The organism is Micromonospora sonneratiae, assembly GCF_042679305.1.
Lineage (GTDB): Bacteria > Actinomycetota > Actinomycetes > Mycobacteriales > Micromonosporaceae > Micromonospora_H > Micromonospora_H sonneratiae.
On sequence record NZ_JBHTMP010000020.1, the window covers coordinates 1 to 112,978 of the forward strand.

Here is a 112,978-nt window from a genome sequence, read left to right on the forward strand (position 1 = left end):
CCCGCCGGCCACCGGCGCCCGACCGCGAGGCCCAGCCAGGCCGCCGCGACCACGGCGAGAACCCCGACGGCCACCACGGCGAACGCCGCCGCCGGGAGATAGCGGGCGGTACCGGCGATCCAGGGCGCGGTCACCGCCAGGACCGCCAGGTAACCGCCGGCCACCGTGATGCCGAGCGCGCCGAGGAGCGGCAGGACCCGCTGGGGGCGTGGCCGGGGCGTACTTTCGATGAGTTCGGCCAGCCCGGCCCGGCTTTCCCGGCGGCCCTGCCAGGCCCCGGCCGCCAGCGCCAGGGGGAACAACAGCACCAGGTATTCCCGCTCGATCATGACCAGTGCCATCCAGCTGGACGACCAGCGTCCCGGGGTGGCGTAGCACACGATCGCACCGGTGAGCAGCAGGATCAGGGCAGCTCCGAGGGCGGCGGAGCGGCGTAGTTCGATGCGCAGCATGCGGTTCATCGGCCCGCCTCCGCCCGGTGGCGGCGCAGCAGGGCGGAATAGCCCCGCTCGGCCGGGCTGTCCCCGACGTCGCCGGAACCGCCTGCGGCGATCAGCGAGTCGGTGGTGCCCCGGTGCACCAGCCGCCCCTCATTGACCAGGACGACATCGGTGCACGCGGCCACCACGTCCTCGACCAGGTGGGTGGAGACCAGGACACAGCTGTCGACGCCGAGGTCGCGCAGCAGTTCGCGGAAGTCGAGGCGCTGCTCGGGGTCGAGGCCGACGGTGGGCTCGTCGAGCAGCAGCAGTTCCGGATCGTTAACGATCGCCTGGGCGATGCCGGCCCGGCGCAGCATGCCACCGGAGAGTGTCTTCATCCGCGCGTCGGCCTTGGCGGAGAGCCCGACCCGGTCGATCGCCCGCTGCACGGCGGCCGGCACTGCGGACTTCGGCATCTCCTTGAGCCAGGCCATGTATTCCACGAACTCGCGCACGGTGAACCGTGGGTAGAAGCCGAACTGCTGCGGCAGGTAGCCCAGGCCGCGGCGCACCCGCCGCAGGTCGGTGCGGTCGTTGACGGCCGCGCCGAGCAGGGTCAACGTGCCACCGGTCGGCTTGACCACGGTGGCCAGGGCGCGCATCAGGGTGGTCTTGCCGGCACCGTTGGGTCCGAGTAGCGCGTGCACGCCGGTGCCGAGGGACAGGTCGAGGCCGTCGATGGCCAGGTGGGTTCCGGCCTTCACCCGCAGGCTGTCGGCGTGTACGGCCCAGGGATGGGTGATGGCGGCCGTCTCGGCCGCGCTCACTGTACGCATGGGGATACCTTTCGTAGCGGGGGAGGGAAGCTCATCGGTGGCTGGCCAGCCGACGGAAGTCGCCGGCGCGACTCGCCGCGACGCCGAACAGCACCGCAGCGGCCAGCGCCCAGAAGAGGGTGCTGTGGGGCCGCAGCACGAGCGGCAGGTCCTCGGTGACCACGGTGGGCACGACCACGGCCAGCGCCCAGAGTGTGCCGAGGACGACTGCGGCGCGCGATACGCCGATCAGTGCGCCGAGCGCGATGGTGCCGGCGGTGAACGCCAGGCACGGCAGCAACATCAGGGCCAGCGACGTCCCGGTGCCGGCTCCGAACAGGGCGAGCACCGGAACGATCACGGCGAGCACCACCAGGGTGCGCCGCAACAACATGGTCAGGCCAGCCGCAGGAGTGCTGGAGATCAGCTCGCCGGCCGGGTCGAGGCGGCGGCTCCAGGCAGCCGCCACCCCGGGCAGCGGCGCTACCGGGGCGAGCAACAGCACCAGTGACGGCAGGTCTGGCAGCAGTTGGTTCAGCGCGAGCGCGCAGAGCAGCACCGGGACCGTCATGGCAACCCAAGGCAAGAGAGCGGCGACCAGCCAGCGACGCCTCGGCGCCAACCAGCGGCGGGCGTGGCGGGCCGGGGCGGGCCCGGCGGCGATCTCCCGGTCGAGCCCGGCGGCGACCCGGTCGAGCAGGTCGAGAGTGCTGCCGGCCGCGCTGCCGGCCAGCCGGGCCCGACACTCCGCGCAGTCCTCCAGGTGGACCTCGATCGACCAGACGGTGGCCTCGTCGAGACCGTGGCCGCCACCGGCATACTCGGCGATCGCGGCGAGACTCGGGTGTGTGGTCATGACAGCGCCTCCCGCAGGGCGATCCGGGCCCGCCGGGCGCGGGACCTCACCGTGTTCTCCGGCACGTTGAGCAGCACCGCTGTCTCGCGTGAGGTGAGCCCGTCGAGCACCATGGCGCGCAGCACCTGGCGCATCTCGGGCGGCAGTGTCAGCAGCGCCCGCTCAAGGTTCTGGTCGACCCGCCCGGCCATCACCTCGTCCTCGGCGGCCGGAGCAACCGTCTCGGCGAGCGGCACGGCCGGCACCTGCGCCTGCCGGGCCCGCCGCCGGAACGCGTCGACCAGCCGGTTGGCGGCGATCGTCCAGAGCCAGCCGACCGCGCTGCCCGAGGTGGTGGCGCCGGCGAAGCTCCCGGCCGACCGCCAGACGGCCAGGTAGGTTTCCTGCATCACGTCGGCGACCACGTCCTCGTCGGAGCACCGGCGACGTAGCCGCACGGCAAGCCACGGCGACGTACGTCGGTACAACTCGTCGAAGGCCCGCCGGTCACCCGTGGCCGTACGACGCACGAGTTCCGCCTCGTCGACCGCGTCCACGCTTCGTCTCACATCAGGCAAGACGACCTCTCCCGCCCGGCCAGGTGCACGACAGGGAGTGGCCTGCGTCACGGTACGCAGCCGTAGGTCCCCGAGCTGACCCAGCCGCCTCCGAACCTGTCGACACCGTCACCGCCCCGGTCAGCCTGCATGTCAAAGCGCGGGTGTGGGCTGCCTGGGCCAGCGGACGGACCACCAACCGGTCCACGTTGACGTGGTGTGGCAGGGTCGCACACCAGGCCACACAGTCGGCGATGTCCTCGACCAGGAGCGGTTCGGCCACACCTTTGTACCCGGCCGCCGCCCTCGTTATGCGTACGTCTGAAGATTCGTTGCGATCGCGTCTCGCGGGAAAGCGTGTCGCCCAGGTGGCCGTGCTGGGGCTGTTTGCCGCTGGCGCAGTTGGGGTCACGGCCGCTGCGTAGACGGGTCGCGTGCAGCCTTCGGCGTAGCTTTGGTAAAGATTCAACGCCCAGCGTTCATATTTGAACAGAACTCACTACATTTTTGGGTTGTTGTGACGTTGATCTATCGATAACATCGATTGCAAGCAAGACGAGGGATAGCGCCTGAAGCTCCATTCATGGCGTGACTCAGTGTCGATCTGAGGAGAGTTTGCTCCTGCGGCCGCTGGCGGCACGTCCGACGTCGTCTACAACTGCTACACGCAATGGTGGAACACTGCTTGGACGCAGAGGTGTCCTACGCCGGGCGCAAAAGTTCCTGGTAAATACACGTCGGGCGTATCGTGTTCGGCCCAGGGGGGCAAGAGCGTTTTCGCCGTTCGGCTCGCAGGCAGCACGACCGATGCGCCCGGCAACGACTGCGCATTCTCCGCCAGCAACGGTTGGATTGTCTACGACTACAGCTGACAGACACCAGCAATGTGGTGGAAGGAGTGTGGTCTTCGGCTACACTCCTTCCACCGTGTTCCCATGAAATGAGAGCCCTCTATATGAGTGTCGTAGTTGACGCGCTGGCCCAGGGGTATGGAACTTCGACTGTCATCGACAATCTCAGCATAACGCTGCGACCAGGGCTAACGGCGCTGTTGGGTCCCAACGGGGCGGGTAAGACGACGCTGCTCCGTACCCTGGCAACCGTCATGCCGCCACGGAACGGCGTGGTCCGCATCGACGACATCGAGATAGACAGTGAGCGGTCGGCTCGCCGGGTCCGGGACCATATCGGCTATCTGCCGCAGGACTTCGGCTTCGACCCGCAGATGACGGTTGCCGACTTCGTGACCTACGCGGCCTGGATGCGCGGAGTGCCATCCGGCCAGTGGCGGCGATCTGTCGATGAGGCGTTGGAGATGGTCGACCTGACCGATCAGCGGCGGGCGAAGATGCGCAGTCTCTCCGGGGGTATGCGGAGGCGTGCCGGGATCGCCTGGGCGGTCGTGGGTCGTCCTCGGTTGGTGCTGCTGGACGAGCCGACAGTCGGTCTGGATCCACGTCAGCGTCTACAGTTCCGCAAAATTATTTCTGGGCTCGGCGACACGGTCGTGGTGCTCAGTACCCACCTCATTGACGATGTTGGGGCGGTCTGTGACCGGGTGATCGTGCTGCACAGCGGGGAGGCCCGATTCGACGGTACGGTCGCCGAGTTGGAGGCCCTGGGCCATGATGGCCTCCCCGGGCACTCCAGGCTGGAACGGGCATACATGCACCTACTGCCCGAGGGGGAGCAGCAACTGTGAGCGGGCTGTGGCTGCACGTACGCAACTCCCCGATCCGCTGGGCACTTCCGGTGCTCGTCGTCATCGACGTGGCTGTGCTGTTTCTGCGGACCCGGTACTGGATCGGCGTCTGGCCGGAGACCGGTGCTGCTGCGCAGGTGCCCGCCTATCTGCTTGGTGTGGTCGGAGCGGGGGCGGCGGCCTGGGCAGCGGGCGCGCCAGCACGGCATCGGCTTGGGGAACAGTTGAGGGCTGCGCGGGTGCACTCCCTGGTCTCGGAGGCCCATCGGCTCGGCGCCACCCTCGTCGTCTTGTTGATTCCGTATCTGATCGGTCAGGCAGTAGCCTTTGCAGTCACCGCTCGGACGTTCCCTCCGGGCGTGCACCTGTGGTTGGGCTACTTCTTGCTCGGCATTTTTGTGATTCTCTTGGCGGTTGCCCTGGGCTGGGCCTGCGGCCAGTTACTCGGACCCGTGTTTTCGGCTCTCGTGGCGGCGCTTGGGTACCTGTTTCTTGTCGCCTTGCTGGACCGTGTGGGATTCGTGGTGGTCACTGGTCGACCGGATGTGGCAGTCGCTCCGTTGCCGTTGGCGCTGCGGCTTGCGGCGGTCGTGGCATTGTTACTGGTCATAGTTTGGCTGCCCGCTTCCGGTGCCCTACGGCAACCCAAGCAGAGAGGGCTGGTGCTGCTTCCTGCGGTCCTGCCGCTCGTCATGGTCATGGTCACGACCAGCGCGGTGGCCGAACGGAAACCGCCGGGAGACAAAGTGATCTGCATCGAGGGCGCGACTGCTCTGTGTATCTGGCCCGAACATGAGAAATACCTGCCGCAGCTTCGGGATCTCAATGCGCGCATCGACCTGCTGCCTGACATCTTCGTCCGTCCGCCACGCATCAACGAGGTCGGACTCCAGAAGAGCCGGTACATCGGGCCCGACGGGAAGGAGTACGTCGGCTATGAAGTCGGGCCGCCCGTCTTCTACATCCTCGAGGGGAGTCCGTGGTCTTATGCCGGGGCCATAGGCAACGCGATCACCGGCTCGACCTTCGGATTCAAGGACGTGCAGACCTGCAACTGGCAAAGGCTCACACCGCCGGACCAGGGCCGGCTCTGGGCGATTGGTGCCTGGGTGGAGGCATACCTGGTTGGTCAGGGCAGCCCGGATTACCACACCAATGCTCCGGCCGAGATGCAGGAGGCATGGGCGAAGGGACGCGCGGTTGCTGGTGACTCTTCTCGCGTAGAGCAGTTCCGCTGGGTTGAGGGAGAGGTGAGCGACCTACGTGGGCGTTACTGTCAGCCGGGACGCTGAAACTTCTACAGGGGCAATTCCGGTTCGGTTGTTCCGCGCCGTCCGGCCAGCCCGGACTGTCCTGGCCGTCGCGGTCCTCCTGGGTGCACTGGCCGCCTGGTTCGGTCTGGTCGAGGCACCGCTACCCACGGCGGTCGAGCAGGGCAGGGCGACGATCCCCCTGTGGCGCATGCTCGGCATGGGTGCTGGGGTGCTGCCGGTCCTCGCGTTGCATAGTCAGCTTGCCGATTTGGAGTTGGTGGCGACCCGACGGCTACGGTCCATGCAGCGGCGCTATCTCGTCATCCTGAGTGCCGGCTCTGCGGCGATCTATCTGGGCAGCTGTGCGTTCGTGATGCACCCGTCGGTGGTCGGGATCATCGCCCGTTCGTGGCTTGCCTGGTTCGGACTGGCCTTGATTGCAGGGGCGATATTGGGGTGGCGGTTGGCGTGGACCCTGCCGTCGGTGGTGGCCATCGTGCTGTGGTACTGGGGATACAGCGGGGACCAGCGATACCAGTGGTGGGAGTTCAGCGCGCGGCCGCACGACGATCTACCCAGCCTCCTTCTCAGCATCGCACTGCTTGGTGCGGGGCTGATTGCCTACACAGCAACCCCGTGGCGTCGTCGCCGCTGGATGTTCTGGCGACGCTGAAGGTCAACGCCGACCACACCGGTCGGCGTTGACGGTCCATGCCATGTCTTGCTCTGAGCGCGGTGGGTCACCTCCGGTCAGCGGACCCGGTGCACCTTGTGCTGGGCCGCCTGGGCCAGCGGGCGGACCACCAACCGGTCCACGTTGACGTGGTGTGGCCGGGTCGCACACCAGGCCACACAGTCGGCGATGTCCTCGGCCAGGAGCGGCTCGGCGACACCTTCGTACACGGCTGCCGCCCGCTCGGCGTCCCCGCCGAACCGGACCAGTGAGAACTCGTCCGTCTGCACCATCCCCGGATCGATCTCGATGACCCGGACCGGCCGCCCGCACAGCTCCAGCCGCAGCGTGCCGGCCATCGCCGTCTGCGCGTGCTTGGCCGCCGTGTAACCGCCGCCGCCCTCGTAGACGGTGAACCCGGCGGTCGAGCTGATCACCACGATCGTGCCGGCACCGGACTCCTCCAGGGCGGGTAGCAGCGCCTGGGTGACCCGCAGCGTGCCGAGCACGTTCACGTCGTACATCCACTGCCAGTCGTCCACCGACCCGGACTCGACCGGGTCCAGCCCGCGTGCCCCACCGGCGTTGTTGACCAGCAGGGTGACCGGTCCGGGCAGGCTCACCGCCTCGGCTGCCAACGCGGCCACCGACTCGTCCGAGGTGACGTCACAGACGACCGCCGTGGCCGAGCCGCCGGCAGCCCTGATCCCGTCGACCAGTTCGGTCAACCGGTCCGGGCGGCGGGCGGCGGCGAGGACGTGGAACCCCTCGGCGGCCAACCGTCGAGCGGTGGCGGCACCGATTCCACTGGAAGCGCCGGTGACGACTGCGATCTGGATCATCCGACCATTCTTTACCACCCGTACGCGGATACGTACACACGGCGTCGGGATGAGGTCGGTCACCCTCCGAGGGCGGCCGAAAGCATGGTCGTCACTCGATCGGGAAGATGACGTACGGCGCTGAGGTTGATTCAGAACGCCGGTCGTGCGAACGGCATATCACCGTGACAGAAGGAGCGGATGTGTTGGATGGGCACACCGGCGTGGCTCGGCAGCGGGGCACGCAACCCAGGCGCGGGCCTCGACGCATCGCGACCGTCTCGGTACACACCTCGCCGTTGCACCAGCCCGGGACCGGCGATGCCGGTGGCATGAACGTCTATATCGTCGAGGTGGCCCGCCGTCTGGCGGAGGCGAACGTCGAGGTGGAAATCTTCACCCGGGCCACGGCCAGCGATCTGCCGCCGGTGGTGGAGATGGCACCCGGCGTGCACGTACGGCACGTCACCGCAGGTCCGTTCGAAGGGCTGGCGAAGGAGGAACTGCCGGGCCAGCTCTGTGCCTTCACCGCCGGCGTGCTGCGGGCCGAGGCGGCCCGACCGCCCGGCTTCTACGACCTGATCCACTCCCACTACTGGCTCTCCGGTCAGGTCGGCTGGTTGGCGAAGGAACGCTGGGGGGTGCCGCTGGTGCACACCGCACACACCCTCGCCAAGGTCAAGAACGCCCAGCTCGCCGCCGGTGACCGGCCCGAGCCCAAGGCCCGGGTGATCGGCGAGGAGCAGGTGGTGGCCGAGGCCGACCGGCTGGTCGCCAACACCAGGGCCGAGGCCGAGGACCTGATCGCCAGTTACGGGGCTGATCCGGCCGGGGTGACCGTGGTCGAACCGGGTGTCGACCTGGAACGCTTCCAGCCCCCGCCGGTCGGTGGGGAGGTCGCGGCCAAGCTCGCCGCCCGCCGTCGGCTGGGTCTGGCACCACACGGGTACGTCGTCGCCTTCGTCGGCCGGATCCAGCCGCTCAAGGCACCCGACGTGCTGCTGCGGGCGGTTGCCGCGTTGCGTCGCCGCAACCCGCGCCTGGTCGACGAGTTGACCGTGGCGATCGTGGGTGGCCCCAGCGGAACGGGCCTGGACCGGCCCACCTCGCTGATCGAGTTGGCCGCGTCGCTGGGGATCACCGACACCGTACGGTTCCTGCCGCCGCAGACCGGTGACGACCTGGCGGCGGTCTACCGGGCGGCCGACCTGGTGGCGGTGCCGTCGTACAACGAGACCTTCGGGCTGGTCGCGCTGGAGGCGCAGGCCTGCGGTACGCCGGTGGTGGCAGCCTCGGTGGGCGGTCTGGTCACCGCGGTCCGGGACGGGGTCAGCGGGGTGCTCGTCGACGGCCATGCCGCCGACGACTGGGCCGCGGCGCTCGGCACCCTGCTCACCGAGCCGCGCCGCCGGGCCGAGCTGTCCCGGGGAGCGGTCCGGCATGCCAGTGCCTTCTCCTGGTCCCGTACGGCGACCGGTCTGTTGACGGTCTACCGTGAGGCGGTGTCGAAGCACTGGAACAACCTGGTTTCGGGGCTGGCTGCCGATGATCCGACCGCCCAGCCGGCAGGTGCCTGTTGAGCGGCGGAGGCGGTCCGGCCGACCGGCAGAGCGAGGTTGCCCGGCTCATCGAGGCGGCGTGCGCCGACCGGGAACTGGCCTGTGAACCGACCGGCGAGTTCTCGTACGCCGTCACGCTGCCCGGCACACACAAACTCAAGACCATCTGCAACCTGATCGTCGGCCAGCACGCGTTGCGGATCGAGGCGTTCGTGATGCGTCAGCCGGACGAACGACGTGAGAACCTGTGGGCCTGGCTGTTACGTCGCAATTCCCGCATGTACGGCGTGGCGTTCTCGATCGACGCCGCCGGTGACGTCTATCTGACCGGCCGGGTCAGCCTGGCGGGGCTGGACGAGGAGGAACTGGATCGGCTGCTCGGCTCGGTGCTCACCTATGCCGACGAGTCCTTCGACACGATGCTGGAGATCGGTTTCGGTTCGGCCATCCGTCGGGAGTGGCAGTGGCGGGTCTCGCGTGGTGAATCGACCGCCAATCTGGCCGCCTTCGCGCACCTTTTCCAGCCGCAGGATCCGGGTTTGGGCGAGGCCTGACGGGTAACCGACGGTAGCGGCGCGGGAGTGGGCCGGGCGCAGTTTGTGACCTGCCGCGACCCGCCGCCTTGCCGAGGACAGACTGTCAAGGGAGCGTGAGCATCTCATGGCCGCTCAGCGCAACAGTTCGGGTCGCGGCGGGACTGCGACCGCGACGAAGAACCGGTCGGGGACGACGACGAAGTCCCAGCGGACCGCGACGAGGAGCCGGCTGGGCAACCGTACGCCGAACACGCCGGAGATCTCGGAGAGCAGCATCGGACAACTCAAGGTCGACGAGATCCGTGGTCAGCTCAAGAAACACGGCGTCACCGGCATTTCCGCTCTTCGCAAGGGCGACCTGGTCAAGACGCTCGTCAAGACCTTGCGGGCAGAGCGGAGACGATCGGCGACCGGCAAGACGACGACCGGCCCGGCCCGGAAGAGCACTGCGCCCGCTGGCAAGAAGACGGCGGCGGCGGGCAAGAAGACCGTTTCTGCGGGTCGGAAGACGGCGGCGGCGGGCCGGAAGAGTGTCGCAGCGGCCGGCAGGCCGAAGAGCACCGTTTCGGCGGCGAAGCCGAAGAGTTCCGTTTCGGCCGGTAGGTCCGCTGCGACGAGCAAGCAGACCATGTCCAAGCCGGCCGCGTCGGCCCGCGCAGGTGGTATCCGTCAGGGCACGACGATGTCCCGGTCGCTGAAGTACGCCCAGGAGATTACTTCGCCGGCCGACCAGCCGGAACGTCCGGGGCGGAGCCTGGTCACCACGAACCACGAAGTCATCCAGCGGTGGGCGCGGGCGCGTAACGCCAAACCGGCGACGATCCAGGGCACCGAGCATGACGGTCGGCCGGGCGTTCTGACGTTCAATTTCCCCGGGTGGCGGGAAGGCGGCAGGATCCAGCAGATCAGCTGGGATGACTGGTTCAAGACGTTCGATACCCGCCGAGTCAATTTCATCTATCAGGAACAGAAGTCCGACGGTCGGCAGAGCAACTTCTTCCGTACCGAGTCCCCAGATCGTCAGGATGCCTGACCATCCGTCGGGAATGCCCGAAAGCTCGTCACGGTTGTACCAGACGTCGTGAACGTGCTGGTCACAGCTGGTGTGATCGGCGGAACAGGCTCATAAGTTGTGCCAGGAATACGCCTGGATCTAACGTTATTGCACGCGCCGCGCTCGAAAATGTTCGGGGGAACAGCAGGTTAATTGGATCTGCACATCGAGAGTGGTGCGCAGGGGGACGGGTGGTAGCTGTCGGGGGACGGTAGCCACCTGTGGACCGGCGGTGCGGCGGGTGACGCTTACGGGGGTGAGCGTCACCCGCCGCCGTCGGTTTCACCCCCATTCAGCGAACAAACCCATTCCGTTCACCGGACGGCGGCAACCTCACCGGTTCGACGCATTGGACACCGTTCCCGTGGTATCGGCCACAGTTTCGAGAACGGCTGCCTTTCCGGAGAGGTCGGTCGTCACGGGCGACGGATCGCCTTCGGTGACGCGGCGGATCGCCGCGACCTTCCGTTCCCGGGCCGGGCCGGCCAACAGGTGGCCGCCGGTGGCCAGCAGGCCGACTCCACCCGTGATGACCCAGTGCCAGTCACCCAGGTACTGGAGGCTCACCCCGCCGAGTGCCGGCGCGACGAACGCCGCCATCGGGAAGACCAGGTAGAACACCGACTGGTAGCGGGCCCGTAGGGCAGGTGGTGCCAGTTCGGCATTGATCTCCGCGTTCGGTGGGGCGGCCAGCATCGAGCCGATCGTCCAGATGACCGCAGCCGTGAGGTAGAAGGGCAACACGTCGGCGAACGCCAACGCGCCGAAGCCGACCGCCATCACGCCCGTCGACACCGCCAGTACCCGGTGTTTCAGGTAACCGTCGATCAGCCGGGGTACGAAGAGTTGGCCGACCACGATCAGTGCGCCACCGAGGGCCACCACCACCCCGTACGCCGACGGGCTGAGACCGTCCTCCCGCATCGCCAGCGGCATGATGGTCGACGTCTGGGCACTCAGCAGCGCCAGTACGAAGGTGAGCCCGACGAAGACCAGGAACGTCCCGTCGGTCAGTGCGGTGTGCAGGCCCGGTCGACGTTTCGTCGACGGTGTCGCCGTACGCGGGATGTCGTTGCGGACCAGGGTCTCCCGTACCTTCCACGCGATGATCAGCGCGGTGGTCAGCGTGGCCGCGGCGTCCACCAGGAACAGTGCGGTGAAACTCGCCTGGGAGACCAGCCCGGCCAGCAGCGACGCCGCCGCCATCCCCAGGTTGTGTGCCCAGAATTGCAGGTTGAACGCCCGGGACCGCCGCTCGACCGGGACCACGTCGACGATCGCGGCCACGAAGGCCGGTCCGGGCATGGAGTGGGCGACGCCGACCAGCGTGGCGAAGACCGCGATGGCGACGAGACTGCCGGTGAAGGCGAGCGCGACCATGAGCGCCGCAGCGGCCAGGTGCGACCAGAACAGGGTGGCCCGTCGCCCCCACCGGTCGGCCAGCACCCCACCGAGCAGGACACCGGCCACCCCGCCCACGCCGTACGTACCAACCACCACGCCGGCCAGTGCCTTGTCCGCGCCGCGTACCTCGGTGAGGTAGAGCGACAGGTAGAGCATTGCGAATGCGCCGGCCCGGTTGATCAACAACCCGGACCAGAGATACCAGAAGGTAGCGGGAAGGCCACCTGCGGTGTCGTGCAGCCAGGCTCGCATGCCGCGCACGCAACCTCCAGAAAAGTTTGTATCCAGTTGAATGGCGGTGTCGACCGTAGGAACGAGTCGACCGATGCGCCAGCGTGTTACTGGTCACTGGATGGTGGCGAGCCCCTTCGGCGGCTTCTGCTCCTCGTTCTCGGCCGCCGGTCGTGCCGGGGTGGCCGGCTCGGGTCGCGCCGGGTCCGCCGCCGACAGAACTGGGGCCGCCGCCGACAGGACCGGGTCCGGCTCCGACCGGACCGGGTCCGGCTCCGACCGGACCGGGTCCGGCTCCGACCGGACCGGGTCCGGGGCGGTCACCGGGCGGAGGGCGGTGGCGCGGCGTTCCCACACCGGACCGAAGACCAGGTAGCAGAGGGCCGCGAAACCGGCGACCCCGGCGCAACCGAGCCAGAGGGCGGAGTTGCCGAGGTGCTGGCGTACCAGACCGCCGAGCACCGGGGCGAGGGCGCTCGCGCCCTGCCAGGAGAGCGAGAAGACGCCCTGGTAGCGCCCCCGCATGTCGGCCGGGGACAGTTCGGCGACCAGGCTGGAGTTGGACGGGGAACTGAGCATCTCGCCGAGCGTCCAGATCAGCACCGTGCCGGCGTAGAGCCAGGCGGTGTCGGCGAAGGCGGTCGACCCGTAACCGATGCCGGTGACGACGGCCGCTGCGGCCAGTACGTGCGCACGTCGCCGGTTCTTGATCAACCGGGGGATGAAGAGCTGGCCGGAGACGATCAGTACGCCGTTGAGTGCGATCACCGAGCCGAAGGTGGACGGGCTCAGGCCGTCGTCGCTCATCGCGATCGGCAGCATCGAGATGTGCTGGAGGAACACCATCGCGATGAGGAAGTTGAGCAGGACGAAGCTGAGGAAGGCCCGGTCCTTCAGGGCGGTCAGGACGCTGCCGGTGGACTTCTTCGTCGTACCGGATCGGGTCGTGGCAGTCGTCGCGGCGGCCCGGCGCGGCTCGCGGACCTTGACGAAGATGATGAGCGCGGTGAGCAGGATGCTGGCCGCGTCGACGCTGAAGACCAGCAGGTAGTCGAACTTGGCGGCGAGCCCGGCCAGCAGTGCGGCACAGGCGAAGCCGAGGTTGATCGCCCAGTAGTTGAGGGAGAAGGCGCGCAGCCGATCCTTCTCCGGCACCACGTCGATCATCATGGCGCCGAAGGCCGGTCGGGTGCCCTCGGCGAAGAAGCCGAGCAGCAACGCGGTGGCGATGATCAGCGGCAGTTCCCGGGCGAAGCCGAGGGCCAGCATGAAGACGGCCGCCCCGAGATGGGCGGTGAGCAGGGTCGGACGTCGACCCCACCGGTCGGCCAGCGTCCCGCCGAGCATGGTGCCGGCGGCACCGCCGACACCCCAGGCCCCCAGCGCCAGCCCGGCCTGGGACTCCGAGAAGCCGCGCTCCTTGGTCAGGTACATGGCCAGGAGGATCAGGACGAACGAGCCGAGCCGGTTGATCAGCGTGCCGGTCCAGAGGTACCAGAACGTCTTCGGTAACCCGCCGACGGTTTCCTCGAACCAGCCCCGTACCGTGCGCATTACCGTCCCCCGCTTTGTAATGACTCATCAATCCGCAATGCCTTACACAACCTAGTGGGGCGGGTTGCGGCTGGTCGCGGCCTTTTCCACGTGGCGGTCGTCACGACCGGTCTGCGCGTGTCCGACGGACGCGTCGGGCAGGATGATCCCCATGACTGCGAGCACGAAGAGTGAGTCTGTAGCGGGCGAAGGGGCCACGGTAGGGACCCTGGTCCTGTTGCGGCACGGCGAGAGCGACTGGAACGCCAAGAACCTCTTCACGGGCTGGGTCGACGTGGACCTGACCGCCAAGGGGGAGGCCGAGGCGCGGCGCGGCGGGGAACTGCTGCGCGAGCACGGCCTGCTGCCGGACGTCGTACACACCAGTGTGCTGCGTCGGGCCATCCGTACCTCTGAGTTGGCGCTGAACGCCGCCGACCGGCACTGGATCGCCGTACGCCGGTCGTGGCGACTCAACGAGCGGCACTACGGTGCCCTTCAGGGCAAGAACAAGAAGCAGACCCTCGACGAGTACGGCGAGGAGCAGTTCACCCTCTGGCGTCGGTCGTACGACACCCCGCCACCGCCGATCGCCGACGGGGACGAGTGGTCCCAGGTGGGCGACCCCCGGTATGCGCTGCTGCCGCCGGAGCTGATGCCCCGTACCGAGTGCCTCAAGGACGTCGTCGAGCGGATGCTGCCGTACTGGTACGACTCGATCGTGCCGGACATCCGCGCTGGTCGTACCGTGCTGGTGGCGGCGCACGGCAACTCGCTGCGGGCGCTGGTCAAGCACCTGGACCAGATCTCCGACGAGGCGATCGCCAAGCTGAACATCCCCACCGGCATCCCGCTGCGCTACGACCTGGACCCGTCGCTGCGTCCGCTGGTCACCGGTGGCAGCTACCTCGACCCGGAGGCCGCCAAGGAAGCCGCCGCAGCGGTCGCCAACCAGGGCCGCTGAGGTTCAGGTCAGGGCCCCTTCTCATCGCTTCCTGCACGAGAAGGGGCCCTGACCTGTATTTATCGCCGGGGTGGGTCAGATCGTGTCGCCGGTGACCCGGTAGACCACCCGCCGACCGGCGTTGACCGCGTGGTCGGCGTAGCGCTCGTAGAAGCGGCCGAGCAGCGCGCCGTCGATGGCGGTCTCCGCGCCGTACGGCCAGTCGTCGCTGAGCAGTATCGCGAACAGGTCCCGGTGCAGGGCGTCCATCGCGTCGTCGTCCTGGTCGAGTTCCGCAGCGAGGTCGGCGTCGGGCTTGGAGAGCACTTTCGCGATCTTCTCGGCGATCCGGTCGGCGACCTCGGCCATGTCCTTGAACACTCTCCGCAGTTCGGCCGGTACGGCCGGGGAGGGGTGCCGGCGCAGCGCGGTCTTCGCCACGTGGTCGGCGAGATCGCCCATCCGCTCCAGATCGGCGGCGAGTTGCAGGGCGGTCACCACCGTACGTAGATCGGAGGCGACCGGTGCCTGCCGGGCCAGTAGGTCGTAGACCCGCTCGTCGACCTGCCGGTACAGGTCGTCAACCTCGTCGTCGCGGGCGATCACCGCTTCAGCAGCGTCCCGGTCGGCCGTCAGCAGCGCCTTCGTGGCCTTGCGCATGGCTGCCCGGACGGCCTCCGCCATGTCCACCAGCAGCTGGCTGACGATATGTAGTTCGGCCCGGAACTCGTCGCGCATCACTCACGTCCTGTGGTCGGTGTGGCCAGGTGGCCGGCCAACCGTAGGGCGACGGAACGGCCGAAGGGTGAACAGCGGTGAACGACATCGGACCGGCTGGTGAACATTCATCGACGTACGCCGGCTTTGTCCCGTTCTGCCTGGTCGTCAGGTCAACCCTGGCCATACGATCGCCGTGTGCAATGGGAGATCGTGGCGGGTGTACTGGGTGGCCTGGCGGTGGGACTGGCCGCCGGACCGCTGCTGGTACGCCGTCGGCGTCGATTGTTGCCCCCTCCGGTCGAGGTGGGAAGCCCTTCGACCGCGCCGGTCGGCCCGGCCGCCGGTCACGCCACGTCACCGGCCCCGGAACCCCCCGCGCCGGCCATCCCCGGTCGGGGCCACGTCGACCGAGGCCGGGGTCATGCCGGGTCAGGTCGGGACCATCCCGAACGGGTGGAAACCGGGCGGGAACGGCTGGACGATCAGCCGGGCGGACCCGCCGGACTGGGCCGTAAGACCATCGACTCGCTACAGGTCGGCGTCGTGGTGCTCGACACGAAGGACAGCCCGATCCTGATCAACCCCGCTGCGCGGGCGATGGGGCTGCTGCGCGCCGGGTCCGGGCCGGGAACCATCGCCGCACACCCGATCGTCCGTACCCTGGCCGGGCAGGTACGCCGCACCGGTGTGCGGCGCGAGATCGAGCTCGACCTGCCGCGTGGCCGCGATGGTGCCACCCACGACCCGCTCGGCGTGCACCTGCGGGCCATGGGACTCGGCGGGGGGTACGTCGCCGTCGAAGCGTCGGACGCGACCGAGGCACACCGCGTCGCGCGGGTACGGCGGGACTTCGTGGCCAACGTCAGCCACGAGTTGAAGACCCCGATTGGTGCACTTGCGCTACTGGCCGAGGCGCTGGTGGACGCCACCGACCCGGGCGACGACGGTGCCGGACCGGCGACCACCCCGTCCGAGGACGTCATGGCGGCCCGGCGCTTCGCCGAGCGCATCCAGCACGAGTCGACCCGTCTCGGCCGACTGGTCAACGAACTGCTCGAACTCACCCGGTTGCAGGGGGCCGAACCGCTGCCCGCGCCGGACCCGGTCTCGGTGGACTGGGTGCTGGCCGAGGTCGTCGACCGGACCCGTACCGCCGCAGCCGCCCGACGGATCGAGATCACCGTCGTTGGCCAACCGGGCCTCATCACGTACGGTAGTGACAGCCAACTGGCCACGGCCGTCTCCAACCTGGTGGAGAACGCCATCGCCTACTCCGGCGAGGAAACCGAAGTGACCGTGGCTACCCGGGGTGACGACGAGCACATCGAGATCGCGGTGACCGACCAGGGACCCGGAATCGCCCCGAACGACGTCGACCGGATCTTCGAGCGGTTCTACCGGGCGGACCAGGCCCGCTCGCGGGCGACCGGTGGCACCGGACTGGGGCTGGCGATCGTCAAGCACATCGCGACCAATCACGGCGGACGAGTGGAAGTCTCCAGCACGCTTGGGGGAGGATCGACGTTTACCCTGCGGCTTCCGGCGCGACCACCGGACGCCCTGCTGCCGCCACCGCCGCCTGCTGATATCGAGACCGGTTCGGCCGAACTCCGCCAGGCCTGACAGAGGAAAGGAAAGATCCGTTGAGCCGCGTTCTCGTGGTCGAGGATGAAGAATCGTTCTCCGATGCCCTCTCCTACATGCTCCGCAAGGAAGGGTTCGAGGTATCGGTCGCTGCCACCGGCCCGGAGGCACTCACCGAGTTCGACCGGACCGGCGCGGACATCGTCCTTCTCGACCTGATGCTGCCCGAGATGTCCGGTACGGAAGTGTGCCGTCAGCTGCGTCAGCGTTCCCGCGTGCCGATCATCATGGTCACCGCCCGGGACAGCGAGATCGACAAGGTGGTCGGGCTGGAGATCGGGGCCGACGACTACGTCACCAAGCCGTACTCGCCCCGGGAACTGGTCGCCCGGATCCGGGCGGTGCTGCGTCGGCAGTCCACCGAGCCGGTCGACGAGTCCGCCGCGACCCTCTCCGCCGGCCCCGTACGGATGGACGTCGAGCGGCACGTGGTCACCGTCAGCGGCAGTTCCGTACAGCTGCCACTCAAGGAGTTCGAGCTGCTTGAGCTGCTGCTCCGCAACGCCGGTCGGGTACTGACCCGGGGACAGCTCATCGACCGGGTCTGGGGAGCCGACTACGTCGGTGACACCAAGACCCTGGACGTGCACGTCAAGCGGCTGCGCTCCAAGATCGAACCGGAGCCGTCGGCGCCCCGGTTCATCGTCACCGTCCGTGGACTGGGCTACAAGTTCGAGCCGTGACCCGCTGCACCCGGCCCTGACCGCTGCACCCGGCCCTGACCGCTGGTTTCCGGTCCCGACCGGCTGGTTCCCGGCCCTGACCAGCTGGTTCTAGCCCTGACCAGCCGACTCCTGGCGGACGGTGGCAGGGTGCGCAGCCACCAGGCCCTGCCGGGCACGCTGAGCGCACAGATCGGCCAGCAGGGCGTACGCCTCCTTGCCGATCAGCGCGGTCAACTCCGGTGCGTACGACAGGTACATGGCCTCCGTGCCGACGTGCGCCTCCGGTGCCGAAGTACACCACCAGTCGAGGTCGTGCCCGCCCGAGCCCCAGCCGCGCCGGTCGAACTCGGACAGCGTCGACACCAGCACCTTGGTGCCGTCCGGGCGCTCGGTCCAGTCCTGGTCCCGGCGTACCGGCAACTGCCAGCACACGTCCGGCTTGTACTCCAGCGGATGCACGCCGTCGCGGATCGCCTGGGCATGCAGGGCACAGCCACCCCCGCCAGGGAAGTTGGCGTCGTTGAGGAAGACACACGGTCCGTCTTCGTGGGTGGCCGTACGCCGGGCCGGGTTCTCCCCGTCGATGGTGTCCATCTCGGTGTAGCTGTCGAACCCACGGCGGTAGTGCTGCCAGGTCTCCCGGGTGAGCCGTCGCGCGGCCGTACGCACCCGTTTCTCGTCGTCGGAATCGGTGAAGAACGCGCCGTGCGAGCAGCAACCGTCGGCGGCCCGGCCGGCGATGATGCCATGGCAGGACCTGCCGAAGACACACGTCCAGCGGGACAGCAGCCAGGTCAGGTCGGCCCGGATCAGATGCTCGGCGTCCGCCGGGTCGGCGAACTCGATCCACTCCCGGGGGAAGTCGAGACCCACCTCCCGGCTACGGGGATCCCCCGGATCCTCGACCAGTACGCGCAGTTGCTGACGGCTCGACACCTGGTCAGCGTACGCCTGACTGGACTGTGGGGCCGGTTGGCCGGGTTCCCCGGCGCGCTGTGCCCGACTCCGCCGTCCGGTTCGTACCAGGCCCTAAGGTGCTCGACATGCGACTGGGTGTGCTCGACGTCGGCTCCAACACCGTCCACCTGCTCGTCGTGGATGCCCACCACGGCGGCCACCCCTGGCCGGCGCACTCCGAGAAGCACACGCTACGTCTGGCCGAGCAGATCGGCCCGGACGGCAGGTTGTCCGATCCGGGAGTGGATGCGCTGGTGACGGCGGTTGCGGAGGCGAAGAGCGCGGCGGCCCGGCAGGGCGTCGAGGACCTGATCGCCTTCGCCACATCCGCGGTCCGGGACGCGACCAACTCCGGACAGGTGCTGGACCGGGTAGGCGACCAGACCGGCGTACGGCTGCGGTTGCTGGCCGGTGCCGAGGAGGCGCGGTTGACCTTCCTCGCGGTGCGGCGTTGGTTCGGCTGGTCAGCGGGGCGGCTGTTGACCGTCGACATCGGCGGCGGATCGCTGGAGGTGGCGGCCGGTATCGACGAGGAGCCGGAAATCGCACTGTCCCTGCCGCTCGGGGCCGGGCGGTTGACCCGGGACAAACTCGGGCTCGCCCCCGGTGGGGACGCGCCGCCGTCCGCGCAGGCTGTCAAGGAACTACAGGAGTACGTCAACTCGCTACTTGATCCGATGGTGGAGCAGGTGACCCAGCTGGGCTGGGACCGGCCGGTGGCCACCTCGAAGACGTTGCGGGTGCTGGCCCGGCTGACCGGGGCCGCCCCCACACGGGCTGGCCTGTGGGCCCGGCGGAGCCTGCCCCGGGGCGGGTTGAAACAGGTGCTCGGCTTCATCCGGCACCTTCCGCCGGCCAGGCTGACGGAACTGGAGGGAGTCAGCGTCAGCCGTGCCCACCAGTTGCTGGCCGGTGCGATCGTGGCCGATGCGATCATGCGCCGGCTCGGTCTGGAGAGCCTGGACATCTGCCCGTGGGCGGTACGGGAAGGCGTCATTCTGCGTCAACTGGAGCAGGTCAGCGACGAACCGGACAGGACGCCGAACACCGGGTGAAGCCGGGTTGATGACCGTCGTACGACCGGTGGGGCCCCGGACGGTCGGGCAGACAGCGGCCTGACCGGCGGTAACAGTCGGTACGGAATGATCATCCCGGCGTGGTGGGCGGGGTGGGGCTACCCTTGATAACCGTGACTCCTCGTGTGCCCTTCGCAGATACCGAGGCGGCCGCAGCACATCCGAGCCGTCCCGAGACTCCGGTCCTCCTGTCCAGTTCGTCGGTGTTCCCCGAGCCGACCGCAGCAGCCTTCGAAATGGCCGCGACCCTCGGTTACGACGGCGTCGAGGTGATGGTCTGGACCGATGCGGTGAGCCAGGACGCCGGGGCACTACGCGGACTGGCCGATCACTACGGCGTGTCGATCGGATCGATCCACGCCCCCTGCCTGCTGGTCACCCAACGAGTGTGGAGTTCCGACCCGTGGGAGCGGCTGCGCCGCTCGGCGGTACTGGCCGAGACGGTCGGCGCGCCCACCGTCGTTGTACACCCCCCGTTCACCTGGCAACGTGACTACGCCCGGACCTTCGCCACCGGGCTGAGCCGACTCGCCGCGCAGCACCCCGACGTGCGCTTCGCCGTGGAGAACATGTTCCCGGTACGCATGGCCGGGCGGATGTTCGTGCCGTACCTGCCCGGCTGGAACCCCACCGAGACCGGCTACGACTCCTACACCCTCGACCTCTCGCACTGCGCCGCCGCGCACACCGACGCCCTTGCCCTGGCCGACCGCATGGGGGACCAGTTGGCGCACGTACACCTGGGCGACGGCACCGGCGAAGGACGAGACGAGCACCTGGTGCCCGGTCGGGGCAACCAGCCCTGCGGCGAACTGCTGGCGTCCCTGGCCGGACGCGGCTTCACCGGGTCGGTCGCGGTCGAGGTGGCGACCCGGCGAGCGAAGAGCCGCGCGGTCCGGGAAGCCGACCTGCGGGCATCACTGGAGTTCGCCCGTCAGCACCTCGCCGCACCAACCCCGGTGAGCTGAGCTGCTGGCCGCGCCTTCGGCACGGCGGCTCGCTTCGCGTCGCGCCGCCCCATGCGTCGTCTGGGTTGCTGGCCCTCGCTTTGCTCGGGCGGCTCGCTCCGCGTCGCGCCGCCCCATGCGTCGTCTTCGTCCTGCGCGCACGTCGGCTGCGCCGCGTGTGCTCGGACTCCAGACGACGCGGCGGCGCTCGGTCGACTCGCTGAGTTTCTGGCCGCGCCTTCGGCACGGCGGCTCGCTTCGCGTCGCGCCGCCCAGTGCGTCGTCTTCGTCCTGCGCGCACGTCGGCTGCGCCGCGTGTGCTCGGACTCCAGACGACGCGGCGGCGCTCGGTCGACTCGCGGGACTCCCGGGCCCTGGGGCGGGCGGCCCGGTTTGACTCGCGGGTTGGCTTAGACGGCTGTGAGGGAGGGTTCGCTGGTGGCGGCGCGCTTGCGGGCCCGGTGTGCGGCGACGTGCGACCGGGTGGCGCAGCGTTCCGAGCAGAAGCGACGGCAGCAGTTGGACGAGGTGTCCAGGTAGACGTTGCCGCACCGGGTGTCGGCGCAGACACCGAAACGGGCGCTGCCGTACTCGCACAGCCACACCGACAGCCCCCAGACAGCGCCGGCGAGGAACTCGGAGCTGACCGAGGCCCCACGGCTGGTCACGTGCATGTGCCAGTCGCTGGAGTCGTGCCCCGAGATCCTTGGCTGTACGGGGAACGCCTCAAGCAGCGTGTTGAGTTCGGCCACCGCGTCCGCGTCGCGTCCGGAGGTGCCGTACTCGAAGACGTCGCGGAGGCGCTTCTGGGCGCGCCGGAAAATTGCCACGTCCCGATCCGAGACTTCGTCCCGCATCCATATCTGATCTTCGGTGAAGAGAGCCTTCAAGTCGTCGAGGTCGTCCAGGCGCGCGTTGACTAGGTCAACTCCGGTCCGGGCGTACGCGTCGAAGTTCACCCGATAACCGTAGACGACTTCCGCTGTCTCGGCGCGCTCACGTAGTGACGGCGGAACCAGGGGTAGTCATCAAGGTTCGGATATGGGCATATTGGGTGACGACGGCGGTACGGTTAATCCCGTCCTGACCTGCTGCCCGAATACCGACAACCGGTTCGCGTTACGCTCCCCCCATGCTGCGTTCGGTCATCCTTGCTGCGTCCCGGTCATCCCGGGTCGAGCGCCTTGTCGAGACGGCTCCGTACACCCGGGATGTGGTACGCCGGTTCGTTGCCGGCACCTCCACCGCTGACGTGCTGGGCGTGACCCGCAAGCTTGTCGCGGGTGGCCTCGCGGTGACCATCGACTTCCTGGGCGAGGACACGGTCAACCCTGATCAGGCCATCGCCACCCGGGACGGCTATCTCGCCCTGCTGGCTGCGCTCGCGGAGGCCGGCCAGACACCTGCGGCCGAGGTCAGCGTGAAGCTGTCCGCCCTCGGCCAGAAGTTCGATGAGGAGTTGGCGTACGAGTGCGCCCGGGCGATCTGCGCGGCAGCCGCCGAGGCGGGCACCACGGTCACCCTGGACATGGAGGACCACACCACCACCGACTCGACCCTGGACGTCCTGGCCAAGTTGCGCGACGAGTACCCGTCCACCGGTGCCGTGCTACAGGCGTACCTGCGCCGGACCGAGTCCGACTGCCGGGAATTGGCCACCGCCGGTTCCCGGGTACGGCTGTGCAAAGGCGCATATCGGGAACCCGAATCCGTGGCGTACCAGTCTGCGCAGGATGTGAACAAGTCCTATGTCCGGTGCATGAACATCCTGATGTCCGGTTCCGGCTATCCGATGCTGGCCACCCACGACCCGCGCCTGATCGCCATCGGCGAGGACCGGGCGCGTTGGTTCGACCGGGGGGCGGACGAGTTCGAGTTCCAGATGCTCTACGGCATCCGGCCGGAGGAGCAGGCCCGGCTGTCGGCCGAGGGGCACACCGTTCGGGTCTACCTGCCGTACGGCACCGACTGGTACGGCTACCTGATGCGCCGTCTCGCCGAGCGTCCGGCGAACCTCATGTTCTTCGCCCGCGCGCTGACGTCGAAGAAGTGACCCCCTCGAAGAAGTGACGCCCGGGTCCGGCCGGGCCTGCGGTTGTCGCAGGCCCGGCCGGACTTCGTCTTTCGACCGCCTCGTGGGTGAGAGACGGATCGGCCCGGGGGTGGCCTAGCGTTGGTAGCCCAGCAGGGTCATCATTCCCGCCTCGGCGTGGTAGATGTTGTGGCAGTGCACCATCCACAGCCCGGGATTGTCGGCATCGAAGCTGATCGGCAACGTCTGCCGGGGCAGCACCACCGCGGTGTCCTTGCGCGGGCCGGTCTCGCCGAGGGCGAAGGTGTGCCCGTGCAGGTGCACCGGATGCCACATCTCGGTGGTGTTGACGAGGTTGATCTGTACCCGTTCGCCGGACCGTACCGGCTCGATGCGGCCAGGGTCGAAGGACAGGTCGTTGAACCCCCAGTCGTAGCGCATCATGCTGCCGGTGAGCCTCAGGTCGATGGTGCGATCAGGGGCGCGGTCCGGCAACCGGACGGCCTCGGTGGCGACGAGGTCGCGGTAGCTGACGAGTCTGCCGTTGAGTTCCCTGGGCCGTATGGATGCCGGCGGGGTCCCGCCCGAGCCGGTGCGGACGAGTCCGAGCGCGGTGGCGTTCTTCCCTTCGGCCAGGGCCACCAGCGGGAACACGCCGTCGGCGAGGGTGACCAGTACGTCGTAACGCTCGCCCATGCCGACGAGCAGTGCGTCGGTGTCGACCGGCTGGACCGGGAACCCGTCGGTGTGGGTGACCTGCATCGAGTGACCGGCCAGCGCCACCCGGAAGGCCGTGTCGCCACCGGCGTTGATGATCCGTAGCCGCAGTCGGGTGCCGGGCCTGCCGCGATAGGCCACCGGGGCGGCCGGAAGCCGGCCGTTGAGGAGGAAGTGCGGGTAGCTGACGTCCCCCGCGTCGCCGCCGAGGAGTCGACTGGACGACCCGCCCATCTGGTGCCCGCCCATCTGGTGCCCGTTGCCCATCATGCCGGCTCGAAGCTGCTTGAACTCCCGGTCGGGGTCGCGGCCGTCGATCCCGTCCAGCCAGTCGTCGAGTACCACGATCCATTCGTCGTCGTACGCGAGTGGCTCTCTCGGGTCCTCGACGATGAGCGGGGCGTAGAGGCCACGGTCGAGTTGGAGCCCGGCGTGTGGATGGAACCAGTAGGTGCCCGGATGGGCGGCGGTGAACTGGTAGACGTGCTCCCCGCTGGTGGGGATCGGTGGTTGGGTGAGATCGGGTACCCCGTCCGCGTCGTTGCGTAGCGCCAGGCCGTGCCAGTGGATGGTGGTGTGGGTGGGCAGCTGGTTGGCGAGGGTGGCCCGTACGACCTCACCGGCCGTCACCCGGATCGGTCGGCCCGGCAGCACGCCGTCGTAGCTCCAGGTGGTGGTGGTCAGTCCGCCCAGATCGACCGGGCCGGTGAGCGCGGTGAGCCGTACGTCGCGGATCGTGCCGGGGTTGCGCCTTGTCTCTGCGGTACGTACTTCCTCGCCGTCCGGGGCGACGAAGCTGTCAGCGGGCTGTCGTTGCCCTCGTCGGTCGCCGGTGCAGGCGGTCAGTACGCCGGTGCCGGCGGCGGCGGCGATCGCCAGGCCGCCCCGCAGCAGGGTACGTCGATTGATGGCATTCATGGTCTGGTCAGCGCCTCACGTTCACGGGTGACGGAACCGGGGCTGGGCGGAGGCCCGCAACCCCGGTCAGAAGGACGGGGTACGGCAGGGCCGGACATGACGGGTCGCGTCCGGCCGGGCGTCCTATCTGCGCAGCACTGACAGGTCGGCGAGGAGAAGGCCGTACGACGGGCACCGCGGCGGTCCCCGGCCCGGCGTCGGAAGGATGCCCCGGAGGCTGGTGGCCAGGTGGGTGCGGTGCCGGGCGGCCAGCAGGCCCGCGACGATCAGCCCGGTGAGGCCGATCAGCGTCAGGATGGCCAGGCACGCCGTCGACGGGTCCAGGTCGTGGCCCGGTCGGACTGGGGCTGCCCGGGGTTGGCTGGCCGGCTCGACGACCGACGGGGCGGCCACGGCCTCCGGTTGCGGATGCGGGAAGGGGTGGCCGAAGGCGGAGCCGGAGCCGGAGCCGGAGTGGTTGCCGGTCGGGTGGCCCATGGTGTGCATTCCGGCCACGCCGAGCGCGGTGGCGAGGAGCAACAGTACGCGTAGCGCCACTGTCAGTCCTGGCACAGGCACCGCGATCACCGCCCCGGTCGACTCCTATCTTCGGATAGTAGTTCGTACGGTGACAGCGGTGACGCGGGGTAGTAGATAGCTATGTGGGAGGTTTTCGCAGTTTGCGTCGGCGTACGTCCTGAAACTCGTAACATGAGGCGGTGCGTCACCTTTCATCGTTCCGGTTGCCTGCCGCCAGCCGGCCCCGCCTGTCCGCCCTCCTCGTCGCCGGGATCGTGTTGGCCGGCTCCACCGCCGTCTACTTCAATGGCGACGAGGTCCCGGTAGCGCTCAACAGCGCAGAACTTGGCACGGTCGCCGAGATGGTGGACGTGCCGGCCGGGGTGACGGCGCGAGCTTCCGCGACCCTCACCGCTGCCGCCGAAGGCACCCTCGCCGAGTTGCGGGTCAAGGAGGGCGACACCGTCCGAGTGGGACAGGTGGTTGCCGTCATCGATTCGCCGGCTGCCCGGCACCAGCTCAAACAGGCCAAGCAGGCCCTTGACGCGGCGAAGCGGGTCGGCCGGGGCAGTGCCGGTGGCGGCGGTGATCTCACCCGGCGGCTCGGGGCCACCGACCGGGCGGCGGCCCGGGCGTTCACGACCGCCCGCGACGCCGCCGGAAAGGTCGCCGACCAGAAGCTGCGGAAGGCGTTGCTGGCCCAGATCGAGGCCGCCCGGCAGCAGTACCAGGCTGCGGCCCGAGCCGCCGAACAGGCGGTTCGGGCGGTCGACCGGGGGGTGGCCGGGCTGAACTCCGCGCTGAACGCCCTCTCCGCCGCGCAACGGATCCAGGCCCAGCAGGCGTACGACCTGGCGAAGGCCACGGTGGACGCGTTGACGCTGCGGGCACCGATCGGCGGTGTGGTGCAACTCGGTGGGGCGGGCGCCACGCCCAGCGCGCCGGCCGAAGGCCTCGCCGGACTGCTGCGTTCGGCCGGAGCGCTGACCGGCGGTGCCGCCCAGAGCCTCTCCGCCGCCCCGGGACCCGCTGTGGGAATCGACAGTGGCGTGTCGGTGGGGGGCCGGGTCACCGCCGGCACGCCGGTGCTGACCGTGGTGGACATGTCCGAACTCGGTCTGGTCGCCGAACTCGACGAGGCGGACGTACTGATGGTGACGGTGGGAATGTCCGGCACGGCGGAACTGGATGCCGTACCCGGCGTTACCTACCCGGCGCAGGTGCGCACGGTTGACGTGTTGCCGACCTCCTCCGCCCGTGGCGGGGTGTCCTACCGGATCCGACTGTCCCTCGGCCCGGGGCAGCACGTCGAGGCAGGTACGGCACCCACCCCGCGTCCCGGCATGAGCGCCGTGCTCCGCCTGCGGGTACGTGAGGCGGCCGGCGCGGTGACCGTACCGATGGCGGCGGTCTTCTCCGACGACGGCCGGGACCTGGTGTGGGTGGCACGGGACGGCCGGGCGGAACGGGTGCCGGTCACGATCGGAGTACAGGGGGAGGACATGGTCCAGATCATCGATGGCGTGCAGCCGGGCGATCAGGTGGTGGTACGCGGTGCAGACCGGGTACGCGCCGGACAGCAGTTACCTTGACCAGGGGAGGGGTCGTCGACGGCGGTGGCAACGAGACCACCGGCAGCGCCCAGCGTAGTGCGGTGATCGAGGCGGTCGACGTCGGTCGGACGTACCAGACCGACGAGATGGCGGTGGCCGCGCTACAGGGCGTGTCGCTGACCATCGCCCGTGGCGACTACGTCGCGATCGTGGGGCCGTCCGGCTCGGGCAAGTCGACGTTGATGCACCTGCTCGGCGGGCTGGACCGACCCACCAGCGGCCGACTCGTGATCGACGGTCGGGACGTCACCACGTTGTCCCCGCTGGAGATGGCGGCGCTGCGCAACGACACCATCGGCTTCGTCTTCCAGGACTTCCACCTGCTGCCCCGTACCACGGCGGTCGAGAACGTGGCGATGCCACTGGCCTATCGGGGGATGGGCGGGCGGGCGCGGCGGGAACTCGCGGCGGAGATGCTGAGCCGGGTCGGGCTGGGCCACCGGCTCGCCCATCGGCCCAACCAGCTCTCCGGTGGGGAACGTCAGCGGGTGGCGATCGCCCGCGCCCTGGTCACCGGGCCGGCGGTGCTGCTGGCCGACGAACCGACCGGCAACCTGGACAGTGTCACCGGGCAGTCGGTGCTGGCTCTGCTGGAGGAACTCAACGCCGCATCCGGGGTCGCCGTCGTGGTGGTGACTCATGATCTTGAGGTGGCGGCGCGGGCTCGGCGGCAGATCGTCATGCGCGACGGCGTGATCGTTCCAGATCAGCCCGGGGTGACGGGGGCCCAACCGGCACCTGAGATAGTGGACGTCGCTCCCAGCGCGGAGCCCCGGTTCGCGTCCGGAAGCGGCCCGGGGCACCCGTCCGGTGGCTCCGGTGGCGCCGCCGGAGCCGCCGGGCGCCTTCCGCGGCAGCCGCTCGACGCACCCGGGGACCTGAGGTGAGAGTCGCCGAGGCGTGGCGGGTGGCGTTGGCCGCACTACGGGTGAACCGGCTGCGCAGCGGGCTGACCATGCTGGGCGTGGTCATCGGCGTCGCCGCAGTGGTGATGCTGGTCGCGATCGGTAGCGGTACGCGGAACGAGGTGGAGCGTCAGGTCGAGGGACTCGGCTCCAACCTGCTCGTCGTGGTTCCGGGTCGGCTCGACTTCGGCTCGGCGCCGGCCGCCTCGCGGCTTTCCCTCTCCGACGTGGACGCCGTCACCCGGGTGGTCGGCGACCCGACCCGGGTGGCGGTGACGGTCAGTTCGGGCGAGACGGTACGCGCCGGTGCCCGGTCCGTCTTCGGCAGCGTGCAGGGGGTCCTGGAGACCACGCCGCAGGTGTTCGTACGGGACCTGGACCGTGGCGCGTACTTCTCGTCGGCTGATGTGGACACCGCCCGTCGGGTTGCGGTGCTCGGTTCGTCGGTGGCCCATACGCTCTTCGCGGACCGGGACCCGGTCGGACAGCGGGTCACGATCGCGGGTACGCGGTTCCGGATCGTCGGGGTGTTCGCGCCGATGGGCCGGAGCCTGGGGGTGGACCGCGACGAAGAGGTGCACATCCCGGTGACCGCCGCGCACCGGCTGTACGGAACGGACCGGATCGACGGCATCGCGGTACGGGCGTCGGACCGGAACAAGGTCTCCGAGTTGGGTGACCAGATAGTGGCCGAACTGTCGAAGCGGCATCCGGGGACCGACTTCAGCGCGATCAGCCAGGAGCAGGTCCTCGGCGTACTGGGAAACATCCTCGGGGTGCTGACCGGGGTCCTGGCCGCACTCGCCGGCATCTCGCTCTTCGTCGGTGGCGTCGGCGTGTCCAACGTCATGCTGATGTCGGTACGCGAGCGGACCCGGGAGATCGGCCTACGTAAGGCGGTGGGGGCGCGCCCCCGGGACATCGCCCTACAGTTCCTGCTCGAAGCCCTGCTGCTGACCCTGATCGGCGGGGTGAGCGGGATGCTGATCGGAGCGGCGGCGGCGTTCCTGCTGGCCGGCGTGTCCCCGGTGCCGGTTGCGATCACCTGGTGGTCGCTGGCGCTGGCCTTCGGGGTGGCCTCGGTCGTGGGGATCGTCTTCGGCGTACTACCGGCCCGACGGGCAGCACGACTTGACCCGGTAGTCGCCTTGCGTACCGAGTGACCGGTCTCGGCTTTCCATCCCGTAATACGACTGCTTTCCCACGGTACGCGGATTAGCGGGAAATCATCCGGACATAACCGATCCACGTACGAACTGGTAGTGATCAACTGTACGAAGGGATCGCGCCGGTAACAGACGCCCCGCTACCGTACTGATAACACGCGCGTTGTCCGTCGCGGCACGGAAGCATTCCGCCGTGCGGCACGCGCCGGGGATGGGATGGGTTGGTGAGCCATGGCAGGATCACCACAGTCCGATGGTCGGCTGTCGGAGGTCAGGTTTCTGACCGTCGCCGAGGTGGCGACGCTGATGCGGGTCTCGAAGATGACCGTCTACCGGCTTGTGCACTCCGGTGAACTCACTGCGGTGCGGGTCGGACGGTCGTTCCGGGTGCCTGAACACGTGGTGCATGAATATCTGCGGGGAGCGTTCCAGGAGTCCGCCTGAGGCCTTGCGATGGTGCCGTCGAGGTGCGGAGAGAAAGCCGCGAAGGCCGTCCATGGCACCCGCGTTGGTCCTGATTACCGCCGCGGGCTACCCTGGACCGCGACCGTTTTCCCACTCAGGTGCATCCGACACCAGCAGGCGGGCCCGGTCCGTTGTCCAGATCGGTTACCGATGTCACCTGAGGTGGCAGGCGGTCCGACCCGCACGTTGCATCGAAAGGCTGTCGTATGGGCTCGGTGGTCAAGAAGCGCCGCAAGCGCATGGCTAAGAAGAAGCACCGCAAGCTGCTGCGCAAGACCCGCGTCCAGCGTCGCCGTCTCGGCAAGTAGCCGCGACCGGGCTCCGGCCCGAGCTGCGGCGCTGCTAGCCGCCTGTCGACCCTCGGAGGCCCAAGTGGTGTTGTCACGACGGCCTCGGTTCGGCTTGCGTCCCCAGTCGAGGGGTCTGAGATGACCCCCGGTGGCACCTCGGGTGCTCCGGGGGTTGTCGTGGTTACCGGGGTCAGCAGACATCTCGGTGCGCACGTCGCAGCCCGGCTCGCTGCCGACCCCCGGGTCGGGCGGGTGATCGGGCTGGACGCCGCCGACCCGTCGCCCGAACTGGCGTCCCGTCTGCACGACGTCGAGCAGGTACGCGCCGACGCCGAGGCGGTGGGTACGGTCATCGCCGACCTCGGGGCCGAGTCCGTGGTGCATCTCGCCCTGGTCACCGCGCCCGACCAGCGCAACGGTGGCCGGGCGGCGATGAAGGAACAGAACGTCATCGGCACCATGCAGCTGCTGGCCGCCTGCCAACGGGCACCCCGCCTGCGCAAACTGGTCGTCCGTTCCTCCACGGCGGCGTACGGCGCGTCGTTCCGTGACCCGGCGGTCTTCACCGAGGACACCGAGCCCCGCGAGGTGCCCCGGGGCGGGTTCGCCCGGGACATCCTCGACATCGAGGGGTACGTCCGGGGCTTCCGTCGGCGTCGGCCCGACGTCACCGCCACGGTGCTGCGCTTCGCGCCGTTCATCGGCTCGACGGCCGACACCACGCTGACCCGCTACTTCGACCAGCCCGTGGTGCCGACCGTGCTCGGCCGTGATCCACGCCTGCAGTTCCTGCACATCGACGATGCCCTCGAAGTGGTGCACCGTTCGGTGGTCACCGACCATCCCGGCACCTACAACGTCGCTGGTCCGGGCGTGTTGACGCTGTCCCAGGCGATCCGTCGCGCCGGTCGGGTCGCGGTGCCCGTACTCGAACTCGGCCTGTCGGGAGCGGTCAACTTCGCGCGGACCCTGGGCGTCGGACGGTACGGCCTCGACCAGGTCGACCTGTTCGTACACGGCCGGGTCGTCGACACCACCCGGCTGAGCACCGAGTTCGGCTTCACACCGCGATCCACCGCCGACGCGTTCGACGACTTCGTCCAGGGACACCGGGAGCGTACGGTGCTCAGCGCCGACCATCTCGCCAACGCCGAGGCGTTGATCCGGGAGGGCATCCGACAGGTACGGGCCGCAGCCAGGGGCGACGATGACTGACGACGCCGCCCGGCACAACGGGCACGCCCCGCCGCCGATCCAGCCGGCCGTGGCCGACCAGCCAGGAGACGTCTGGGACCGGCGGGTGGCCAGCGGCCTGGCGTTCCTACGGCGACGACTCTCCGGCCAGTACGAGGTCGACGAGTTCGGGTTCGACCCGGAGATGACCGAGAAGGTCTTCCACCCGGTGCTGCGCCTGCTCTACCGCGACTGGTTCCGTACCGAGGTCCATGGTGTGGAGAACCTGCCGGTCGAGGGAGCCGGGCTGGTGGTGGGCAACCATTCCGGCACCGTGGCACTGGACGCGTTGATCCTGTCGGCGGTGCTGCACGATCAGCACCCCGCCCACCGGTACCTGCGGCTCCTCGGTGCCGACCTGGTCTTCCGGCTGCCCGTCCTCTCCGAGTTGGCCCGCAAGACCGGTGGGACGATGGCCTGCAATCCGGATGCGGAACGCCTGCTGCAACGGGGTGATCTGGTCGGCGTCTTCCCGGAGGGCTTCAAGGGCGTCGGGAAGCTCTACGCGGACCGCTACAAACTGCAACGCTTCGGGCGGGGTGGCTTCGTCTCCGCGGCTCTGCGTACCGGCACGCCGATCATTCCGGTGGCGATCGTGGGCGGCGAGGAGATCTATCCGATGCTGGCCGACATCAAGCCGTTGGCCCGGCTGCTCAAACTGCCGTACTTCCCGGTGACCCCGACGTTCCCGTGGTTCGGGCCGTTGGGAATGGTGCCGCTGCCGAGCAAGTGGCTGATCGAGTTCTGCCCCCCGATCCCCACGGCGGGCCTGGCGGAACAGGCGGATGATCCGCTGGTCGTGTTCAACCTGGCCGACCAGGTACGGGAGACCATCCAACAGACCCTGTACCGCCTGCTGGAGACGCGTCCGGACCCGTTCGGGCCCTGACGACACCGGTCGTGGTCGCGCCCGTCAGCGCAGCGTACGCAGGTCGAGCGTGTGCCAGGCGACGATCTCGGTACCTCCGGTGGACCACCAGAGCACCCCGTCCCGGCACAGCACCATGCCGACCCCCTCGGCCACCAGCACGGTCTGCCGGCGCTGTACGTCGTACAGGAGCAGTTGCTGGGTGTCGGTGACCGTACGCTGCGCGTCGGAGAGGGAGAGCACCTCGAACCGGTCCAGGATCGCGACGTCGATCACCGACGCGCTGGCCGCACCACCGGCGATCTGTCGCCGGTCGCTGCCGTCGGGGCGCATCAGGTCGATCCGGGACTCGCCGCCGTCGGTGCGGACCAGCGCCCGGCACCAGGTGGGACTGCAACTGACCAGGTCGGTCCCGGCGTCGACGTCGACCGTCCGGCGTTCTTCGAGGTGGTACAGCCGCACCGGTCCGCTGATGCCGGAGCCCGCGCTGACCAGCCACGGCCAGGCGGACATCGCCCAGGCACCCGGTTCGGTGCGTACCGAGACCGGGCCGCCGGCCAGCGAAACCGAGCGCACCTCGGTCGCCGACTCCTCGCCGGGTGCCCCCGCCGCCCAGTACAGCCGGTTGTTGTCGATCACCATGTCGTACTCGGAGTTGAAGAGCAGCAGGTCGCCGGTGTCGGTGGTGAGCCGGCGGGCCGGCCGCTCCGAGGCCAGGTCGACGGCCCACAGTTCGGTACGTCCCCGGCCGTCGGCGTCGGCGGTTGATTCGGCCCAGGCGACCTGGTCGCCGGCGATGGCGAAGCCGCCGAACTGGGGTGACCTGGCCAGCGGCAGCCGGCGCAGCTCGCGCAGCGCACCGTCGGCGGCGCGGGCCACCAGACGCAGGTGGGTACCTTCCGGGTTGGGGGCGGTGCCCAGTGAGGTCCGTACGTCCCGGAAGTAGACCGGGCTGTACGCCGGGCCGTCCGACACCCCGACGGGGATGTCCGCCCGTTGGGCGTCCGGCCATACCTCGGCAAGGGTGCTGGTGCTGCTCTGACTGACCGGCTGGCGATCGGCCGGCGGCAGCGCGATGAGGACCACGGCCGAGACCAGGGCAGCGCCGAGCCCCACCATCCTGGTGAGCCGTCGGGGTCCGGTCATCGGATGTGTCGCCGCCGACGGATGGCCACGGCCGCGGTGACTGCGCCGGCCAGCAGTCCGGCGGCAGCCGTCGACGGTACGGCGATCTTGGCGGCTTTCCGGCCGGTACGGAAGTCGCGGATGGCCCAGCCCCGCTGGCGGGCCTCGCGTCGCAGCGCGGCGTCCGGGTTGATGGCGACCGCGCGGCCGACGACGGAGAGCATCGGCAGGTCGTTGGCCGAGTCGCTGTAGGCGACGCAGTGGGCGAGGTCGAGACCCTCCACCTCAGCGAGCTGGGTGACCGCGTCGGCCTTGGCCGGTCCGTGCATCAGGTCGCCGACCAGCCGCCCGGTGTACGCACCGTCACGGATCTCGGCGACGGTGCCGATCGCGCCGGTCAGCCCCAGCCGGGCGGCGATCACCCTGCCGAGCTCGACCGGTGCCGCGGTGACCAGCCAGACCCGTTGCCCGGCGTCCAGGTGCAGTTGAGCCAGCGCCCGGGTGCCGGGCCAGATGCGGGGGGCCATGAGTTCGTCGAAGATCTCTTCGCTGAGCCGCTCGATGTCGTCTACCCGCCATCCCTCCACGAACGCGAGCGCGGCCTCCTTGGCGGTCGACATGTCGCCGACGTTCTCGGTGGCCAGCAACCGGAATCTCAGCTGCTGCCAGGCGAAGCGAGCCAGGTCGCTGGTCGTGAAGTAGTTCCGGGCGGCCAGTCCCCGCGCGAACCAGTAGATGGAGGCACCCTGCATCATCGTGTTGTCGACGTCGAAGAACGCGGCGATGCGGTTGGCCGGGACGTCCGCTGCCGTCTCCAGTCCCGTGGCGGCCCAGCCGGCGGTGTGACCCTCTGCATCCGTACTGACGGTCACCTTTCGGGTACGGGCCAACGCGCGGACTCCCTCCACTCGATGCGGGTAGCCGCACCGCGCTCGTCGGCCCGATGCAGGGGCGCGGCGACCACGACGCGTGCCTTCAGCGAGGGTAGCCGGACCAACTGGGTCGTTGGCGGGTTGTCACGTAGACGGTTGCTGCCACCCATCGCCGACCGGGCCCGCTACCGCTGGCGCGTGCCCGGATGGCGGGTGCGCGTGCCCGGATGGCACCTGCGGGTGACCGGACAGCGGGTGCGGGACCAGCGGGCGTGGTGCGCGAGCGGGGTGGCCAGCAACAGGCAGCGGACCTGTTCGGGCGGAACGTCCGGTGTTACCCGCCGGCCGGCTCGGACCCTTTCCGCAGGCCAGGACGGGTGTTTCCCGCAGGGCTAGTCGGCGGGCCGGCCGACGATCGGCTCGGTCAGCTTGCTCGGGTCGTGGACCGCCGGGGTCGGCGGAGGAACGTCCGGCACACCGGGTTGACCGCCCCGTTGCGAATGACCCGGTGCCGGGACCGGCGAGGACTCGGTGTGCCCGCCTGGCCGCTGGTCCTGCGACGAGCCGCCAGTGGTCTGACCGTTGTGCAGGCTCCGGCCGGTCGGGCAGCTCTGCGGGACCGGACCGAAGACGTCGGTACGGTACGCGGGGACCACGCCGCACCGCAGGGTGGACCGCAGTTGGTCGGCCCGCTTCCGTACCGAGTCGAGCAGGGCCAGTGAGGTTTCCGCCCGTTCGCGTTCGGCGAGGGTCGCCCCTTGGAGCATCTCCAGCGCCTGTTGGCGTTGGCCGTTCAGGAAGACCCCGATGGCGTCGAGCGCAGCCTCGTCGCGCCGCTGTACGGCCGAGGTGGTGAGCAGCTTCACGCCCTGCCGGATGGCCGCGTCCATGTCGTTGAGTGCGGCGGCGAACCCCTCGGCGTCGCCGCGTACCGCCTCCGCCTCGCTGAGTCGGGTCCGGGCGAATTCGAGGAACAGCTGTCCACGGCTGAGATCCGAGCTGGCCAGTGCCAGTTGTGCTCGTTCCGTGGAGCGCTTCATGCCGTAGAGGGCGTCACCGGGCACGGCGTTCTCGCTGGCTGCCGACATTCCGGACAGCGCGATGGCGCCCGCTGCCACACCCACCAGCACGGCTCCCCGTCGACGGGTGGAGCCCCGCGCAGTTGACTGGCGCAGGCCGACGGTGGGTTGGAGCAGGCTGCGAACGGGTTGCCGGCTCTGGGCGGACCGCTTGGGCGGATTGTCGGCCACCGGATCCGCGGTGGCAGTCACCCCGATGCCGTCCCGTTCGGCGGTGGCGACCAGCATCGCCCGCAACCCCGTACGGAAATCGGTGTCGACCTCGACCGGCGGATGCGCGGCGGGTATCCGATGCCCGAGCGCCACCAGCCCCGCGAGGTCCTGGTCGAGGTTGGAACGAACATGGTGGCGACGGCCGCCGTTGGCTTCGTCGAGAAGTTGCGCGAAGCGCTCGGCGCGCCGGCGGCAAAAGACTGTGTTGTTCACCGCCGGCACCTCCTCTCGCTGGTCACGGCCATGCGGCCGGCAAGTTGCCGGTGAGCGCGATGGCGGCTCGGCAGCAGACCCTGGCGGTCGTTGCCGGACCGCGCCGGTCGTAGCCGGATGAGCTGCTCGGCTCTCCGGGCCCGGCGGGTTGCCGAGGCAATCACACCGGTCGCACCGAGACAAACGGTCGGTAGGGCGGACCGGTTACGGGACGGTAGGTGCAGAATCCCGGACCTTCGGTGGTGTTGTCGAGAAGCTGACCCGGACCTCGGCGACGCCGTCGAGCACCCGCAGGCGGGAACGCGTACTGGTGCAGGCGGGTGGGAATCCGCCCCGGGCCGGTCCGGGGAGGTGCCGTTACGGCTGGAAGCCCTCGGGTAGCAGCCGGGCCAGGGCGCGGACCGCACGGTACTGCAGAGCCTTGATCGCGCCTTCGTTCTTGCCCATGGCCCGAGCCGTCTCCGCGACCGAGAAGCCCTGTAGGAACCGGAGCACGATGCACTCCTGCTGTTCCGGGTTGAGCTGCTTGACCGCGGTCAGCAGCGCGACGTTGGTGATGTGCTCGACGACCGCTGCCTCGGGGCTGCCTTCGGGTCCCCGGTCCTCCCGGTCGGCGTCGAGTACGTCCCCGGTGGTGACCTCCAGCCGGTAGCGCCCGGACTTGAAGTGGTCGGCGACGAGGTTCCGGGCGATGGTGACGAGCCAGGCACCGAGGTCCCGTCCCTGCCAGGTGAAGCTGCCGATCCGTTTGAGGGCCCGCAGGAAGGTGTCGGAGGTCAGGTCCTCGGCCAGCTGTCGGTTGCCGACCCGGAAGTAGACGAAGCGGAAGACGGTGTCGACGTAGCGGTCGTAGATCAGGCCGAACGCCTCCGCCTCACCTGCCTGGGCCCGTTCGACCAGTGCCCAGACCTCGGTCGCCGGGTCGGAGGGATCCGGGCGACTCGGATAACCCGCGGGCGACCGCTCGGGTTCGGTGGGTGCCTCCCTGCTGGCGGGTACCGCCGGCAGGATGGCGGTCTCGGTGTCCGAGGCGCCTGCGGTGCCCGGGGTGCCCGCACTGCTCGACAGGTCCGGGGTGTCCGGTCGGTCCGGTCTCTCCGGTCGGCTCGCACCGGTGGACGGGTTCGGCTGGGCGGGCATGGTGGGTCGGGGGGGAACCACCACCCATCCGCCGCCGTTCGGTTTGCTGCCGCCACCCGCCGGTCCGGATCTGGTGCCGGACTCACCGGGGTTCGGCCGGCTCCGGATGTGCCGGCCGCCGCCCGAGCCTGCCACGGCGGCCAGGCTCAACACGTCGTCCACCGACGACCGGAGCAGCGTCAGGCCTTCCGTGAGCGTGCTGCGCGCGTTGTGCGCCGCACGTCCGGACGGCCCTTCGGTGTAGTCGTAAACGGTCACTGGCCCTCCCCAACCCACATCTGCGCCGGCTGGTCCCGGGACTCAGCGGCGGTAACGGTCCGTGAGTCCGGCCGGACGCGGTCGGCCACGGCTCGGGTGGGGTGCGCCGTTGGACGGCACACACCCCTGAGGTGCTGGTGCAGTGCTCTGACAGGCACGGCGGCCTCCTCGGGCTGAGGGGTGTCGACTCACGCAAAACGGGTGAGCTGACCCGAGTGATGATAGGGGCAACATCACCCTTGCGTGGCGAGTCCATTACACAGCGCCAAAGTATTTCCTAAAGCCGCTCGATGGCGCCGCACTATTTGTGCGCTGTCGGGTCTCCGACAGACAGTAGAAAACGCTGCTCTGGCAGGGGAAACATCTCTGAACACGCCGAAAAGCGGCACGCGTTGGCGTGCCGCTGGGGATCGTGCTATAGGCGCTGTGGCTCGACGTCGAGTCGGCAGGAGACCGAACTGGGGTGTGCCGTGGCGACTGCGAACGAACCCGCAGCCGGACGTCCCATCGACGAGAGTCCCGCTCACGGTACCGTGGAAGTTGCACGAAAGTCGAGACTTCGTGAATACGGGGCCAGCCTAGGTGTGAAGCCCTCGGCTGTGCCAGACTCAGCGACCGTGCAGGACCAAGCCAGCACCCCCGATTCCAAAGCCGTCCCGCCGACCGCCACCCTCGCCGACCGGGTGCGCCGTGCTGCCGAGGATCGTCCCGCACACCCGGCTCTAGTCTGGCGTGATCAGACGATCAGTTGGGCCGAACTCGACTTTTCGGTGGATCAGGTCGCCGACACCCTACGGCGTACGGTGCCGGGTCCGCCCGACGGGCAACCGGCCCGGGTGGCCATCGCCCTGACCAACTCACCCGACTTCGTGGTCACCTTCTTCGCCACCCTGCGGGCCGGACTCGTCGCCGTACCGGTCAACCCGGAATCCACCGCGCGGGAGCTGGGACACGTGCTGTCGGACTCCGGCGCGGCCCTGCTCGTCTGCACAGAACGGGTCCGGGACCTGGTCGCCGGCCTCGGCCGGGACCTGCCGGCGCTGCGGGCCGTGCACACCGGTCCGCCGACCGGGGAGCGGCCGACCGATGCGCCCGGTCCCGTAGACCAGCCGGCCTCCCCGCGCGGTCCCGTCGACCAGCTGGCCTCCCCGCGCGGTCCCGTCGACCAACCGGCCTTCCCGCGCGGTGGCCCCGGCATCGACGATCTCGCCGTACTGCTCTACACCTCGGGTACGGAGGGCCAACCGAAGGGCGCGATGCTCTCGCACCGGGCACTGCTGGCCAACCACGGGCAGATCGAGCGGATCAGCCCACGGGTGGTGGGACCTGACGACAGGGTCCTGCTGGCCCTGCCGCTCTTCCACGTGTACGGCCTGAATACGGGACTGGGCTCGGTCGCCTACCACGGTGCCTGTGGGGTGCTGGTCGACCGGTTCGACCCCGCCGCGACGCTGGAGGTCATCGCCCGGCAGCGGGTCAGCGTCGTGGTCGGCGTACCCGCGATGTTTCTGGGGTGGTCGGGGCTGCCCGGCCTCGATGCCGCCCTGGCCCCGGTGCGACTGGCGGTGTGCGGTGCCGCGCCGCTCGAACCGGCCACCTCGGCGCGGTTCAGCGAGGCGGCCGAACGCCCGATCTTCGTTGGGTACGGCCTGACCGAGACCGCGCCGGTGCTGACCTCGACGTTGGCCAGTACCGAGCCGAAGGCCGGCTCGATCGGTGGGCCGATCCCCGACGTCGAGGTCCGGCTGGTCGGGCCGACCGGGGAGATCCTCTGGTCCGCCGGCTCGACGGGTCCCGGCGGGTCTTCCGCCACGGCCACCGGCGCGGGTGGCCGAGACGCCGTCGACACCGAGACCGACGTCGACGAGCCGGACGTCGAACTCTTCTCGCCGGGCACCGACCCGGGCGAGATCGTGGTACGTGGACCGAACCTCTTCTCCGGCTACTGGCCGGACGGCCGGGACGGGCCGGACGCCGACGGCTGGTGGGCGACCGGTGACGTCGCCTATGCCGACGCGGACGGGGACCTCCACCTGGTCGACCGGCTGGGCGAGTTGATCCTGGTGAACGGCTTCAACGTGTATCCCCGCGAGGTCGAGCTGGTGCTCGACGCCCATCCGGCGGTGGTGGAGTCGGCGGTCGTCGGCCAGCCGGATCCGCGTACCGGCCAGGCCGTCAAGGCGTACGTCGTACGCGTCGACGGCGGTGCGGTCACCGAACCGGAGCTGCTGGGACACTGTGCCCGTAACCTGGCCCGGTTCAAGCGCCCCAGCACCGTGGAGTTCGTCACGGCGCTGCCGCACTCGGTGATCGGCAAGGTACGCAAGACCCTGCTCCGGTCGAGCCCGGCCGAATCGCCCGACACCGCCCCGGAAGGACGACTATCCGATGCCTGACCAGCCCCGACTCACCCTGATCACCCGACCCGGCTGCCACCTCTGCGACGTTGCGAAGGAGGCGATGGACCGGGTGGTGGCGGCCACCGGGGACCAGTGGGTGGAGGTGGACGTCACCGGTGATCTCGAACTGGAGCGGGACTACGGCGATCGCCTGCCGGTCGTACTGCTCGACGGCCGGGAACACGGCTACTGGCGGGTCGAGGAGGAGCGACTGCTGCGGGATTTGCAGGAGTCCCGGGGGCAAGTAGGGTCCTGAGATGGACCCCGTACGCACCCACCTCGTCTGGGACTGGAACGGCACCCTCCTCGACGATCTGAGTCTGGTCGTCGCCTCGACCAACGCGGTCTTCCGTCGGATGGGTGGCGCGGCCATCTCCGCCGAGGAGCAGCGGGCCCGGTTCCGCCGCCCGATCGCGGACTACTACGCCGACGTGCTGGGCCGTCCGGTGTCGCTGGACGAGTTCGACCGGCTCGACGGCATCTTCCACGACACGTACCGGCTCGGCATGGCCACCTGCCAGTTGGCGGTCGACGCCAGCGCGGCGATCGGGGCCTGGCCCGGCTCACAGTCGCTGCTGTCCATGTGGTTCCACGACGAGTTGGTGCCGGCCGTCGAGACGTACGGGCTGACCGGCATGTTCAACCGGGTCGACGGCCTACGGACCACCGTCGGTGGCGGTCACAAGGCCGCCCATCTGGCGCGTCACCTGGCCGAACTGGGCATCGACGGTCGGTCGGTGGTGCTGATCGGCGACACCCTCGACGACGCCGAGGCGGCGGCGTCGGTGGGGGCGGGCTGTGTCCTCTACACGGGTGGCATCACCCACCCGGACCGGCTGCGCGCCTACGGACTTCCGGTCGCCGACACGCTGGCCGAGGCGGTCCGCCTGGCCGGGGTGGGAAACCAGCCGACCCCGGCGGACACCGGGAGGGTGGAGCCGGCCCGGTAGTGCGGAACCGCCCGGGTGGCGGGAGCCCCAACCGGTGGAGCAGGGCGGGTCAGCCCTGTAGATAGGCCAGCACGGCCAGCACCCGCCGGTGCTGCTCCTCGTCCGGGGGGAGCTGCAACTTCGTGAAGATGTTGCGTACGTGCTTCTCCACCGCTCCGTCGCTGACCACCAGGGCCCGGGCGATGGCGGTGTTGGACCGCCCCTCGGCCATCAACCCCAGCACCTCGCGTTCCCTGGGGGTCAGCTCCCGCAGCGGATCGTCGCGGCGACGACGGACGAGCAACTGGCTGACCACCTCCGGGTCCAGTACGGTGCCGCCCGAGGCGACCCGCCGTACCGCGTCGAGGAACTCGTCGATGGCCGCCACCCGGTCCTTGAGCAGGTAACCGATCCCGCCGCCGGAGGACCCGCCGGAGGGTTTGACGGTGGCCAGCAGGTCATCGGCGTAGGACACCTCGACGTACTGGGAGAGGACCAGGATCGGCGTACGCGGCACCAGTCGCCGGGCCTCCACCGCCGCCCGTAGCCCCTCGTCGGTGTGGGACGGTGGCATCCGGACGTCGACGATCGACACGTCCGGACGGTGGGCGACCACGGCCTCGACCAGGGCGGTTCCGTCCCCGACCGCAGCCACCACCTCGTGGCCGTTCTCGGTCAGCAGGCGGACGATGCCCTCCCGGAGGAGGACCGCGTCGTCGGCGATTACTACACGCATGGGTCCGTTGTCTACCACCTCGTCAGCCCACATTCCACCGCTACCGGTGGGACCGGTCAGCATGGCAGTTCGGCGCGGATCTGGGTGGGGCCACCATCCGGGCTGATCACGGTGAGGGTGCCGCTGTTCGCCCGTACCCGGTCGGCGAGCCCGGCCAGGCCGTGGCCCTTGGAGATGTGGGCACCCCCGTGGCCGTCGTCGGCCACCACGATGTCGAGCTGCCCGTCGGTACGGGTCACGGTCAGCCAGCACTCGGTGGCCCGGCTGTGCTTGGCGACGTTGGCCAGGGCCTCGGCGACGACGAAGTACGCGGTGCTCTCGACGGCCGGGTCGAGGCGGCCGTCCGGAGTGCCCAACTGCGGGTCGACGGTCAGCTCGATCGGGACGACCCCCCGCCCGGCGAGCGCGGCCAGGGCACTGGGCAGTCCCCGGTCGACCAGGATCGGCGGTGCGATGCCCCGGGAGAGGGCACGCAGTTCGGCGAGGGTGTCCCGGGTCTGGGCGAGCGCCTCGTCGAGGGTCTGCCGGGCCGCGTCCGGGTTGACGGCGAGTTGCTGCTGGGCCCGGCCGAGATCCATGGCGAGGCGGACCAGCCGTTGTTGCGGGCCGTCGTGGATGTCCCGTTCGAGCCGGCGCAGTGCGGTGGCCTCGGCGGAGGCAGCGGCCCGTTTCTGCTCCTCGAGCACGGTGATCCGGTTGCGCATCTCGGCCACACCGGTGAGCAGTGCCCGGCCGAAGCGGGCCTTGAGCAGGGCGCAGCCGCGTACCACGATCGGGAGGGTGAGCAGGAAGAACAGCCCGAACGCGGTGTTCAGCCCGATTCGGGCACCGGCCGAGTCGCCGAGGCCGAGCAGTTCGCTGAGCTCGACGTTCTCCTCGTGGAACGGGAGCAGCCAGTCGTAGGTCCAGTAGAGCGAGCCGATGATCGCGCCGGCCCACCAGACCACGGTGACGACGAAGCTGAAGACCGAGACAACCAGGTCGAGGCAGCCATGGGCCAGGTCGAGCCAGGACTGGACGTCGGTGATCGTGGCGAAGATCCGCCGCCAGGTGCTGGCTCCCGGTTCGGCGTCGCGGTACGTCGGGCGGACCCGGGGTTGCCGCAGCACCGGGGCCATCCGTAGCCGCTCGACGTCGGCCCAGAACCGGGCCGCCCGGAGGGTGCCGGCCAGGACCGGCAGGCCGATGACGGTCACCGCGAGGCCCGCCCCCGCGGCCAGGCCGACGATGAGCACGACGAAGCTGGCCAGCGCCAGTGGGAATCCGACGAGTACGTATCCGGAGTCGACCCGTAGTTGGCGCAGGATGCCTCGGCTGCCGGCCCTGACGGTGGCGGTTGGGGTGGTCATGCCATGACATTAGGCAGCGGTAGGGGGTCGCTCCCATCCCGTCGGCCGGCGTCTCCCGGGTAGGGCTGTCCCCACCTCGCCGGGTACGCCCTCGTCGGCGGCCCGCCACGCCGGTTCACCCCGTACGCGGGCGGCCCGCCACGCCGGTCGTCGGTTGACGCCCGGCGATTGGTCAGAGAAGTCGGAATTGAGCCATAATTGGCGGGCGGCCATCGGGGCTGTCGTAAGCGATCTTGTGAATGGAGAGCCTGGTGAAGCCGTGTCGCGGTCTAACAAGATCGCGATTTGTGCACCTCTTCACAAGCGCCTACTCTGTTACTCCGACGGGGCCCGTTAACACAGCCGGTTACCGAGGCTGTCAGCGGGAGTACCGAAACGACCCGCTTGTCCGGCTGGTCGAGGATCGCACCGCACGGAGTCACATGAGTCAGCACCGCCCGACAGGCGCGTCCGGCCGCGCCGGTGTCGTCCCGGCGCTTCCGGATCTCCCTGAGGCGACGGTCGCCCGGCTCCCGGAATACCTTCGCGCTCTGCACCAGGTCGCCGAGGCCGGCAACGACACGGTCTCCAGTGAGGGACTGGCAACGGCAGCCGGTGTCAACTCGGCCAAGCTCCGCAAGGACCTGTCCCACCTCGGTTCGTACGGCACCCGTGGGGTCGGTTACGACGTCGCGCTGTTGATCGACCAGATCGAGTTCGTGCTCGGGCTCACCCAGCGCCGGGCGGTGGCCCTGGTCGGGGTGGGTAACCTCGGTCACGCCCTGGCCGGTTACGCGGGGTTCGCCAGCCGGGGATTCCGCATCGCCGCGCTGCTCGACGCCGACCCGGAGCGGGTCGGCGAGCAGATCAACGGCCTCGTCGTACGGCACATCGCCGACCTTCCGCAGATCGCGGCCGAGGAACCGATCGCGATCGGTGTGATCGCCACCCCCGCCGCCGCAGCGCAGAACGTCGCGGACCAACTGGTCGCCGTCGGTGTGACGAGCATCCTCAACTTCGCCCCGTGCGTTCTCTCCGTTCCGGAGGGGGTCGACGTACGCAAGGTCGATCTCGCGATCGAGCTGCAGATCCTCTCCTTTCACGAACATCGCAAGGCGTCCCTCACCGCGCTGCCCACCACCCCCGGACCGGGGCTGACGTCGATGCCGTTCGGGTTGGCGGGAGCTGGTCCCCAAGAGGCGGTCGGCTCGTGAACCTGCTCGTCGTCGGCGCGTCCTACCGCGCCACGCCGGTCGCCATGCTCGAGCGACTCGCGGTGGCCCCGGCCGACCTTCCCGGCATGCTCGAGCGTCTGCTGGCCCAGCCGTACGTGGGCGAGGCCGTCGTCGTCTCCACCTGCAACCGGGTGGAGATCTACGCCGCCGTCTCCGGCTTCCACGGCGGGCTGGGCGACATCTGTACGGTGCTGGCCGAACGGACCGGCTGCGCGCCGGCGGAACTGGCCAACCACCTCTACGTGCACTACGACGGTGCCGCGGTCAACCACGTCTTCCGGGTCGCTGCCGGCCTGGACTCGATGGTGGTCGGCGAGGCGCAGATCCTCGGCCAGCTCCGGGACGCCTACCACGCCGCCACCTCGGCCGACACCAGCGGACGGTTGCTGCACGAACTCATGCAGCAGGCGCTGCGGGTGGGCAAGCGGGCCCATACCGAGACCGACATCGACCGGGCCGGGCGGAGCGTCGTCACCGCCGCGCTCAACGTCGCAGCCGCCCACCTCGACGGCGGGCTCGTCGGCCGGGCGGCCCTGGTGATCGGGGCCGGGGCGATGGGTGCGCTGACCGTCGCCACCCTGTCCCGGCTCGGCGTCGGCCCGCTGACCGTCACCAACCGGGGGGCCGACCGGGCGGTCCGGCTGGCCGAGTCGTACGGGGCGACGGCGGTGCCATACGCCGATCTCTCCGCCACGCTGTCCACTGTAGACATCATAGTCGCGGCCACGGCGTCCCCGGAACCGGTGCTCACCCGCGAGATGATGGCCCGTACGCTGGACCGACGCTCCGCATCGGCAACGGACCCGCTGGTCGTGATCGACCTCGCGCTGCCCCGGGACGTCGAGCCCGGGGTCGGTGCGTTGTCCGGCCTGACGGTCGTCGACATCGACGGGTTGGCCACGCAGCTGTCCGACAGTTCCGCAGTGACCGACACCGACGCCGTCGCCCGGATCGTCGGCGGTGAGGTGGAAGCCTTCCTGACCTGGATGCGGGGTGCGAACGTCGCGCCGACCGTGGCCGCGCTGCGGGGGCGGGCCGACGACGTGGTCAGCGCCGAGCTGCGCCGATTCAACCAGCGGCGACCGGAGCTGACCGACGACCAGCGTGCCGAGGTGGCACACACCCTGCACCGCGTGGTGCAGCGGTTGCTGCACTCACCGACGGTACGGGTCCGCCAGCTCGCCGCCGAGCCGGGCGGGGACCAGTACACCGCTCTGCTACGCGAGCTGTTCGACCTCGAAGTGCCGCAGAGCGCGCCGGTCGATGTCGTACCCGACCTCGACCTCGGCGTACCGCAGGGCGGCCCGGTCGACATGATCTCCGATTTCACTCCCAACCACGCCTCCGGAGGTGAGCGATGAGGGCACTTCGCCTCGGGACCCGGGGCAGCGCATTGGCGCTGGCCCAGTCGCAGCGCGTCGCCGACGCGGTCCAGGCGGCCACCGGCCGCGAGGTCGAGCTGGTGACCGTGCTTACCGCCGGTGACCAGTCCAGCGTCCCCGTGCACCGGCTGGGGGTCGGGGTGTTCGTCTCCGCGTTACGCGACGCGCTGGCCGCCCAGGAGATCGACTTCGCGGTCCACTCCTACAAGGACCTGCCCACCGCCGGCCACCCCGGTCTGCACATCGCCGCGGTGCCGCAACGGGAGGACCCGCGCGACGCGCTGGTCGCCCGCGACGGTCGTACCCTGGCCGAACTGCCCCCGGGAGCCACCGTCGGGACCGGAGCACTCCGGCGGATCGCCCAGCTGCACGCACTCGGGCTGCAACTGGCGGTCACCCCGATCCGGGGCAACGTCGACTCCCGTCTCGGGCGCGTACTCGGTCCGGAGGCGGATCTCGACGCCGTGGTGCTGGCCCGTGCCGGGCTGGCCCGACTCGGTCGTACCGACGTGATCACCGAGACCCTCGATCCGATGCTGATGCTGCCCGCACCCGCCCAGGGTGCCCTCGCGGTGGAGTGCCGGATCGACGACCCAGACCTGGTCGAGCTGCTGGCCGTACTCGACCACGCACCGACCCGGGCCGCGGTCATCGCGGAACGGGCGATGCTGGCCACCCTGGAGGCCGGGTGCAGTGCCCCGGTCGCCGGATTCGCCGAACTCGCCGAGGGCGACGACGGTGAAGAGATCTATCTGCGCGGGGCGGTGATCAGCCCGGACGGTGCCAGAGACCTCCGGCTGTCCCGCACCGGAACGCCCGCCGACGCGGCGGAGATCGGTAAGGCACTGGCCGCCGACCTCCTCGACCTCGGCGCCGACTCGATCCTCGGCCCGCACAACGACGCCGGCGCGAGGACCCAGCAGTTTGGGAGCACAGAATGACCCGCACCCGTAAGCCCGCAGGCCGTATCGCGTTCGTCGGGGCCGGCCCCGGCGACCCGGGCCTGCTGACCCGCCGGGCGCACGACGCCCTGGTCGAAGCCGACCAGGTGGTATACGACCGGGGAGTCCCGGAGTCGCTGCTCGATGCCATCCGCGCCCAGGCGAAGGAGGACGCGCAGTTCACTCCGGCCGAGGGCGTACCCGGCGACGTAGCGAAGGTGCTGCTCTCGGCGGCCCGTTCGGGCCTGTCCGCGGTGCACCTGGTCGCCGGTGACCCGTTCGGCCACGACTCGGTGGTCAAGGAGGTGCAGGCGGTGGCCCGTACCGCCGCGCACTTCGAGGTCGTGCCGGGGGTCGGCCAGGCCGAGGGAGTGGCCACCTACGCCGGTGTGCCGCTGCCGGGCGTACGCACCGTGGCGGACGTCGACGACGTGACCGCGCTGGACTTCGAGGCGTTGGCCTCGGCGGTCAGCCGGGGCTCGCTCTCCCTGGCGGTGGACGCGGGGGACCTCGCGGCGATCCGGGACGGTCTGTTGGCCGCCGGCGTGGACGGCACGACCCCGGTCGGCGTGACCGGTGACGGTACCGGCGAGACGCAGTACACCACCACGTCGAGCGTGGACAGCTTCGTCGCCGCCGCACTCGGATTCACCGGCCGCGTCGTGCTCACCCTCGGCGAGGGAGTCACCGAACGCGACAAGCTGAGCTGGTGGGAGAACCGGCCGCTGTACGGCTGGAAGGTGCTCGTGCCCCGGACCAAGGAGCAGGCGGGCGTGATGAGTGCCCGGCTGCGGGCGTACGGGGCGATCCCGTGCGAGGTGCCGACCATCGCGGTCGAGCCGCCCCGGACCCCGGCCCAGATGGAACGGGCGGTCAAGGGCCTGGTCGACGGCCGGTACGCCTGGGTGGTCTTCACCTCGGTCAACGCCGTACGCGCCGTGTGGGAGAAGTTCGCCGAGCACGGCCTGGACGCCCGGCACTTCGGCGGCGTCAAGATCGCGTGTATCGGTGAGGCGACCGCCGAGGCGGTACGTGCCTTCGGCATCCAGCCGGAACTGATCCCCTCCGGGGAACAGTCCTCGGACGGGCTGCTGGCCGAGTTCTCGCCGCACGACGAGATCCTCGACCCGGTCGGTCGGGTGCTGCTGCCACGCGCCGACATCGCGACCGAGACCCTGGCCGCCGGGCTCACCGAGCGGGGCTGGGAGGTCGACGACGTGACCGCCTACCGCACCGTACGGGCTGCGCCGCCGCCGGCCGAGATCCGCGACGCCATCAAGTCGGGCGGGTTCGACGCGGTGCTGTTCACCTCGTCCTCGACCGTGCGGAACCTGGTCGGCATCGCCGGCAAGCCGCACGCCCGCACCGTGGTCGCGGTCATCGGCCCGAAGACGGCAGAGACGGCGACCGAGTTCGGTCTGCGGGTCGACGTCCAGCCGGCGCACGCGTCAGTGCCGGACCTGGTCGAGGCGTTGGCGGCGTACGCGATCGAGTTGCGTGAGAAGTTGGCGGCGATGCCCGCCAAGCAGCGTCGTGGCTCCAAGGTCCAGGGGCCGACCGCACTGCGGTTCCGGTAGGACCTGCGGTACTGGCAAAGCACTGCTGTTCCGGTCATCTAGGAGGCGGCACACCATGTCCTACCCGGAAGTCCGGCCACGCCGGCTACGACGCACCCCGGCGATCCGTCGGCTGGTCGAGGAGACCCGCGTCGCTCCGGCGGAACTGGTACTGCCGATGTTCGTCAGGGAGGGGCTGACCGATTCCCGGCCGGTCGCCTCCCTGCCGGGCGTCGTCCAGCACTCGCGGGATTCGCTGCGTAAGGCGGCGGTCGAGGCGGTGCAGGCCGGCGTCGGGGGCATCATGCTCTTCGGCGTTCCGGAGACCCGGGACGAGACCGGCTCGGCCGGCTGTAGACCGGACGGCATCCTCAACATGGCCATCCGGGACGTGGTGACCGAGGTCGGCGACGCCACCGTGGTGATGAGCGACCTGTGCCTGGACGAGTTCACCTCGCACGGGCACTGTGGCCTGCTCACCCCGGACGGCAGCGTGGACAACGACGCGACGCTGGCCGCGTACGCCGAGATGGCGGTGGCCCAGGCCGCCGCCGGGGTCCATGTCGTCGGGCCCTCCGGCATGATGGACGGCCAGGTCGGCGTGGTACGCCGGGCCCTGGACGCGGCCGGCTACCAGGACGTCTCGATCCTGGCGTACGCGGCGAAGTACGCCTCGGCGTTCTACGGGCCGTTCCGGGACGCGGTCGAGTCGGCGTTGGAAGGCGACCGGCGTAGCTACCAGCAGGACCCGGCCAACCTCCGGGAGTCGCTGCGCGAGGTACGGCTGGACGTCGCCGAAGGCGCGGATCTGGTGATGGTGAAGCCGGCTCTGCCCTACCTCGACGTGCTGGCCGCGGTGCGGGCCGAGGTGGACGTGCCGGTCGCCGCCTACCAGGTCTCCGGCGAGTACGCGATGGTCGAGGCGGCTGCCGCCAACGGCTGGATCGATCGGGACCGGGTCATGCTGGAGACGCTGACCTCGATCCGGCGGGCCGGTGCGCAGATCATCCTCACCTACTGGGCGACCGAGGCCGCCCGCCTCCTGCGCGAGCGTTACTGACACTCACCGGGGGTCCCAACCCGACACCGTCCCCGACCCGGAGATCGGGAAGTGCTGGCCGACAAGGGTCGGCCCGGCCGCCGGAGACACACCCACCGCAGCCGGGCCGATCGTGACGCGCGTCGGAGTCGGAGTCGGTGGGAGGAGCGGGTCGCCACGACATCGAGGCGTCCCGCCCCCACCACGGGTCGATCTGGACTACCGGTCGTCGTTCACGCTGAGCCGGCTAATCGTCATTGACGATGGTGCCGATGGCCAGCGGATCGCCCAGCCGTAGTGCTGGATCACCGACCACCGTGAACAACAGCTTTTCGTTGCCCTCACGCCTACGGTCACCGTGTACCGACACCGTGAACGTCACCGAGGTCTGGCCGGCGGCCAGGGTCCGACAACCGGCGAACAGCTTGAAGTCCGTACCCGGGGTCGCGGTCAGGCCCAGGGCCGCCGCACAGAGCAGGACCGGCTGGGACAGCGGCCGGGAAACCTCGACGGTGAAGACCATCGGGGTGCCGCCCTGGTTGCCCTCGACCACCGACACGTCCGCCACCGTCAGCGCCGGCCGCGAATGGAACCGGGCCACCTGCGGGTCGTGGTCGCTGGAACCACGGGAGCCGTCACCCTCGTGACTGGCCGGCCAGTCCGCGTTGATGTGCGCAGCCCGCATCTCGATCAGGTCCCGGTGCAGGACACCGTTGACGAACAGATGGTCGAGCGTCTGCACCTGGCCCTCGAAGACGTACGAGTACGCCGATGCCGGAGCGTCGGCGGCCAGGTCGTCCCAGAGGTTGCGCATACCGGCGTCGTACAGCGGGGCGAGCTGGTCCGACGGGGTCGGGTCGGCCCCGGTGGCGATGGGGTCGTCGGGACGGGGGAAGACGTTCAGGTCACCACCCAGGACGACCCGGGCGTTGGCGTCCCCGGCCTCGATCGCCTGCACGATCGCCGCGCCGTACGCCGCCTGCTCGCGGCGCTGCCCGACCCGACGGTCCGGCCCGGACGAGTAGTGGTTGCTCACCGCCCAGAGGGTGAACCGTTCCGACCCGCCAGGAGTGGCCGCGACCGAGAACCTGGCCACCTGGGGTGCCCGGGTGTAGACGTTCGAGCCGTCCACCCCGGTCGACCGGTCCACGTCCGCCGGCAGTACGGCGTTGAGCGACTTCGGGTTCTGCACGTCCGCATTGGCCGGCAGACCGGCCGACCGGTAACGCACCGTCGGCGCCGCCCCGAGCACCGGGTCGGTGGCGTCGACGGTAGCCAGCGACAACCGGTCGGTGCGGTAGAGGAATGCCGAGGTGATGCCCCGGGCATCGGCTCCGGTGCGGTCGTACGCCGCCGCGTAGGCCGGTCCACCCGCCGCCGCGACGGCCAGCGCCAACTCCTGGAGGGTGTCCGGCGCGCCGTCGGCGTTGTCGGTGGTCCCGCAGACCAGCGTCGATCCGGAGACCGAGCAGATGTCCTGGTCCTCGGCCTCCTGTACGAGGAGCAGGTCCGGTCCGTGCAGGTCGTTGATGATCTGGTCGGCGAGTGCGGCCAGCTGCGCGGCGTACTCCTCCGCACTGGCCGGCACGTAGTCGAACGGCGGATCCACGCCGGGGCAGCCGCTGTTGCCGGTGAAGTCACAGCCGTCGAACGGGTCGTCGCGGTAGTCGTACAGGTTCTCCACGTTGTACGACGCGACCGCCAACTCCCGGTTACGGTCCGCCGGGCGGGGCGGGTGGTTCGTGGACGGGTCGGCCCCGGCCGCGAAGGCCGCCTGCTCGACCTGTACGCCGTACTTCTCGAACGAGTAGTAGAGCCCGCCGACCGCGTCGGTGGTGAGCCGGTCGAAGGTGCGGGCCGGGGGCAGCAGCGTCGTGTTGTCCCGGGAGACGCCCTTCACCCCCATGCTGCCGAGCATGATCCGCTGACCGTTGCCGTCGTCGAAGAGCCGGCTGGGGTCGTTGTCCAGCGGGTGCGAGTCCCGGAACACCCGCTGGGCGTGTGCGTCGGCCCGCCCCAGCAGCGGGTCGTCGCGGTCGACCAGCCAGATCTCCGCGTCGGCGGTGGAGGCGAAGACGTCCCGCCCGGTGACCGCGCCGCTGCCGGACCGTACCCGGAGCCGGGCACCCTCGTGTCGTTCCCAGAACCGCTCGGCGTCGGCCAGGTCGGCCGGTGGCACCGCGTCGGTCACCTCGACCTCGGTGGCGATGTCGAGACCGGTGGCCAGTCGGGTCACCAGCGACGCGCCCGAGAGCTGGGTCATGTTGAAGTACTCCGACACCCGGGCCCGCAGTACCACCTCGTCACCGACCGTCGGCACGTATCCGCCGATCAGGCTGGTGTTGGACCCCATGAAGACGTAGATGCCGTCCGACGTGGTCGGGTCGCCGTCGCGGTCGGAGATCCGGCTCTGGAGGAAGAAGCCGTGCTGGTCGGCGCCGGCCGAGGTACGGGCCAGCGTCCGCTGCGTGATCACCCCGCGTACGTCGTACCGGTCGGTGCTGGTGCCGTTTCCGGAGGAGGGAGCCAGCGGGGAGCGGTCGGCCGGGCCGGACTCGGTGTCCAGGGTGCGCCCCTGCACCTCGCCGACGGTCCGTACCTTCGTCACCTGGACGCTGAGTGAGCAGGTGCTGCTGGTGCCCTCGGCATCGGTCGCGGTGACGGTCACGGTGTAGGAACCGGCGGCCAGGTCGGCGCTGGCGGTGATCGTCGCCCGGGCGGTACCGCCGGTCCCGTCGGCCGGGGTGACCGAGGTACGACTGATCGAGCCGCTGGTCGGAGCCGGTACGACGGCGGTGACCGCCAGGTCGACGATGGTGTCGTCGACGTCGGTCGCGGTGACCTCCCGGCTGGCTGCCGTGCCGAACGAGGTGACCAGCGGTTCGCCGCAGACCAGGGTGGCCGGGTGGTCGACCGGGCCGCCACCGGTGGTGTGCCGGCCCAACCCGTCGAAGGTGTCCGTCGCCAGGCCGGTCCACTGGACCGCCGGGTCGAAGGCGTCGGACGGGTCGGTGTCGCCAGAGATCACCGAGGGCTGCCGGCGCAGGGTGTTGTCGGCGGTGCTGGTCAGCCCGGTGCCCCACTCGCTGCCCGGGTCGACGCCCACCTGACCGATGGAGTCGACCACCCGGTCGCCGGCCCGCAGCACGATCGCGTCGTCACCGTTGAACAGGCCGACGCTGGTCGTCTGGTCGGCTTCGGCCAGGATGGCCGCAGCGGCCGACGCGTGCGCGAAGACGAAGACGTCCCCGCTGGCGATCGTGCCGGTGAGCGGGAAGTCGGTCGCGTTGGCGGAGCCGTTGAAGTGGACCTGGAGCCGGTAACCGGCGGCGGCCAGGTCGATTGCGGCACCGGTGCCGTTGTACAGCTCGATCGCCTTGTTGTTGGCCGAGCCCTCCACGTACTCCGAGATGAACAGGTCGGTCGGCGCGGCACCGGCCGATGTCGGAGTCAACCCCACCGCCGCGAGGCTGGTGGTGACGATGCCGGCGAACGCGGTCAGCGTTCGCCGATGACGCCCGGATATCGGCGGGCGGGTACGGCGCGGGCGCATACGGCCTCCACATGATGAGACAAGGGCCTCAGCACGTTAAGGGGTGTCCTTGGTCGCCGTCTATCCCCAACGGGACACGCCGGTGAATTGCCGGGGTCAGCTGTGGGCGTCCAGATGGTGCACCAGCGTCGCCACGTCGGCACCGTACTCGCACCACTCGCGATCCTGTTGGAAACCGAGTTCCGCGTTGACCTGGAGCATCGCCTCGTTCGCCTGGGTGTTCCAGGTCTGCACCTCGGACAGACCCGGGGCGGCCGACCGTAGTTCGAGAAGCATCCGCGCCTTGATCGCCCGGTCGATGTTGTGTCCGTGGTGGTCACGGGCCACGATCGTGTCGTACTGGTCGGCCCGGGTCGGGTGCTGAGCTGGCACGACGACCTCGGTGAGCCCGGCCACCTGACCGGTGGCCTCGTGCACGGCCAGCACTATGTAGGGCTGCATCCCTCGGCGGTGTAGACAGTCGAGACTGTCCCGTAGCCGCTCCGGATCGAAGGAACTCGGGCGCAGGTCGAGGTCACCGTCGTCGGCGTCGCGTCGTTCCGCCTTGGCGCGGGCGTACGCCTCGATCAGGTCGTCCGGTGGCCCGCCCGGGAAGAAGTCGACCCGGTATCCGGCGCTGATGCCGGCGGACATCTTCTCCACTGCCGACCAGTCCACGGTGGGCAGCCGGAGGACACTGCGGGTCTCCAGGAACTCCTGGCTGAAACCGAGGGACTCGTAGAACGCCACCGCCGGGGTGTCCCCGACGACCTCGACCCCGATCGACCGGAACCCTTCCTGGTACGCGCGTCGGGCTGCCTTGGACAGCAGTTGCCTGCCCACGCCACGACGACGCACCTCGGGGTGAACCAGCACCTCGATCACGCCGATGTCGCCGAGCAGCAGCACATGGATGTGGCCGAGGATGCGACCGGACGTCCCGTCGGCGTCCGGTCCCTCCTGGGCGATCCACGAGATCCGCCGCTCGCCGGGCATCACCTCGGCGAGGTACTCCCGCAGCGAACTGGTCTGCCATGGGGGATCCTCCGGCAGGTCTGCCGCCAGAGCCGCATTGAGTGTGTGCAGCAGCGACTCGATCTCGGCGGACGACGCCGTCCGGGGGTCCCATTCGCGCACCATCACCCGTACAGCTTGCCGCTTACCGCAGCCGCACGGAAGTGCCTAGTTCTTCAAGGTGCGTGGATGGTTACGTACGGCTGGCGGTACCGTACCTGTTGGCGGTGTCGAAGACCTGCTGCGCGTACGCCTGCACGTTGTTGTAGGAGAGGATGGCGTTCCACCAGCCCGCCGCAGTCGTCAGATCACGGTTGCCGCTGCACAGATAGTTACCGGCGGCCAGCGCTGCATCGTCGATGTCGTGCGGGTTCTTGACGCCGTCGTTGTCGGCGTCGGCCCCGTGGGTCTTCCAGGTGCTCGGAATGAACTGCATCGGGCCGACCGCCCGGTCGTAGGTCGTGTCGCTGTCGAGGAGGCCCTGGTCGGTGTCGCGGATCAGCTTGTTGTTGTTCTTACCGTTCAGCGGCGGTCCGTAGATCTTGGGCAGGGCCTGACCGTCGGGGAAGAGGATGGCTCCGTTGTGCTGGCCGTGGTTGGACTCGATCGATCCGATCGCCGCCAGGGTGGTCCAGCTCAACCGACAGGACGGTGTGGTCCGGGCGATGACCAGTTCGGCGTACCCGTACGCCTGTAGGGCGGTCGTCGACACGTTGATCCGGCTGCTGATCTGCTGCGCCCAGGTGGCCAGCGCGTCGGCCGGCCGACCGCCGATGCCCAGACCGGGCGGCGTGGCGCTGGGGGTCCCGCTCGGGGCCACCGGTCCGACCGACAGATCGGGCCCGGGGAGAACCGGCCAGTCGGGATTCGCCGCGCTGGGGCTGACGGTGGCCTTCGCCCGGGGAGTGGAGGCGGTGGCCGGGACGAGGATCGCGCCAGCCGCCCCGGTCATCGCCACGAGCGCCAGCAGCAGCAGCGCCGGCAGGGTCAGCCGCCCGCTCGGCCGTTTCGACCAGTCGCGTACGGCCCGGTTGGTGGCGGCGACCGCCTGGCGCGGTGGTGGCAGTCGGCGTACGGCGTGCGCGAAGGGCACCCGGACACGTCGACGGCGACCGCCGGTTGTCGGGTCAGTTCCGGTGTCCGGCTTCGTCGGCTGATCGCCGTCGGTGGTGGTCTTCGCGGTTTCGTCGGCGGTGGCGACGGTGGTCGTGGTCTTCGCGTCGTCGTCGGTGGTGGTCTTCGCAGTGCCGTCGTCGGTGGTGGTGTCCGTGGTCTTCGCGGCGGTGTCGACGACGGTGTCGGTGGTGCTGTCGACCGTCGTCGCGGTGGTCGCGGCAGTCTGCCCGACGGGACCGGTCGTGGTGTCGGTACGGTCGTCGGTCGAGGTGGCGGCAGCGCCGTCCGTGGCGGTTGCCGGCTTCTGGTCGTCGGCCCTGGTGACACTGTCCACCGGGGTCGCCGGACTCCGGTCAGCCGGAGTCGACTGGCGTACCAGCTTGACACCGGGGTCGGTTGCCGCGGTCGCGGTCGCCCCGTCAGGCGGGGGCGCACCGGGGCGTAGTCGCCGAACTGTCGGAGTGTCCTCGCCGTCCGCCACCCGTCGAGTATTACCTACTGCGGCGCGAACGTCAGGTCCGGTCGTACCCTAGTTGCCATGCCCCGGTACGAGTTTCGCTGCCGCTCCTGCGGCGACATCTTCGAGATTGACCGCCCGATGGCCCGGGCAGCCGAGCCCGCGACCTGTCCACAGGGTCATCCCGACACGGTGAAGTTGCTGTCGACAGTGGCGGTGACCGGCCGGGGCGGCGCCGGCCAGCGACCGGCCGCCGGCGGTGGCTGTTGCGGCGGAGGCTGTGGCTGCTGACCCGGCAGCAACCGCCCGGTGCGGCCAGCCGACACGGGCTCGTGCTGGTCATCGGCTGTAACGTCCTGACCCGGTAGTTGACCCCAACTCGCTGTGTCCGCACGTCGTCACCGGTTAGCACCTTGGGTCGGGCCTGCGCATCCGTTCTTACGATGCGTAACCGCATGGTCATGCGGCAGCATGAACGCGACTTCCAGGGGGCGGAGGTTCCACGCATGTCGGCACGGATCCGCTTGCCGAGTGGCCTGGTCACTTTTATGTTCACCGACATCGAAGGCTCCACCAGGTTGGCCCAGATGCTCGGTCCGGGCTACCGCCCGGTGCTGGCCGAGCACCGGCGGCTGCTCCGTGACACGTTGGCCGCGACCGACGGCACGGAACTCCTGACCGAAGGGGACTCGTTCTTCGTCGCGTTCGACCATGCGGCAGCTGCCCTGGATGCCTGCCTGTCCGCGCAACGGGCACTGGCCAGCGCCGAATGGCCGAGCCCGGACTCCGCCCCCCGGGTCCGGATGGGACTGCACACCGGCCATGCCGAACCGCTGGCCGGTGAGTACGCCAGTGCGGAGGTGCACCGGGCGGCGCGGATCGCCGCCGCCGCCCACGGTGGTCAGGTGCTCTGTTCCGGGGCGACCGCCCGCTACGCCGCCCCGCTACCGGACGGGGCCACCCTGCTCGACCTGGGGCTGCACCGGTTACGTGGGTTCGACGACCGGGAGCGGCTCTTCCAACTGGTCGCCCCCGGACTGGAACGACAGTTCCCCCGGCCCCGTACCGCCGAGGCCGTTCCGCACAACCTGCCGATCCAGGTCAGCTCGTTCATCGGCCGCCAGGAGGAACGGGTCGAACTCGGCCGGCTCGTCGGCGAGCACCGCCTGGTGACCGTGGTCGGGGCCGGCGGGGCGGGCAAGACCCGGCTGGCCGTGGAGCTGACCAGTGGGGTCGTCGAGGCGTACCCCGATGGGGTCTGGTTCGTCGACATCGCGACGGTGACCGATCCGGGCCTGGTGGCGTTCGCGATCGCCGCGGTCCTGGGCCTGCGGCCGGAACCGGGTCGACCGATGGCGGACACCCTCGTCGAGTACGCGGCCTCCCGGCGGATGCTCATCCTCCTGGACACCTGTGACGCGCAGCCGGCCGCATCCGCCGAGGTCGTCTCCCGGCTGCTCACCGGTGGCAGCGGGGTACGGGTGATGGCCACCAGCCGGGAGCCGCTCGGGCTGCCCGGTGAGGTGGTCTGGCGTATCCCGCCGCTGTCGGTCCAGCCAGGACCGGGCGGTGCGCCGAGTGACGCCATTGCGCTGCTGCTGGACCGTACGGCTGCGGCCCGGGGTGGCCGGCGGGCCGGGATGGCCGAGGCGGCCGACCTGCAACGGGTGGTGACCCGTCTCGACGGGCTGCCCCTGGCGATCGAACTGGCCGCCGCCCGGTTGCGGGTGTTGTCGGCCAGTCAGCTCGCCGAACGGTTGGACGACGTGCTGGGGGCGCTGGACGCCGGCCAGGACGACCCGCAGCCGCTGCCCGCCCGGGGTCAACGGTGGATCGCCAACCAGCACGACACCGTCGACCTGGCTGCTGCCGCGCTCGGCTCGGCACCCACGCCTGCGGCCCGGGCCGCGCAACGGACGGCGACCCAGCGGCACGTCACCATGCAGGCGACGGTCACCTGGTCCTACCGGACCCTGGGACCCCGGGCGGCCCGACTGTTGCGCTGGCTGGCGGTCTTCTCCGGGCCGGTGGACCTGGCGACCGTGGAGTGGCTGCTGGCCGACGACGCGCTCGATCCGCTGTCGGTGCTGGTCGACAAGTCGATGTTGCAGGCCGAGCCGACCGCCTCGGGCACCACCTACCGGATGCTCGACCCGATCCGGGCCTATGCCGCCCGGCGCCTGGTCGACGCCGGTGAGGAGCAGGCGGCCCGGGACCGGCATGTCGCGTGGTCACTGAACGCGTTGCAGCGGGCGTACCTCGGGCCGGACGAACGGCCGGTGACCCTGTCGCTGTACGCGCTCGATCCGTTGGCCGACGAGCTACGGGCGGCCCTGCGTTGGACGACCACCGGCGGCAGCGCCCGGTGTGGGCTGAAGCTGGCCGGTGGACTGGACCAGTGGTGGCGCGAGCGTGGGCTGGCCCGGGAGGGGCGGCTGTGGCTCTTCCGGCTCTACGGGCGGATCGCCGAGACGCGTGAGCGGGTGCCCGACGCGGAGTTGGCGCTGGCGTACCACATGCATTCCACGCATGCCGGCGCGGACGGCGAGTTCGCCGAGGAGCTGCGGTTCTCGAAACGGGCCGAGGCCGCCGCCCGCCGGGCCGGTGACGACGGCCTGCTGGCCCGGGTGCTGGCCGGTCGGGCCTCGTCGCTGATCGACATGAAGCAGCTGGTCGAGGCCGAACAGGTCTGCCGCGAGGTCATCGACTGGGCACACCGTCGTGAGGTCTCCGGCGAGGCGCTCTTCGCTGTCTACAGCCTCGCCGAGTTGCTGTGGCACCAGGGCCGGCTGGACGAGGCAGCCGAGTTGCTGGGCGCGGCCCGACCGGTGGAGGCGGTCCGTCCGATCGAGCGGGCCCGACGCTCGGTGGACATGCTGCTGGGCATGGTGGCGCTGGCCCGGGGCGATCTGGTGGCCGCGCACGACCATCTGGTCGTCGCGTTGCGGTCCCGGATGAGTCACGGCTTCCACGGGCGGGCCTGCGACACGGTCAGCGCGATCGCGGTGCGCTGCGCGGCCGGCGGTGACCCGGTGACGGCCGCCCGCCTGTTCGGCTCCGCCGCGCAGATCCGTGCGGCGATGCGCCGTACGCCGGGGATGTTCGGCGCCTACTGGCAGGCGGAGCAGGCCAACGTACGGGCGATGCTGGGTGATTCGGCCTTCGACGCGGCCTACGCGGAGGGTACGGAGCTCAGCCTCGCCGAGGCGGCGGCGGTTGCGCTGGCGGTGGAGCATCCCGACCTGGCCGCCGGTTCGATCCGGTTCTCCGGTGCCGATGCGCCGGCCCGCCGCAGGAGGGGCACCCGCAGGGATGATCGACGCACCGGTCACCGGAACGAGTCCGCCCCGTAACGGATGACGCTACGGGGCGGACGGTGGTGTTCGTCAGCGGACGAATCGCGGCAGGCTCGGCGCGCTCTCGTTGTAGAGCCGGTCGAGCGTGGTCACCTGGTAGGTGTAGCGCTTGCCGGGCTCGGCGGTGGCGTCCAGGTAGGACTGTGCGCCGGTGCCGGTGGCCCGTACGGTGGCGACGAGTTGCCCGGCGTCGGCGAGGTCGCAGCGGCCGGGCAGGGTGGTTCCGTCGAACCGGTAGATGGCGTACGAAGTGGCCTTGCCGAACGGTCCGACGCCGTCAGCCGGCTGCCGCCAGGTGAGCCGGACCCCGTCTGCCTGCCGGTTCGCCCCGGTCACGACCGGGAACAGCAGCGGCTTGGCGGCCAGGTGCGGCATGGTCGGCACCAGCGCCGGCCGGGAGTAGTGCTCGGCGGCGTAGATGTCGGTGGCGCCGATCTTGTTCATCCGGATCTGGGTGGCGTTGAAGTGCACGTTGCCGGAGACCTCGGGGTAGTCCCGGTTGAACGTCAGGTGCCGGGACATCTCGGCCGGGTCCTGCCACGCGGCCGGCTGGCCGGGCTCGCCGATCTTGTAGTCGGCCTGTCCGATGTAGAGCTGCACCCGGGTGCCCCGGACGACCTCGGACCACCAGGGCACGAGCTTGGCGTAGTCGGCGACGGCCAGGCCGATGTTCCAGTAGACCTGCGGAACGATGTAGTCGATCCACTCCTCCTTGACCCACTTGCGGGTGTCGGCGAAGTTGGCGTCGTACGACTGGGTGCCGTTGGTCTCCGAGCCGAGCGGGTCGGCGGCCTTGTTCCGCCAGATGCCGAACGGGCTGACCCCGAACTTCACCCACGGCTTGGCTGCCTTGATCTTCACGCTCATCTCCTGCACCAGCAGGTCGATGTTGTGCCGCCGCCAGTCCGCCTTGTTGGCGAAGCCGGTGCCGTACTGCTCGAAGGTCGCCTGGTCGCCAAAGTCCTGCCCGGCGGCCGGGTACGGGTAGAAGTAGTCGTCGAAGTGCACGCCGTCGATGTCGTACCGGGTGACGGCGTCCATCATCGCGGTCTGCACGAACTCGCGTACCTGCGGGATGCCCGGGTTGTAGTACAGCCGCGAGCCGGCGGCGTTGACCGGGTAGGCCACCGCCCAGTCCGGGTTCTGGCGGACCGGGTGGCCGGGGGCGAGCTTGTTGATGTCCGGGCCGGCGCCGTCGGGCATCGAGATGCGGTACGGGTTGAACCAGGCGTGGAACTCGAGGTTGCGCTTGTGCGACTCCTCGACCAGGTAGGCCAGCGGGTCCCAGCCCGGGTCCTGGCCGCGTACCCCGGTCAGGAACTCCGACCAGGGCTCGTGCGGCGACGGCCAGAACGCGTCGGCGGTCGGGCGGACCTGCACGACCACCGCGTTGTGGTTGAGTCGCTGGGCGAGGTCCAGCCAGCCCTGGTACTCCGCCTTCTGCGTGGCGATCCGGTCCGGTGCCGTGTACGAGGCCTTGGTGGGCCAGTCGATATTGACCACCGAGGCGATCCACATCGCCCGGAGTTGGCGCTTCGGGGTGGCGGGGTCGGGCTGGCAGGTGGTGTCGTTGGTCGAGGTCGGTGCCGCGGGCGCGGGGGCGGCGCTCGCGGGGGTGGCGGCGACGAGCGAGCCGAGTAGCGCTATGGCCACCCCGGCGGCTCTGAGCCGATTTGCCTTCATGCGGTGTGTCCCTTCAGTGGGGCTCCCGGGTCAGGTTGGTCGCGGCCCGGATTCGGCAACATTCGCCGCCCCGTGTATGCCGCTGGAAGAAAATTTTCACAGGTTACGGGGTGAGCGCAAGACCCCCGTCGGGTACGACCGGACCGGTAGGTGCGGTTCTCGGGCGATGGCCCACTATGGTGTGCACGTGCAGTCGCAGACGGGGGCGGAGCGGGACGAGAAGTGATCCACTTTCCTGTCGTACGCAAGGGTCCGTTGCGTGCGTTGAGCCTACGGCTCCTCGCGGCGGTCGCCCTCGTGCTGATCATCGTCGGTGTCGTCTACCTCGACCGTGAGGGCTACCGGGACGTCAACGAAGACGGGATGACCCTGCTCGACTGCTTCTACTACGCCGTGGTCACCCTGTCGACCACGGGATACGGCGACATCACCCCGGTGTCGGATAGTGCCCGATGGGTGAACGTCCTGGTAGTCACCCCAGCCCGGGTGATCTTCCTGATCATCCTGGTCGGCACCACCCTGGAAGTTCTGACCGAGCAGTACCGCACCAGCCTCCGCTTGACGCGGTGGAGGAGGAACGTGAAGGACCACGTCATCATCTGCGGCTACGGCACCAAGGGCCGCAGCGCCATCTCCGCTCTGCTGGAGACCGGCTTCGACAAGTCACGGATCGTCGTCGTCGAGCGCAACCCCGCCGTCGTACGGCAGGCCACCTCGGCGGGACTGGTCGCGATCGAGGGGCTGGCCACCCGGTCGAGCGTGCTCCAGGAGGCGCACGTCAAGAGCGCCAAGGCGGTGATCATCGCGGCGGACACGGACGATGCGTCCGTGCTGATCACGCTGACCGTACGGCAGTTGACCGTCGGGCAGGTCCGGATCATCGCTGCCGTACGGGAAGCCGAGAACGCGCCGCTGCTGAAGCAGAGCGGGGCCCACCACGTCATCGTCTCCTCGGCGACGGCGGGCCGGCTGTTGGGTCTGTCGACCTCGGCGCCGCCCCTCATCGACGTGGTCGAGGACCTGCTCTCGCCCGGTCAGGGCATGGCGCTGGCCATGCGGTCGGCCACCCGGGACGAGGTCGGTCGGTCCCCCCGCGAGTTGGAGACGCTGGTCATCGCCCTGGTCCGGCGCGGCAAGGTGGTGTCGCTGTCCGACCCGGCCGGTGGGGCGATCGAGACCGGCGACATGCTGGTCCATGTCCGCGACGAGCGGTCCTCGCACACCCCGGCGGCTACCTGAGCTGCACGTGTCGACCCCGAGCGGGTTGTCGGCGCAACATCAGTTCAAGGCTGGTTGGAAGCCTCTTGCCGAAGCGAAGTCCGCAGCCGTACGAATGCCTACGGGCCCCGCGAATACCTCGCGAGACCCGTAGACGTCGATGGAAGCGGTAATCGCCAGTGTCCGACTCCCGGCACGGCAGCTACCTGTGTTGAGTCAGCTGATCGTCCAGGTGTCACCGGAGGCAAGCAGACCGGCCAGCTGTTCCTCCGGCGTACCGGTGGCCTTGGCCTTGGCCGTCTCGACCTGTGACTGGACGACCTCGTCGTACGACGGCCGCTCGACCTTGCGGAACACCCCGATCGGCGTGTTCCGCAGGTCGAGGTCGGGCAGCCGGGACAGCGCGAACGCGTACGCCGGATCGGCCACCGCCGCATCGTGCGTGAGGATCTCGTCGGGCGACACCGAGGCGGTCTCCCGTACCTCGAGACCGAACCCACCCGGCGGGTGGACGACGCAGAACTGCCCGTCCTTGCCGAAGGTGATGGGCTGGCCGTGCTCCAGCCGGATCAGGTAGTCGTCCCGGGTGGCCGGCTCCTTGAGCTGGTCGAAGGCACCGTCGTTGAAGATGTTGCAGTTCTGGTAGATCTCCACGAAGGCCGAGCCCTTGTGCTCTGCCGCCGCCCGCAGGACCGACTGGAGGTGCTTGCGGTCCGAGTCGATGGTGCGGGCCACGAAGGTGGCCTCCGCGCCCAACGCCAGCGACAGCGGGTTGAATGGCGCGTCCGCCGAGCCGACCGGAGTCGACTTGGTGATCTTCCCGACCTCGGAGGTGGGGGAGTACTGCCCCTTGGTGAGCCCGTAGATCCGGTTGTTGAACAGCAGGATCTTCAGGTTGACGTTGCGGCGTAGCGCGTGGATCAGGTGGTTGCCGCCGATGGACAGCGCGTCACCGTCACCGGTCACCACCCAGACCGACAGGTCCGGGCGGGACACCGACAGGCCGGTGGCGATGGCCGGCGCCCGGCCGTGGATCGAGTGCATGCCGTACGTGTTCATGTAGTACGGGAAGCGCGACGAGCAGCCGATCCCGGAGATGAACGTGATCCGCTCACGCGGGATGCCGAGTTCCGGCATGAACGACTGCACCGCGGCGAGGATCGCGTAGTCGCCGCAGCCGGGGCACCAGCGCACCTCCTGGTCGGACTTGAAGTCCTTGGTGGTGAGCTTGACAGCGACGGGCTCAGGCATTTTTCACGACCTCTTCCAGCATGGTCTCCAGCTCCGTGGACGTGAACGGCAGGCCGCGGACCTGGTTGTAGGCGATCGCGTCGACCAGGTAGCGGGCCCGGATCACGTGGGCGAGCTGGCCGAGGTTCATCTCCGGGATCACCACCCGGTCGTACGCCTTCAGCACGTCGCCGAGGTTGGCCGGCAGCGGTGAGAGGTTGCGCAGGTGGGCCTGCGCGACGGCCAGTCCCCGCTGACGCAGGGCCCGGCAGGCGGCGCCGATCGGTCCGTAGGTCGACCCCCAGCCGAGCACCAGGACACGGGCGTCGCCGTCCGGGTCCTCCACCTCGACGTCCGGCACCGGAATGGCCTCGATCCGGGCCGCCCGGGTACGGACCATGAAGTCGTGGTTGGCCGGGTCGTACGAGATGTCGCCGGTCTTGTCGGCCTTCTCCAGGCCACCGATGCGGTGTTCCAGTCCGGGCGTGCCGGGGATCGCCCACGGCCGGGCCAGCGTGGCCGGGTCGCGCAGGTAGGGCAGGAACGCCTTGCCGTCCTCGCCGTTGGGCTCGGTGGCGAACTCGACCGTCAGGTCGGGCAGGGAGTCGACGTCCGGCAGCAGCCACGGCTCGGAACCGTTGGCCACGTAGTTGTCCGACAGCAGGATCACCGGGGTGCGGTAGGTGAGCGCGATCCGGGCCGCCTCCAGCGCCGCGTAGAAGCAGTCGGCCGGCGACTTCGGGGCGATCACCGCGATCGGAGCCTCACCGTGGCGACCGAACAGGGCCATGTTCAGGTCCGCCTGCTCGGTCTTGGTCGGCATACCGGTCGACGGGCCGGCCCGCTGCACGTCCACGATGACCAGGGGCAGTTCCAGCGCCACGGCCAGGGAGATGGTCTCGCCCTTGAGTGCGACACCGGGACCGCTGGTGGTGGTCACCCCGAGGGCGCCACCGTACGACGCACCCAGGGCTGCGCCGATCGCGGCGATCTCGTCCTCGGCCTGCATGGTGGTGACGCCGAACCGCTTGTGCTTGCTCAGCTCGTGCAGGATGTCCGACGCCGGGGTGATCGGGTAGGCACCCAGGAACACCGGGAGCTTCGACCGTACGCCGGCGGCGACCAGCCCCAGCGACAGTGCCGCGTTGCCGGTGATGTTGCGGTAGGTGCCCGGCTGCATCCGGGCCGGGTTGACCTCGTAGCGGACCGCGAAGTCCTCGGTGGTCTCGCCGAAGTTCCAGCCGGCCTTGAAGGCGGCGATGTTGGCGGCGACCAGTTCGGGCCGGGCGGCGAACTTGCGCTCCAGGAACCGGATCGTGGAAGCGTACGGCCGGGAGTACATCCAGGACAGCAGGCCGAGGGCGAACATGTTCTTGGCCCGTTCGGCGTCTTTCTTGGAGACGTCGTGCTCGGCCAGCGCGCCCACGGTCATCGAGGTCAACGCGACCGGGTGCACCGAGTAGCCGTCGAGTGACCCGTCCTCCAGCGGACTGACCTGGTAGCCCACCTTGGCGAGGTTGCGCTTGTTGAACTCGTCCGTGTTGACGATGATCTCCGCGCCCCGGGGCAGGTCGACCAGGTTGGCCTTCAACGCCGCCGGGTTCATCGCGACCAGGACGTTCGGCGAGTCGCCGGGGGTGAGGATGTCGTAGTCGGCGAAATGAACCTGGAAGCTGGACACCCCGGGCAGGGTGCCGGCAGGGGCCCGGATCTCCGCCGGGAAGTTCGGCAACGTGGAGATGTCGTTACCGAGTTGGGCGGTTTCCGAGGTGAATCGATCTCCGGTGAGCTGCATGCCGTCGCCGGAATCGCCAGCGAAACGGATGACCACTCGATCCAGCTGCCGGACCTGTTTGGTCACAGTCGCACCTCGCTCCGCTCGGCTCCGCCCTGATGGGGGAGCCCGACGGTGACCTCGCGCTGCTCGGTCACATGACCTCCTTGAGCACTGGCGGCGGCGGGGTGACATGCTCGCGGCCCGCTCTGCCCTTCACCCCAGAGCCTACGTCGAATCCTTAGGCAATCCTTCCCCGAGGGCCGCTGTGTGGGACGGAAGAATAGGGGTATTTGCCGGCTATCTTGTGCTCGGTACACCTGTTGTCGTAATCGAGATCACCACACGGCGATTGCTGATGCCCGCGATCCGTCGGCCGATGCCGGCAAACCGACCCGGATCGCGCTCTGCCCGTACCCCGGTTCCGACCGGTAGGCTGCCGGCCATGAGCGGCTATCTGGGGTCCTACGCGACGCTCGGGATCCTGCTGCTGGTCGGTGTCGCGTTCTTCGTTGTCGCGTTCGCCGCCAACCGGCTGCTCAGGCCGGCCCGGCCCGCAGACCCGGTGGGCAAGCGGGCGACGTACGAGTGCGGGCTCGATCCGGTCGGCGGCGACTGGGCGCAGATGAACATCCGCTACTACGTCTACGCGTACCTCTACGTGCTGTTCGCGGTCGAGGCCGTCTTCCTCTTCCCCTGGGCGGTGGTCTTCGACCGTCCCGGGTTCGGCCTCGTCACGGTCGCCGAGATGGGGATCTTCGTCGCAGTGCTGGCGCTGGGCATTCTCTACGCTTGGCGCAAGAACATCCTTCGCTGGACAGAGTGATCGGAAAGGAACCTTCCACTACGGCTCAGGCCAGCCGGCCCGGTACGGCTCAGGCCAGGGCACGGCGGGACACCGCCGGCGGACGGCTCCCCCGGATCGAGGCGACCATGTCCAGCACACGCCGCGTCTGCCGTACCTGATGCGCCCGGAACACCCGGGCCCCCAGCCAGGCTGACACGGCGGTCGCCGCCAGCGTCCCCTCCAGTCGCTGGTCCACCGGCAGGTCGAGGGTCTCCCCGACGAAGTCCTTGTTCGACAGGGCGACCAGCACCGGCCAACCGGTGTCGGTCAACTCGCCCAGTCGACGGGTGATCTCCAGTGAGTGCCGGGTGTTCTTGCCGAAGTCGTGCGCCGGGTCGATCAGGATCCCGTCCGGTCGTACGCCGATCTCCACCGCACGCTCGGCCAGCCCGGTGACCGTCGTGACGACGTCGGCCACGACGTCGTCGAACGCCGCCCGGTGCGGCCGGGTACGCGGCGACAGTCCGCCCGCGTGCGAACAGACCAGGCCCGCGCCGGTTTCGGCGGCTACCTGGGCGAGTACCGGGTCGACGCCGGCCCAGGTGTCGTTGAGCAGGTCCGCCCCGGCGGCCACCGCCTCGGTGGCGACCTCGGCCCGCCAGGTGTCGATGGAGATCACCACCTCCGGGAAGGCGGCCCGGACCGCGGCGATGGTGCCGACCGTACGGCGGATCTCCTCGGTCACGTCGACCTCGGTCCCCGGCCCGGCCTTGACCCCGCCGATGTCGATGATGTCCGCGCCCTCGCTGACCGCCTGTTCGACGGCCCGCAGCGCGGCATCTTGGGCGAAGGTGGCACCCCGGTCGAAGAACGAGTCCGGCGTACGGTTCACGATCGCCATCACCGCCAGGTCGCCCGGTGCGAACTCACGTCGACCCAGCCGTAACGTCCCCGTCATCGGAGCCCTCCCTAGCTTCCACCCGATCCGGTGATCCGACGCTAGCCCGAGGCCGGCACGGATGTGGTGAGGCGATTGTGACGGTGAGCGGGGTGGCGGGGTCGCTCGGCACCCCATTGCCGTGCCACGATCGCCTCATGGGTCAGTTCCTGCTCCTTGTGGCCGTGGCATTGACGGTCGCGGCGATCGTTTTCGGCGTCACGGTGCTCGTGACCGGCGGTGATGCGGGCCTGGTGCCGGCCGAGCCGGACGGTCGGTCGGTACCGCTACCCGGTGGGCGGCCACTGGTGGAGGGGGACGTCGCCGATGTCCGTTTCGACACTGCCGTCCGTGGGTACCGGATGGCCCAGGTCGATCAGGCGATGCGACGGGCTGCCTACGACATCGGCTACAAGGACGAGTTGATCGGTGTGCTGGAGGCGGAGGTCACCGCGTTGCGTGAGGGGCGGACGGCCGACGCGGAGGCGCTGTTCCAGGCCCGGCTGGCTGCGCTCGCCCCGGGCGGGAGGACACCCGGCGGTGAGGGCATCCCGGCCGGCGGCGATGTCCGGGTCAGCGGCGACGTCCGGGTCAGCGGCGACGTCCGGGCCAGCGACGGCGTCCTTACCAGCGACGGCGTCCTTACCAGCGACGAAGCCCGGACCAGCGACGACGTCCGGGCCGTAGCGGTCCCGACCGAGGCGCCGGCCCCGAACGAACCGGCGGCCCTGAACGAACCGGCCGCCCGTCCGGAGCAGTCGGACGGCGTGCCGGGCGGATCGCCGCGATCGGAGCGCGCGTGAGCGAGCCTGACCCGCGTGTAGGCGAACCGGGCCAGGGCGAACCCGGCCAGGGCGAACCCGGGCAGGGCGGGACGGACCAGGGCGGGACGGACCGCCTCCGGGCAGCCGCCCAGCCCGGTGCCGGCGAGGTCACCGCGACGGTCATCGTCAACGCGTCGGCCGAGCGGGTGTTCGCCGGGCTCACCGCCTGGGAACGCCAGTCCGACTGGATTCCGTTCACCCGGGTGCGGGTGGTCGAGGGCGACGGCGGCGAGGGCAGCCTGGTGGAGGCGATCACCGCGATCGGCCCGGCGATGGTGCGGGACGAGATGCGGGTGGTCCGGGTCGACGCGCCGTACGAACTCCGGGTCGTCCACTGCGGACCGCTGTTGCGCGGTCCCGGGGTGGTGCGCTGCACCCAGATGGACCGGGACCGTACCCAGGTGGTCTGGCACGAGTGGTTCCACCTGCCCGGTGGCGCAGCGGGCCGGGTGACCTGGCCGGTGCTGTGGCCGGGGTCGAAGTTCGGCCTCACCCAGGCGCTGAAGAAGTTCGCCCGGCTCGTCGAACGGGGGGCCCTGCCCTGACCACCGACGACGCGATCGGCCCGGACGACACCGCTGGCGGTCGGCCGCCTACGGTTGGTGTCGTGACAGATCTGGTGATCGGGGCGGATGGGCTGGCCCGCTGCGGGTGGGGGGCGAGTACGCCGGACTACGCGACCTACCACGACGAGGAGTGGGGGCGGCCGGTACGCGGCGACGACGCTCTCTATGAACGGCTGACCCTGGAGGCCTTCCAGTCGGGGCTGTCCTGGCTGACCATCCTGCGCAAGCGGGAGGCGTTCCGGGCGGCCTTCGACCAGTTCCACATCGCCACCGTCGCCGGCTACGGCGAGGCGGAGGTGACCAGGCTGATGGCCGATGCCGGCATCGTCCGGAACCGGGCGAAGATCGAGGCGGCGATCGCCAACGCCCGGGCCGCCCTCGACCTGCCGGACGGGCTGGCGGCGTTGCTGTGGTCGTACGCCCCCGAGGCGCGGGCGGCCCGGCCGACCTCGTTCGCCGAGGTGCCGGCGAGCACCGAAGTGTCGACCGCGCTGGCCAGGGCGCTGAAGAAGCGCGGTTTCCGGTTCGTCGGTCCGACCACCGCGTACGCCCTGATGCAGGCCACCGGAATGGTCGACGACCACCTGGCCGGCTGCCACGTGATCCGTACCGCCGAACCCGTGATGGGATAGCGACATGACCGAGGGAATCAGCCGGATCGGCACCTGGGCCGTGCTCCTGCCGACCGCGCGGTACGAGGCGGAGCGGCTCTTCCACCACGAAACGCTGGAACTGACCGGCTTCGAGGACGGGGCGTCCCGGCCGGTCCCCGGGGACCAGGTCCTCGTGGTGGTCGAGGCGGAGGACTCGAAGAGTCCGCTGGTCGTTGCGCTGGGACGGGTCGCCGGTTCGCCGGGCGTGGAGACCGACCCGGACGACCCGCAGTCCGGTCAGCTCGAACCGCTGCCGCTCGTCGTGACGTACACCCACCGGGCCTTCGACGAACCGGTGCCGGCCGATCAACTCGTCCTGACCGGGCCGGCGACCCTGATCGACACGGCGACCTACCGTGAGCTGGCCAACCGGATCGGCCCGGCCCCCGACCGGAGAGGCTGGCTGGTCAGCCTGGACCTGCCGATCGAGGCGTCGTCGCCGGCTGAGGCGGTGCGAATCTTCTGGTCGTACGTGATGGAGTTGGGGCCGCGTGAGCTGCCCACGTTCGTGTCACCGGTCGGGAACGAGCTGGCCATGCAGGCGTTCGTGCTGGGGGTGGAGGCCAACCAGGACCCCGAGGAGGACGACTGAGGGGTTGGGAAGGGCGCCTGCGTCAACAGGGCACCCATGATGGCCGGGCGGCGGCCTGGCGACGCCTGGTCGCCAGGCACCGGGATTCACGGCAGGATCCGACGAGAAGGGCCCTCTCGAACACCCTTACCGCGCTCAGTGGCCCTCGAAGACCGGCTTCTGCTTGTTCACGAACGCGGTGGTGGCGGCCCGGTGGTCGGCGGTCGCACCGCAGATCGCCTGCGCCCGCGCCTCGGCGGCCAACGCCTCTGACAGCGTGCCGGCGTCGCCGACCGACAGCTGCCGCTTGATCGCCCCGTAGGCCACCGTCGGGCCGGCCGCCAGCCGGGCGGCCAACTCCTGAGCGGTCGGCAGCACCTGCTCGTCGTTCTCCACCCGACGGGTGAGCAGACCGAGCCGGTCAGCTTCGTCGACCGAGATCGGCTCGGCCAGCATCAGCAGCTCCACGGCCTTGGCGTGGCCGACGAGCCGGGGCAGCGACCAGGAGGCGCCGGTGTCGGCGGCCAGGCCCACGTTGGCGAAGGCCATCAGGAACCTGGTCCGCGGCCCGCCCACCCGGAAGTCGGCCAGGAAGGCCAGTGACGCGCCGGCACCGGCGGCCATCCCGCCCACCGCCGCCACCACCGGCTTGGGCAGTTGGGCCAGCCGGGAGGCGATGGGGTTGAAGTGCGTGTGCACGGTGTTGAGCGGGTCCTGGCTGCCCGACTCCAGCACCGCGACGTGTTCGCGCAGGTCCTGGCCGGTGCAGAAGTTGTTGCCCGCACCGGTGAGCACCACCGCCCGGCACGACCGGTCGGTCTCCAGTTCGGCCAGGGCCTCCCGGAGCGCCTCCTTCAGCGCCACGTCCAGTGCGTTCATCGCGGCGGGCCGGTTGAGAGTCAGGGTGACGACGGCATCGGTGCGGTCGACCAACAGCGGCTCGGTCACGAGGTTCGGCCCTTCTTTCGTACGGCTCGGTTACTGGCGTCGAGGCAACGCTCGACATACCGGTCGGCGGCTGGCCTCAGTCGGGCCGCGTGCCGATCGAAGAACGTCGCCGCGCTGGTGCCGGGCCATCGTTCTGGGAGCAGCGCCGGGGGTAACTGCGGGTCCCGGAACAGGAAGGTACGCCACGCGTGCACCAGCCGGAACCGGGCGGCGTACGCCTCCATGTCCCCCGTACGGGCAGTCACCGCCGCCAGCAGGGGCCGCTGCTGGGTTACGAAGTGTTCGTACGCCCTGCCGATCTCGTTGAGGTCCCAGGCCCGACGGACCAGGGCCATCGCCCCCGGTGTGCCGGCGGCGTGGGTGGCGTTGAACCGTTCGTAACGCACCCCGGCCTCGGTAAGCAGACCGTCGACGTCCTCGCCGGGCCGCGGCGCGACCCAGGTCTGCTCGTCGAGCATCCCGTAGCCGAGGAACGCGAGGTTGGCTCCGAGGCGCTGGCGGTCCCGGCGGGCGGTGGGGGTCTGCAACACGATCAGGTCGAACCGGCCGTCCCAGCCGACCCGGGAGGTGCGGTAGATCCGGGCGGCCGCTTCGTCCAATCGACGGGCTGCTTTCGGGGTGATTAGATATCCCGGTCCGGTGGCGAGTCGGAGCGGGCGCAGCCAGCCCTGACGCACCATCCGGGAGACCGCCGTACGCACCGCCGGGGGCGCGATACCGAGCGGAGAGAGCAGTTTGACCAGGGCGGCAACCGGTGCACGGCCACCCCGGGAACGGAGGTAGTCGCCGTACAGGTCGAAGAGCGCCGACCGTGCCTGCATGACCGCACATTGTGACAGGCCACCGCAAGATATGCTAGACGCTGTTACAGACGTGCTGGATCGGTTTGGGTTCGGCGGTGTTTATCAGGGAAAATCGTTGGTCGACACCGCGGGTCATGCGCGCGGTGACGCTGACGAAAAGTGGCTGTGGGGCAATCCACCGACCCTGCTGTAGGTCTGAGGGGAGACAACATGGCGGCGATGAAGCCGCGGACGGGCGACGGTCCGCTGGAAGTCACCAAGGAGGGCCGGGGCATTGTCATGCGGGTTCCGCTGGAGGGTGGTGGCCGACTCGTCGTCGAGATGACTCCCGACGAGGCCAACGCGCTCGGTGACGCGCTGAAGGCCGCCGCCGGCTGAGTGACCGATCACGGTCCGGCCGCCGGTCGGGCTTTGGGCCGTTCATCATCCCTGGGTCATCGACCATGTCGATGACCCAGGGTCTGCCCGGGTAGCCGGGTCGAGGGCATCTGCTGGCGCCCTTCCGTGTTGAAGATCTTTTGGAGGTACGGTCGGCGTGCTGGCCATTCGTCTCGTAGTCGATCCCGACGGCATCGACGCGCTCGCTCTACCCGTCCGTCCCGTCGAGGGGGCGGCCGACGGCGAGCCGCAGGTCGTACCGGTCGAGACCGGGCTGGCCGTCCCGACCGAGATCGTCACCGAGGTCGATGCGCTGCTGCCGCAGGTCGAGCACACCGGTGCGGCAGGTGTCGTATACCGGTCGATCCGGCCGGTGCAGACCCCGAGCCGGCTGTTGCTGGTTGGGATCGGTACCGGGGACGAAGCCGCCTGGCGGGCCGCCGGTGCGGCCGTCTACCGCGCCGGAACGCGTGAGAGTTCTATCACTATAGCGATGCCTGCCGATGTGGAGCCGGCTGCCGTGCGGGGGCTGGCCGAAGGGCTCTGGCTGGCGTCGTACCGGTTCCGGATGCCGGACCAGCCGGCACCGACCGGCGACGGCGCACCCGTCCTCGGTGAGGTGCTGCTGGCGGTGACCGACCCGGCTCCGTACGAGGCGGCGCTGGCCATCGCCCGGGCGACCGCCGAGGCCACCCGGTTCGCCCGGGACCTGACCAACACGCCGTCCTCGCTGAAGAGCCCGCAGTGGTTCGCCGAGCAGGTGGCCGCCGCCGCTGCCCACCACGAGGGGCTGACCGTCGGGGTGCGCGAGCCCGAGCAGCTCGCCGCCGAGGGCTTCGGTGGCATCCTCGCCGTCGGCTCCGGATCGGCACGGGGGCCGCGTCTGGTCGAGATCAGCTGGCGACCGGCGAACGCACAGACCCACGTGGTGCTGGTGGGCAAGGGAATCACCTTCGACACCGGCGGCATCTCGATCAAGCCACGCGAAGCGATGAAGCTGATGCGTAAGGACATGGGTGGGGCCGCCGCCGTCGTCGCGGCCACCATCGGAGCCGCCGCCCTGCGCCTGCCGGTGCAGATCACCGCGCTCGCCCCGTTGGCCGAGAACATGGTCAGCGGATCGGCTTTCCGGCCCGGTGACGTGATACGTCACTACGGTGGCCTGACCAGCGAGACGACCAACTCCGACGCGGAGGGTCGGCTGGTGCTGGCCGACGCCATGGCGTACGCGGTGGACCGGTTGGCGCCGGACCTGTTGATCGACCTGGCCACCCTCACCGGTGCCAACGCCGTGGCGCTCGGCAAGCGCACCGCAGCCCTCTACAGCGACAGCGACGAACTGGCCGAGGCGGTACTGGCCGCGACGACCGAGGCCGGGGAGAAGGCGTGGCGGCTGCCGCTGGCTGCCGACTACGTCGAGTATCTCGGCAGCGAGTTGGCCGACCTCTACAGTGCGCCGACCCAGGGGGCCGGCTCCGTCCTCGCCGCGCTCTACCTGCGGGAGTTCACCGGCAAGTTGCGTGACCGCTGGGTGCACATCGACATGTCGGCACCGTCCTGGGCGGAGGGCGACGCCGGTGAGCTGACCAAGGGCGCGACCGGCTGGGGGGTTCGTACCCTGCTGCGCTATCTGGGCCAGCTGTCCGAGGCGGGCTAGCCGGCAACCCGGCTCGTGGGCCGTTTTCGCCGACCAGCCGGCACCGGATCCGGCCGTTCCCCGGATCCGGCCGTTCCCCGGACCCACCGCCGGACCGCCGTCCCATGTGGACGGAGCAGCACGCGGTCCGGCCGTCGGTCCACGCACGTCGGGTTCCGGGGCGCGCCACTCCTACCGTCTGACGGCGGCCAGCTACCGTTTGACGGCGGCCAGCAGCCCTTCGCCGGCCGGCAACAGCGCGGGAACCCAGTCCTCCGACTCGCGTACCGACTTGATCAACTCTCGCGCCGTCACCGTCTCCAGGTCCCGCGCGGCAGGGTCGGCGATCCGCCCGCCGGCCAGCACGGCGTTGACCACGAGTACGCCGCCGGGGCGCAGCAGCCGCAGCGCCGCATCCACTCCGGCGCTGTTGTCGGTGGCCTCCGCGTCGATGAAGACCAGGTCGTAGACCCCGTCGGCCAGCCTGGGCAGCACGTCCAGTGCCCGGCCGGTGATGATCCGGGTACGCCCCGACGGGAAGCCGGCCTCCAGGAAGATCCGTCGGGCGATCCGCTGGTGTTCGGCCTCGACGTCGATGGTGGTGAGCACGCCGTCCGGCCGCATGCCACGCATCAGCCAGATGCCACTCACCCCGGTGCCGGTGCCGATCTCCACTATTGCCCGGGCGTTGCCGGCAGCGGCCAGCAGCCGGAGCGTCGCACCGGCACCAGGGGTGATGGCGTCGAGACCGACCTCGTGGGCGAGGCTACGGGCGGTGCGTAGGACGAGGTCCTCGGCAACGTACGACTCGGTGAACTGGAGTGCCTGGGTGGTCATCGTGTTGACTGACTGGGCGACCGTGGCGATGGGGCACCTCCGGGCAGCGGGGGGTCGGTGCGGGGTGGATTGCCAGTATGAGCCTAGAGGCGACCCGCATGGGATCGGCAGTCCTGTCATGTGGGCGTCAACCTGACCCGGGGGCAACCACTAAATGATTTCCCGTCATCCGTGTAATCCTGGATGCGGAAATCCGGACGCCCCAGCCGTTGATGGCACTCGCCACCGGCGGCGACCGGGCGTTTGTTTTCCGGGACGGACTGGGAGGCACTGAACGTGACCGACGGCTGGAACTGGCGCCAGCCCGACGGACCCCCGGCTTCGGCGTACCCGCCGATGTCGGCTGTCCCGTCGGGGGGAGCACCGGTGGGATCTCCCGGTTCCGGGGCCCCCGTACCCTCACCCTGGTGGTCCGACGGGTCGCGCGACCCGTGGCGTGATCCCCGTACCCCGGCGGCTGTGGTGGTGACCCCGGCGCGTGGTGCGGGTGCCAGCATCGATCCGGAGCCGGTGACCGATCCGGATGCCGTCCAGCGTCGGGGACTGACCCCGCTCATCCTGGTGTCGCTGATCACGGCGCTGCTGGCCGGCTCGCTGGGCGGAGCCCTGGGCTATGCCTTCGCGGTCCGGGGCGGCGGCACCGGCTCGGGGACCGTGCTCGGTGCACCGGGCACCGGCGCACCGGGCGTTGCGCAGCGTCCACGTGACTCGATGGCCGGTGTCGCCGAGCGGTTGCGCCCCAGCGTCGTGACCGTACGGGTCGGCGGCCGGGGTGGGACGAGCGTCGGCTCCGGATTCGTGGTCAGCGCGGACGGATACGTGATCACGAACGACCACGTGGTCGCGGGCGGGTCGGGTTCGGCGACGGTCGTCTTCAGCGACGGATCGACGTCGCCGGCCAAGGTGATCGGCCAGGATGCCGAGGCTGACATCGCGGTGATCAAGACGACCCGGACCGGCCTGGCGCCGGTCGAGTTCGGTGACTCGGAGGCGATCGCGGTCGGCGACCCGGTACTCGCCTTCGGATCGCCGCTGGCGTTGGCCAACACCGTCACTGCGGGCATCGTCAGCGCGCTCGACCGGACGATCCAGGCCGGCGAGCCCGGTGGGCAGGTCCGCTACTACGCGGCGATCCAGACCGACGCGGCAGTGAACCAGGGCAACTCGGGTGGCCCACTGGTCGACGGTGCGGGACGGGTGATCGGCGTCAACTCCGTGATCAAGTCGTTGGCCAGTGACGAGGAGGAGGCTGGCAACATCGGTCTGGCCTTCGCCGTACCGATCAACCAGGCCAAGCGGCTCACCCAGGAGATCATCGACACCGGGAAGGCCCGCCGTACCGTCATCGGTGCCCAGCTCAGCAACGCCGCGACCGGGGCCGGAGCTGGCGTCCGGCTGGCCGGGGTCGACCGGGGCGGGCCGGCCGCCACGGCCGGACTGCGGGCCGGCGACGTGATCCTCAAGTTCGACGGCCGGCCACTGGAGGGGCCGGGCGACCTGATCGCCCTGATCCGTAAGTACGCGCCCGGCTCGGTGGTTGCCGTCGAGTACCGCCGGGGCACCGCCCAGCAGAACGCTTCGGTGACCCTCGCCGCCGATGCGAAGTAGGCCCGGCGCACCCACTCCCATGGTCGGCCCTGACGTGCGTACTCTTGCGTGGGATGGCACGAGGAGGGCCGGCACGTGTTCGAGAACCTGAATGTGTGGGAGGTCGGCGGGCTGCTGATAGTCGCCCTGCTGATCTTCGGCGACCGGCTGCCCCACGCCATCGGCGAGGGTCTGCGGATGTTACGCAACCTGCGGAACATGGCCCGCAACGCGACCGGGGACCTGAGTCGCGAACTGGGTACGGACATCCAACTCGAGGATCTGCACCCCAAGACGTTCATCCGCAAGCACCTGCTCAGCGAGGAAGACGAGGAAGCGCTGCGGAAGCCGTTGCAGAGCGTCTACAACGATCTGCGCTCCGACATCGAAGGGGTGCATGGCGAGCTGAAGGACGTGGCCGCCGCCACGGATCTGCGCTCGACGGCCGCCCGCCCGGTCGGCGTGGCCGACTCCACCGGATCAGGGTCGGGTGGCACGGCCAGTGGCGTGCCCGCCGCCCGGGCCGCCCAGTTCGACATCGACGCGACCTGAGCCGGTCACCGACGCCACCTGAACCGGGACGCTCCGGTCGGCCGGACTGCCGACCCGGACGATTCGACCCGCGGACTCGGACGTGGGCTGCCATGTGGCCAGCCCACGTCCCGGCAGTGTGTGCCCGGTCCGGCCCGCGGGTCGTCCGAAGTCGGTCAGCGGCCGGCCGGACGCAGTCCGAGCGGCTTACCGAGCAGGGATTCCCGGCGGATCGCCAAGCGGTCGGCTACCTGGGACAGGGCGACCGCAGCGGGGGCGGACGGATCGGCCAGCACGATCGGCATGCCGGCGTCACCGGCCTCGCGGACCCGGGTGTCGAGCGGGACCTGACCCAGCAGCGGCACCTGTGCGCCGACCACCTGGGTGAGGGAATCGGCCACGGTCGCGCCGCCACCCGAACCGAAGATCTCCATGCGGGAGCCGTCGGGCATCTCCAGCCACGACATGTTCTCGACCACGCCGACGAGTCGCTGGTGGGTCTGTAGGGCGATCGCGCCGGCCCGCTCGGCCACCTCCGCCGCCGCGGCCTGCGGGGTCGTGACCACCAGGATCTCGGCGTTGGGCAGGAGTTGGGCCAGCGAGATGGCCACGTCGCCGGTGCCCGGCGGCAGGTCGAGCAGGAGCACGTCCAACTCACCCCAGTAGACGTCGGCGAGGAACTGCTGCAACGCGCGGTGCAGCATCGGGCCACGCCAGACGACCGCCGCGTTCCCGGCGGTGAACATGCCGATCGAGATCACCTTCACGCCGTGTGCCTGGGGCGGCATGATCATGTCCTCGACCCGGGTGGGGCGAGCCTCGGTGCCGAGCATGCGGGGTACGGAGTGGCCGTAGATGTCCGCGTCGACCACCCCCACCGACAGGCCCTTGGCAGCCAACGCGGCGGCCAGGTTGACCGTCACGCTCGACTTGCCCACCCCGCCCTTGCCACTGGCAACGGCATAGACCCGGGTACGCGACCCGGGCTGGGCGAACGGGATGACGGGTTCCTCGGTCGCGCCGCCGCCACGCAGCCGCGCCTGGAGGGACTGGCGCTGCTCGGGACTCATCACGCCGAACTCGATCTCGACTCCGGTGACCCCGGGGACCGCGCCGACCGCAGCGGTGATGTCCGTACGCAACTTGTCCTTCAGCGGACAGCCGGCGACGGTTAGCAGGAGTTCCACCCGTACCACGCCGTCCGGGCCGATCACGGCGGAGCTCACCATGCCCAGTTCGGTGATGGGACGGCGGATCTCCGGGTCGTCGACGGTGGCCAGGGCGGCCTGGACCGCTTCCTCGACGGTACTGGCAGGTGCTGACATGCCCGCAATGCTACGTCGCGGTCCGGGCCCGACCGGCGCTCACCGCCAACGGTGTGAGCGAGAACCCCGAACGGTGTGAGCGGGAACCCCGAACGGTGTGAGCGGGAGCCTGGCCGGTGGTGTCAGCCGCCGGCCGGGTCACTGAGTAGCCGGTGGCCGGTGGTGAGTAGTTCGACGTCGTGGGTTGAGCATCCGAAGCTCGCCGATTTGAGGCTGGACGCCATGTCGAACCGGGTGCGAGGATCGATCAGGATCGCCGCGCGCCTGGCCCCTTGAGGCGTGCGGCGATCATTTTTCTGCGCCCGGATCGGATCATTCGTCCGAATCCAACAACCGGATCACTCAATCCGTGTCGTGCTCGTCACGGGGCTCTTCGAGCACCTCGGCCTCCTCGCCTTCGCCGCCCCCCGTACGCCGCCCGACCCGTTGCTTCCGGCGCTCCAGCCGTTGTCGGCGTTGGGCCTGTTCGTCGAGTTCCTCGGCCAACCGGGACAGCTCCGACCGGAGGAAGTCGCGGGTGGCCACCTCGCCGAGTGCGATGCGCAGTGCGGCGATCTCCCGGGTCAGGTACTCGGTGTCCGCCTTCTGCAGGGTCGCGCGGCGTCGGTCCTCCTCCAGCGCGACGCGGTCGCGGTCGGCCTGCCGGTTCTGCGCCAGCAGGATCAGCGGAGCCGCGTAGGACGCCTGTAGGGACAGCACCAGGGTCAGGAACGTGAAGGTGTACGGGTCGAAGCGCCATCCGGGCGGGGCCAGGGTGTTCCAGCCCAGCCACAGGATGATCACCACGCTCATGTACACGATGAACTTCGCGGTGCCCATGTAGCGGGCGATGCCCTCCGACCACCTGCCGAACGCCTCCGGGTCGAAGCGGGGCAGAGTGATCCGGCGCGGCTCCCGGGGCTGATCGAGTCGCTCGCTCCGGCGGGGCTCAGCCATCAGGATCACCCTCGGCCCGGCCGGTACGGTCCCGCCAGTCCCTCGGTAGCGACTGGTCGAGCACGTCGTCGACGGTCACCGCGCCGACCAGCCGGTTGTTGGCGTCGACCACCGGCATGGCCACCAGGTCGTACATGGCCATCCGCCGGGTGATCTCCGGCAGTGGGGTGGTCGGTTGCAGCGGGTCGAGATCGTTCACGACCATCGCACCGAGCAACTCGGCCGGCGGCTCCCGCAGCAGCCGTTGGAAGTGCACGATGCCGAGGTACCGCCCGGTCGGGGTGGCCATCGGGGCGCGGGCCACGAAGATCTGGGCCGCGACGGCCGGGGAGAGTTGGGGCTCCCGGATCCGGGCGAGCGCCTCGGCGACGGTGGCGTCCGGTGGGAGGATCACCGGCTCGGAGGTCATCACACTGCCGGCTGTACCCGGTTTGTACTTGAGCAATTGCCGGACCGGATCCGCCTCGTCCGGCTGCATCAGGTCGAGCAGCACATCCTGCTCGGGCAGCGGCAGTTCGTTGAGCAGGTCGGCCGCGTCATCCGGGTCCATCTCCTCCAGGATGTCGGCAGCCCGTTCCCGGCCCAGTGCGGCCAGGATCTCCACCTGGTCGTGCTCGGGCAGTTCACCGAGGACGTCAGCGAGGCGGGCGTCGTCCAGCGCGGCGGCGACCTCGTTGCGTCGCGTGTCGGGCAGCTCCTGCAATGCGTTGGCCAGGTCTGCGGGGCGCATGTCCGCCAGCACGGCCAGCAGGTTGGCCGTACCCCGGGTCTCCGGCACCCCGATCAGCCCCTGCACCAGGTCCCACTCCAGTTGGTGCAGGTGGCCCCGACGGGAAAGGCGGCCGGTCTGCTCCCGTACGGCGACCCGGCTCAGGGACCACTCGCCGCTCCGGTTGCTCTCCATCGCCACGTCGACCACGACGCCGGCCCGGCCGGTCGACTCGATGAGCACCCGTCGGTCGAGAAGGTCCGCCAGGACCAGCAACTCGTTGGCGCGCTTCTCGAACCGGCGCAGGTTGAGGGTGCCGCTGCCGAGTACGACCGCCTCGGCGTCGATCGAGGTGATGCGGTTGATGGACAGGAAGATCTGCCGACGCATCGGCATCTCCGCCACCAGCCCGACGACCTGCGGGGGGCGGCTGGTGCCGCGTAGCCGGGCCACCGCATCGCGGACCCGACCCACCTGATCGCCGTTGGGGTCGAAGACGGCGAGGCCGGCGAGTCGGGCGATGTATACCCGGGTCGGCATGGTCACAGGCCAAGCGTATGTGCCCCGGGTTCATCAACATGTCGACCTTGGCTTACCCGGTCCGACGGGATCTGCCGCGTCACCGGCCGCAACCCGACGACCCCTGCCGCCGCCGGTCGGTGTGGCTCGTCGCCGGTGAGGATGGTGATTCCGCTCGTCGTCCGTCGCTGGGGTACGGCGATCAGGCGCGGCGACGTACCCGGTGCAGCCGGAAGGGTTTCCGGGTCGGCCGGGTGGCGGGGGTTTCCCGTGGCGGGGCGGCCAGCGATCCGTCCGGCAGCGAACCACCCGCCGCCAACGGCGGTCCGGCCGGTGCCAGTCGGCTGAGCACGCACTCGGCCGCCCACCGTTCGACCAGGTCGGCGGCGTTGCTGGGGGAGTTGAGCCGCTTGGTGGCGACCTGTGGCGCGACCGTCGCCCACTGTTCGCTGTCCGGCATCACCCGGGTCACCGCGGCGGACCAGGTCACGATCTGCCCGCCGTGATCCCCCCGCAGGGTCACCGCGGCGGTCGAGGTCTCGGCCAGGCCGGGCGCGGACTGCTCACCGGGTCCGCTCACGATGTGCAGCGCCCCGTCGATCGGTACGCACCACAGGGCGAGCGCCGGAGAGTCACCGACTGCCACCCAGGCCACGGCGGCCTTCTTCATCGCCTCTTCCACCAGTGGCGACGTCGTCTGCTGGCCCACGTCCTCAGTCACAACAAGCATCCTGCCGTACGTACGTCCCCGGCGACATTCCCCGCGTGGCTACCCACGAGCACCCGGTACGGGTCTCCGTCGATGTCGTGCCGGCCAGACGGCAGCCGTACGTGAGCCGGCAACGGTTGCGGTGACCGGCCGGGAACCCACGGGCCGGAATCGCCGACCAGCCGGAGGTCGGAGTCGCCGACCAGGTCGACCACCTGGCTCAGCGAGGTCAGCGTCGGGCCGTCCCAACCGGTGTCGGAGTTGAAGACGAGGTGACCGTCGAGGTCCGGCGCGGCCAGTCGTACGGCGGTCATCCCCGCCCGGGTCGCGCCGGTGAGTTCCCGGCTACCGCCGTCACCGACATACAGGCAGTCCTCGGGCGGCACGCCCAGCCGCCGACAGGCGGTCAGGAAGACCGCCGGGTCGGGTTTGCACCGGCCGAGCCGGATGGAGAAGACCCGTGCGTCGATCAACGGCGCGACCGGCAATGACGACAGGAGTACGGGCAGTTCGTGGGTACAGTCGCTGACCAGCCCGATACGCAGCCCGTACCGGCGTAGGGCCCGTAACGCGCCCACCGCCTCGGCGCGGAGCCGGGTGTCCGCCCGGATCGCCGCGAACCGGGTCGCCAACGCTGTCCGCAGCGCGGCCTCCGACGGCCGGGCGCTGGTCCGCCGACCGATCCACCGCAGACTGGCCTCGGCGTCCCCGAGGGAGCCGGTGGCCCGTAGGTAGTAGGACTGATCGAGTACGTCGACCAGAGCGTCCGGCGAACATCCGAGCGTGTCAGCGACGGCCGCGTGTCGCCAACCACGCTGCACAGGGCGGGTGAGGGTGCCGAAGAAGTCGAACAACACAGCCCGGTATCTGGGCACGGGGAACCAAGCCTCCGGAAAGCGCGAGGGGATGTCGAGGCGTAGACCGGACGATATTAGCGACAGAGTGATCATTTCGTGGCCCGGCGTGACTGTCGGCATCTTGCCCGCATCGTTATTCACGATCATGCTCGGCGGAGCGGACGATGTCGGGACCGGTGCGGCTACCGGCACAATGACTGCGGCGTGTGGGAGGGGAGGGCTAGGTGCGCATCCTGCTGGTCGAGGATGACACCCGGGTTGCCGGGGCGATGGTCGCGGCGCTGACCCGCCGCGGATACGACATAGAGCATGCCGCGACGGCAGCCGCAGCGTTGGCTGCCGCCCCGTGCGACCTGGTGCTCCTGGATCTGACCCTGCCCGACGGCGACGGCGTGGACGTGTGCCGGACGCTACGGGCACGCGACCCCCGGCTCGGCATCATCGTGGTGACGGCGCGGGGCGAGGAACGTGAACGGGTGATCGGCCTGCGGATGGGTGCTGACGACTACGTCGTGAAGCCGTTCTCCATCGTCGAGTTGCAGGCCCGGATCGAGGCGGTGCTGCGCCGAGCGGCGATCGCCGCACCGGCACACACCATCATCGAGGTTGGCCGGATCCGCATCGACGTGCCCGCCCGGACGGTCACCGTCGACGACCGACCGGTGACCCTGACCCGCAAGGAATTCGACATCCTGACCTCCCTGGCCCGGCAACCGGGGCTGGTCGTGCCCCGGGACCGCATCCTGCTCGACGTCTGGCAGACCACCTGGGCAGCTCGGCACACGGTGGAGGTGCACGTGGGTTCGCTGCGGGCCAAGCTGGGTGACCCACGGCTGGTAGAGACCGTTCGCGGGGTCGGTTACCGACTCCGCGGCGAGTGACCGGGAGTTTGTCGTGCGCCGACGGTTGGTCACCAGCTATCTGCTGTTGATGGCCCTGGTGCTGCTGGCGCTGGAGACGCCCCTGGCGATCACCCTGGCCAACCGGGAGACCGACCAGGTACGGGTCAACCGGCTGGCTGACGCGACGCGCTTCGCCTCGCTGTCCGGCCCGGCGTTACGCAGCGGCGCGGTGGGTACCCTTCGTGCCGAGTTGGACCGCTACGACCAGTTGTACGGCATCGGCGTGACCGTGGTGGACCGCGAGCACCGCAGCGTGCTGGTGACCGCGCACTATCCGTCGGAGTCGACGGCGGTCGAGCCGGCACGCCGGGTCGCGCTGGCCGGGCAGCAGTTCACCGGGCCCGAGGCGATCTGGCCGTGGAGCACCGGGCCACTCGTGGTGGCCGTGCCGATCGCCGACGGTGGCGAGGTGCTCGGGGCGGTGGTCGTCTCCTCGCCCACGAGCCGGGTACGACAGTCGGTGCGCAACATGTGGCTGATCCTCGCGGGCGTCGGGGTGCTGGCTGTGTTGGCCTGCGTGCTGACCGCATTCGGTCTGGCCGGCTGGGTCCTGCGTCCGGTGACCGTGCTGGACTCGGTGACCCACGAGATCGCCGGCGGTGACCGGGCCGCCCGGGTGCAGCACCAGATCGGCCCACCGGAGCTACGGCGGCTGGCGGCGAACTTCAACGACATGGCGGACGCGGTCTCCGACTCGATGGAACGACAACGCGCCTTCGTCGCGCACGCCAGTCACCAGCTACGTAACCCGCTCACCGCGCTGCGCCTGCGGGTGGAGGAACTCGGCCCGAGCCTGACCGACGAGTACGGCCGTACCGAGCACCAGTTGGCGCTGGAGGAGACCGATCGACTGGCCGAGGTGCTCGACGGGCTGCTCACCCTGGCCCGTGCCGAGCGGGGGCGGGACCGGCTGGTCGTGGTCAACGCCGTGGCGGTGGCCGAGTCGCGTACCGTCGCGTGGCAGCCGCTGGCCCGGCACCGGTCGATCACGCTCGACGTCACCGTGCCGGACTACCCGGTGTCCGCCCGTACCGTGCCGACCGCCATGGACCAGGCACTGGACGCGTTGATCGACAACGCGGTGAAGTTCACCGAGCCGGGTGGTCATGTGCAGGTGACGGTGAGCCGGGCCGACGGTGGGGTGGCGGTGACCGTACGCGACGACGGGCGGGGGATGACCGACGCTCAACTCGACCAGGCGACCGAGCGGTTCTGGCGGGCGCCCGACGCGCAGAACGTCAACGGCGCCGGCCTCGGCCTGACCATCGTCGCGGTGCTGGTGGACGTCTCCGGCGGTCGGCTCACGATGCGTCAGGCGCAGCCGCGTGGCCTTGAGGCCACGGTCTGGTTCCAGTCCCCGGACAGCTGAGGTCGCCGCCCGGTCGTCCGATCGGGGCGGGTGCCGATTCGGACGACCCGTACCGCAGTGGGCCGTACCGCGCCGGGCCGCGCCGCACCGGGCCAGGTAGCCGGGTCCCGCTGCTACCCGCCTCAGGGCTTACTGGACCGGTAGTAGCGGACCGCGCCCGGATGCATCGGCAACGGAGCGGTGGCGATCGCTGAGAGCGGGCTCAGTCGGGCCGCTGCCGGGTGCGCGGCGGCCAGTTCGTCCCGGCGCTCCATCAACAGCCGCGTCAGGTCGTAGACGAGGTCCTCCGGCAGTGACTTTCCGACAATGAGGAAGTTCGGGTCGGCGATGGTGGTGACCGGATCCACGCCGTACACCGAGCGGGGAATGTCCCGGGCGACGTAGACCTCACGGTAGGCCCGGCGGAGCGGCTCGACGTACTCGCTGAGATCGATGATCCGGGCCAGGTTGTCGCTGGCGAAGTTCTCGATCGCGGTTACCGGAAGCCCGCCGGAGAAGAAGAAGGCGTCGATCCGTCCGGCCCGTAGCGCGGCCACGGAGGCGTCCAGCCCCAGCTGCTCGGTGGTGATCACGTGAGCCAGTCCGGAAACGGCCAGCAACCGGTTGGCGGTGATCTCCGTGCCGGAACCGGAGGCGCCCACCGACACCCGATGGCCCCGGATGTCCTCCAATTGGCGGATCGTGGTGTCGCCCCGGGTGACCAGGTGCAGCAGATCGTCGTAGACCCGGGCCACGGCCGATACCTGGTAGCCCCCGACCGGGGCCACCGGCAGCACGTCTGCCTGGGTGAATCCCAGTTCGGCGGCACCGTTGGCGACCATGGAGACGTTCTGCGCGGAGGCTGCCGTCACCAGGACACTGGCGTGTACGCCCGGTAGCTCCCGGTTGATGATGGTGGCCAGGGACTGGCCGAAGGCGTAGTAGACCGCGGCCGGGCTGCCGGTGGCGATACGGATCTCGATCGGGGCTGGCGCGCTGCTCTGGCACCCGGCGCCGAGCAGCGCGGTTGCTGCGATCAAGGTCGTCGTGGCGATCCGGGAGACGGTTCGCAGCCACTGCACGTGGCGTGGCGAGTTACGACTCACGAACAGCACACTCCGGCGACGGTTGGATTCGGTGTCGCCAGTGTGGCTCAGAAGCCCGGCCGCTGCATACCGTGCGAATGGCGGAAACGTTCCGGCCGGGGTGGGGGAGATGGCCTGATGGGCCGGGGCCCCTCGATCAGGAGACGGTGGTCAGTGTCGAACTGTCGGTTAGGAGGCGCTGGCCGGTGTCGAACTGTCGGTCAGGAGGCGCTGGCCAGTGCCGAGCGGAACTCGGTGCCCTGCATGATGCGCCGTTTGTCCGCACCGGCCGGGACGCTGACGAGGAAGCAGCCGGACCGGCGGTCCAGGGAGGCGGTCGCGCCGAGCAGGTGGGCGCTGCGGACAAGGACCCCGGCGAGGTCCTGGTCCGTGACCCGTACCCCGAGGATGTGCTTGCGTACGTGTCGGCCGGCGGCCAGCAGCACCGCGCTCCACGCGGCGGCGGCCAGGCGGGGACGCCACAGGTGCCGAACGGTCGAGGTACCGGCGGTGACCGGGCTGAGCAGCGCGCTGCGCCCCTGCCGCCAGGCCAGGTCGATCGTGGCTGCGTACTCTGCCTGGGCCGCCTGCGGCACACCGAGTCGGTGCACGGTGTAGCGACGACGTAGACCGGCGGTGACGGTTTCCTCCTCGACCGGGATGTCCAACCCGGCCAACAGGTGCCGCATCCGGTGGGCGGCGGAGGGCTGACTGAACTCGACCATCGGACGGGGGCCGGTGAAGGCCCGGTGGGTGGGTCGCTGACCGTACTGCATCACGGGGGAGAGTGCCGGCGCCGACGCACATCGGAGCAGACAGGCGGCTTCGAACGCGTCGACCAGCGTCGACCAGGCCAGCCGGGCCGATGGCGGGGCGCTGCCGGCTGTCGCACTGTTGCCGGGTGGCGCGGTGATCCGGGTGAAGGTCGCAGACATCGTACGCTCCAGGGATCGTTCGGGGGTTTCCCAAACGGTGCCGGTTGTCTGCGCGCGGCGGTACAGGTTCGAGCCAGACTTGAGGGAAATTTGCGGACCGGTGTCGGACCGGTGAACACACCACGGTCCGGCGGCGCGATGTCAGACGCGGGTTTCCCGCTGCACCCAGCCTAGGTAATCGGGGTTGCCAGCGGTGATCGGAGTGCAGATGACCTCTGCCACATCGTACGGATGCGCGGAACGCAGGTGCTGGATCAGCGCCTCGGACCGGTCCTCGGTCGTCTTGAACAGCACCAGCCACTCCTGGGCCTCCTGGACCTCGCCGTCCCACCAGTAGGTGCTGGTGATCGGCCCGACGACCTGGCCGCAGGCGGCGACCCGGGCCCGTACGGCGGACCGGGCGAGTTCGACCGCCGCCGGGTGCGAGTCGATGGTCGTGGAAACCTGCTGGTATCCGGCCATGTGCTGATCTCCTTCACCGGCGTGACTGGATTCGCTCACCGCGCCCTCGATGCCGACGTCGATTCTCCGACGTCAGGCAAGTGTGTCGTACCGACACCTGCGGGTCGGGTTGCCTCCGGTGGAGGCGGGCAGTGAAATCCTGCACAGGTCGGTTCTCCTGGATGACCGGGCGCGGTTACCGTGGCGTAACAAGTACCTTTGCGATCGTTAAGTCGAGCCCGGCGGCCGTGTGTCCGGCCGGTGGAAGGAGCCGTGATGGCCAACCTCGGACGCCCGCGCCGGTCCTGTCTGGCCGTGCCCGGGTCGAGCGTGAAGATGCTCGGCAAGGCCCAGGGACTCCCGGCCGACCAGGTCTTCCTGGACCTGGAGGACGCGGTGGCGCCGCTGGCCAAGCCGGACGCCCGCAAGAACATCGTCGCCGCGCTCAACGAGGGCGACTGGGCGGGTAAGACCCGGGTCGTACGGGTCAACGACCTGACCACCCCCTGGACCTACCAGGACGTCATCGCGGTGGTCGAGGGGGCCGGTGCCAACCTCGACTGCATCATGCTGCCCAAGGTGCAGACCGCCGCACACGTCGAGTGGCTGGACCTGACCCTCACCCAGTTGGAGAAGACACTCGGGCTTCCGGTCGGCCAGATCGGCATCGAGGCGCAGATCGAGAACGCCGCCGGGCTGGTCAACGTGGACGCGATCGCCGCCGCCTCGCCCCGGGTCGAGACGATCATCTTCGGCCCGGCCGACTTCATGGCCTCCATCAACATGAAGTCGCTGGTGGTGGGGGCGCTGATCCCCGACTATCCGGGCGATCCCTACCACTACATCCTGATGCGGATCCTGATGGCCGCCCGGATGCATGACAAGCAGGCGATCGACGGGCCGTTCCTGCAGATCCGCGACGTGGACGGGTTCCGCGAGGTGGCGAAGCGTTCGGCGGCGCTCGGCTTCGACGGGAAGTGGGTGCTGCACCCCGGCCAGATCGACGCGGCCAACGAGGTCTACTCGCCGGCGCAGGACGACTACGACCACGCCGAGATGATCCTCGACGCCTACCTGTACTACACCTCCGAGGCCGGTGGCCGGCTGGGCGCGGTGATGCTCGGTGACGAGATGATCGACGAGGCGTCCCGCAAGATGGCACTGGTCATCGCGGCCAAGGGGCGGGCCGCCGGAATGGCGCGTACCCGTACCTTCACCCCGCCGGAGTGAGCAGGGTTCGGTTGGTCCTCCGCTAGGACACGGTGTGTCGGGCTCGCTCGTCGAGGTGCTGGGAAACGCCCGACACACCGTGTCCTGACCGGTTGCTACGGCGCGCTCGGCAGGGAGGTCAGGAAGAGGGCGAAGAAGCCGACGTAGGCGAGCACGAAGAGCATCGTCAGTGCGGAGAGGCCCACCCCGATCCAGCCGGTCACCACACCCGCCACGGCCATGCCGTCGCCGTCCTCACCACTGCGTCGGATCTCCGCCCGGGCCCGGTTGCCGAGATAGACGGCGACCCCGCCGACCAGCGGACAGGCGATGATGCCGACCATCCCGACGATCATCGCGGTGATGGCCAGGTTGTTCGTCGGTCGTCGCAGGAGGTAGGGCGGTGGGTAGGGTGCCTGACCGGTCGGCCCCGGCCCGTACGGGTGTCGTGTCGGGTCGGATCGGTCGGGCCCGACATCCTCCTGGGTGACCGCAACCGGCCCGTCGACCGTCGGACCCTCGGGACCGCTGCCGGTATCCGGTGTGTCCATGTGTCCTCCCGCCGTCGTACGGGCTCAGTAGGTGGTGCCGGAGTCCATGGACGATCCAGCGTTGATGGCCCACACGATGAGGACCACGTAGAACGCGATTACGAGCAGGAACAGTCCGGTGAGGATCCAACCGACGATGATGCCCGCCAGCGCCAGGCCGTCACCGCCCTCGCCGCGCTCACGGATCTGCTTGCGGGCCACGTGCCCGAGGATCGCTCCGATGGGGGCGGTGATGCATGAGGCGAGACCGACCAGGGAGAGCACGAGTGCGGCGATCGCCATCCCGTTGGTTGGTGGAGCCGGTGTGTATCCGTACACGGGATAGGTCGGAACGGGCGGCGCGTCCATGCCTGACGACTTGCCGACCGGGTAGCCGGCGTCGGGGTAGGCCATCGTGGGTTGTGGGTCGGACCAGGACGGATCGCCGCCGGGCTGTTGCGGATAGGTCATGAGTGCTTCTCCGTCTGCGAGGGGTGCGCCGTCAGGGTAGTCGCTCGTTGCCAGCGGTACCGGCCCTGTTTCCTTCGCGTCGGGCGGTGCGTATTGCCCGTATCGGCCGGAGAAGGCAGGATCTTGGCATGGCATTCGACGCGCGCGCCGGTGACAGATCCGGCAGCCGGCCGCGACGGGACGCCACGCGCCCCGCGCTGGCCCGCCGGACCCGAACCGTCGCCCAGGGCCCGGTTCCAGTTGGGAGCGATGCTCCGGTCGTTGACGTGGAGCCGGTCACGATGCGACTGGACGGCCGGGTCGCGCTGGTCACCGGGGCCGGGAGCCCGGACGGCATCGGCTACGCCACCGCCCGCCGGCTGCGTGACCTCGGTGCTCGGGTGGCGATCGTCTCGACCACCCGTCGCATCCACGAGCGGGCGACCGAGTTGGGGGCGACCGGCTTTGTCGCCGACCTCACCGACGAGGCCGAGGTGGGCGCGTTGGCGGACGCCATCGCCGAGCAGCTCGGTGAGGTCGAGGTGCTGGTCAACAACGCCGGCCTGGCCAGCCGGGCGAGCCCGGAGGTGCTGCGGCCGGTCGCCCAGTTGACCTTCGACGAGTGGCATGCGGAGATCGACCGGAACCTGACCACGGCATTCCTGTGCAGCCGGGCGTTCATCGGTGGAATGGCCGAGCGTGGCTGGGGGCGGATCGTCAACCTCGCCGCCACCGCCGGACCGGTCAACGCGCTGCCCACCGAGGCGGCGTACGCGGCGGCCAAGGCGGGCGTCGTCGGTCTGACCCGGGCCCTGGCCATGGAGATGGTGGCCGACGGGGTCACGGTCAACGCGGTGGCCCCGGGCACGATCTACACGGCCGCCTCCACCATGGCCGAACTGAAACAGGGCCTGGGTACGCCGGTCGGGCGACCCGGTACGCCGGACGAGGTGGCTGCGGCGATCACGTTCCTGTGTTCACCGGCGGCGTCCTACATCACCGGTCAGATGCTGGTGGTTGACGGCGGCAACAGCGTTCGGGAGGCCCAGTTCCGCTAGGGCGGAGTTCCCGACCGTCCGCTAGGGCGGAGTTCCCGACCGGGCCGGTCGTCCCGGTGGCCGGCTGTCTCGGTAGGTCCCGTGGGCCGGCTGCCTCGGTAGATCCCGGTGACGGGCTGCCTCAGTAGGTCGTGCCGTTGTCCGACGTCGCCCAGATGACGAGAGCGACCCAGGAACAGCAGGCGATCAGGTACAGCGCGGTGAAGACGTAGCCGAGGATCAGGCCCCACAGGGCGAGCTGCTCGCCCTGTTCACCGCTCTGCCTGATCTGTTTGCGGGCGATGTGTCCGAGCACGATGCCGGCCGGGGCGAAGACGAACGCGAAGACCAGCGACAGGATCGCCATGACGTTGGTACCGGAACTCCGGCCCGGCCCGGACGGCGGATAACCGGGCGGCTGACCGTACTGGCCGTGACCTGGTGGGCCGTACTGCTCCTGACCGTACTGGCCGTGACCGTACTGGCCCGGGCCGGGCTGGTCGTACTGTCCGGGCTGGCCTGGGCCGGGCTGGCCGTACTGGCCATGCTGGGGGGCACCGGATTCGGGCGGCTGCCCGTACGGATCGGGCGGTCGGGTTGGCTCCTGAGGCTCATCCGGTTGCGGATAGTTCATGGCAGTTGCCCTCCTTTCCCGGACGCTACCGGTCGCGGTGAACCTTTTCACAGCGGATGCCAGGACTTGGCACCTTGGCGGCGCTCCCCGGCGCGACGATACTTAGCAAACGTTCAGTTACTTGTCAGTACGCTGCTGCGCAACCGACCGATGCGCGTGAATTCTCGGAGGCTGACATGGCCCGACTCGCCCAGACCCCAGGCCTGACCGATGTGCAGCGGTCGATCCTGGAGACCGTACGGGAGTTCGCCGACCGGGAGATCATCCCGAACGCGCAGCGGCTGGAGCACGCCGACGAGTACCCCTCGGACATCGTCGACGGCATGTGCGAGATGGGACTCTTCGGCCTCACCATCGACGAGGAGTACGGCGGCCTCGGTGAGTCGCTGTTGACCTACGCCCTGGTGGTGGAGGAACTGTCCCGGGGCTGGATGTCGGTCTCCGGGATCGTCAACACCCACTTCATCGTGGCGTACCTGATCTCCCGGCACGGTTCGGAGGAGCAGAAGCGGTCGCTGCTGCCCAGGATGGCCACCGGTGAGGTGCGTGGCGCGTTCTCCATGTCCGAGCCGGGCTGTGGCTCCGACGTCTCCGCCATCCGGTCCAAGGCCGTACGCACCGGTGACGACTTCGTCCTCGACGGGCAGAAGATGTGGCTGACCAACGGGGCGTACTCGTCGGTGGTGGCCACGCTGGTGCGTACCGACGTCGGCGCGGACTCGGTCTACGGCAACATGACCACGTTCCTGCTGGAGAAGAAGCCGGGCTTCGGTGAGACGGCACCCGGCCTGACCATTCCCGGCAAGATCGACAAGATGGGCTACAAGGGCGTCGAGACCACCGAGATGATCCTCGACGGGGTCACCGTGCCGTCGTCGGCCGTGCTCGGTGGCGTTGATGCGGGACTCGGCCGGGGCTTCTACCAGATGATGGACGGCATCGAGGTGGGACGGGTGAACGTCGCGGCCCGGGCCTGCGGCATCTCCATCCGAGCATTCGAACTCGCCGTGGCGTACGCGCAGCAGCGGCAGACCTTCGGGGCGCAGTTGACCAGGCACCAGGCCATCGCCTTCAAGCTGGCCGAGATGGGTACGAAGATCGAGGCCGCCCACGCCCTGATGGTCAACGCGGCCCGGCTCAAGGACTCGGGCGCCCGCAACGACGTCGAGGCCGGCATGGCCAAACTGCTGGCCTCCGAGTACTGCGCCGAGGTGGTCCAGGAGGCGTTCCGTATCCACGGTGGTTACGGCTACTCCAAGGAGTACGAGATCGAGCGGTTGATGCGGGAGGCTCCGTTCCTGCTCATCGGTGAGGGCACCTCGGAGATCCAGAAGACGATCATCTCCCGGGGCCTGCTCAAGGAGTACAAGCTCTGACCGACCGGCGGGCGACGGGCCGAAGCCGGGGTCGACGGGCCGAAACCGGCGGGTGACAGACCGAAGCCGAAGCCGGGGTCGACGGGCCGAAACAGATTGTGTAAGTCGACCGCTGTCACCGATGCCTGGGCCTGCCGGGCGAAGGTGCGGTGACGAACGGTTGCCTGAGGTGGGCGGTGGCCAACAGCGTGTGGCGGGAGCCGGCCTCGGCCAGCAGCGCCTGTCGGGTCACCCGGGCGATCTCCTGGTCGTCCTCGTACCGGTAGCCGACGTCCGGGTTGACCAGCTGCACCGCGTGGACCAGCACGTCGCCGGTGATCGCAATTTGCCGCCGGCCGCCCTCGACGAGCACGGACTGGTGACCCGGGGTGTGTCCGGGGGTGGGTACGACCCGCACCGTGGTGCTGCGGCAGCGGTCCGAACCACCGGAACCACCGACGAGTGGGGTTGCGCCGGACACCTCCCAGAGTCGACCGGCGCGGCGTAGCGGATCGACGAGATAGCGCAGCATGGCTTCGCCGCCACCGGCTTCCAGTGCCGCGATCTCGTCGTGCTGTAGTACGTACCGGGCGTTGGCGAACATCGGGACGCCGTCCGGGTGGACCGACCAGCCGACGTGGTCACTGTGGACATGGGTCAGTACGACCAGGTCGACGTCGTCGGTGTCGATGCCGGCGTCGATCAGCCGCTGCGGCAGGTGCCCGGGCACCGGTGCCCAACTCGACGCCGGGCTGCCTGCCGGACCCACGCCGGTGTCGACCAGAATGACCCGGCCGTTTGGGCGTCGGATCGCGTAGCAGCGGAAGTCCAGGTTCCACTGGTCGTCCGGCCCGAACGCGGCGGGATCCAGGCGCTCGGCCCGCTCCCAGTCGACGGGGGTCGCGGTGGGGAAGGCGACCTGCCGGGTGGTGAAGAAGGGACCGGACGCGTCGTACAGGGCAATGACGTCGAAGCCACCGACCGACCTGACGGCGGTGGTGGTACGGCTCCGACCGGTGCCGGCCGCAGCCGCAGCGGTCACCCTGCCGAGTTGGGTGGCACCGATGCCGAGCGCTGCGGCGGCCAGCAGGAACCTGCTGCGTTCGATTGGATGACCGTGGTTCATCTGCTCTCCTTCGTCCGGGGTCGCCGGAGCGGCCCGGGTTCGGGCCGTCGTCGGAGTACCGGCCGACGACGGCGTCGTTCGGTGCGGGCAAGTCGAGCAGGCCGTGCCGGTGCACGGCCAGCGATTCGAGAAAGTTCGAATACCGGGGGTGTTACTTGTGATCACGATCGGGCTCGATGCCGGCGGCCTGGCCAGATCGAGATTTGTCCTGTCCCGGCTCGCGGAGCTGACCAACGGCCTGGAGGTCCTGAGCCATCCGGAGCGGGCACCGTACGCCCATCGCTGGGTGGAGACGACCAGGCCGCAGGTCGACGTCGCGGATCTCGCGGTGCTGCTCGGGCTGGTGGACCATTCATCGTGGTACGTACCGGACTTCCTGGTCCCGATCGCGGGCGAGTACGCGCCCACGCTGGCCAGGGAACTCGACGCGGTCGCCACCGCACCGGCGGAGTTGGTGCGCTACCAGTTGCGGATGGCTTTTCGGATCGGCCCGCCACCACCGGACGCGTTGCGTCGAAGCGGTGCTGGTGCCGGCCGTGATCCCCGCGCCCCGCTGTCGTCCGCCGTCGCGGACGTGTTGGCGGCCGGGGAATCCGTATTGGCCGAGTGCGTCGCGGAACAGTTGGCGCGCTGCTGGCGACGCATCATGGCGGCATCCTGGCCGGCCATCCACCGGATCCTCGACGGGGACGTACGTCACCGTGCCGAGCGGGCCAGTCGGGTCGGGTTCGGCGGAATCGTCGACGGCCTACATCCCCAACTGGGCTGGGACGGCACGCGGCTGACGGTGCGGCGACCGGTCGACGTCAGTGTCGATACGACGTCCGGGGTCGTCCTGGTCCCGTCGGTGTTCCTGCCCAGTCCCGCCCTGTGGCTCGGGGCACCCGGCCAGGCCATGATCGGCTATCCGGCCCGCGGTAGGGGGAGGGTGTGGGCGATGCCGCAGGGACCGGCGGCCGGAACCGTTCTACTCGGACATCGTCGGGCCGCGCTGCTCGGCGATCTCGACACGCCACGTTCGACGACCGAACTCGCGGCCCGACACCGGCTCAGCCCGGCGACCGTCTCGTACCATCTCGCCCGGCTGCGGCAGGCCGGGCTCGTCACGCGGCGACAGTCCGGGCATGCCGTGCTCTATCAACGGACGGACCGGGTCGCCACGCTGCTGGCCGTGGTCGATCCCGAACCGGATTGATCAGGACAGCCGGGACAGGTTGCCAGCCGCCCGCTCGATCACCAGGCACCGGTCCTCGACGTAGTCGATGCCGGCCGCCTCGGCGATCCGACGTGCCTCGGGCGAGACGATGCCGAGTTGCAGCCACACCGCCGGCGCGCCTATCGCGACCGCGTCGCGGACCACCGCCACGGCGTCCTGCGCCGGCCGGAACACGTCGACGAGGTCGACCGGGTGCGGAATGTCGGCCAGTGAGCGGTAGACCTTCTCACCGAACAGTTCGTCGGCCTCCGGGTTGACCGGGATGATCCGCCAGCCGTACCGCTGCATCTGTTGCGGCACGCTGTACGCCGCCTTCGCGGGGTTACGGGACGCGCCGACCACGGCGATCACCCGCGCGTCGGCCAGGATCTGTCGAGGAGTCCGCACCTGGCGACTGTAACGCTGTTGCCGGGACTGCTTCCGCTGATGGGTGGTCTACAGCAGGGCCAACTGCTCGACACCGGCCCCCGGGTCCGACCGGCGGGTCGGGGCGAACCCGAGGGCCCGCGATTCTGCCGGCGAGGTCGGGACCTGGGGTGGGGCCGCCGGCTCGGGTCGGTTCAGCCCGTGTCGGCGGGCCGCCGTCCGGACCCGGGCGGACACCTCGTGCTGGTAGGCCTTGGGCAGGTAGGAGCCGGTGCCGAACAGTTGGCGGTAGCGCGGTAGCAGCGCGGGAAACTCGCGGGCGAGCCAGGCCGCGTACCACTCGTTGGCGCCCGGGCGCAGATGTAGTGGTAACGGGGTGACGCTGGTCGCCCCGGCGGCGGCGATGGCCGAGACGGTCGCCTCGATCGACTCGTCGGTGTCGGTGAGCCCCGGCAGGATCGGTGCCATCAGCACGCCGACCGGGAGGCCGGCGTCGGTGACCGCGCGGACCGCGTCCAGCCGACGTCGTGGGCTCGGGGTGCCGGGTTCGACCGAGCGCCACAAGGCCTCGTCGACGAAGCCGACGGAGAAGGAGACGCCGACCGCGGTCACCTCCGCAGCCCTACGGAGCAGGGGCAGATCGCGCAGGATCAGGGTGCCCTTGGTCAGGATCGAGAACGGGTTGGCGAAGTCGGTCAGCGCTCTGATGATCTCTGGCATGAGCTGGTAGCGGCCCTCGGCCCGCTGGTAGCAGTCCACATTGCTGCCCATGGCGATGTGACCGCCGCGCCACTTCGGCGCGGCCAACTCGCGCCGGATCAGTTGACCCGCGTTGACCTTGACGATCACCTTGCTGTCGAAGTCACGGCCCGGGTCCAGGTCGAGGTAGGTGTGCGTGTTACGGGCGAAGCAGTAGACACAGGCGTGGCTGCAGCCCCGGTACGGGTTGATCGTCCACTGGAACGGAACCCGTGACGTGCCCGGCACCCGGTTGATGATTGATTTGGCCTGCACCTCGTAGAAGGTCATGCCCGCAAAGCCCGGGGTGTCGAAGGTACGGGTGACCGCGCCAGGCAGCGCCAGCGGCAAGGGTGGAGCCGCTGGCGCTGCCTGATCGGGGACTCCCTGGTCGTGGGGAGCCGACAGGTTGTCCCAGCGCATGACAGGATTCGAACACGCGTACGAACCGCATGCAAGTTGGTTGTCGGGGTGTCGTGCCCCGACCGGACCCGCAACTGGATCCGGCTGGGCCCGCGACGAGTCCAGCCGGATCCGGGTGCAGCTCTGCCCGACGCTCAGCTCTGCCCGGCGAGCTGCTTCCGGACGTCGTCCATGTCCAGTGCCTGGACCTGGTCGATCAGCGACTCCAGTGCCGATTCCGGCAGGGCTCCGGGCTGGGCGAAGACGATGATGCCGTCCCGAACCGCCATGATCGTCGGGATGGAGCGGATGTCGAACTTGGCGGCGAGGGCCTGCTGCGCTTCGGTGTCCACCTTCCCGAAGACGATGTCCGGGTGCTTCTCCGACGAGCGTTCGTAGATCGGCGCGAACCGGACGCACGGCCCGCACCAGCTCGCCCAGAAGTCCACCAGGACGATGCCGTCCTGGCCGGTCACCTCGTCGAAGTTGGCCGTGGTCAGTTCAACGGTAGCCATTGATCTCTCCGATCGTCGTGAATGTCTACGCCTGAGAGAACCTGTTCGCCGGCTGGGGAATTCCCGCCGATCCGGGGCTGAAACGCCCAGCGTGAACCGCTCAAGATACCGCAGGTTCATTGATGGCGATCTGTGACTCTGGTCACCGGGGCGAGGTGTGGAGGCGGTAGCTGAGAGTGATGGGAGCGTTTCCAGGTCAACGTGAGTACCCGCCTGGCCTGCGCCGGACACTTCCCGCCTGACTAGGGGGAATCGCTCCCGTAACGATCAGTTACAAGAGCATTTACTTTTACGTTAAGTTACGTCACAAAGGAGTAACACTGGCTGATTTTCGGTGGCGGACCTCTTCTGCGGAGGGTTCCGTTCCGGCAGAATCTCTAGTCATCAGAGCGTGGACGGCGGGTGCCGGGGAGGGCCCCGCCGTTCACTGCGTCCGGCCTCCAATGCGCCCGGTTCTCGTTCGGTTCCTGCGGTGTGATGAATCGCCGCCAATCGCGCCCCCAATGTCGCCTTAATCTTCGGTAAGGCATGCTGTGGCGTACTTCATCGCCATCTGTCGAAGGGCACAACGATGCAGTTCGGGCGCTACTACGAGGAGTTCGAGGTCGGCGCGGTCTACCGGCACTGGCCGGGCAAGACCGTCACGGAGTACGACGACCACCTGTTCTGCCTGTTGACGATGAACCATCACCCGCTGCACATGGATGCCCATTACGCGGCGACCGCCAGTCAGTTCAAGCGCAACGTGGTGGTCGGCAACTACATCTACTCCCTTTTGCTCGGGATGTCCGTACCTGACGTCAGCGGTAGGGCGATCGCGAACCTGGAGGTCGAGTCGCTGCGTCACGTGGCACCCACGTTCCACGGCGACACCATCTACGGCGAGACCACGGTGCTGGACAAGCGGGAGTCCGCCTCGAAGCCGGACCGGGGCGTGGTGTCCGTCGAGACCAGGGGCTACAACCAGGACGGCACGCTGGTCTGCGTCTTCCGGCGCCGGGTGATGGTCCCGACCCGGGCGTACGCCGCCGCGGCGGTGCCCGACGGTGTCGATCCCGAGCGCCCCAGTTTTCCCGAGCCCCGATAGCTCCGATCCCCACTTCCGGGATTTGGGAGAATTGCTGGCACAACAGGGATTTCGTCCCCGCTCGACCCGGATGTGAAGGATCTCGTCCCGGCACCTGCCCGACGTTCGGGGCATATCCTGACGCCGGGAGGTTCCGATGAGCCATTCCGTCTCCGAAGATCCGCCCGCTGACGGCCGACGCCCCGGTCCACCGGCCGTGGCTGCCTTTCCAGCGGTCGAATGGCAGTTGCTCACCCAACTACCGGGACGGGTCGTCGTCGCCGTGGCATCGGTGGAGCCGGACCGTCCGGAGCGCACCGTGGCCGAGACGTTGGCGGGCCTGGACGGGATAGCAGCCGGCCGGGTCTTCGACAGCGAGCTGGTCCGAGCGGTGGCAACCGCGATCTACACCGAATCGGACGACGTCGACCAGGATCGCGACCGGCTCGCCAAAGACCTCGGTCGGCCGAACGAGGTCTTCGCCGCCTGTCGGGTGGTGGTTCGACTGCTTGCCGCGCGGGCCGATCCTGCCGATTCGGCCGCCTATCGGCAGTGGGTGCAGTCGGTGGCTGCCCGGGTCTGCCGGGCGGCCGGTGTCGACGCCGCCACGTTCGACGACGACCAGGTGACCCCCGGGGACCGGAGGTTCCTCGATGAGCTCGGGGTGGCGCTGGGCCTGGCCTGAGCTCCTCCGACCATGGGCCGTACCCTCTGCAGATCGTGGAGGACAACGAGGTCGGTGTGGGGCCGTGGCAGGGCGATCCGCCGACCGACCCACGGTACGACCCGGAACTTCTCGCCGACGGGGACCGGCGCAACGTGGTCGACCGTTACCGGTACTGGCTGCATGATGCGATCGTCGCCGACCTCGACCAGCGCCGGCATGCCTTCCATGTCGCGATCGAGAACTGGCAGCACGACTTCAACATCGGCACCGTGGTCCGCAATGCCAACGCCTTCCTCGCCGCCGAGGTGCACATCGTCGGCCGCCGGCGATGGAACCGGCGGGGCGCGATGGTGACGGACCGCTACCAACACGTACGGCACCACGAGACGATCGAGGCCTTCCTGGACTGGGCCCGCGCCGAGGGGCTGCCGATCGTGGGCATCGACAATCTTCCCGGTTCCCGCCCGATGGAGACCGTGACCCTGCCGAGACGCTGCGTACTGCTCTTCGGGCAGGAGGGGCCGGGTCTGTCCGAGCCGGCCCGGGCGGCCTGCGACGAGCTGTTCTCCATCGCCCAGTACGGCTCCACCCGTTCCATCAACGCCGGGGTGGCCAGTGGGATCGCGATGCACGCGTGGATCCGGGCCCATGCCGGTGCGCCGCCCGGGTAGCTCGGGTCCGGCGCAGGCCGTCACCCGGCGACCTCCCGGTGGAGCGGGGGGCGGGGCAACCCCTGAGCTGCGTGCCGGCAATAAGCCTTTTAGTCCTATTACTTGCTGAATCGCCCATTCGGTCGGGTCGCCGGCGTTCCACGGTCGACGGCATCCTGCTGACGAAGTTGGCGGATTGGCCGTGTCGGGCTCCGGTTCCACCCGAAAGAGCTGCCCTAAAAAGGCCGGTTCGCCGGACTGCGAGGCAGCGATCCGGGAACTGTGGTTCCTGTGGGATCCATGGTGATTCGTCCAAGGTCCGGCGGACCGGTCCGGCCCCCGGATCCGCTACACGCCGACCCTCGGCCGGCGCTGTTCCGGTACCTGCCCGACGGGATCGGCGGGAACACCCTCGGGCGGGTGCTGCTCTTTCGTCTGCCCGACGGGATTGGCGGGAACACCGTCGGGCGGGTGCTGCTCTTTCACCTGCCCGACGGGACCGGCGGGAATACCGTGGCGAGCGCCGTCGTGCGTATTGCCAGCGGTACGGGGGAATCCGGTCGCCGGGTGCGGATCCGTGTCCCCGGTCGTGGCCGGCCGGTCGGACGATCACCGACGTGCTCCGGTCCGGCGACGGGTCTGACGCCGTACGGGGTGCCGCCGGGGTCCACGCCGGGTCGGTGGCGGTCGGGGCAGGCCGGGCTGAGCCGGTGACGGTCGCCGAGGAGTTGGCGGTCGTCCCACGGGGTTCACTTCGTCGACGTCGTCCGCCCTGCTCCGGGTGCGCTGCTCGCGGGTACGGCGACCGGGCCCGACCAGGGGGACGCCGGGCCCGCCAGGCTCGCGAAGATCCACTTCGAAGGCCGACCAACTCCAATGTGGTCGGTAAAATCTCCGACAGACCGGAGTGCGTACGTCGGCGAGACTCGGGGAATGGGGCTCTATGCGATAGCCTGGCCAGCGAGCGCGGGTTGCCTCCTCAAGGGAGAGGTCGTGGTGCACGACCTGACCGAGTGGTTGCCACCCGAGCTTGTGTACGGTGCGCCCCCGCAGTACCCGCACGGGACGGCCTGACGGCCCGACGGTGTGGGTGGGAGCGCAGAGCAGTTGATTCACCAAACGACATTTGACTGATACTCTGGGTATTGCTGCGGTACGGGAGACGGCGCCGCACGGAGAGGATGGCCCGCAATGGTCAAGAAGTTCCTCACCTGGGGCGGAATCGCCTTCCTGATTTTCTTCATCGCGTTCAAGCCCAACTCTGCTGCTGACGTGTTCAAGTCGCTCGGCGGTGGCATCGTGGACATCGCGCAGGGCTTCGGCGAGTTCGTCACCAACCTCGTCGCCTAGCGTCCGATGGGTAATCCGTCCGGCGAACCCCCCGAGCCCGACGACGAAACCGAGCGCCGGCGCCGGGAGCGAGACACCGAACCTATCCCACGTACCCGGCCCGACGACGGGCCGGGTATCAGCGATGACCCCGACTACCCGAGCGGTTCGTCCTATTCGGACACCTCCGGGTACGCCTACGAGGAACGCCGCTCCGGAACCAGGGCATGGGTCCGGGACGACGACGACTTCGACCGTCCTCCGCAGATCTCCGAGGACGAGCTTGCCGGTCTGCGGGTCGACGCCTCCGGGATGCCGACCGGCACCCGGCGGGTGCTCCCCCTGGAGGACGAGCCGACCTCACTGGTGGCCCGCTACCTCTTCCCGACCGAGCGCTACCGAGGCGAGTGGAAGCGGCACTGGGTCCACCTCGCCACGCCGTTGCTGATCGGCATCGCCGCGACGTTCGTGCTCGGCTACCTGTCCGGGTTCCTGGCCGGCCAGGACGTGGGTGCGCTGACCTCGATCGCGGTGATCATCTGGTTCGGCGTGATGGGCTGGGTGGCCTGGAAGGTCGCCGACTGGTACTACGACCGGTTCATCCTGACCAACAAGCGGGTGATGGTGGTCAACGGCATCATCACCCGCCGGGTGGCGATGATGCCGCTGGCCCGGGTCACTGACATGAAGTACGAGCAGTCGCCGCTCGGTCGGGCCCTCAACTACGGCACCTTCGTACTGGAATCGGCGGGTCAGGAGCAGGCGTTGCGGGAGATCAAGCATCTTCCCAACCCGAACGAGCTCTACCTGCGGGTCGTCGAAGAGATGTACGAGCCGCAGGCCGTCGAAGCCCGCCTGGGCAAGGAGGCCGACGAGGCCAACGACGATGGGGCGTGAACTTCTGCCCGAACATCGGAGCAGCCTGCACCCTTCTGCTGAAGACCTTGTACACCCGTGATGACAACCTTTCAGGTGGTACGGCGGGTATGGGAGGTGGCAGGTGGCGGCCAGGAACGCCCTGGAAGAGGAGTTCCGCGAATTCGTTGTGGCCCGATCCGCCGCCCTGCTGCGTACCGCCTACCTGCTGGCGGGTGACTGGGCGACGGCCGAGGACCTGCTCCAGACCGCTCTCACCAAGACGTACCTGGCCTGGAAACGGTTAGGTGAGATCGAAGCGGTCGAACCGTACGCCCGGCGGGTCCTGGTCAACACCGCGACCAGTTGGTGGCGGCGGCGCTGGCACGGCGAGCGACCTACCGAGATGCTGCCGGAACTCGCCGGACCGGACCGGTTCGAAGAGCAGTTGGACCGCGATGTGCTGTGGCGGCACGTACGGGCGCTGCCCGTACGCCAGCGTGCCGTCCTGGTGCTGCGCTTCTACGAGGACATGTCCGAGGCGCAGACCGCAGCCCTGCTCAACATCTCGGTCGGCACGGTGAAGAGCCAGACCGCCCGGGCACTCAACACGTTACGTCGACGGCTCGGAGACGAGGCCGCCGCAGAAATCGGCCCACTCGCCGAGAAACGATCCCGTACCGGGACGATTCAGGCTGCCGGGCCGGCTCCTGCCGTTCCGGCCCGGCCCGGCGGGGTGGAATCGGCGCGTCCTGCGACAGCCGAGCCGGCCCGACCTGAGGCCACCGAGCCGTGCCCGGCGCCATCCCGGCTGCGCCCGGTGTTGCCGATGGCGTCAGCAGAGGGCAGATGACCGTGCGCGAGGATTCGCCATGGCTCACCGGATCCGGGCCGACCACTGAAGAGGCCGGCCGAACCGGGGTCGAGACGGACAACCAAAGCCCGACCCCCGGGCGTCCAATGACCGTGACGCCCGATGACATGGAACAGGCACTGCGGGACTGCCTCTCCCGGCAGGTCAGCGTGCCCCCGGTCACCGCCGACCTGGCCGGTGTGGCGGTGCATCGGGCCAATCGCATGCACCGGCGTCGTACGTTCGCCGGAGTGACCCTGGCAGCGGTGGTCACGATCGCCACGAGTGCCGGAATGGCGCAGTTCGGCGGCAGCCCACGCGAACCGGGCCCGGCCATCGTGGTCCTGGGTGATCCGTCCGGCCGTCCCGACTCTGCTGTCGCCGGGCCCACGCCGTCGGCGATGGTCAGCGGAGCCGCGATCAATGTCGGACCGCCATCGGTCGACCTGGTGGTCGGCACCGACCTGATCGTCAGTACCGGCGAGTCGATCGACCTGTCCGCGCTCGGCAGGGTCAGTCAGGCCAAGCGGGTGTCGGACGGCTGGTTGGTGATCAGCTCGGCGGAGCCGGTCGGCAAGAACCTCTGGTTCGTCCCCGAGGCCGGTTCGCCGAAGGCGATCCTCACCGGGGTCGACGTGGTGGTGCTGGCCTCGGACGGGCAGCGGATCGCCTGGCGGGACAAGTCCCAGATCTCGGCGGCGACGGTTGCGGGTGGTCAGCTGAGCACCATGGTCCAGGTAGGGGCATCGTCCGACACGGTGCCGGTCGGGTTCGTCGGTGTCGCGGTGCTGCTCGGCCGTACCGGTGACGCCGGCCTGGACGCCTACCGCCTCTGGTGGCCGTCCAGCCCGACGGCGGAACACGGAACCTGGAACCCGGCCGTCGCCGCGATCTACGGGATGACCTCGGGCGGGAACGCCGTGGTCGGGCAGTTGCTGACCGGGGCGTCCGCCCGGCCGTGCCTGGCGTTGCTCGACCCGGGACGAAACCTGGTCCCGGTCAAGACCGCGTGCCAGCCGCAGCTCGACGTCAGCACAGCGGGCACGGTGTCACCGGATGGCCGTTGGCTACTGGTCAACGGCATGGGCGGAGCCTCCGCAGGGCGCGCGGTCGTCATCGACCTGAACAGCGCGTTCGGAGCGGCACCGGCCGTACGGGCCGCCGGCCCCGCCATCTCCGGCGCCACCGTCTGGACCGACCCCGCCACGGCGGTCCACGTCGACGAACGCGGCGAGTCGGTACGGGTCGTCGCGGACAGGGCCGTGGTCGGTGCCGCCGACGGTGTGCAGCGATTCCCCGGCCCGGCCGTGGTGCCCGGCGACCAGGTGGTCCTGGTGACCCGGTGAGGCGTACCGACCGGGACGAGGTCCTCGACGCGGTAGCCTCGTGCCGGTGACTCAGCCCCCCAGCGTCCCAACCGGATCCGGCATCCGGATCGACCTGCACACGCATTCGACCGCCAGTGACGGGACACTCACCCCTGCGGAGCTGGTCCACGCGGCGGCTGGAGCGGGACTCGACGTCGTGGCCATCACCGATCATGACACCACCGCAGGCTGGGCACCTGCGGTCGAGGCGTTGCCACCCGGACTGACGCTGTTGCGTGGCGCCGAACTCTCCTGCCGGTGGTACGGCCAGCAGCCGTCGATTCCGCTGCACCTGCTGGCGTACCTGTTCGACCCGACGGAGCCCGAACTGGCCGCCGAACTGGCCCGGGTACGGCTGGCCCGCGAGGTCCGGGGGGAGCGGATCGTCGAGCGGCTTCGGGCCGACGGGATCGACGTGAGCTGGGACGAGATCCACACTGCTGCCGGTGGCGGCACGGTGGGCCGTCCACACATCGCACAGGCACTCATCCGGGCCGGTCTGGTCGCCACCACGACCGAGGCGTTCGCCCCCGAGTGGCTGGGCGAGCGCTACCGGCTGCCCAAGGACGACATCGACGTGTTCCACGCGGTCCGGCTGGTCCGGCAGGCCGGCGGCGTGCCGGTCTTCGCCCACCCGAGGGCCAGCCGCCGGGGTCGGATCGTGCCCGACGAGCTGATCGTGGAGTTGGCAGCGGCCGGGCTGGTCGGACTGGAGGCGGACCACGAGGACCATTCGCCGGCGGAACGCGAACACGTCCGGGCACTCGCCTCGGAGTTGGGCCTTCTGGTGACCGGTTCCTCGGACTTCCACGGCACCCACAAGACCGTCCGGTTGGGGGCGTACACCACCTCGACGGAGTCGTACGAGCGGATCGTGGCGGCGGCCAGCGGCGTGACGCCGGTCGCTTCACAGGGGGCCTGACCTGCGGCGCGGTTAACGTGATCGGGTGGATCTGAAGTTGTTCGGGGAGGTCTTCGTAACCCTGCTGGTCATCACCGACCCGCCGGGTATGGTGCCGATCTTCCTTGCCCTGACCGGGCCGCTGGCCGCCCGGGAGCGTAACCGTGCCGCATGGCAGGCGGTGGCGCTGGCGCTCGGGGTGATCGTGGTGTTCGCGGTGGCCGGCCGTACGCTGCTCGACTACCTCCACGTCGACCTGCCCGCCCTGCAGGCAGCCGGTGGGCTGCTGCTGGTGCTGGTCGCGCTGGAACTGCTCACCGGCAAGGCGGACGATCCCAACCAGCAGACGACCTCCAACATCGCCCTCGTACCGCTGGGCACGCCGTTGCTGGCCGGCCCCGGTGCGATCGTCGCCACCATGCTCTTCGTCCAGCAGGCGGAGGGCTGGGCCGACTATCTTTCGATCGCCGCAGCCATCGTCGCGGTGATGGTCGCAGTGTGGCTGGTGCTGCGCTTCTCCGGCGGCATCGTGAAGGTGCTCCGACCCGGTGGCATCGAGGTGCTCACCCGGATCGCCGGCCTGCTGCTGGCCGCGATCGCCGTGCAGCTCATCGCCGACGCGGTGGCTGCCTTCGTCACCGGCTACCTCAACCCGGCCTGACCAGCCGGCAGCGAGCCGGACCGGTCGAGCGGGGTGGTCCTCTGCCGGCTGCGGTGAAACCGGTCGAGCGGGGTGGCGGCCCGGTGGTGTCGGACCGGGATGGCAGGATCGGGCCGTGCGAAGGCCGACCTCTCCCGGCAACCCGACCCCACGAGCCGGCTCCGGGGCTCCCCGGGCCCGTTCCGGGACCCCGCGGGCCCGTTCCAGCCAGGCTGAACCCGAACAGTTGGGGTTCGAGGGCATGCCGGAACGGTTGTTCGTGTGCACCCCCAGCAAACTCGGTGCCTACGCGGACTGCCCACGTCGGTACCGCTACGCCTACGTCGACCGCCCGGCACCGCCGAAGGGGCCGCCCTGGGCGCACAACTCGCTCGGTTCCAGCGTGCACACCGCACTTCGTAACTGGTACGGGCTACCCGCCCAGCGTCGCCGTGCCGAGGCGCTGCCGATGCTGCTCAAGGGCACCTGGGTACGCGAGGGCTACCGCGACGACGCGCAGGAGCGGGCGGCGTTCGGCCGCGCACTACAGTGGCTCGAGTCCTATGTCGACACGCTGGAACCGGGGGACGAGCCGGTGGGCGTGGAGCGGGTCGTCGCGGCCAAGACGACGGTGCTGGCCTTCAACGGTCGGGCCGACCGGATCGACTCCCGGCCCGGCCCGGACGGGCCCGAGATCGTGATCGTCGACTACAAGACCGGCCGCGCCGGGCTGGACGCCGATGACGCCCGGGGCTCGCAGGCGCTCGCCCTCTATGCGTACGCAGCTGAGCGGGTGTTCCGCCGGCCCTGCCGTCGGGTGGAACTGCACCACCTGCCAACCGGCACCGTGGCGGCGTACGACCACACACCGGAGTCGCTGGCCCGCCAGGTCAGCCGGGCCGAGGACACGGCCCGTGACATCATCGCCGCCGAGAAGGCGGTAGCCGATGGAGCCGACCCGGACGAGGTGTTCCCGACGACGCCGGGCACCCTGTGTGCGTGGTGCGACTACCGGCGTACCTGCTCCGCCGGTGCGCAGGCGCCGGCCAGGGAGCCGTGGGCGGCCGTCGAACGTACGCTCAGTCCGCCGCAACCACCCGGGGAGGACTGAGCCGCACCGGCGGCCCGCCCGGCCCAGGGCCCGCCCGGGCTAAGCCGCCAGCGTGAGTCGGGCGGCGCGGGCCTTGGCCGCCCGGTACAACGGCCCCTCGAGGTAGCGCCGGGGAACTGCGCCCAGGGCCAGCCGCAGGGTCCGTACGCTCAGCTCTGCGGAGAGCGCCGTGGTGGGTAGGCCGAGCGTGCCGTACATCCGTCGGGCCCAGGCCGGTAGCAGCCCGAAGGCGGTGCCGGCGACGCCGAGGTACGCCAACCGCGCCGGCCCGAAGTCGAGGCTCAGCCGGAGGGGCAGGCTCAGCTTCCAGGGCACTGGCGGGGCGGTGAGGAACAGCGCCGTCTCCGCTGCGTCCCGGGTCATCCGCAGCTCGCTGCGGATCGTCCGGTAGTAGCTGTCCACCTCGTCTGCGGTGCCGGGCACGGTGGTCGGGTCGAGGCCGACCAGCGCTGCGGCTCGCCGCTGTTCGGTGTAGTAGCCGTCGATCTCCTCTCCGGTCAGGGCCAGGCCGGCCCGCTGGGCGGTGCTGACGAACGATTCGACCTCGGTCACATGCACCCAGCGCAGCAGGTCCGGATGGTCGATCCGGAACTGTTCCCCGGTGACCGGATCGGTGGCGCGCAGCCGGGCGTGCAGCGCCGTCAACCGGCGACCCGCCGCCTCAGCCTGTCGGGTGGTGCCGTAGATGGTGGTGCCCACGTATTTCGCAGTGCGGACCAGCCGGCCCCACGGATCGGCCTGGTAGCTGCTGTTCTGTGCCACCCCGGCCATCGCGCGTGGATGCAGGGCCTGGAGATAGAGCGAACGCAGGCCCGCGACGATCAGGATCGGCTCCTCGTGCACCTTCCAGGTGACCGAGTCAGGGCCGAAGAGCCCGAGGTCATCATCGTGGGAGTCCATCGCCCAAGGGTGCCACGGTCCGCCGGGTGTCGGTTGACGGGCGGGGGAGGGAGTACGGACCCTCAGATGTCGGCGGCGCGACGGGTCTGGCAGGCGGGGCACAACCCCCAGAAGGTCACCTCGGCCTCGTCGACGTAGAAGCCGTGCGCCGTGTTCGGGTCGAGGCAGGGGGCGCTGCCGACCGCGCAGTCGATGTCGGCTATCTCTCCACAGCCCCGGCAGACGACGTGATGGTGATTGTCACCGGCCCGGGCCTCGTAGCGGGCGGGGCTACCGGCGGGCTCGATCCGCCGGGACAACCCGGCCCGGGAGAGTGCGCCGAGAACGTCGTAGATCGCCTGCGTGGACACCGAGTCGAGTCGTTCGCGCACCCGTCGGGTGATCTCGTCGACCTCCAGGTGGCCCCCACCGGCCAGGATCTCCAGTACGGCGAGGCGCGGCCGGGTGACCCGTAGGCCTCTCGACCGGAGCAGCTCCTCGCCAGTTGACATGGAGCAATGAGAGCACGCTGACGGAACGTCAACAAGAAGAAGGCTCGACGTCGTGGCCTCGAACACAGCACAGGTTGCCCCGAACCGGGCTGAACCGTGCCGGCTCGGAGTGCGTGTATGGGTGAAGATTCGTGACTGTCGGCACGCTGCTGTACGCGGACAATCAGGGATCGTACGCTGGCAACCCGGCCAGCTGAGACAGGAGGTGTCGGTGTTCAAGGAGATCATGGGCCTTCCCGCGCACCCGATGCTGGTACACGCGGCGGTGGTGTTCGTGCCGCTGCTGGTACTGCTGGCGATCGGCTTCGCGGTCCTGCCCCGGTTACGCTCCCGGCTCGGCTGGGCGGCGGCGATCCTCGCCGTGGTTGCCCCGGCGTCAGCGCTGTTCGCCAAGGAGTCCGGCGAGGAACTGAAGAAGGTCCTCACCGAGAAGGGCTACCCGGCAGAGATCATCAATCAGGTGACCGAGCATCAGGAGTACGGCGACCTGATGTTCTGGTTCGCCCTCGGCCTCGGGGTGGCGACCGGTCTGATGATCTTCGCTGCCAGTGGGCACCCTCGGGCGCAGGCCCTGCCGAAGTGGGTGAACCTGGTGCTGGCCGGAATCGTCGTCGTGCTCGGGGTGGTCACCGCCGTCTACACCTACCTGACCGGGGACACCGGTGCCCAGGCCGTGTGGCAGGGCGTTCTGTAGCCGCAGGTTGCCGGGCTCAGAAGACGATTCGCGCGCAGAGCAGACAGATCACCACGATCAGTACGGCGCCGGCGATCAGCCCGATCCCGTACGTCACGGTACGGGCGCTTCGCTCCTGCTCCTCCAGGCCGGCCAGGTTCTGCGGTGGTAGCTGCCTCGGTGGCGGTGGCTGGATGTGCACGGGGGGCCGCCAGCCCGGCGGCGGTGGTGACGTCGGCGGGGGCCCCTGGTAGGCGGGTGGGGTCGGAGCGGCACGCTCCGGTGGGGGTGCCTCGGCCGGCTGGTCGGCTGGCCGGCGCCAGACGCTGTCGTCGGGGGTAGCACCGCTGGGCGTCGTCACGCCGACCGACGCTACCAACCAATGTCCGTACGGCCACTGACTGGCGCGCCTGGATCGTCGGATCGGCTAGGCTGGCTGCCGTGCAGCAGGTGGACAGGTCCGGACCGGGTCGTGACGACGATCGAGTGGTCGACTTCACCAGCGACCGGGCCGAATGGTTTCCGGAACAGTCGACGGACGACACCGACCGGGGCTGGGGCGAGCGTTCGAGTTCCAACGATGATCGGCTGCTGGCCGACCGTCCCCCGCACTGGGGCTGAGTCGTACGGCCGACGGCTGACGGACCGGAGCACCCGGACCGGGTCGACCGGATCAGGCCCGAACAATGATCATGAATCGGACGCCCTCCGGCATGCCAACCGCCCGTTGCGCCTGCTCTGGCGGAAGAGCTAGGTAGAGAGCGCTCGTTCCATCGGCTGCCGCCCCGCCCAGCACGTCGAGCACCAGCGCCCGGGACGCCACCAACGTCGGCTCGGGTGATCCGCCGGCACCGCCACCAGCGCTCGACACAGCCAACAGATCCACCCGGACGCCCGGACGCACGATGGTCAGCGCAGCCGGCTCGGCGAGGCGGACCGGCACCCCGACCGTGCCTGCGGGTACTGCCAACCGGCCCGGGGCCGCTGCCGGATCCTCCGACGTCGAATTCTCTGACGTCGAATTCTTTGACGCCGGATCCGGTGTCGTCCCGGACGGCCCGGTCGTCGGCTTCGAGGCGGGACACGACGACGGTGAAGGTTCCCGGGCGTAGAGGACGCCGGCCGCGAGGGCCAACAGTGCCGCGACCAGCGTCATCCGCAGCAACGCGGCCCCACGGGGCAGGACCGGCCATCGGGCGGGGCGCAGCGTCGGCTCCCGCTGTCGCTGCCTGCTTCCGAGCATCATGGCGGGCCTCCCTTACGGCCCGGCGACGTCACCTGGTGGGCGTCGTCCGGTGTGCAGGAGGCTAGGCAGCGCCCACCGGGTGCGCAGCCGTCATCGGCCGACCTGTGGACAACCCGTCGGCCTGTGGATAACTGCGGCTGTGTCGGGTCAGGCGGTTCCGCCGGACGAGGAGGTCGAAGGGGACGAGGAGGACGAGGAGGACGAGGACGTCGAGCTGCCGGTGCTGGCCGCCGCCTTCTCCTTCGTCGCCGATCCGCTGCTGGTACTGGCACCGCCGCCGGAGCCGCCGTTGCTGGACGAGGACGAGTCGCTGCCGCCCGAGGACGACTCCGACTTGGTCGAGGCGCTCTTGCTGCCGCCGGTGGACGTCTCCGCCCCGGCCGACCGCGAGTCGGTGCGGTAGAAACCGGACCCCTTGAAGACGATGCCGACGGAGTTGAACACCTTGCGAAGCCGGCCCTCGCACGACGGGCACTCGGTCAGCGGCTCGTCGGTGAAGGACTGCACTGCCTCCAACTGGTGTCCGCAAGCGGTGCAGGCGTACTGGTACGTGGGCACGGTCTCCTCCGGATCTTGCAAGCCTGTTGGCACTCGACGCATCCGAGTGCCAATGGTGCGTCATGGTTGCCCATTTCGTCCAACCGGGGCGGGTGCCGGCCCGGAGGTCAACCGGCTGGCAGCAGTCGTACCCCGTCGGCCGGCGTGATCACCGCCCGTACCCGCTGGTCGTGTGGCAGGGCGGGAACCTCATCGAGCAGCTCGCCGTCGTGCAGCAGCACCACGGTCGGTACGTCCGTGCCGACGCGGGCCAGGGCGCGGTCGTACGAGCCACCGCCGCGACCCAGCCGGACACCCCGGTCATCCACGGCGACGGCGGGCACCACGACCAGATCGGCGCTGGCGATCGCGGACAGCCCCAGCCGAGGGCCGACCGGTTCCCGCAACCCGCGCCCGGTGGTGACCAGGTCTCCGGGGGCGGAGTAGTCCGCCCAGTCCAGATCGAGATCCGCCCGCAGCACCGGCAGCAGCAACCGTGCGCCCGGCCCGAGTGTGGCCAGCAGCACGTCGGGCAGGTCGGGGCCGCCGGGCTCACTGCCGATCGGCACGTACCCGGTGACCCGGCGTGGGCGGATCCGGCGTACGAGATCGACCAGCCCGGCCTGGACGAGCGCCGCCGCCTCGGCCCGCTGCGCGGCCGGAAGCGAACGGCGGCGGGTGAGCACGGCGGCGCGCAGTTCGGCCTTGGCCGCGGCGACCACTTCCGCTTCATCCGAAAAATCCGGCACGTAACACTCCTGTGGCAACCCTGGTTAATTGACGAAGTTGTGTCAGCATCGCAGCATCGATGCGGAGCCCTCGGGGGGAAGAGTGACGCTGCGTGGACGGTTGACCACCGCCTTCCTCGTCGTCGTGCTCGGTCCCGTCCTGCTCGGTGCGATCTTCGTCAGCGGCACCCTCACGACGGTCAACCGGCACCGGTCGGAGGAGCAGCTCAATCTAGCGGCCAACGCGGTCCGTACCTCGGTCGGCGCACTGTGCCGGCAGCTACGTGCGGCGGCCGAAGCCGTCGCGGTCGTCACCGAGCCGACCGCGCGGGCCGGCATCGCCGGCCAGGTCGTCGCCCGAGGGCTGGCCGCCGGAGTGCTCATCACCGACGACCGGGGCGAGACCGCCCACCAGACCCTCGGTGCGCCGCCGCTGCCCTGGGCCGACTGCGCCGCCGCCGATCCCGGACACCAACCGGTGTCCGCCCTCGCGGTGTGGGTCGAACTACGTGACGACGGCGGAGCCGTGATCGGCTCGGTGGCCGCAGCCCAGTTGATCGACGCCGCGTTCCTGACCCGGCTTGCCGCAGCCATCGGCGTCGCCGTCACCCTGCTCAGCGACGTGGGTACGGCCGGCGGCCCGGTCACCAGCACCGAGTCGCCCGGCGTACGTGACTCCGTGGTCGCCGCAGCCGGCCGGGTCCACGGGGACGGCATCGTCGAGACCGAGAGCGGCCGGTACGTCCGACGGGTCGGTCAGGCCCCGGGGCAGCCGCTGCCGCTGGTGCTGTCCGTGCAGAGCGGCCAGGCGCAGGGCCGCTACCTTCTGCTCGTCGCGACCGTGCTGCTGGCCGGGATCCTGGCGGTGCTGGCCGCCTGGCGGCTGGCCCGGGTCACCACCCGGCCACTGGCCGAACTGGCCACCGCCGTGGCCCGGGTCGCCGCCGGAGACCTGACGGCCCGGGCACCCGTCCACGCCCCGGACGAGATAGGCCGGCTGGCCAGCACCTTCAACCGGATGACCCGGGAGACCCAGGCCTACGTCCAGGCGCTCACCACCAGCCGTGACCAGCTCCGTGGCCACCTGGCCGTCCTCGGTGACACCCTCTCCAGCACCCACGACCTGCACCGGATCCTTCAGGTGATCCTGCAGACCGCACTGGCCGCGACCGGTGCCCGGGCCGGCGTGGTGCTACTGCTCGACCAAACCACCGGCACGCTCGTCGGCCAGTGTGCCGAGGGACTCGACGAGCGCTGGCCGGCCCGTACGGAATCACCCGACCGGGGTACCGGGTCACCGGACGCGGGTACCGGGTCACCGGACGGCAGTACGGGGTCACCGGACGGCAGTACGGCGACGCCATCGGCCGGCGTCCCGTCGTCGGCCGGTACCCAGCTGTCAGCCGGCATCCCGGCGTCAACCGGCGGCCCGGCGTCAACCGTTACGCCGGCCGGTGGCGAACCGTCGACCGGCGTCGATCCGACCGCACTGCGCATCCCGTTGGGGGTCGGACTGCTCGGCCTGGTCGCCGCCACCGGCGAGCCGCAGCGGGGTCGGGTGCACCCCGATGGCAGCCCACTGTCCGGATTCGAGCCGCGCTGTGAGACCTATGTGGCCGTACCCTTCTCCGCCCCGGCCGGCGGGAGCGACCTGCCCTTCGTCGCACCGCTGCCCCGCTCGGGTGGCGGTGCTCCGGGGCCGACGGCCCCGGTCGCGGCGCTCGGCGTACTGGCCCTCTACGACCGGCTGGGCTCGGACGAGTTCGACGACACCGACCTGGTCACCCTGCGTACGTTCGCCGGTCATGCGGCGGTGGCCGTCGACAACGTACGGGTGCACGAGGAGGCGCAGCGGCTCTCCCTGACCGATCCGCTGACCGGCCTGTGGAACTACCGCTACCTGAAGGAGTCGATCCGGCGGGAGGTCGAACGGGCCAGCCGGTTCGGCCGCATGCTCAGCGTCCTCGCCCTCGACCTGGACCGGTTCAAGGAGGTCAACGACACGTACGGGCATGCCGCCGGGGATGCCGTGCTGGCCGAGTTCGCCCGGCGGGTACGGGGGGCGCTGCGCGAGGTCGACCTCGCCTTCCGGCAGGGCGGTGAGGAGTTCGTGGTGTTGCTGCCGGAGACCGATTCGCGGGGGGCCGCCACCGTCGCCGAACGCCTCGGCGCGGCCGTCCGGGACACCCCGATCGCGGTCGAACCGCACCCCGGAGCCAGCAAGGCTGCTGCCCGGTCCCGCATTCCGGTCACTGTCTCCATTGGCATAGCTGTCTTCCCCGACCACGCGACGACCGGAGCGCAGGTGCTCGACGCGGCCGACGACGCGCTGTACGCAGCCAAGGCGGCTGGTCGGGACACCTATCGGGTGGCGGTTGCCGGCCGGCGTCCGGTGGGCGAGGAGATCCCGGTCCCGGCCGGTGCCGCGACGCCCGACGACGGGTTGCCCTGGGCGGGCAAACCCCCTGGTGATCGCCCGGGCGGCGCGTCTTCCGGGCCACACCCGCCACGACAGAGCCGTGGCCGATAGTCTCGCGACATGTCGGATGCCTCAACGACCCAAGCCATGTCCACCTCGACGGCTGGGCGGCGGGCGGTGAAGGCGGTCATCCCGGCCGCTGGCCTCGCTACCCGGTTCCTGCCCGCCACCAAGGCCGTACCCAAAGAGCTGCTGCCGGTGGTCGACCGGCCGGTGTTGCAGTACATCATCGAAGAGGCTGCGGCGGCGGGCATCGGTGACGTACTCCTCGTCACCGGCCGTGGAAAGACTTCGATGGTCGACCACTTCGACCGGCAGCCCTACCTCGAAGCCAGACTGGAGGAGAAGGGGGACACCGAGCGGCTGGCCGCCATCCGCCGGCCCAGCGAACTGGCCGAGATCTACACCTGCCGGCAGGCTGAACCGCTCGGTCTGGGGCATGCCGTGTCGTACGCCGAGTCGCACGTGGGCGACGAGCCGTTCGCGGTGCTGCTCGGTGACGAGTTCGTCGACCTGTCCGAGCCGCTGCTACCGGCCATGCTCGACATCCAGGCCCGTACGGGGGGCATCGTGCTGGCCTTCCTGGAGGTCGCGCCGGAGGAGACCAAGCGGTACGGCATCGCGTCGGTGGCACCGTCCGGAGACGGGCTCACCGATCTCGGCGAGGTGGTGAAGGTTACCGGGCTGGTGGAGAAGCCGGCACCCGCCGATGCGCCGAGCAACCTTGCCGTGATCGGCCGGTACGTGCTGCCCGCCCGGATCTTCGACGCGATCAGGCGGACCGGTCCGGGCAGCGGTGGCGAGATCCAACTCACCGACGCCATGGGGCTGCTGCTGGAGGAGGGCGTGCCGGTGCACGGCATCGTCTACCGGGGTACCCGTTACGACACCGGCATGCCGCTGGGGTACCTACAGGCCGTCGTACAGATCGCCTGCCAGCGTGAGGATCTCGGCGCGGAGTTCCGTAAGTGGCTGGGCGAGTTCGTCGGCTCCCTCTCGGGGCCCAGTACATGATCGTCCTCAGGGCCCAGTGCGCGATCGGGCAGAGCGCGAACCCACCTTCGACGGTCACAACGACACCGGTTCGGGTGAGGTGACGGTGTGACAGCCACGGCCGATGCCGAGGCGGCCGCCAACGAGTTGATGCCGCTCGCCGACTACCTGGGCAGTGTGCTGCGCAGGTTACGCGCGCTGCCCCCGCTCGACCTCGACCTGACCCAGGCGTACGGCAACGTGCTTGCCGAGGACATCGTCGCGCCGCACTCCTATCCGGCCTTCGACCAGGCCGCGATAGACGGGTACGCGGCCCGCTGGGAGGACATTTCCGGTGCCGGGCGGGGCGGTTACGCCCCGGCCGCCACCGCCGCCTATGGGCCGGACCGTCGGGGCGGACCACAGCCGGTGCGCCTCAATGTGGTCGGTGACCTGGGCGCGGCCAGTTGGCGGCCGGTCCGGCTGACTCCCGGCTGCTGCTTCTCGGTGGCGGCCGGCGCGCCGCTGCCGCTGGCCGCCGACGTCGTGGTGCCGGTGGAGTGGACCGACCAGGGCATGGCCGCCGTGGAGATCTTCCGCACGCCCAAACGCGGGTACGGCGTGCGCCGGGCCGGCGAGGAGCTGCCCTCGGGCACCCTGCTGGCCCGATCCGGCACGTACGTGTCACCGGCGCTGGTCGCCGTCTTCGCCGCGACCGGTATCGGCCATGTCGTGGTACGCCCCAGCCCCCGGGTGGTGATCGTGGCGACCGGCGACGAGCTGGTCGACGTCGGTCGAGCCAGCCAGCCCGGTCAGATCGTCGATGCAAACTCCCACGCGCTCACCGCAGCCGCCGCCGAGGTGGGGGCGGTGGCCTACCGGATCGGCATCTGTGACGACGACCCCGAGGGGCTGCGGGGGCTCCTTGAGGACCAGACGTTGCGGGCCGACCTCATCATCACCACCGGTGGTACCGGCACCGGTCCCGGTGACATGGTGCGACGCATCCTGTCCCGTCGCGACGGTGGCCGGGCCGGGCCGGTGTCCTTCACCGAGGTCGCGCTCTACCCGGGGACCTCGCTCGGTTTCGGTACGGTCGGCGCGGAGGAGGTACCGGTCGTGTGCCTGCCCGGCGAGCCCGGTGCCGCGTTGATCGGTTTCGAGGTGCTGGCCCGCCCGGCGATCCAGTTGCTGGCCGGTGCCGAACCGTTCCGGCCGAGCGTGCGGGCGCATCTGTTGGAGACGGTGCGTTCACCGGTCGGACTTCGCGAATTCCGGCCGGCCCACGTCGCCGAGCGGCGTGGCGGTGGCTATACGGTGCAGCCGCTCAGCGGTGGACCGTACACACTGTCCGGGTTGGCGGAGGCCAACGGGCTGCTGGTCCTCGGCGAGCGGGTGACCACGGCGACAGCGGGATCCACCGTGGATGTTCTACTGCTGGACCGGCGCCGGTGATCTGGACCGGCCGGCTCAGCGCGGGAAGGCGGCACGATGAGACTCGGTGACCCGGTCGGTTGGCCGGTGGTGCTGACCGACGGGCCAGTTCTGTTGCGTCCGTACCGACGGTCCGACGCGGTGGCCTGGTCGGAGGTCCGGCGGGCCAACCGGGCCTGGCTGGCCCCCTGGGAGTCGTCGCCGGCTGGTCGCTGGGAGGACGTGAACTCGCCGGCCGCGTTCCGCTACGTCTACCGTGACCAGCGCCGGTCGGCCCGGCGTGGGGAGAGCATGCCGTTCGCGGTGTGCCTGCGCGAGGACGGTCAGGAGCGGCTGGTCGGTCACCTCAACCTCGGCAACATCGTGCGGCGGGCGTTCTGTTCGGCGTACGTCGGTTACTGGGTCGACGGTCGGGTGGCCGGTCGCGGGATCATCCCCACCGCGATGGCGCTGGCGGTCGACTACGCCTTCGGGCCGGTTGGCCTGCACCGGATAGAAGTGAACATTCGGCCAGAGAACGGACCTTCTCGGCGAGTCGTGGAGAAACTGGGCTTCCGGGAAGAGGCATACCACCCCCGGTACATGCACATCGACGGCGCCTGGCGCGATCACATCGGATACGCGATGACCAGCGAGGAAATCGCTCCCGAAGGCGGCCTGCTGGCTCGCTGGCACCGGCTGCGGGCCACCGCCGCTTGATCTTTCTGCCGGTCCGTGGTCGGCGCGGCGCACGATTTTCCTGGTTGAGGGCCCGTAACCTCAAGTAACTGGAAGGTACGGCAACCAACCGAGCCGCCGCG

At 69.9% G+C, this 112,978-nt stretch carries 109 protein-coding genes and 4 pseudogenes; 63 read left to right on the forward strand and 50 right to left on the reverse strand.

The window, feature by feature from the left end:
• The 5 genes and pseudogenes from ACFQ4H_RS14780 to ACFQ4H_RS14800 all read right to left on the reverse strand — a co-directional run.
• Positions 1-461 (reverse strand): annotated as a pseudogene (locus tag ACFQ4H_RS14780) (hypothetical protein); the annotation flags it as partial.
• Entirely contained in the window at positions 458-1,258 is an 801-nt protein-coding gene (locus ACFQ4H_RS14785; protein ID WP_377571262.1) for an ATP-binding cassette domain-containing protein, read from the reverse strand. The pseudogene ACFQ4H_RS14780 and the gene ACFQ4H_RS14785, both read right to left, overlap by 4 nt.
• Before the next feature lie 31 nt (positions 1,259-1,289).
• Positions 1,290-2,093, reverse strand: coding sequence for a cupin domain-containing protein (locus ACFQ4H_RS14790; RefSeq protein ID WP_377571264.1), 804 nt, complete (start codon positions 2,091-2,093; stop codon positions 1,290-1,292).
• Positions 2,090-2,641: an RNA polymerase sigma factor gene (locus ACFQ4H_RS14795; RefSeq protein WP_377571522.1), complete on the reverse strand. Its 552-nt coding sequence runs from the start codon at positions 2,639-2,641 to the stop codon at positions 2,090-2,092. Before ACFQ4H_RS14795 ends, ACFQ4H_RS14790 begins: the two co-directional genes overlap by 4 nt.
• Before the next feature lie 157 nt (positions 2,642-2,798).
• Positions 2,799-2,936: pseudogene (locus ACFQ4H_RS14800) on the reverse strand (oxidoreductase); the annotation flags it as partial.
• Positions 2,937-3,584: 648 nt separating this feature from the next.
• On the opposite strand from ACFQ4H_RS14800, the gene ACFQ4H_RS14805 reads away from it, so the two are divergent.
• The 3 genes from ACFQ4H_RS14805 to ACFQ4H_RS14815 are packed head-to-tail and all read left to right on the forward strand — an operon-like array spanning position 3,585 to position 6,257.
• Complete coding sequence (locus ACFQ4H_RS14805; RefSeq protein ID WP_377571267.1) at positions 3,585-4,331, forward strand: ATP-binding cassette domain-containing protein; 747 nt, start codon at positions 3,585-3,587, stop codon at positions 4,329-4,331.
• Positions 4,328-5,623: a hypothetical protein gene (locus ACFQ4H_RS14810; protein WP_377571269.1), complete on the forward strand. Its 1,296-nt coding sequence runs from the start codon at positions 4,328-4,330 to the stop codon at positions 5,621-5,623. Before ACFQ4H_RS14805 ends, ACFQ4H_RS14810 begins: the two co-directional genes overlap by 4 nt.
• Positions 5,624-5,651: 28 nt before the next feature.
• Positions 5,652-6,257: a hypothetical protein gene (locus tag ACFQ4H_RS14815; protein ID WP_377571272.1), complete on the forward strand. Its 606-nt coding sequence runs from the start codon at positions 5,652-5,654 to the stop codon at positions 6,255-6,257.
• Positions 6,258-6,334: 77 nt separating this feature from the next.
• On the opposite strand, the gene ACFQ4H_RS14820 is transcribed toward ACFQ4H_RS14815, so the two are convergent.
• A complete protein-coding gene (locus tag ACFQ4H_RS14820) occupies positions 6,335-7,099 on the reverse strand; it encodes an SDR family oxidoreductase (RefSeq protein ID WP_377571274.1) in 765 nt (254 codons plus the stop codon).
• A gap of 182 nt (positions 7,100-7,281) precedes the next feature.
• Between ACFQ4H_RS14820 and mshA the strand changes: the two genes are divergently transcribed.
• The 3 genes from mshA to ACFQ4H_RS14835 all read left to right on the forward strand — a co-directional run bounded on the left by mshA (position 7,282) and on the right by ACFQ4H_RS14835 (position 10,206).
• Entirely contained in the window at positions 7,282-8,658 is a 1,377-nt protein-coding gene (gene mshA, locus ACFQ4H_RS14825) for a D-inositol-3-phosphate glycosyltransferase (RefSeq protein ID WP_449289021.1), read from the forward strand.
• Positions 8,655-9,191: a type III secretion system chaperone family protein gene (locus tag ACFQ4H_RS14830; protein WP_377571279.1), complete on the forward strand. Its 537-nt coding sequence runs from the start codon at positions 8,655-8,657 to the stop codon at positions 9,189-9,191. The genes mshA and ACFQ4H_RS14830 overlap by 4 nt, the downstream gene beginning before the upstream one ends.
• 106 nt (positions 9,192-9,297) lie before the next feature.
• A complete protein-coding gene (locus ACFQ4H_RS14835; RefSeq protein WP_377571282.1) occupies positions 9,298-10,206 on the forward strand; it encodes a hypothetical protein in 909 nt (302 codons plus the stop codon).
• 354 nt (positions 10,207-10,560) lie between these two features.
• Here the strand turns inward: ACFQ4H_RS14835 and ACFQ4H_RS14840 are convergent, their stop codons facing one another.
• Together ACFQ4H_RS14840 and ACFQ4H_RS14845 are read right to left on the reverse strand one after the other, a co-directional pair.
• Positions 10,561-11,883 (reverse strand): MFS transporter, encoded by a 1,323-nt coding sequence (locus ACFQ4H_RS14840; RefSeq protein WP_377571524.1) that lies wholly within the window; start codon positions 11,881-11,883, stop codon positions 10,561-10,563.
• A 93-nt stretch (positions 11,884-11,976) separates the two neighbouring features.
• Entirely contained in the window at positions 11,977-13,416 is a 1,440-nt protein-coding gene (locus ACFQ4H_RS14845) for an MFS transporter (RefSeq protein WP_377571285.1), read from the reverse strand.
• A 151-nt stretch (positions 13,417-13,567) separates the two neighbouring features.
• Here ACFQ4H_RS14845 and ACFQ4H_RS14850 point away from each other — a divergent pair, with 151 nt between their 5' ends.
• Positions 13,568-14,359 (forward strand): phosphoglyceromutase, encoded by a 792-nt coding sequence (locus ACFQ4H_RS14850; protein WP_377571287.1) that lies wholly within the window; start codon positions 13,568-13,570, stop codon positions 14,357-14,359.
• 75 nt (positions 14,360-14,434) lie between these two features.
• On the opposite strand, the gene phoU is transcribed toward ACFQ4H_RS14850, so the two are convergent.
• Entirely contained in the window at positions 14,435-15,076 is a 642-nt protein-coding gene (gene phoU / locus ACFQ4H_RS14855; protein ID WP_377571290.1) for a phosphate signaling complex protein PhoU, read from the reverse strand.
• Between the two features lie 366 nt (positions 15,077-15,442).
• Between phoU and ACFQ4H_RS14860 the strand changes: the two genes are divergently transcribed.
• Both ACFQ4H_RS14860 and ACFQ4H_RS14865 read left to right on the forward strand, forming a co-directional pair.
• A complete protein-coding gene (locus ACFQ4H_RS14860; protein ID WP_377571525.1) occupies positions 15,443-16,681 on the forward strand; it encodes a sensor histidine kinase in 1,239 nt (412 codons plus the stop codon).
• 20 nt (positions 16,682-16,701) lie between these two features.
• The gene (locus ACFQ4H_RS14865) at positions 16,702-17,385 is read left to right on the forward strand and encodes a response regulator (RefSeq protein WP_377571293.1); all 684 of its coding nucleotides are present in this window, start codon (positions 16,702-16,704) and stop codon (positions 17,383-17,385) included.
• 90 nt (positions 17,386-17,475) lie between these two features.
• On the opposite strand, the gene ACFQ4H_RS14870 is transcribed toward ACFQ4H_RS14865, so the two are convergent.
• A complete protein-coding gene (locus ACFQ4H_RS14870) occupies positions 17,476-18,303 on the reverse strand; it encodes a hypothetical protein (protein WP_377571296.1) in 828 nt (275 codons plus the stop codon).
• Positions 18,304-18,410: 107 nt separating this feature from the next.
• Here ACFQ4H_RS14870 and ACFQ4H_RS14875 point away from each other — a divergent pair, with 107 nt between their 5' ends.
• Entirely contained in the window at positions 18,411-19,379 is a 969-nt protein-coding gene (locus ACFQ4H_RS14875) for a Ppx/GppA phosphatase family protein (RefSeq protein WP_377571299.1), read from the forward strand.
• 257 nt (positions 19,380-19,636) lie between these two features.
• Positions 19,637-20,368: a sugar phosphate isomerase/epimerase family protein gene (locus tag ACFQ4H_RS14880; protein WP_377571527.1), complete on the forward strand. Its 732-nt coding sequence runs from the start codon at positions 19,637-19,639 to the stop codon at positions 20,366-20,368.
• Between the two features lie 389 nt (positions 20,369-20,757).
• Here the strand turns inward: ACFQ4H_RS14880 and ACFQ4H_RS14885 are convergent, their stop codons facing one another.
• Entirely contained in the window at positions 20,758-21,306 is a 549-nt protein-coding gene (locus ACFQ4H_RS14885) for a CGNR zinc finger domain-containing protein (RefSeq protein WP_377571302.1), read from the reverse strand.
• 173 nt (positions 21,307-21,479) lie between these two features.
• Between ACFQ4H_RS14885 and ACFQ4H_RS14890 the strand changes: the two genes are divergently transcribed.
• Positions 21,480-22,400 carry a proline dehydrogenase family protein gene (locus ACFQ4H_RS14890; RefSeq protein ID WP_377571305.1) on the forward strand — a complete coding sequence of 307 codons (921 nt, stop codon included), beginning with the start codon at positions 21,480-21,482 and terminating at the stop codon, positions 22,398-22,400.
• 114 nt (positions 22,401-22,514) lie between these two features.
• Here the strand turns inward: ACFQ4H_RS14890 and ACFQ4H_RS14895 are convergent, their stop codons facing one another.
• Both ACFQ4H_RS14895 and ACFQ4H_RS14900 read right to left on the reverse strand, forming a co-directional pair.
• A complete protein-coding gene (locus tag ACFQ4H_RS14895) occupies positions 22,515-24,014 on the reverse strand; it encodes a multicopper oxidase family protein (RefSeq protein WP_377571308.1) in 1,500 nt (499 codons plus the stop codon).
• 123 nt (positions 24,015-24,137) lie between these two features.
• Positions 24,138-24,572, reverse strand: a complete 435-nt coding sequence (locus tag ACFQ4H_RS14900; protein WP_377571311.1) for a hypothetical protein — start codon at positions 24,570-24,572, stop codon at positions 24,138-24,140.
• 140 nt (positions 24,573-24,712) lie between these two features.
• On the opposite strand from ACFQ4H_RS14900, the gene ACFQ4H_RS14905 reads away from it, so the two are divergent.
• From ACFQ4H_RS14905 to ACFQ4H_RS14935, 7 genes are all read left to right on the forward strand, one after another.
• Complete coding sequence (locus ACFQ4H_RS14905) at positions 24,713-26,104, forward strand: efflux RND transporter periplasmic adaptor subunit (RefSeq protein WP_377571314.1); 1,392 nt, start codon at positions 24,713-24,715, stop codon at positions 26,102-26,104.
• A gap of 107 nt (positions 26,105-26,211) precedes the next feature.
• Positions 26,212-27,012 carry an ABC transporter ATP-binding protein gene (locus ACFQ4H_RS14910; protein ID WP_377571529.1) on the forward strand — a complete coding sequence of 267 codons (801 nt, stop codon included), beginning with the start codon at positions 26,212-26,214 and terminating at the stop codon, positions 27,010-27,012.
• Positions 27,009-28,193, forward strand: a complete 1,185-nt coding sequence (locus ACFQ4H_RS14915) for an ABC transporter permease (RefSeq protein ID WP_377571317.1) — start codon at positions 27,009-27,011, stop codon at positions 28,191-28,193. Before ACFQ4H_RS14910 ends, ACFQ4H_RS14915 begins: the two co-directional genes overlap by 4 nt.
• 234 nt (positions 28,194-28,427) lie before the next feature.
• On the forward strand, positions 28,428-28,640 hold the full coding sequence (locus ACFQ4H_RS14920) for a helix-turn-helix domain-containing protein (protein ID WP_377571320.1): 213 nt from the start codon (positions 28,428-28,430) through the stop codon (positions 28,638-28,640).
• 227 nt (positions 28,641-28,867) lie between these two features.
• The gene (locus tag ACFQ4H_RS14925) at positions 28,868-28,969 is read left to right on the forward strand and encodes a 30S ribosomal protein bS22 (RefSeq protein ID WP_007465623.1); all 102 of its coding nucleotides are present in this window, start codon (positions 28,868-28,870) and stop codon (positions 28,967-28,969) included.
• A gap of 120 nt (positions 28,970-29,089) precedes the next feature.
• Positions 29,090-30,166 (forward strand): NAD-dependent epimerase/dehydratase family protein, encoded by a 1,077-nt coding sequence (locus tag ACFQ4H_RS14930; protein WP_377571323.1) that lies wholly within the window; start codon positions 29,090-29,092, stop codon positions 30,164-30,166.
• Positions 30,159-31,073 carry a lysophospholipid acyltransferase family protein gene (locus ACFQ4H_RS14935; RefSeq protein ID WP_377571326.1) on the forward strand — a complete coding sequence of 305 codons (915 nt, stop codon included), beginning with the start codon at positions 30,159-30,161 and terminating at the stop codon, positions 31,071-31,073. Before ACFQ4H_RS14930 ends, ACFQ4H_RS14935 begins: the two co-directional genes overlap by 8 nt.
• 24 nt (positions 31,074-31,097) lie before the next feature.
• Here ACFQ4H_RS14935 and ACFQ4H_RS14940 read toward each other — a convergent pair whose 3' ends face one another.
• From ACFQ4H_RS14940 to ACFQ4H_RS14955, 4 genes and pseudogenes are all read right to left on the reverse strand, one after another.
• Positions 31,098-32,198, reverse strand: coding sequence for a hypothetical protein (locus ACFQ4H_RS14940; RefSeq protein WP_377571328.1), 1,101 nt, complete (start codon positions 32,196-32,198; stop codon positions 31,098-31,100).
• On the reverse strand, positions 32,195-33,067 hold the full coding sequence (locus ACFQ4H_RS14945; RefSeq protein WP_377571330.1) for an HAD family hydrolase: 873 nt from the start codon (positions 33,065-33,067) through the stop codon (positions 32,195-32,197). Before ACFQ4H_RS14945 ends, ACFQ4H_RS14940 begins: the two co-directional genes overlap by 4 nt.
• A gap of 575 nt (positions 33,068-33,642) precedes the next feature.
• Positions 33,643-34,554: pseudogene (locus ACFQ4H_RS14950) on the reverse strand (DUF5667 domain-containing protein); the annotation flags it as partial.
• A gap of 357 nt (positions 34,555-34,911) precedes the next feature.
• Positions 34,912-35,952: an ECF subfamily RNA polymerase sigma factor, BldN family gene (locus ACFQ4H_RS14955; protein ID WP_377571336.1), complete on the reverse strand. Its 1,041-nt coding sequence runs from the start codon at positions 35,950-35,952 to the stop codon at positions 34,912-34,914.
• Positions 35,953-36,569: 617 nt separating this feature from the next.
• Between ACFQ4H_RS14955 and ACFQ4H_RS14960 the strand changes: the two genes are divergently transcribed.
• From ACFQ4H_RS14960 to ACFQ4H_RS14970, 3 genes are read left to right on the forward strand one after another with little or no spacing between them, the layout of a single operon-like run.
• Positions 36,570-38,348, forward strand: a complete 1,779-nt coding sequence (locus ACFQ4H_RS14960) for an AMP-binding protein (RefSeq protein WP_377571339.1) — start codon at positions 36,570-36,572, stop codon at positions 38,346-38,348.
• Positions 38,341-38,607 carry a glutaredoxin family protein gene (locus tag ACFQ4H_RS14965; protein WP_377571342.1) on the forward strand — a complete coding sequence of 89 codons (267 nt, stop codon included), beginning with the start codon at positions 38,341-38,343 and terminating at the stop codon, positions 38,605-38,607. Before ACFQ4H_RS14960 ends, ACFQ4H_RS14965 begins: the two co-directional genes overlap by 8 nt.
• Before the next feature lies 1 nt (position 38,608).
• On the forward strand, positions 38,609-39,301 hold the full coding sequence (locus ACFQ4H_RS14970) for an HAD family hydrolase (RefSeq protein WP_377571345.1): 693 nt from the start codon (positions 38,609-38,611) through the stop codon (positions 39,299-39,301).
• Positions 39,302-39,350: 49 nt separating this feature from the next.
• Here the strand turns inward: ACFQ4H_RS14970 and ACFQ4H_RS14975 are convergent, their stop codons facing one another.
• Complete coding sequence (locus ACFQ4H_RS14975; RefSeq protein ID WP_377571348.1) at positions 39,351-40,016, reverse strand: LuxR C-terminal-related transcriptional regulator; 666 nt, start codon at positions 40,014-40,016, stop codon at positions 39,351-39,353.
• Positions 40,017-40,072: 56 nt separating this feature from the next.
• Entirely contained in the window at positions 40,073-41,365 is a 1,293-nt protein-coding gene (locus ACFQ4H_RS14980; RefSeq protein WP_377571351.1) for a sensor histidine kinase, read from the reverse strand.
• A 422-nt stretch (positions 41,366-41,787) separates the two neighbouring features.
• On the opposite strand from ACFQ4H_RS14980, the gene ACFQ4H_RS14985 reads away from it, so the two are divergent.
• From ACFQ4H_RS14985 to hemB, 5 genes are read left to right on the forward strand one after another with little or no spacing between them, the layout of a single operon-like run.
• Positions 41,788-42,558: a redox-sensing transcriptional repressor Rex gene (locus tag ACFQ4H_RS14985; RefSeq protein WP_377571353.1), complete on the forward strand. Its 771-nt coding sequence runs from the start codon at positions 41,788-41,790 to the stop codon at positions 42,556-42,558.
• Positions 42,555-43,940, forward strand: a complete 1,386-nt coding sequence (locus tag ACFQ4H_RS14990; RefSeq protein ID WP_377571356.1) for a glutamyl-tRNA reductase — start codon at positions 42,555-42,557, stop codon at positions 43,938-43,940. The genes ACFQ4H_RS14985 and ACFQ4H_RS14990 overlap by 4 nt, the downstream gene beginning before the upstream one ends.
• Positions 43,937-44,902, forward strand: coding sequence for a hydroxymethylbilane synthase (hemC, locus tag ACFQ4H_RS14995; protein WP_377571359.1), 966 nt, complete (start codon positions 43,937-43,939; stop codon positions 44,900-44,902). The genes ACFQ4H_RS14990 and hemC overlap by 4 nt, the downstream gene beginning before the upstream one ends.
• Positions 44,899-46,479 carry a bifunctional uroporphyrinogen-III C-methyltransferase/uroporphyrinogen-III synthase gene (locus ACFQ4H_RS15000; RefSeq protein ID WP_377571362.1) on the forward strand — a complete coding sequence of 527 codons (1,581 nt, stop codon included), beginning with the start codon at positions 44,899-44,901 and terminating at the stop codon, positions 46,477-46,479. The genes hemC and ACFQ4H_RS15000 overlap by 4 nt, the downstream gene beginning before the upstream one ends.
• A gap of 55 nt (positions 46,480-46,534) precedes the next feature.
• Positions 46,535-47,518, forward strand: a complete 984-nt coding sequence (hemB, locus tag ACFQ4H_RS15005) for a porphobilinogen synthase (RefSeq protein WP_377571365.1) — start codon at positions 46,535-46,537, stop codon at positions 47,516-47,518.
• Between the two features lie 226 nt (positions 47,519-47,744).
• Here hemB and ACFQ4H_RS15010 read toward each other — a convergent pair whose 3' ends face one another.
• From ACFQ4H_RS15010 to ACFQ4H_RS15020, 3 genes are all read right to left on the reverse strand, one after another.
• Positions 47,745-51,050 carry a lamin tail domain-containing protein gene (locus ACFQ4H_RS15010; protein WP_377571368.1) on the reverse strand — a complete coding sequence of 1,102 codons (3,306 nt, stop codon included), beginning with the start codon at positions 51,048-51,050 and terminating at the stop codon, positions 47,745-47,747.
• Between the two features lie 96 nt (positions 51,051-51,146).
• Positions 51,147-52,169, reverse strand: a complete 1,023-nt coding sequence (locus ACFQ4H_RS15015) for a GNAT family N-acetyltransferase (protein WP_377571531.1) — start codon at positions 52,167-52,169, stop codon at positions 51,147-51,149.
• A gap of 67 nt (positions 52,170-52,236) precedes the next feature.
• Positions 52,237-53,640, reverse strand: coding sequence for a lytic transglycosylase domain-containing protein (locus ACFQ4H_RS15020; RefSeq protein WP_377571371.1), 1,404 nt, complete (start codon positions 53,638-53,640; stop codon positions 52,237-52,239).
• A 57-nt stretch (positions 53,641-53,697) separates the two neighbouring features.
• On the opposite strand from ACFQ4H_RS15020, the gene ACFQ4H_RS15025 reads away from it, so the two are divergent.
• A complete protein-coding gene (locus tag ACFQ4H_RS15025) occupies positions 53,698-53,907 on the forward strand; it encodes an FmdB family zinc ribbon protein (protein WP_377571374.1) in 210 nt (69 codons plus the stop codon).
• Positions 53,908-54,122: 215 nt separating this feature from the next.
• The gene (locus ACFQ4H_RS15030; RefSeq protein ID WP_377571532.1) at positions 54,123-56,969 is read left to right on the forward strand and encodes an ATP-binding protein; all 2,847 of its coding nucleotides are present in this window, start codon (positions 54,123-54,125) and stop codon (positions 56,967-56,969) included.
• Between the two features lie 33 nt (positions 56,970-57,002).
• Here ACFQ4H_RS15030 and ACFQ4H_RS15035 read toward each other — a convergent pair whose 3' ends face one another.
• The gene (locus ACFQ4H_RS15035; protein ID WP_377571377.1) at positions 57,003-58,655 is read right to left on the reverse strand and encodes a glycoside hydrolase family 10 protein; all 1,653 of its coding nucleotides are present in this window, start codon (positions 58,653-58,655) and stop codon (positions 57,003-57,005) included.
• A 222-nt stretch (positions 58,656-58,877) separates the two neighbouring features.
• Here ACFQ4H_RS15035 and ACFQ4H_RS15040 point away from each other — a divergent pair, with 222 nt between their 5' ends.
• Positions 58,878-59,894 (forward strand): potassium channel family protein, encoded by a 1,017-nt coding sequence (locus tag ACFQ4H_RS15040; protein ID WP_377571380.1) that lies wholly within the window; start codon positions 58,878-58,880, stop codon positions 59,892-59,894.
• 195 nt (positions 59,895-60,089) lie between these two features.
• Here the strand turns inward: ACFQ4H_RS15040 and ACFQ4H_RS15045 are convergent, their stop codons facing one another.
• On the reverse strand, positions 60,090-61,124 hold the full coding sequence (locus ACFQ4H_RS15045; protein WP_377571382.1) for a 2-oxoacid:ferredoxin oxidoreductase subunit beta: 1,035 nt from the start codon (positions 61,122-61,124) through the stop codon (positions 60,090-60,092).
• Complete coding sequence (locus ACFQ4H_RS15050) at positions 61,117-62,964, reverse strand: 2-oxoacid:acceptor oxidoreductase subunit alpha (protein ID WP_377571384.1); 1,848 nt, start codon at positions 62,962-62,964, stop codon at positions 61,117-61,119. The genes ACFQ4H_RS15045 and ACFQ4H_RS15050 overlap by 8 nt, the downstream gene beginning before the upstream one ends.
• A 358-nt stretch (positions 62,965-63,322) precedes the next feature.
• Between ACFQ4H_RS15050 and ndhC the strand changes: the two genes are divergently transcribed.
• The gene (gene ndhC, locus ACFQ4H_RS15055) at positions 63,323-63,703 is read left to right on the forward strand and encodes an NADH-quinone oxidoreductase subunit A (RefSeq protein ID WP_377571387.1); all 381 of its coding nucleotides are present in this window, start codon (positions 63,323-63,325) and stop codon (positions 63,701-63,703) included.
• A 49-nt stretch (positions 63,704-63,752) separates the two neighbouring features.
• Here ndhC and folP read toward each other — a convergent pair whose 3' ends face one another.
• Complete coding sequence (gene folP / locus ACFQ4H_RS15060; RefSeq protein ID WP_377571390.1) at positions 63,753-64,622, reverse strand: dihydropteroate synthase; 870 nt, start codon at positions 64,620-64,622, stop codon at positions 63,753-63,755.
• A gap of 137 nt (positions 64,623-64,759) precedes the next feature.
• Between folP and ACFQ4H_RS15065 the strand changes: the two genes are divergently transcribed.
• From ACFQ4H_RS15065 to ACFQ4H_RS15080, 4 genes are all read left to right on the forward strand, one after another.
• The gene (locus tag ACFQ4H_RS15065; protein ID WP_377571393.1) at positions 64,760-65,404 is read left to right on the forward strand and encodes a DivIVA domain-containing protein; all 645 of its coding nucleotides are present in this window, start codon (positions 64,760-64,762) and stop codon (positions 65,402-65,404) included.
• On the forward strand, positions 65,401-65,970 hold the full coding sequence (locus ACFQ4H_RS15070; protein WP_377571396.1) for an SRPBCC family protein: 570 nt from the start codon (positions 65,401-65,403) through the stop codon (positions 65,968-65,970). The genes ACFQ4H_RS15065 and ACFQ4H_RS15070 overlap by 4 nt, the downstream gene beginning before the upstream one ends.
• Positions 65,971-66,032: 62 nt before the next feature.
• Entirely contained in the window at positions 66,033-66,623 is a 591-nt protein-coding gene (locus ACFQ4H_RS15075) for a DNA-3-methyladenine glycosylase I (RefSeq protein ID WP_377571399.1), read from the forward strand.
• Positions 66,624-66,627: 4 nt separating this feature from the next.
• Positions 66,628-67,236: a hypothetical protein gene (locus ACFQ4H_RS15080; protein ID WP_377571402.1), complete on the forward strand. Its 609-nt coding sequence runs from the start codon at positions 66,628-66,630 to the stop codon at positions 67,234-67,236.
• Between the two features lie 135 nt (positions 67,237-67,371).
• Here ACFQ4H_RS15080 and ACFQ4H_RS15085 read toward each other — a convergent pair whose 3' ends face one another.
• Positions 67,372-68,163, reverse strand: coding sequence for an enoyl-CoA hydratase-related protein (locus ACFQ4H_RS15085; RefSeq protein ID WP_377571405.1), 792 nt, complete (start codon positions 68,161-68,163; stop codon positions 67,372-67,374).
• Positions 68,160-68,984: a PaaX family transcriptional regulator gene (locus tag ACFQ4H_RS15090; protein ID WP_377571408.1), complete on the reverse strand. Its 825-nt coding sequence runs from the start codon at positions 68,982-68,984 to the stop codon at positions 68,160-68,162. Before ACFQ4H_RS15090 ends, ACFQ4H_RS15085 begins: the two co-directional genes overlap by 4 nt.
• A gap of 192 nt (positions 68,985-69,176) precedes the next feature.
• Between ACFQ4H_RS15090 and ACFQ4H_RS15095 the strand changes: the two genes are divergently transcribed.
• Complete coding sequence (locus tag ACFQ4H_RS15095; protein WP_007455245.1) at positions 69,177-69,344, forward strand: DUF3117 domain-containing protein; 168 nt, start codon at positions 69,177-69,179, stop codon at positions 69,342-69,344.
• A 157-nt stretch (positions 69,345-69,501) separates the two neighbouring features.
• Entirely contained in the window at positions 69,502-71,001 is a 1,500-nt protein-coding gene (locus ACFQ4H_RS15100) for a leucyl aminopeptidase (RefSeq protein WP_377571411.1), read from the forward strand.
• A 192-nt stretch (positions 71,002-71,193) separates the two neighbouring features.
• Here ACFQ4H_RS15100 and ACFQ4H_RS15105 read toward each other — a convergent pair whose 3' ends face one another.
• Positions 71,194-71,817 (reverse strand): O-methyltransferase, encoded by a 624-nt coding sequence (locus tag ACFQ4H_RS15105; protein WP_377571414.1) that lies wholly within the window; start codon positions 71,815-71,817, stop codon positions 71,194-71,196.
• A 276-nt stretch (positions 71,818-72,093) separates the two neighbouring features.
• Here ACFQ4H_RS15105 and ACFQ4H_RS15110 point away from each other — a divergent pair, with 276 nt between their 5' ends.
• Both ACFQ4H_RS15110 and ACFQ4H_RS15115 read left to right on the forward strand, forming a co-directional pair.
• Positions 72,094-73,425, forward strand: coding sequence for a S1C family serine protease (locus ACFQ4H_RS15110; RefSeq protein WP_377571417.1), 1,332 nt, complete (start codon positions 72,094-72,096; stop codon positions 73,423-73,425).
• Between the two features lie 75 nt (positions 73,426-73,500).
• Positions 73,501-73,956 (forward strand): Sec-independent protein translocase family protein, encoded by a 456-nt coding sequence (locus ACFQ4H_RS15115; RefSeq protein WP_377571420.1) that lies wholly within the window; start codon positions 73,501-73,503, stop codon positions 73,954-73,956.
• Positions 73,957-74,111: 155 nt separating this feature from the next.
• On the opposite strand, the gene ACFQ4H_RS15120 is transcribed toward ACFQ4H_RS15115, so the two are convergent.
• The 5 genes from ACFQ4H_RS15120 to ACFQ4H_RS15140 form a co-directional block, all read right to left on the reverse strand.
• The gene (locus ACFQ4H_RS15120; RefSeq protein ID WP_377571423.1) at positions 74,112-75,260 is read right to left on the reverse strand and encodes an Mrp/NBP35 family ATP-binding protein; all 1,149 of its coding nucleotides are present in this window, start codon (positions 75,258-75,260) and stop codon (positions 74,112-74,114) included.
• Positions 75,261-75,602: 342 nt separating this feature from the next.
• Positions 75,603-76,196, reverse strand: a complete 594-nt coding sequence (locus ACFQ4H_RS15125) for a DUF1003 domain-containing protein (protein ID WP_377571426.1) — start codon at positions 76,194-76,196, stop codon at positions 75,603-75,605.
• A complete protein-coding gene (locus ACFQ4H_RS15130) occupies positions 76,189-77,451 on the reverse strand; it encodes a magnesium transporter MgtE N-terminal domain-containing protein (RefSeq protein WP_377571429.1) in 1,263 nt (420 codons plus the stop codon). The genes ACFQ4H_RS15125 and ACFQ4H_RS15130 overlap by 8 nt, the downstream gene beginning before the upstream one ends.
• Positions 77,452-77,626: 175 nt before the next feature.
• On the reverse strand, positions 77,627-78,154 hold the full coding sequence (locus ACFQ4H_RS15135) for a hypothetical protein (protein WP_377571432.1): 528 nt from the start codon (positions 78,152-78,154) through the stop codon (positions 77,627-77,629).
• Positions 78,142-79,008, reverse strand: a complete 867-nt coding sequence (locus tag ACFQ4H_RS15140) for an HAD family hydrolase (RefSeq protein ID WP_377571435.1) — start codon at positions 79,006-79,008, stop codon at positions 78,142-78,144. Before ACFQ4H_RS15140 ends, ACFQ4H_RS15135 begins: the two co-directional genes overlap by 13 nt.
• A gap of 206 nt (positions 79,009-79,214) precedes the next feature.
• Here ACFQ4H_RS15140 and ACFQ4H_RS15145 point away from each other — a divergent pair, with 206 nt between their 5' ends.
• A complete protein-coding gene (locus ACFQ4H_RS15145) occupies positions 79,215-79,871 on the forward strand; it encodes a response regulator transcription factor (RefSeq protein ID WP_377571438.1) in 657 nt (218 codons plus the stop codon).
• A gap of 13 nt (positions 79,872-79,884) precedes the next feature.
• Entirely contained in the window at positions 79,885-81,261 is a 1,377-nt protein-coding gene (locus tag ACFQ4H_RS15150; protein ID WP_377571441.1) for a sensor histidine kinase, read from the forward strand.
• A gap of 122 nt (positions 81,262-81,383) precedes the next feature.
• Here the strand turns inward: ACFQ4H_RS15150 and ACFQ4H_RS15155 are convergent, their stop codons facing one another.
• From ACFQ4H_RS15155 to cutA, 3 genes are all read right to left on the reverse strand, one after another.
• Positions 81,384-82,280 (reverse strand): TAXI family TRAP transporter solute-binding subunit, encoded by an 897-nt coding sequence (locus ACFQ4H_RS15155; protein WP_377571534.1) that lies wholly within the window; start codon positions 82,278-82,280, stop codon positions 81,384-81,386.
• A gap of 266 nt (positions 82,281-82,546) precedes the next feature.
• A complete protein-coding gene (locus ACFQ4H_RS15160; RefSeq protein ID WP_377571444.1) occupies positions 82,547-83,260 on the reverse strand; it encodes a hypothetical protein in 714 nt (237 codons plus the stop codon).
• 141 nt (positions 83,261-83,401) lie between these two features.
• A complete protein-coding gene (cutA, locus tag ACFQ4H_RS15165) occupies positions 83,402-83,761 on the reverse strand; it encodes a divalent-cation tolerance protein CutA (protein ID WP_377571447.1) in 360 nt (119 codons plus the stop codon).
• Positions 83,762-83,977: 216 nt separating this feature from the next.
• Here cutA and ACFQ4H_RS15170 point away from each other — a divergent pair, with 216 nt between their 5' ends.
• Positions 83,978-84,931: an HpcH/HpaI aldolase/citrate lyase family protein gene (locus ACFQ4H_RS15170; protein WP_377571450.1), complete on the forward strand. Its 954-nt coding sequence runs from the start codon at positions 83,978-83,980 to the stop codon at positions 84,929-84,931.
• A gap of 95 nt (positions 84,932-85,026) precedes the next feature.
• Here ACFQ4H_RS15170 and ACFQ4H_RS15175 read toward each other — a convergent pair whose 3' ends face one another.
• A complete protein-coding gene (locus ACFQ4H_RS15175) occupies positions 85,027-85,461 on the reverse strand; it encodes a DUF4190 domain-containing protein (protein ID WP_377571452.1) in 435 nt (144 codons plus the stop codon).
• A gap of 24 nt (positions 85,462-85,485) precedes the next feature.
• The gene (locus ACFQ4H_RS15180; protein ID WP_377571455.1) at positions 85,486-85,911 is read right to left on the reverse strand and encodes a DUF4190 domain-containing protein; all 426 of its coding nucleotides are present in this window, start codon (positions 85,909-85,911) and stop codon (positions 85,486-85,488) included.
• A gap of 197 nt (positions 85,912-86,108) precedes the next feature.
• Between ACFQ4H_RS15180 and ACFQ4H_RS15185 the strand changes: the two genes are divergently transcribed.
• Positions 86,109-86,948, forward strand: a complete 840-nt coding sequence (locus ACFQ4H_RS15185; RefSeq protein ID WP_377571536.1) for an SDR family NAD(P)-dependent oxidoreductase — start codon at positions 86,109-86,111, stop codon at positions 86,946-86,948.
• 121 nt (positions 86,949-87,069) lie between these two features.
• Here the strand turns inward: ACFQ4H_RS15185 and ACFQ4H_RS15190 are convergent, their stop codons facing one another.
• Positions 87,070-87,561, reverse strand: a complete 492-nt coding sequence (locus ACFQ4H_RS15190; protein ID WP_377571458.1) for a DUF4190 domain-containing protein — start codon at positions 87,559-87,561, stop codon at positions 87,070-87,072.
• A gap of 176 nt (positions 87,562-87,737) precedes the next feature.
• Between ACFQ4H_RS15190 and ACFQ4H_RS15195 the strand changes: the two genes are divergently transcribed.
• Positions 87,738-88,937: an acyl-CoA dehydrogenase family protein gene (locus ACFQ4H_RS15195; protein ID WP_377571461.1), complete on the forward strand. Its 1,200-nt coding sequence runs from the start codon at positions 87,738-87,740 to the stop codon at positions 88,935-88,937.
• 115 nt (positions 88,938-89,052) lie between these two features.
• Here ACFQ4H_RS15195 and ACFQ4H_RS15200 read toward each other — a convergent pair whose 3' ends face one another.
• Positions 89,053-90,042: an MBL fold metallo-hydrolase gene (locus ACFQ4H_RS15200; protein WP_377571463.1), complete on the reverse strand. Its 990-nt coding sequence runs from the start codon at positions 90,040-90,042 to the stop codon at positions 89,053-89,055.
• A gap of 148 nt (positions 90,043-90,190) precedes the next feature.
• On the opposite strand from ACFQ4H_RS15200, the gene ACFQ4H_RS15205 reads away from it, so the two are divergent.
• Positions 90,191-91,237, forward strand: a complete 1,047-nt coding sequence (locus ACFQ4H_RS15205; RefSeq protein WP_377571466.1) for an ArsR/SmtB family transcription factor — start codon at positions 90,191-90,193, stop codon at positions 91,235-91,237.
• On the opposite strand, the gene ACFQ4H_RS15210 is transcribed toward ACFQ4H_RS15205, so the two are convergent.
• The 3 genes from ACFQ4H_RS15210 to trxA form a co-directional block, all read right to left on the reverse strand.
• Positions 91,238-91,645 (reverse strand): CoA-binding protein, encoded by a 408-nt coding sequence (locus ACFQ4H_RS15210; protein ID WP_377571469.1) that lies wholly within the window; start codon positions 91,643-91,645, stop codon positions 91,238-91,240.
• Positions 91,646-91,693: 48 nt separating this feature from the next.
• Positions 91,694-92,785 carry an Rv2578c family radical SAM protein gene (locus ACFQ4H_RS15215; protein ID WP_377571472.1) on the reverse strand — a complete coding sequence of 364 codons (1,092 nt, stop codon included), beginning with the start codon at positions 92,783-92,785 and terminating at the stop codon, positions 91,694-91,696.
• 134 nt (positions 92,786-92,919) lie between these two features.
• Positions 92,920-93,279, reverse strand: coding sequence for a thioredoxin (gene trxA / locus ACFQ4H_RS15220; RefSeq protein WP_377571475.1), 360 nt, complete (start codon positions 93,277-93,279; stop codon positions 92,920-92,922).
• 553 nt (positions 93,280-93,832) lie between these two features.
• Here trxA and ACFQ4H_RS15225 point away from each other — a divergent pair.
• From ACFQ4H_RS15225 to ACFQ4H_RS15275, 11 genes are all read left to right on the forward strand, one after another.
• Entirely contained in the window at positions 93,833-94,366 is a 534-nt protein-coding gene (locus ACFQ4H_RS15225; protein ID WP_377571538.1) for a MaoC family dehydratase, read from the forward strand.
• Positions 94,367-94,502: 136 nt separating this feature from the next.
• Positions 94,503-95,030, forward strand: a complete 528-nt coding sequence (locus ACFQ4H_RS15230) for a hypothetical protein (RefSeq protein ID WP_377571478.1) — start codon at positions 94,503-94,505, stop codon at positions 95,028-95,030.
• 35 nt (positions 95,031-95,065) lie between these two features.
• Positions 95,066-95,683 carry a TrmH family RNA methyltransferase gene (locus ACFQ4H_RS15235; protein WP_377571481.1) on the forward strand — a complete coding sequence of 206 codons (618 nt, stop codon included), beginning with the start codon at positions 95,066-95,068 and terminating at the stop codon, positions 95,681-95,683.
• 765 nt (positions 95,684-96,448) lie between these two features.
• Complete coding sequence (locus ACFQ4H_RS15240) at positions 96,449-96,736, forward strand: DUF6758 family protein (protein ID WP_377571540.1); 288 nt, start codon at positions 96,449-96,451, stop codon at positions 96,734-96,736.
• Positions 96,737-96,853: 117 nt separating this feature from the next.
• Positions 96,854-97,012 (forward strand): hypothetical protein, encoded by a 159-nt coding sequence (locus ACFQ4H_RS15245; protein WP_377571483.1) that lies wholly within the window; start codon positions 96,854-96,856, stop codon positions 97,010-97,012.
• A 6-nt stretch (positions 97,013-97,018) separates the two neighbouring features.
• Positions 97,019-97,888, forward strand: coding sequence for a PH domain-containing protein (locus ACFQ4H_RS15250; RefSeq protein ID WP_377571486.1), 870 nt, complete (start codon positions 97,019-97,021; stop codon positions 97,886-97,888).
• Between the two features lie 103 nt (positions 97,889-97,991).
• Positions 97,992-98,699 (forward strand): SigE family RNA polymerase sigma factor, encoded by a 708-nt coding sequence (locus ACFQ4H_RS15255; RefSeq protein ID WP_377571489.1) that lies wholly within the window; start codon positions 97,992-97,994, stop codon positions 98,697-98,699.
• Between the two features lie 107 nt (positions 98,700-98,806).
• Positions 98,807-100,045, forward strand: coding sequence for a hypothetical protein (locus ACFQ4H_RS15260; RefSeq protein ID WP_377571492.1), 1,239 nt, complete (start codon positions 98,807-98,809; stop codon positions 100,043-100,045).
• An 82-nt stretch (positions 100,046-100,127) separates the two neighbouring features.
• The gene (locus ACFQ4H_RS15265; protein WP_377571541.1) at positions 100,128-100,988 is read left to right on the forward strand and encodes a PHP domain-containing protein; all 861 of its coding nucleotides are present in this window, start codon (positions 100,128-100,130) and stop codon (positions 100,986-100,988) included.
• Between the two features lie 25 nt (positions 100,989-101,013).
• The gene (locus tag ACFQ4H_RS15270) at positions 101,014-101,628 is read left to right on the forward strand and encodes a MarC family protein (RefSeq protein ID WP_377571495.1); all 615 of its coding nucleotides are present in this window, start codon (positions 101,014-101,016) and stop codon (positions 101,626-101,628) included.
• A 241-nt stretch (positions 101,629-101,869) separates the two neighbouring features.
• Positions 101,870-102,718 carry a RecB family exonuclease gene (locus ACFQ4H_RS15275; RefSeq protein WP_377571542.1) on the forward strand — a complete coding sequence of 283 codons (849 nt, stop codon included), beginning with the start codon at positions 101,870-101,872 and terminating at the stop codon, positions 102,716-102,718.
• A 39-nt stretch (positions 102,719-102,757) separates the two neighbouring features.
• On the opposite strand, the gene ACFQ4H_RS15280 is transcribed toward ACFQ4H_RS15275, so the two are convergent.
• Together ACFQ4H_RS15280 and ACFQ4H_RS15285 are read right to left on the reverse strand one after the other, a co-directional pair.
• The gene (locus ACFQ4H_RS15280) at positions 102,758-103,618 is read right to left on the reverse strand and encodes an oxygenase MpaB family protein (protein WP_377571498.1); all 861 of its coding nucleotides are present in this window, start codon (positions 103,616-103,618) and stop codon (positions 102,758-102,760) included.
• Between the two features lie 62 nt (positions 103,619-103,680).
• Entirely contained in the window at positions 103,681-104,109 is a 429-nt protein-coding gene (locus ACFQ4H_RS15285; protein WP_377571501.1) for a Fur family transcriptional regulator, read from the reverse strand.
• Between the two features lie 211 nt (positions 104,110-104,320).
• On the opposite strand from ACFQ4H_RS15285, the gene ACFQ4H_RS15290 reads away from it, so the two are divergent.
• Positions 104,321-104,803 carry a DUF2231 domain-containing protein gene (locus ACFQ4H_RS15290; protein WP_377571503.1) on the forward strand — a complete coding sequence of 161 codons (483 nt, stop codon included), beginning with the start codon at positions 104,321-104,323 and terminating at the stop codon, positions 104,801-104,803.
• A 16-nt stretch (positions 104,804-104,819) separates the two neighbouring features.
• Here the strand turns inward: ACFQ4H_RS15290 and ACFQ4H_RS15295 are convergent, their stop codons facing one another.
• A complete protein-coding gene (locus ACFQ4H_RS15295; RefSeq protein WP_377571505.1) occupies positions 104,820-105,143 on the reverse strand; it encodes a translation initiation factor 2 in 324 nt (107 codons plus the stop codon).
• An 80-nt stretch (positions 105,144-105,223) separates the two neighbouring features.
• Between ACFQ4H_RS15295 and ACFQ4H_RS15300 the strand changes: the two genes are divergently transcribed.
• Positions 105,224-105,403 carry a hypothetical protein gene (locus ACFQ4H_RS15300; protein WP_377571506.1) on the forward strand — a complete coding sequence of 60 codons (180 nt, stop codon included), beginning with the start codon at positions 105,224-105,226 and terminating at the stop codon, positions 105,401-105,403.
• 52 nt (positions 105,404-105,455) lie between these two features.
• Here ACFQ4H_RS15300 and ACFQ4H_RS15305 read toward each other — a convergent pair whose 3' ends face one another.
• Positions 105,456-106,028 (reverse strand): flagellar biosynthesis protein FlgA, encoded by a 573-nt coding sequence (locus ACFQ4H_RS15305; RefSeq protein WP_377571508.1) that lies wholly within the window; start codon positions 106,026-106,028, stop codon positions 105,456-105,458.
• 139 nt (positions 106,029-106,167) lie between these two features.
• Between ACFQ4H_RS15305 and ACFQ4H_RS15310 the strand changes: the two genes are divergently transcribed.
• The gene (locus ACFQ4H_RS15310; protein WP_377571544.1) at positions 106,168-106,431 is read left to right on the forward strand and encodes a hypothetical protein; all 264 of its coding nucleotides are present in this window, start codon (positions 106,168-106,170) and stop codon (positions 106,429-106,431) included.
• Positions 106,432-106,493: 62 nt separating this feature from the next.
• On the opposite strand, the pseudogene ACFQ4H_RS15315 reads toward ACFQ4H_RS15310, so the two are convergent.
• A pseudogene (locus tag ACFQ4H_RS15315) lies at positions 106,494-106,628 on the reverse strand (FmdB family zinc ribbon protein); the annotation flags it as partial.
• A gap of 65 nt (positions 106,629-106,693) precedes the next feature.
• A complete protein-coding gene (locus ACFQ4H_RS15320) occupies positions 106,694-107,314 on the reverse strand; it encodes a 5-formyltetrahydrofolate cyclo-ligase (RefSeq protein ID WP_377571510.1) in 621 nt (206 codons plus the stop codon).
• An 82-nt stretch (positions 107,315-107,396) separates the two neighbouring features.
• On the opposite strand from ACFQ4H_RS15320, the gene ACFQ4H_RS15325 reads away from it, so the two are divergent.
• The 4 genes from ACFQ4H_RS15325 (at position 107,397) to ACFQ4H_RS15340 (ending at position 112,877) form a co-directional block, all read left to right on the forward strand.
• Entirely contained in the window at positions 107,397-109,823 is a 2,427-nt protein-coding gene (locus tag ACFQ4H_RS15325) for a diguanylate cyclase (RefSeq protein WP_377571512.1), read from the forward strand.
• A 36-nt stretch (positions 109,824-109,859) separates the two neighbouring features.
• Positions 109,860-110,786 (forward strand): UTP--glucose-1-phosphate uridylyltransferase, encoded by a 927-nt coding sequence (locus ACFQ4H_RS15330; RefSeq protein WP_377571514.1) that lies wholly within the window; start codon positions 109,860-109,862, stop codon positions 110,784-110,786.
• An 87-nt stretch (positions 110,787-110,873) separates the two neighbouring features.
• The gene (locus tag ACFQ4H_RS15335) at positions 110,874-112,199 is read left to right on the forward strand and encodes a molybdopterin molybdotransferase MoeA (protein WP_377571515.1); all 1,326 of its coding nucleotides are present in this window, start codon (positions 110,874-110,876) and stop codon (positions 112,197-112,199) included.
• 36 nt (positions 112,200-112,235) lie between these two features.
• Positions 112,236-112,877 (forward strand): GNAT family N-acetyltransferase, encoded by a 642-nt coding sequence (locus tag ACFQ4H_RS15340; RefSeq protein WP_377571517.1) that lies wholly within the window; start codon positions 112,236-112,238, stop codon positions 112,875-112,877.
• Positions 112,878-112,978 lie beyond the last annotated feature (101 nt).

Bases quoted from the DNA above. Each gene is read 5' to 3' on its own strand.
- ACFQ4H_RS14920 (WP_377571320.1), top strand. From the start codon at position 28,428: ATGGCAGGATCACCACAGTCCGATGGTCGGCTGTCGGAGGTCAGGTTT.
- ACFQ4H_RS14785 (WP_377571262.1), bottom strand. From the start codon at position 1,258: ATGCGTACAGTGAGCGCGGCCGAGACGGCCGCCATCACCCATCCCTGG.
- ACFQ4H_RS14875 (WP_377571299.1), top strand. From the start codon at position 18,411: ATGCGACTGGGTGTGCTCGACGTCGGCTCCAACACCGTCCACCTGCTC.
- ACFQ4H_RS14880 (WP_377571527.1), top strand. From the start codon at position 19,637: ATGGCCGCGACCCTCGGTTACGACGGCGTCGAGGTGATGGTCTGGACC.
- ACFQ4H_RS14935 (WP_377571326.1), top strand. From the start codon at position 30,159: ATGACTGACGACGCCGCCCGGCACAACGGGCACGCCCCGCCGCCGATC.
- ACFQ4H_RS14980 (WP_377571351.1), bottom strand. From the start codon at position 41,365: ATGACCACCCCAACCGCCACCGTCAGGGCCGGCAGCCGAGGCATCCTG.
- ACFQ4H_RS15000 (WP_377571362.1), top strand. From the start codon at position 44,899: ATGACCCGCACCCGTAAGCCCGCAGGCCGTATCGCGTTCGTCGGGGCC.
- ACFQ4H_RS14805 (WP_377571267.1), top strand. From the start codon at position 3,585: ATGAGTGTCGTAGTTGACGCGCTGGCCCAGGGGTATGGAACTTCGACT.
- ACFQ4H_RS14840 (WP_377571524.1), bottom strand. From the start codon at position 11,883: ATGCGAGCCTGGCTGCACGACACCGCAGGTGGCCTTCCCGCTACCTTC.
- ACFQ4H_RS15250 (WP_377571486.1), top strand. From the start codon at position 97,019: ATGGGTAATCCGTCCGGCGAACCCCCCGAGCCCGACGACGAAACCGAG.
- ACFQ4H_RS14850 (WP_377571287.1), top strand. From the start codon at position 13,568: ATGACTGCGAGCACGAAGAGTGAGTCTGTAGCGGGCGAAGGGGCCACG.
- ACFQ4H_RS14790 (WP_377571264.1), bottom strand. From the start codon at position 2,093: ATGACCACACACCCGAGTCTCGCCGCGATCGCCGAGTATGCCGGTGGC.
- ACFQ4H_RS15305 (WP_377571508.1), bottom strand. From the start codon at position 106,028: ATGATGCTCGGAAGCAGGCAGCGACAGCGGGAGCCGACGCTGCGCCCC.
- ACFQ4H_RS14820 (WP_377571274.1), bottom strand. From the start codon at position 7,099: ATGATCCAGATCGCAGTCGTCACCGGCGCTTCCAGTGGAATCGGTGCC.
- ACFQ4H_RS14970 (WP_377571345.1), top strand. From the start codon at position 38,609: ATGGACCCCGTACGCACCCACCTCGTCTGGGACTGGAACGGCACCCTC.
- ACFQ4H_RS15065 (WP_377571393.1), top strand. From the start codon at position 64,760: ATGGGTCAGTTCCTGCTCCTTGTGGCCGTGGCATTGACGGTCGCGGCG.
- ACFQ4H_RS15120 (WP_377571423.1), bottom strand. From the start codon at position 75,260: ATGTCAGCACCTGCCAGTACCGTCGAGGAAGCGGTCCAGGCCGCCCTG.
- ACFQ4H_RS14985 (WP_377571353.1), top strand. From the start codon at position 41,788: ATGAGTCAGCACCGCCCGACAGGCGCGTCCGGCCGCGCCGGTGTCGTC.
- ACFQ4H_RS14910 (WP_377571529.1), top strand. From the start codon at position 26,212: ATGGCGGTGGCCGCGCTACAGGGCGTGTCGCTGACCATCGCCCGTGGC.
- ACFQ4H_RS15010 (WP_377571368.1), bottom strand. From the start codon at position 51,050: ATGCGCCCGCGCCGTACCCGCCCGCCGATATCCGGGCGTCATCGGCGA.
- folP (WP_377571390.1), bottom strand. From the start codon at position 64,622: ATGACGGGGACGTTACGGCTGGGTCGACGTGAGTTCGCACCGGGCGAC.
- ACFQ4H_RS15180 (WP_377571455.1), bottom strand. From the start codon at position 85,911: ATGACCTATCCGCAACAGCCCGGCGGCGATCCGTCCTGGTCCGACCCA.
- ACFQ4H_RS15285 (WP_377571501.1), bottom strand. From the start codon at position 104,109: ATGTCAACTGGCGAGGAGCTGCTCCGGTCGAGAGGCCTACGGGTCACC.
- ACFQ4H_RS15105 (WP_377571414.1), bottom strand. From the start codon at position 71,817: ATGACCACCCAGGCACTCCAGTTCACCGAGTCGTACGTTGCCGAGGAC.
- ACFQ4H_RS15215 (WP_377571472.1), bottom strand. From the start codon at position 92,785: ATGCGCTGGGACAACCTGTCGGCTCCCCACGACCAGGGAGTCCCCGAT.
- ACFQ4H_RS15135 (WP_377571432.1), bottom strand. From the start codon at position 78,154: ATGCTTGTTGTGACTGAGGACGTGGGCCAGCAGACGACGTCGCCACTG.
- ACFQ4H_RS14940 (WP_377571328.1), bottom strand. From the start codon at position 32,198: ATGACCGGACCCCGACGGCTCACCAGGATGGTGGGGCTCGGCGCTGCC.
- hemC (WP_377571359.1), top strand. From the start codon at position 43,937: ATGAGGGCACTTCGCCTCGGGACCCGGGGCAGCGCATTGGCGCTGGCC.
- ACFQ4H_RS15175 (WP_377571452.1), bottom strand. From the start codon at position 85,461: ATGGACACACCGGATACCGGCAGCGGTCCCGAGGGTCCGACGGTCGAC.
- ACFQ4H_RS15125 (WP_377571426.1), bottom strand. From the start codon at position 76,196: ATGGCTGAGCCCCGCCGGAGCGAGCGACTCGATCAGCCCCGGGAGCCG.
- ACFQ4H_RS15195 (WP_377571461.1), top strand. From the start codon at position 87,738: ATGGCCCGACTCGCCCAGACCCCAGGCCTGACCGATGTGCAGCGGTCG.
- ACFQ4H_RS15160 (WP_377571444.1), bottom strand. From the start codon at position 83,260: ATGTCTGCGACCTTCACCCGGATCACCGCGCCACCCGGCAACAGTGCG.
- ACFQ4H_RS15245 (WP_377571483.1), top strand. From the start codon at position 96,854: ATGGTCAAGAAGTTCCTCACCTGGGGCGGAATCGCCTTCCTGATTTTC.
- ACFQ4H_RS14895 (WP_377571308.1), bottom strand. From the start codon at position 24,014: ATGAATGCCATCAATCGACGTACCCTGCTGCGGGGCGGCCTGGCGATC.
- phoU (WP_377571290.1), bottom strand. From the start codon at position 15,076: ATGCGCGACGAGTTCCGGGCCGAACTACATATCGTCAGCCAGCTGCTG.
- ACFQ4H_RS14925 (WP_007465623.1), top strand. From the start codon at position 28,868: ATGGGCTCGGTGGTCAAGAAGCGCCGCAAGCGCATGGCTAAGAAGAAG.
- ACFQ4H_RS15035 (WP_377571377.1), bottom strand. From the start codon at position 58,655: ATGAAGGCAAATCGGCTCAGAGCCGCCGGGGTGGCCATAGCGCTACTC.
- ACFQ4H_RS15025 (WP_377571374.1), top strand. From the start codon at position 53,698: ATGCCCCGGTACGAGTTTCGCTGCCGCTCCTGCGGCGACATCTTCGAG.
- ACFQ4H_RS15030 (WP_377571532.1), top strand. From the start codon at position 54,123: ATGTCGGCACGGATCCGCTTGCCGAGTGGCCTGGTCACTTTTATGTTC.
- ACFQ4H_RS15200 (WP_377571463.1), bottom strand. From the start codon at position 90,042: ATGAACCACGGTCATCCAATCGAACGCAGCAGGTTCCTGCTGGCCGCC.
- ACFQ4H_RS14835 (WP_377571282.1), top strand. From the start codon at position 9,298: ATGGCCGCTCAGCGCAACAGTTCGGGTCGCGGCGGGACTGCGACCGCG.
- ACFQ4H_RS15090 (WP_377571408.1), bottom strand. From the start codon at position 68,984: ATGCAGGCACGGTCGGCGCTCTTCGACCTGTACGGCGACTACCTCCGT.
- ACFQ4H_RS14965 (WP_377571342.1), top strand. From the start codon at position 38,341: ATGCCTGACCAGCCCCGACTCACCCTGATCACCCGACCCGGCTGCCAC.
- hemB (WP_377571365.1), top strand. From the start codon at position 46,535: ATGTCCTACCCGGAAGTCCGGCCACGCCGGCTACGACGCACCCCGGCG.
- ACFQ4H_RS15080 (WP_377571402.1), top strand. From the start codon at position 66,628: ATGACCGAGGGAATCAGCCGGATCGGCACCTGGGCCGTGCTCCTGCCG.
- ndhC (WP_377571387.1), top strand. From the start codon at position 63,323: ATGAGCGGCTATCTGGGGTCCTACGCGACGCTCGGGATCCTGCTGCTG.
- ACFQ4H_RS15330 (WP_377571514.1), top strand. From the start codon at position 109,860: ATGTCCACCTCGACGGCTGGGCGGCGGGCGGTGAAGGCGGTCATCCCG.
- ACFQ4H_RS15340 (WP_377571517.1), top strand. From the start codon at position 112,236: ATGAGACTCGGTGACCCGGTCGGTTGGCCGGTGGTGCTGACCGACGGG.
- ACFQ4H_RS15230 (WP_377571478.1), top strand. From the start codon at position 94,503: ATGAGCCATTCCGTCTCCGAAGATCCGCCCGCTGACGGCCGACGCCCC.
- ACFQ4H_RS15015 (WP_377571531.1), bottom strand. From the start codon at position 52,169: ATGGTGCGCGAATGGGACCCCCGGACGGCGTCGTCCGCCGAGATCGAG.
- ACFQ4H_RS15190 (WP_377571458.1), bottom strand. From the start codon at position 87,561: ATGAACTATCCGCAACCGGATGAGCCTCAGGAGCCAACCCGACCGCCC.
- ACFQ4H_RS15275 (WP_377571542.1), top strand. From the start codon at position 101,870: ATGCCGGAACGGTTGTTCGTGTGCACCCCCAGCAAACTCGGTGCCTAC.
- ACFQ4H_RS14845 (WP_377571285.1), bottom strand. From the start codon at position 13,416: ATGCGCACGGTACGGGGCTGGTTCGAGGAAACCGTCGGCGGGTTACCG.
- ACFQ4H_RS15170 (WP_377571450.1), top strand. From the start codon at position 83,978: ATGGCCAACCTCGGACGCCCGCGCCGGTCCTGTCTGGCCGTGCCCGGG.
- ACFQ4H_RS14975 (WP_377571348.1), bottom strand. From the start codon at position 40,016: ATGCGTGTAGTAATCGCCGACGACGCGGTCCTCCTCCGGGAGGGCATC.
- ACFQ4H_RS15280 (WP_377571498.1), bottom strand. From the start codon at position 103,618: ATGGACTCCCACGATGATGACCTCGGGCTCTTCGGCCCTGACTCGGTC.
- trxA (WP_377571475.1), bottom strand. From the start codon at position 93,279: ATGGCTACCGTTGAACTGACCACGGCCAACTTCGACGAGGTGACCGGC.
- ACFQ4H_RS14890 (WP_377571305.1), top strand. From the start codon at position 21,480: ATGCTGCGTTCGGTCATCCTTGCTGCGTCCCGGTCATCCCGGGTCGAG.
- ACFQ4H_RS15045 (WP_377571382.1), bottom strand. From the start codon at position 61,124: ATGCCTGAGCCCGTCGCTGTCAAGCTCACCACCAAGGACTTCAAGTCC.
- ACFQ4H_RS14930 (WP_377571323.1), top strand. From the start codon at position 29,090: ATGACCCCCGGTGGCACCTCGGGTGCTCCGGGGGTTGTCGTGGTTACC.
- ACFQ4H_RS15095 (WP_007455245.1), top strand. From the start codon at position 69,177: ATGGCGGCGATGAAGCCGCGGACGGGCGACGGTCCGCTGGAAGTCACC.
- ACFQ4H_RS15260 (WP_377571492.1), top strand. From the start codon at position 98,807: ATGACCGTGACGCCCGATGACATGGAACAGGCACTGCGGGACTGCCTC.